This window comes from Mesorhizobium sp. M0676, from assembly GCF_040320535.1.
Lineage (GTDB): Bacteria > Pseudomonadota > Alphaproteobacteria > Rhizobiales > Rhizobiaceae > Mesorhizobium.
The window spans coordinates 1-109,427 of the sequence record NZ_JAMYPU010000012.1; the positions used below are offsets into that span (position 1 = coordinate 1).

The following is a 109,427-nucleotide window of genomic DNA, read 5'->3' on the forward strand; positions in this document are numbered from 1 at the left end:
GCTTGGCGCTGCGGCGGACGCATAGGGGGAGAGAAGTGTCACCTATGTATCCGGTTCAAAGTGTTACCCATCTATCGGCTGGACACCGGCAGGGCGATGAGGGGCGGCGCTGAGGTCGATGACAGTTCGCTTGCGCGGGCCGAGGAGATTGCCAACAATCTCAGGCTCGCTCTGCCCCTCATCCGCCTGCCGGCACCTTCTCCCCGTATAGTGACGGGGAGAAGGCATCACCTTCCTTCTCTATACCACATCGCGCCCATGGCCAGCAGCAGCAGGCAAAGGCCGAGGAAGCCGCCGAACAAGGGTACGCGCGAGACGGCTTTGAGCACGCTGTCGTCGGTGCTGCGCAGGCCGATCCAGTCTGCGCCCGAGGCCGCACCGGAGGCGCGGACCGGGACGATGGAGGGCAGGGCGACACTGCCGGTGAGCTGGCCAAGGGTGGAGGAGGCCGCCAGCCGGCGCACGCTGCCGCCGGTGGCCTCAGTCGGAGCCTTCAACCGGTCCTCGGTAGAGACGACGTCGGAGAATTCCGGCGCGTTGACCGGGCCGACATGGGCGAGTGCGGTCAGGTCACCATTGCCGATCTGGTAGAGGCCGATCTCCTTTGTCTCGATGCTGCCCAGGAAAACGCCGGGTTCGGACTTCTCCAGCTTCACGATCAGCGCCTTGCCCGAAGGGGTGATCACCTGCGCCGGGCCGGGATCGTCGCTCATCGTCTGGCGGCGGATTTCCAGCATCATGCCGCGGCCGTCGGCGGTCAGCCGCTCTTCCTCGAGTTCAGGTTCCTTCATCAGCCAGTGGGCGATGCGGCGGTAAAGCTGGACATGCGGCCCGCCACCCTCGAAGCCGCGCGCCCATAGCCAGCCCTGATCGGACAGAAGCATGCCGACGCGGCCTTCGCCCTTATGATCGAGCAGAAGCAGCGGGCGGTTGTCGGCGCCCTTCATCACCACTTCGCCTTCGGGGTTCTGCACGCCGATGGTGCGGAACCAGCGGCTCCAGTGCGGCGGCTCGGTCGCCGAGCCGTCGAGGCCGCGCGTCACCGGATGGCGCTGGCCGAGATCGGTGAGGCGCGGATAGAAGGCCTTGTCGATGACTTCGCCGGTCGGCATTGCCGGCAGCGACGACATTAGCGGGGTGCGGGCAATCGAGGAGTCGCCGGCATATTCCGGCCCGGCGGCGATCAGCAGCGCGCCGCCCTTTTCGACGTATTCGGAGATGTAGTCGTAATAGAGGATCGGCAGCACGTCGCGGTGCTGGTAGCGGTCGAATATGATGAGATCGAAATCCTTGATCTTCTCGACGAACAACTCGCGGGTCGGGAAGGCGATCAGCGACAGTTCGTTGATCGGCGTGCCGTCCTGCTTTTCCGGCGGCCGCAGAATGGTGAAATGGACGAGATCGACCGAGGCGTCGGATTTCAGCAGATTGCGCCAGGTGCGCTCGCCGGCATGCGGTTCGCCGGAAACCAAAAGCACGCGCAAGTTCTCGCGGATGCCGTCGATCAGCGCGATGGCGCGGTTGTTGGCGTCGGTCAGTTCGCCCGGCTCGCGGTCAATGGAGAGTTCGACGATGTTGCGGCCGGCGCCGGGGATGGTCACCTGCAGCGGCATCGCCTGGCCGATGGTCGCCTCTTCGACCGCGACCTGCTCGCCATTGACCGAGACGCGGACATCGACCGGGCCGGTTTCGCCGTCGGTGGCGATGACGCGGTAGGTCATGTCGAGCGGCTTGCCGACGAGGCCGAAGCGCGGCGCGTTCTCGAAGCGGATGCGGCGGTCCTTCTCGTGCTCGTTGCCGGTGATCAGCGCGTGCAGCGGCGCATTGAAGTCGGGGGCGGCCGGTGCGTCATGCACCTCGCCATCGGTGATCATGATGGCGCCACCGATGCGCGAGGGCGGCACGTCGCGGAAGGCGCCTTCAAGCGCTGCAAAAAGCTTGGTCTCGGTGAGCTCGTCGGCAGCTTCCGACTTGCCGGCCTCGACGACGCGGACGTCGAACTGCTTGAAGCGGCCAAGGCGCTGCTGCAAGCCGGCAAGCGCTTCGTCGGTCTGTTTGGTCCGGTCGCCGATATCCTGGCTCTGGCTGCGGTCGACGATGACGGCAACGACGCTCTTCAGCGCCTCGCGCTCCTCATCGAGGAAGACCGGATTGAGGAGTGCTGCGCCCAGCGCAATCAGCGCCGCGAAGCGGAAGATCGCGCCGCGCTGGCGAAACCACAAGCCGACAGCCGCCAGCACCAGCAGCGGTGCGAGCACCAAAGCCAGCAAGGGCCAGGACAGCAGCGGTTCGAAGGAAATCGACCAGTTCATAGGCTTACTGCCCCAGCCGTTCGAGCAGGATCGGCACGTGCACCTGGTCGGATTTGTAGTTGCCGGTCAGCATGTACATCATGATGTTGACGCCGGCGCGCAGCGCATAGATGCGCTGCATCGGATCCGATGGCACGGTCGGCAAAAGCGGGTCACCATTCTCGTCGACGGCCCAGGCGCCGGCAAAATCATTGGCGGTGATCAGGATCGGCGAGACGCCGTCGCCGACGCGTACCGGCCGATTCTCGGCATTGCTGGCCTCGAGCGAGGCTTCCACCCAGAGCGGGCTGCCGGAGAAGCGGCCGGGAAATTCGGGCAGGATGAAGAAGGATTTGGTCAGCACATGGTCGGCGGGCACCGGCTCCAGCGGCGGCACGTTGAGATTGCCGAGAATGTCGCGCAACCGTTCCGTCGCCGGGCTCGCCGAATCCGCACCGATGCCGTTGGCGAACTGGTCGCGCGTGTCGAACAGCACCGTGCCGCCCTGCTGCATATAGGCGTCGATGCGGGCGATCGCGGCTTGGCTCGGCATCGGCGCGGAGGGATCGATCGGCCAGTAGATCAGCGGATAGAAGGAAAGCTCGTCCTTCGAGATATCGACGCCCGCCGGCGCGCCCGGCTCGAGCGCGGTCTTCTCGATCAGGAAGCGGGTCAAGCCTTCGAGCCCTGCGCGGCTGATCGAATCGTCACCGGGCACACCGGTCAGCACATAGGCGATGCGGGTCTTGGCAATGTCCTCGATAGCGGCGGCATCGCCGGGCTTGGCGTCGTCGGCGCGGGCGAGGTCGGCATGGCCAAACAGCATGCCAAGGCCAAGCAGCAGCGCAGTTGTCGTTGCCGCGGCCGATCGGGCGCGGCGCGGCCGGCGCGAGATCAGCCCGCCCATCCAGAACACCGCCAGCGTGTCGAGCAGCAGAAGCACAAGTGCCGCTGTGACCAGCGATCCCTTGAGGTCGCGCGATTCATCGAAAGCGTACTGGATATTGGTCACCGGCACTGTGAATTGCGGGCGCACCAGCGGCGCGAAGGCGGTGGCCGGGTCGAGCAGATTGTGGGCGAAAACGCCGGTTTCCGAGCCATAGAGGCCGGGCGGGTTCTCGAACGTCACCGGCAGCGAGCCGGCGCCGGGGACCAGCGGTCGCGCGTCCGGCGTCGGCGGCACCAAAGTGCCGTCGGCGGCTATCATGCGATAAGGCGCCAGCGACGTAGCAGCGGCTTCGGCGTTGGCAACCGCCGCACCCTGGTTGCGCGACAGCTGCACGATGCGCCGCAGCATCTCGACGAAGCTGCCGGAGATCGGCAGCGTCGACCATGTCGCTTCCGGGGTGATATGGAACAGCACCAGCGTGCCCTTGCCCTTCTTCAACCCGGTCACCAGCGGGGTGCCATCGGCAAGCGTTGCCCAGGTGCGCTCGACGATGTCCGGCGTCGGTTCGGCCAACACCTGCCGGCTCACCGTGACCTCGGCCGGCGGTGCGAGGTCGGCGAACGGGCCGTTCTTCGGGAATTCGGTCACCGCTTGTGGCGTCGTCCATGACAGCGCGCCGCCAAGCGAGCGCTCGCCGGTGCGCAGCCTGACCGGCAACAGATCATCGTCATTGCCGGCGGCGGCCAGCCGCGAACCGGCAAAGCGCACCAGCGTGCCGCCATTGTCGACCCAGTCGACCAGCCGCTGATGGACCTGTGGCGGAATGGTACCGATATCGGCCATGACGATCATCGCCGGCTTCTGGTCGAGAAGCTGCGGGATGGCGTCGGCGAGATCGACGCTCGACGGTTCGACCAGATCGGCGAAAGGCTGCAGCGCGCGCCTGATGTAATAGAGCGGCGACAGAAGCGGCTGCGCTTGGTCGGCCTCGGCCTGCGATAAAAGTCCGACGCGGCGGCGCTTGGAGCTTTCGTCGAGCACGCGCACCGCACCTGCCTGGCGTTCGCCGTCGAGCGCGATCGAGGCGAAGTCGTTGCGCAGTTCGAACGGCACCGCCATCGTGCCGGTGGCAGTAGTCTCACCCGGCGCGAAGGTCAGCGTCGCGTCGGCGATGCGGCGGCCCTTATCGTCGAAGGCGCCGGCGGTGACTTGTGCCGGCGCCGGATCGCCGGGCGCGCGGATGGCGGTCAGGGCGAAGCCGTCGACCTGATTTTCGGCGCCAGTGAGCCCAGTCAGCGCCAGCCGGTCGGAATTGGCCCAGACGACACGGGCGGCGTTTTTCGACAGCAGTGTGTTGAAGGCGGCCTCGTCGCCCTTTGCCGCAAGGCCGTCGACGAGAACGGCAACGCTGGCGCCGGGCAAGGTTTCCAGCACGCCGGCGACGCGGGCATAGACAGCGGGTCGGTCGGTCGGGATCGGCCTCGGCTTGGCGGCGCGCAGCCGGTCGAGGGCAGCCGCCGCATCGAAGGGGCCGATCTCGGCGTTCGGCTTTTCGGCGGTGAAGGCGATGACGACCGGTACGCCGTTCGAACCGGCATCGGCGATCAGCCGCTGGGCGGTGGCGACGCGCTTGCCCCAGTCGGCGGCACTCGCCCAGTCATTGTCGATGACGAGCGCCAGGGCGGCGCCCTCGGCCGGCAATTTTTCGCGCGGATTGAAAACGGGTTCGGCTAATGCCGCGACGACAAGGGCTGCCATCAACAGCCGCAGCAGCGTCAGCCACCACGGGCTCTGCTGCGGCGTTTCCTCGCGCTTCAGCACGCGAGCGAGGATCTTCAGCGGCGGAAACATTTCGGACTGCGGCTTGGGCGGTGTGAGCCTGAGCAGCCACCAGATCACCGGCAGCGCCAGCAGGCCCCACAACACCATGGGAGCGCCAAAGGAGAGCGGCAGCCAGCTCATGCGCCGGCCCTTCCCACGAATGCGCCATCGGCGGTCATCGCCATGTGGATGCGCACCAGCGCCTCGGAAGCGAGGCGGTCGGTGTGGTTGACGGTATAGCTCCAGCCGAGGCGCTTGCACCAGCTGGCCATCTCCTGGCGGCGGGCGGTGTAGAGCAGGCGGTATTCGTCGCCGAGCATTTCGGCGCGGCCGGCGGTCAACTTGTCGCCGGTCTCGGGATCGGTGAATTCGGTGCGGCCGGCATAAGGAAAGGTCTCCTCCGCCGGATCGGCAACCTCGATCAGATGCGCACGCACGCCATGCCGCGCCAGCACATCGAGCCATTCCATGGTCTCCTGGACCGGGTCGAGGAAATCGCTCACGACGACGATGTCGCAGAAGCGGCGGATGGCGGACAGGTCAGGCTTTGCTGGCAGGTCCGCGGCGTGCATCAATTGCGCTGCGATGCGCTCGGCGCCGTTGCGGGCGGTGAACGGATCTGTCAGGCCGGGCCATGCGATGCGCTCGCCGCTGCGCGACAAAAGTTCGGCCATGGCCAGCGCCAGCACCAGCGCGCGCGATTCCTTGGAAACGCTGGCGCCAGTCGATTTGTAGAGCATGGAGGGCGAGGGGTCGGCCCAAAGCCACACCGTGTGGGCTGCTTCCCATTCGCGGTCGCGCACATAGGTGTGGTCGTCGCGGGCCGAACGGCGCCAGTCGATGCGCGAGGAATCGCCCTCGACATAGGGGCGGAACTGCCAGAAATTCTCGCCGATGCCGCGCTTGCGGCGGCCATGCCAGCCGGCAATTACCGTATTGACGATACGGCGCGCCTCGACCAGCAGGTCCGGCACCAGCGAAGCCCGCAAGCGGCCCCTGGCGAGCGCGTCGCGCGTCGCTGCCGGTGCCTGGACTTCGCCGATACTCGCCATCAGATTCCTTTGGCCAGTTTCGCTACCACGTCGCGCACGGTCGTGCCCTCGGCGCGGGCGGCAAAGGTCAGCGCCATGCGGTGCTGCAGCACCGGTTCGGCCAGCGCGCGGATGTCGTCCACCGACGGCGCCAGCCGCCCGTCATAAAGCGCGCGCGCACGGGCGCACAGCGTCAGCGCCTGGCTGGCGCGCGGGCCGGGACCCCAGGCGACATGCTTGTCGGTCTCGGCATTGCCCTGGCCGGGACGCGCCGAACGCACCAGTTTGAGGATGGCGTCGACGACGCTTTCGGGCACCGGCATACGGCGGATCAGCGTCTGGATTTCCCTCAGCCGCGCCGGCTGCAGGACGTTTTGCGCCTTGGCGTCCTCGATGCCGGTGGTTTCGAGCAGAATGCGCCGCTCGGCCTCGATTTCGGGATAAAGGATGTCGACCTGCATCAGGAAGCGGTCGAGCTGCGCTTCGGGCAGGGGATAGGTGCCTTCCTGCTCCAGCGGGTTTTGCGTCGCCAGTACATGGAAGGGTGCGGGCAGGTCGTGGCGAATGCCGGCGATGGTGACGTGATATTCCTGCATCGCCTGCAGCAGCGCCGACTGGGTGCGCGGCGAGGCGCGGTTGATCTCGTCGGCCATCAGCAATTGCGCGAAGATCGGGCCGGAGATGAAGCGGAAGGAGCGCTTGCCGGCCTCGTCCTGTTCCATCACCTCTGAGCCGAGAATGTCCGACGGCATCAGGTCGGGTGTGAACTGGATGCGGCGCGAATCGAGGCCGAGCACGACACCGAGCGTTTCGACCAGCTTGGTCTTGGCAAGGCCGGGCACGCCGACCAGCAGCGCATGGCCGCCGGCAAGCAGCGCCACCAGCGTGCGCTCGACCACCACTTCCTGGCCGAAAATGACGCGGCCGACGCCGTCGCGCACCCTGGAAATATCGGCCAGCGCCGTCTCGGCCTGGGCGATCATGTCCTTTTCGCTGATTGGGCTTTCCTTGACCATTACGCTCATGCCGCATCGATCCTTGTGCTGGAAGTACCGGCTTGCACTGTAGTGCCTTAGAATGCCGCGATTCGGCTTCGCCTGGCGCCTACGAATGAATTTAAATCACAGACTTAGGCTGACAAGCGGAACAACAGTGACTATTTCGTGACCATGACGGAACGCTCCGAACATCGCGAACACAGCCTTGCTGCCGCAACCGAGGCGCGCGGTCTCGAAGCGTTGATCTCGCGTGCGGCTCGCGCCGGCAAGGGCGCGGCGCCGGTGGAGCGCTGGAATCCCGACTTTTGCGGCGATCTCGACATGGAGATCAAACAAGACGGAACGTGGTTCTATCTCGGCACGCCGATCGGCCGCATGCCGCTGGTGCAGCTGTTTTCCAGCGTGCTGCGCAAGGACGAGGATGGCAGGACCTATCTGGTGACGCCGGTCGAACGGGTCGGCATCCGCGTCGTGGACGCGCCTTTCATCGCGGTTGAAATGGATGTTTCCGGCGCCGGCGCCGAGCAGACCATCACTTTCCGCACCAATGTCGGCGATGTCGTCGAGGCCGGACCTGGCCATCCGCTGCGCTTCGTCGACGAGAACGAGACCGGCGGCCTGAAGCCCTATGTGCTGGTGCGCGGGAGGCTGGAAGCGCTGGTGGCGCGGCCGGTGATGTACGAACTGGTCGAGCATGGCGAGGAGATCGATATCGGCGGCAAGACGATGTTTGCCGTGCGCTCGAAAGGCGAAATCTATCCGATCATGCCGGCGGAAAAACTGAAGCGGCTGAGCGCATGATGGATCAGGTGAGGCCGCCGCCGTTTTCCACAGCGGATTTTCGCGCGCGGGTCGCGGCGCAAGCTGAAGCCCATGCCGGTGACGATTATGGCGATCATCGCTTCAACCCCGGCCATCCACGGTTGACGCAGCTCAAAGCGCTGCGCGACGCCGCAGTGCTGATCCCGGTCGTCGATCATGGACGCGATGCGACCGTGCTTTTGACCAAGCGGGCGGAAAAACTGCGCAGCCATTCGGGGCAGGTGGCTTTTCCCGGCGGCACCATTGATCCCACCGATGCGACCCCGGAAGCAGCGGCCTTGCGCGAAACCTTCGAGGAGATCGGGCTCGGCCAGGACCGCATCGAGATCATCGGCCGCATGCCCGATTATGTCGCCGGCAGCGGCTATCGCATCGCGCCGGTGCTGGCGATCGTCGAGCCCGGTTTTACGCTGTCGCTCAATTCCGACGAGGTCGACGCCGCCTTCGAAGTGCCGCTTTCGTTCCTGATGGATCCGGCCAACCACACCAGGGACAGCCGCATGTGGAACGACCTGGAATGGTTCTTCTACGATATGCCCTATGGCGGCCAGCGCATCTGGGGCGTCACTGCCGGCATCATCCGCACGCTCTATGAAAGGCTCTATGCTTGAGTGATCCGATATCGCTGGCGGGCAAGGCCGACTGGCTGGGTGAAAAGCATCTCCAGCGGCTGCTTGCCGTGCTGGCGCAGGGCGGCGAGGAAGCCCGCATCGCGGGCGGCGCGGTGCGCAATGCGCTGATTGGGCAGCCGGTCGCCGATATCGACGTTGCTACCACTTGCCTGCCCGAGGAAACCGTTCGCCGCGCCGAGGCGGCGGGCTTCAAGGCAGTGCCGACCGGCATCGAGCACGGCACGATCACGGTGATTGCCGGCGGCGCGCCCTATGAGGTCACCACGCTGCGCGCCGACATCGAGACCGATGGCCGCCGCGCCAAAGTGTCGTTCGGCCGCGACTGGAAGGCCGACGCCGAACGGCGCGATTTCACCATCAACGCGCTCTATGCGGAGGCTGACGGGACGGTGGTCGACCTGGTCGGCGGCGTCGGCGATATCGAGGCACGAAGGCTGCGCTTCATTGGCGATGCCGAGCAGCGGATCCGCGAAGACTATCTGCGCATCCTGCGTTTCTTCCGCTTTTTCGCCTGGTATGGCGAGGGTCGGCCCGATGCCGAGGGATTGAAGGCCTGCGCCCGGCTCAAGGACGGTCTCGCCCATCTCTCGGCCGAACGCATCTGGTCCGAGCTGAAGAAGTTGTTATCGGCCCCAGATCCGTCGCGCGCCTTGCTGTGGATGCGCCAGGCCGGCGTGCTCACCAGCGCCCTGCCGGAAAGCGAGAAATGGGGCATCGATGCCATTCATGGGCTGACCAAGACAGAAAAGGATCTGGGCTGGGCGCCGGACCCGCTGCTCAGGCTGGAGGCGATCGTGCCGCCCGATGCGGCGAGGATGAAGACACTGGCCGAGCGGCTGAAACTTTCGACCACTGAGGCGGAGCGCCTGCGCCACTGGGCGCTGACGGCTGCCGTCGAGCCCAAGACAAGCGAAGCGGAACTGGCCAAGAAACTCTATTCCGGCGAGCGCCAGGGTTTTCTCGATCGCCTGCGGCTGTCGCTGGCGTCGGCGCGAGCGCGGGCTCTCGAGGACAATGACGCGCTGGTTCAGGCCGGCGGGTTTTCGCGCCTGCTCGCTTTTGCGCTGAAATGGGAAAAACCGGTGTTCCCAGTCAAGGGCGGCGATCTGACGGCGCTTGGCGCGTCGCCGGGGCCAATACTCGGTGCGATCCTGAAAAACCTGGAAAAGGAATGGATCGGGTCCGGCTTTGCGCTCGATCGCGACGCGCTGCTGGAGCGCGCCGCGGAAGCCTTGAAGGCCAGATAGGACTGCTCAGGCCGCGTCGCGAACTTTCTCGATGCGCGAGCGGATCGCCTCGATCATCGTCTCGCGAATGACCGTTTCGCCATGTGTCTCGCGCATATGGTCGACGGCGCGGCGCATGACCTCGGCTTCCTCACCGGCACGCGTGTGCCACTCACAGCCGGGAACCAGCGAGCCGCAATGGAATTCCTTCATGGGATTTTCTCCTTTCCTCCTTGGAGCCTGTGCCTCTCATGGGCACACGAAGCTCCGCCATCTCTGTTCCGCGCCCTGTCACAGCAGTCGGTTTCGGGGGCACGCACGGGGGAGCTAGCATAACACGGTTCGACCATTTTGGTTGCCGTGGTGCGAAAAAGGCGGAGCAGCGCTGCTCCGCCCCTCTTGTCAGGCTAAGCCAAAGGCGAGACCGTTCGGTCTTGTCCCGGTCACTTCACGATCTTGACGGACTCGGCAACCTTGTTCTTGCCGCTCATGTCCCAGGAAACGCGGACCTTTTCGCCGGCCTTCAGGCCAGGATCCTTGAAGGTCTTGGGCAGCGTAAAGGTCGATCCATCGTCCAGAACGAGGCTCATGGCCGTGCTATCATAGGTCTTGACCGTGCCCGTGGTGTGCTTGACCGCGGCAGAGGCAATCGAGCCGGAAGCGAGAAGGGCAGCGGCGGCTGCCGAAACAATGAGCTTTCGCATGTAATACTCCTGGAAATGCGGGCATCCGTTTGGAAAATGCTCCGCCTTGTTCAGGGCCGTCCGGTAGCGTCGTGTCGCGGTTCGGGACTGAACCGCCGGCGCTTCCCGGCCCGAAACGACAAATAGTCGTTTTATTTCAATCGCCTATTAGACGAAAAAGATAATGGCGATGCCACATTGGCTGCCCAGATTCGGCGAATGGGACGTCAATGCGGCTCACGTTTCGCTCACCGATTTTTTACGGCCACCTGACCTCCGGCGGCAGGCTGGACAGGATCGAAGCGACATTGCCGCCGGTCTTCAGGCCGAAGATGGTGCCGCGATCGTGAAGAAGGTTGAATTCGACGTAACGGCCGCGGCGAATGAGCTGCTCGTCGCGGTCGTCGTCGGTCCAGTTCTCGTTGAAATGGGCGCGAACCAGGTGTCCGTAGACGACAAGGAAAGAACGCCCGACATCCTGGACGAAGTTCAAATCGGCATTCCAGCCGCCTTTCTCCTCCCCCGAATGCAGCCAGTCGAAAAAGATGCCGCCGACGCCGCGCGGCTCGTGGCGGTGCGGCAGATAGAAATACTCGTCGCACCAGGCCTTGAATTTGGGGTGGTCGGCGATCGCAGCGTTCTTCTCGCAGGCGAACTGCATGGCTCGATGGAAGGCGACCGTGTCGGGGTGATCTTCCGTGCGGTTGCGGTCGAGCACCGGCGTCAGATCGGCGCCGCCGCCAAACCAGTGGCGCGACGTCACGACCATGCGGGTGTTCATGTGCACGGCCGGCACGTTGGGGTTCCAGGGATGCGCAATCAGCGAAATGCCTGATGCCCAGAAGCTCGGGTCTTCCTCGGCGCCGGGCATCTGCTTCCTGAATTCGGGCGAGAATTCGCCATAGACGGTCGAAGTATGGACGCCGACCTTCTCGAAGACGCGGCCCCGCATCATCGACATGGCGCCGCCGCCGCCCTTTCCATTGTCGCGTTCCCACGGCGTCTTCTCGAAGCTGCCGGGCGACCATTCGGCCAGTGGTCCCTGCAGTTCCTGTTCGATCTGCTCGAAGGTTGTGCAAATGCGCTCGCGCAGCGTCTCGAACCAGAGCCTAGCCTTCATTTTCTTCTGTTCGATGTCGGGTGGCAGGCCTGCCGGTATTTCTGGTCGTTCCAAAATGCTGTCTCCGGTCGCGGCCGACAAAGGACCTAGTGGAGTGAATTTGACATTTGCACACAGCGTGGCGCAGGGCACGATGCAAATGTCAAATTCGAAAACTCCACCAGAAACATAAACTTGCTAGCGGTCCTTGTGATTCCAACATTCGCAACGGCGCCTGGGGATTAGGGAGGCGAATGTTGGAATCGGACCACTAGCCTTTTCCGGGCGCGATCCCTAATCTCTTAGGGGCAAGGGTCAAGTGTCATCTGGTTCGGCCCAGGAGTTCTTTCATGCGCACGCCGGCAAGACCGCCGCTGCATGGCCTGAAGAAAAGGCTCGATCGTTCACGCGCCGAGCGCGAGCGCATGCCGCGTGACGGGTTTTTGCGCGAGACCTTCGTCCTGCCGCGCCCGGATGCGCGGCTCAAGGCCAAGGAATGGTTCGAGCGTTTTCCCAAGCAGGCCTACTGGACCGAGATCGAAAGCTGGTTCGAGCGGCCGGGCGACGTAATCGAATTCACCATACGGCGGCTGCCCGCGGCGGATTAGGATTCCACAAGCAGTCGCCTTGCGCCCGGCCCTTGCGCACTCAAGCGATCTTCCCTGTTTCGCAGCGGGCATTTGTCGATCGACATGCAGCCGCAGCCGATGCAGTCGGTAAGGCCGTCGCGCAGCTTCTTTAGCTGAGTGATCTTGCGATCGAGGTCGTCGCGCCAGCCGGTCGACAACAGGTTCCAGTCCTCGCGCGTCGGGGTACGGCCTTCTGGCAGCGATTCAAGTGCGGCGCCGATCTCGGCCAGCGAGATGCCGACCTCCTGGGCGATCCGGATGATTGCCACCCGCCGCAGCACGTCGCGGCCATAGCGCCGCTGGTTGCCCGACGTGCGGTGGCTGCGGATCAGCCCGCGCGCCTCGTAGAAATGCAGCGCCGACACCGCCACGCCGCTGCGCATGGCCAACTGGCCGACCGTCAATTCCTTTACCGGAGCCATCTCGATTTTCCGCTTGACCTCAACTTAAGTTGAGCTTGTAGCCAGGAAATGTCGATAGGGTAATTGAGGAGAAGGCGATGTGCGCCTGGGTGAGAATGATGCAAGACGCAACGGCCGTTGGCCATGACGACAACGCGTTGAAGGGTCTAGCCGAGCTGCCGGATGGCTTCACCGGCGACCATGGCGACCGACAGCGCGACGTTGATGCTGCGCGTGCCCGGCTGCATCGGGATCGTCAGCCGCGCATCCGCCGCCTGATGGACAGGATCCGGCACCCCAGCGGATTCGCGGCCGAACAGCAGGATGTCGCCTTGGGCGAAGCTGAAGCCCGTATAGGGGGTCGCGGCTTTGGTGGTGAGCAGCACCAGCCGGCAGGCTTGGCCCTTGCGCCAATCTTCGAAGGCGTTCCAGTCGACATGCCGGGTCAGGGCAGCCATTTCGAGGTAGTCCATCCCGGCGCGCTTGAGCGCTTTGTCGGAGAGCGGAAAGCCGGCTGGTTCGATGATGTCGGCGCCAAGGCCGAGGCAGGCGGCGAAGCGCAGGATTGTTCCGGTGTTGCCGGCGATGTCAGGCTGGTAGAGGGCGATGCGGAGACGGTGGTTCATTTCCGCGTCTTTCTAATAAGTGGCAGATCGGCCACAGCGGGTGGCTGGTTTTGGAAATTGCTGGACCTGCGGGTGGCCATTTTCTGCGAAGTCGATTATACCGCACGCATTGTCAACCCGAACCGATGGAGGGGTATTTCATGATGACCATGCACATCCAGCGCCCCTCCCGTGGGCTTACCTGCCTTCCGGCGGTTTCGGTACGACGATTTACCTGATTTTTTAGATCTGATCGCACCGATTCCCGCCGAACCCAATTTTCGGCTCTCGAAGGAATCCTGCGATGTTTTTCAACCGGTTAAAGGGGCCAAGCGCCCCAGCTGAGCATGTCGCGACCGAGGCCTATCCTCGTGTCTCGACGGATGCAATCCGTGCCTCCGGCCGAATGCCGGCGGATGACATTGCTTCGCCTTTTTATGTCTATTTTCACACGGAGGACGGACCGATGTTCGATCCCTATAAGATACCTGGTTCAAGAAGCCTGCACGAACGCAAGACGGCGACCTGGGCGTTGCTGGTCGGCGAGACCTATTCGTCGGCGGTTCATGCCGAGACGCGCCGGCGTCCGCATCGCGGCATGTTGCCTGATGTCGATTTCTCGCGTGCGGTTCCCGACCACAGCCGGCCGTCGCTGGTGCGCCGGATCATCCGGCTGATCCGGCCGGGCGCGAAAAACCGGACTGCTGGCGGCGTGCCGTCAGCTCAGTCGAAGGCTTCTGTCGGTGAAAAGCCCGCAAGTCCCTATATTGCGCGAAGCAGGACCGATGGCCCGGGTGATTCCGGGCCGTCGGTCCCCGCCGACGTACGGTCTGGGGACGCGGAGCGCCCCGGGGATTTTTCCCGCGCCGCATGAGCGGACAAAAGTTTTGTGAGCATCACTATGTTTAGCTGGTTTGAAAGAAGGCTCGATCCGTTCCCCGCAGCGGAACCGGTCGAGCCGCCGAAGACGCTGGTTGCCTTCTGCGTGCACTATACGCGCGGCGCCTGGCCATACATCATCGTCGACGCGGTGCTGGTGACGGCGATTGCCATCGCGGAAGTGTGGATGTTCGGCTTCATGGGCCACATCGTCGACTGGCTGTCCGGGCAGAACCGCGAAACCTTCCTGCAGACCGAGAGCTGGAAGCTCGCCGGCATGGCCTTCGTCGTGCTGTTCGCGCTGCCAGGTACAGTATGGCTGCATTCTTTGCTCAACCAGCAGACGCTGATGGGCAACTACCCCATGCGCATCCGATGGCAGGTGCATCGTTATCTCTTGAAGCAGTCGATGAGCTTCTACCAGGACGAATTCGCCGGCCGCATCGCCACCAAGCTGATGCAGACGGCACTCGCCGTGCGCGAATGCGTCATCAAGGTGATCGAGGTGGTCAATTACGTCATCGTCTACTTCCTCGGCATGCTGTTCATCGTCGGGTCGGCCGACTTGCGGCTGGCGGCACCTCTCGGCGTCTGGCTGCTCGGCTATATCGGGTTGTTGCGCTATATCATCCCGAAGCTGGGCAAGGTCGGCGAGGCGCAGGCCAATGCGCGCTCGACGATGACCGGCCGCGTCGTCGACAGCTACACCAACATCCAGACGGTCAAGTTGTTTTCCCATGCACGGCGCGAAGCAACGTTCGCGAGAGAAGGCATGGCAGGCTTCCTTGACACGGTCTACCGGTCGATGCGGCTGGTGACGGTGCTTTACGGCCTGCTCTATATCCTCAACGCGCTGCTCCTGTTTTCGGTGACGGCGCTGGCGCTGTGGCTGTGGCTCGGCCAGGCGGTGACGATCGGTGCCGTCGCCGTGGTCATCGGCCTCGTGCTCCGTATGTGGGGCATGTCGCAGTGGATCATGTGGGAAATGTCGAGCCTGTTCGAGAACATCGGCACGGTGCAAGACGGCATCGCCTCGATCTCGCTGCCGCGCCTGGTCGAAGACCGGCCGGGGGCGAAGGACATTGCCGTCACCAAGGGCGAGATCCGCTTCGACGACATTCGTTTCCACTATGGCAAGCAGAAGGGCGTCATCGAGAACCTGTCGCTGACGGTGAAGCCCGGCGAGAAAGTCGGCATTGTCGGGCGCTCGGGTGCGGGCAAGTCGACGCTGGTCAATCTCCTGTTGCGGTTCTACGACCTCGAGAACGGCCGGATCCTGATCGACGGCCAGGAGATCGCTTCGGTGACGCAGGATTCGCTGCGCGCGCAGATCGGCATGGTGACGCAGGACACTTCGCTGCTGCATCGTTCGGTGCGCGACAACATTCTTTACGGGCGGCCCGATGCGACGGAGGAAATGCTTGTCGAGGCAGCCGGGCGGGCCGAGGCGCTGGAGTTTATCGGCAGGCTTTCGGATCACACCGGACGTAAAGGGCTCGACGCTCATGTCGGCGACCGCGGCGTCAAATTGTCCGGCGGCCAGCGGCAACGCATCGCCATTGCTCGCGTTATGTTGAAGGACGCACCGATACTTATCCTTGACGAAGCGACGTCGGCGCTGGATTCCGAAGCCGAGGCCGCCATCCAGGAGAATCTCTACAAGCTCATGCAAGGCAAGACCGTCATCGCCATTGCGCACCGGCTGTCGACCATCGCGGCGATGGACAGACTCGTCGTCCTCGACAAGGGCCGTGTCATCGAGGAGGGGTCGCACGAGGAACTCGTCGCCAGCGGCGGGCTCTACGCGCAGCTCTGGCAGCGCCAGTCGGGCGGGTTCCTGCTCGATGACGGTCCGGTCGATGCCGCCAATGACGCTGTTGCCAACGACATCGGCGTGAAGGGTGAAGCCGCAGAGTGATGACGTCAGCATGATGACAGCCGTCTATCGCTGGTTCGAGGACTGGGTCTATCCGTTCAGGGAGCCGGCGGACCTTCGGCCACCGCCAAGCGTCGGCGGCTTCCTCTGGCACTATGTCGGCCAGGCGAAGTTCGCCTTCTTCGCCATGCTGGTCATCGGCGGCATCGCGCCGCTGATCGAGGCCGGGCTTTTCTACTTCGTCGGGCGGCTGGTCGATATTCTCGATCAGCTTCCCGGTGAACGCAGCTGGGACGCGCTGTGGACCGCCGCCGGGCCTGAGCTTGTCTTCATGATCGCAGTGGTGCTGGTCATCCGCACCATCGTCGTCGGCCTGTCGGCGCTGGTCAACGAACAGACGATCACGCCGGGGTTCTACAATCTGGTGCGCTGGCAGGCGCACCGGCACGTATCGCGCCAGTCCTACACCTTCTTCCAGAACGATTTCGCCGGCCGTATCGCGACAAAAGTCTGGCAGGCGGGGCAGGCGACCGGCGACCTGATGGAGAGCTTCATCGAGGTCATCTGGTTCATGCTCATCTATACGGTGACGACCTTGGCGCTGGTCGCCGGGCTGGATCTGCGCCTGGCCGTGCTGGTGGTGATCTGGATCCTCGCTTTCGCCTGGCTGGCCAAGCTCTATCTGCCCTCGATCCGCAGGCATGCCGAGGCCACGGCTGAAGCTGGCTCGATGATCAATGGGCGCATCATCGATTCCTATTCCAACGTGCAGACGCTGAAGCTATTCTCGGCCGACGGCGACGACCGCTACATCAAGAACGGCTTCGACATCTATCTCGATGCACTACGGCCCTTCACCCGACGGCTGACCGGCGTGCGCATGGCGCTGACGACGCTGTCGGGCATTATGATCACCGCGATTGGCTGCTTTGCCGTCGATCTCTGGGTCGAAGGGTCGATCACCGTCGGCGCCGTCGCGTTCACGCTGTCGCTGGTCTTGCGGCTCAACATGCTGCTCGGGCGCGTGATGATGCAGCTCAACGGCATATTGCGAAATCTCGGCGTGCTGGAAAACTCCAAGGCGTTGATCTCGCAGCCGCTTGGCCTTGTCGATGCGCCGGATGCGAAAGAGCTTGTCGTCGCCGGCGGCCGCATCGAGGTGAAGAATGTCGAGTTCCACTACGGCAAGGGTTTTGGCGTGCTGAATGGCATCGACCTTGTGGTCAAGCCTGGCGAGAAGGTCGGGCTGGTCGGGCCGTCCGGTGCGGGCAAGACGACGCTCGCCAACCTCATCTTGCGCCTCTACGACCTCGAGAGCGGGAAAATCCTGGTCGACGGGCAAGACGTCGCCGAGGTGACGCAGAACTCGCTGCGCGCCAATATCGGTGTGGTCAGCCAGGACACGGCGCTGTTCCACCGCTCGCTGCGCGACAACATCAAGCTCGGCATGCCGGACGCGACCGAGGCCGAGGTGATCGCGGCGGCGAAGAAGGCCGAGGCGCACGAGTTCATATTGGGCCTGCGCGACAACCGGGACCGTACCGGCTACGACGCTTTTGTCGGCGAGCGCGGCGTGAAACTGTCGGGCGGCCAGCGCCAGCGCGTCGCGATCGCCCGCGTCTTCCTCAAGGATGCGCCGATCCTGATCCTCGACGAGGCGACCTCTGCGCTCGATTCCGACATCGAGGCGGCGATCCAGGAGAATCTGGCTAGGCTGATGGAGAACAAGACGGTCATCGCCATAGCGCACCGGCTGTCGACCATCGCCGCGCTCGACCGTCTTGTGGTGCTGGACGGAGGCCGCATCGTCGAACAGGGCACGCATGACGAGCTGGTGGCGCTCGACGGGCTCTATGCGCGGCTGTGGAAGCGGCAGTCCGGCGGCTTCCTCTACCACGAGGAAAGCGTGCTGGAAGAGACACGGCCGGCGGAGTAGGGCATGGCAGCGTCGCCTGATATCGGCTACGTCCTCAAGCGGCTGCGGCCAACCGCGCCGGCCTTCGATGCGCTGAAGGAGGAGAGCCGGCTGGAAGGCTACTGGATGCTGGTGCGGCTGGCGGATGGCTGGGCGGGCGGCCGCAACAAGTTCCTGAAACGAGGCGAGGCGCTGTTTGGTGCATGGCATGGCCGAGAACTCGCTGGTGTGTGCGGGTTGAACATCGATCCTTATTTCGAAGGCAGGGACCACGGCCGGGTCAGGCACCTGTTCGTCAGCGCGCGTCACCGCCGCAGCGGCATTGGCCGCATGCTGGTCGAGACCGTCATTGACAGGGCACGTCAGCATTTTGCCGTGCTGAACACCCGCGCGCCACAAGAAGCCTTTGGGTTCTATGAACGGCTTGGTTTCCAGCCGGTGGTGAGCGAAGAATTCGTCACGCACCGCATGATGCTCTCTCAAGACAGAAAAGGAGGCTGAGATGTCACTGCGTCCGCCATCCCTAGGCGCCTCGGCTGCCGAAGCCGCGTTCGACGCCCTCGGCCATGAGATACTGGCTGAAAAGGCCGCAGCGCTCGGCCGTGCCGGCCAACGGGTCGAGGAAACGCTGGCCAAGCTCCGTCAGAACAACGACGACAAGGAGCAGCGATCGCGGCTGCTCAAGGAGGCTGCCGCAGCGGTGCACGCCTATTTCATCCAGCGTGAACTCTGCGGCCTGCGCCGGCATGAGTCGGTCATCCGCGAATACGATATCCCAAGGGCCGTGCTGGTCAGGCTCGGTGCAAGCTGAAAGCCGCCGGCCGGCAAACGATCATTCCAGCCATTCGGTGATGAAGCTGCCGGATCTGGCCGGCCGTGGCCTCGATCTGCTGGTCGCCGATCGTGAACAGGCCGGTGCCTTGCCGGATGATGAAGATTTCACAATAGGGATGCGTGTGCAGGCGCGGGCCGCCGCCAATCTCTTCCTGATAGTTGAAAATCAGGCAGGAGTTGGAGCCGTAGGCGCCGCATTGCAGGACGCCCTGCCAGCGGCCGGGCGTCCTGGTCCAGGTCTCGCGGTCGATAATATGTGCCATGCCGGCGAGACTAGATCACGGCAACCTGTCCTGTCGAGACAGGCGGGGAGCCTCGGATTTGCTGATATTTCCCTGTTGTTTAGCCGCCTTTGCCGACCTTTGGGCATATGGCCAACTGACGCGCTGTTCTGTCCCCGCGACAATCTGCCCTTGTGGCTTCAGCCCGCTGGACAAAAACGGGCTTCACGCATAAACCGAAATCCACTGCCGGAGGAATTCGCTAGCTTGTTCGCCATGCGCTGTCGGGCCGGCGCGATGGAGCGGGGACAAAGCTCGGCCGCCGGCTCGGAAGAGGCGAAAGGATCAGGCACCCGTGAGCGCAACCGACACCCAGGATCCCAACCGTCGTGATTTTCTCTACGTCGCCACCGGCATGGCCGCAGTCGTTGGCGCAGGCGCCGTTGCCTGGCCGTTCATCGACCAGATGCGCCCCGATGCCTCGACGCTGGCGCTCGCCTCGGTCGAGGTTGATGTCGCCTCGCTGACGCCTGGCATGTCGCTGATTGTCAAATGGCGCGGCAAGCCGGTCGTGGTGCGCAATCGCACCGAGCAGGAGATGAAGGACGGCGAAGCCGTGAACCTTGCCGACCTCAAGGATCCTATCGCCCGCAACGCCAATCTGCCCGCCGATGCGCCGGCGACCGACGCCAACCGCACCACGCCCGGCAAGGAAGCCTGGATGGTGATGGTGCAGGTTTGCACGCATCTGGGCTGCATTCCGCTTGGCCAGGAAGGCGATTTCGGCGGCTGGTTCTGCCCGTGCCACGGTTCGGTGTACGATACCGCCGGCCGCATCCGCAAAGGCCCGGCGCCGGAAAATATGGCCGTGCCGGTATTCAAGTTCATTTCCGATACCAAAATCCTCATCGGTTGAGGCAGGGGATAATTCGATGAGCGAGGGACACTCGACCTATACGCCCAAGACCGGTATCGAACGCTGGTTCGACGCCCGCATGCCGCTGCCGCGCATGGTATATGACAGCTTCATCGCCTATCCGGTGCCGCGCAACCTTAACTATGCGTGGACCTTCGGCGGCATCCTCACGATCATGCTGGTGGCGCAGATCCTGACCGGTATCGTGCTGGCCATGCACTATACCGCCGACACCAACCTCGCCTTCAATTCGGTCGAGAAGATCATGCGCGACGTCAATTCGGGCTGGCTGTTGCGCTACATGCATTCCAACGGCGCCTCGTTCTTCTTCGTCGCTGTCTACATCCACATCTTCCGCGGGCTTTATTACGGCTCCTACAAGGCGCCGCGTGAGCTGCTGTGGATCCTCGGCTGCATCATCTATCTGCTGATGATGGCGACCGGCTTCATGGGCTATGTGCTGCCCTGGGGTCAGATGAGCTTCTGGGGCGCCACCGTCATCACCGGCTTCTTCAGCGCCATTCCGCTGGTCGGAAACTGGATCCAGGAACTGCTGCTCGGCGGTTTCGCCGTCGACAACCCGACGCTCAACCGCTTCTTTGCGCTGCACTATTTGCTGCCGTTCATGATTGCCGGCGTCGTCGTGCTGCACGTCTGGGCGCTGCATGTGGTCGGCCAGTCGAACCCGACCGGCATCGAGGTGAAATCGAAGACCGACACCGTTGCCTTTACGCCCTATGCGACCATCAAGGATGCATTCGGCATGATCGTGTTCCTGTTCTTCTTTGCCTATTTCGTCTTCTACCTGCCGAACTTTCTCGGCCATCCGGACAATTACACGATCGCCAACCCGCTGAAGACGCCGGCCCACATCGTGCCGGAATGGTACTTCCTGCCGTTCTACGCGATCCTGCGCGCGATCACCTTCAACATCGGGCCGATCAACTCCAAGCTCGGTGGCGTGCTGTGCATGTTCGGCGCCATCGTCATGCTGTTCCTGGTGCCGTGGCTCGACACCTCCAAGGTGCGCTCGGCGGTCTACCGGCCCTGGTACAAGCTGTTCTTCTGGCTGTTCGTCGCCGACGCTGTCCTGCTTGGCTGGCTTGGCTCGCAGCCGGCGGAAGGCGGCGGTCTGTTGACCCTCCTGATAGGTGAGGTCTCGGGCAACTACGTTGGCTACGCTCAAGCGGCGACACTGTTCTACTTCGCCTTCTTCCTCGTCATCCTGCCGGTGCTTGGCCTGATCGAGACGCCACGCAGACTGCCGAATTCGATCACCGAGGCGGTGCTGGAGAAGAACAAGGGTGCCGGAGGGGGACATCCGGCCGGTGCGACCGCGGCGCCGGAAACCAAAGGCTGAGTGAGAATCTAAGGGGATTTGGCATGAAAAAGATTCTCACCTCGCTCGCCCTGCTAGGCGTGTTTGCCGCTGGCATCGGAGCCGTCGGCAGTGTGGCGATCGCCGCTGAAGAGGCGCACAACGCGGCGGCACCGACGCATTTCCCGATCCACGAGCCGAAGGAGATGGACTGGACTTTTGCCGGTCCGTTCGGCACCTACGACAAGGCGCAGCTGCAGCGTGGCTTGAAGGTCTACAAGGAAGTCTGCTCGGCCTGCCACTCGATGAATTTGGTGGCGTTCCGCACGCTGGAGGACCTCGGCTATTCGGAAGCGCAGATCAAGTCCCTGTCGGCTGAGTACACCATCCATGATGGACCCAACGATGCCGGCGACATGTTCGACCGGCCGGGCAAGCCGTCCGACCATTTCCCGGCGCCGTTCGCCAATGAGGAGGCGGCTGCCGCTTCCAACGGCGGCGCTGCCCCACCGGATATGTCGCTGCTGGCCAAGGCCCGCGGCGTCGAGCGCGGCTTCCCGCGCTTCGTCTTCGACATATTCACGCAATATGCGCAGGGCGGCCCGGACTACATCCATTCGCTGCTGACCGGCTACGACGAGACGCCACCTGCCGGCATGGTGATCCCCGAAGGCACCCACTATAATCCATACTTCATGTCCGGCGTGTCGCTGAAGATGCCCAAGCCGCTCTCCGACGGCCAGGTCACCTACGATGACGGTTCGCCGCAGACGATCGACCAGTATTCGCGCGACGTCTCGGCGTTCCTGATGTGGGCGGCCGAGCCGCATATGGAAGACCGCAAGAAGACCGGCTTCCGCGTGCTGGTGTTTCTGCTTCTGTTTGGGGCGCTGATGTATCTGACCAAGCGCAAGGTATGGGAAGGCGTGGCCCACTAACCGCCGCTACCCCTGTGAAATCGGAAAGGGCGTCTTCGGGCGCCCTTTTTGCTTGCCGAAGCGGGCAGGGGGCTGTCGCCTTGGGTGCAACCACCCGCCTGGTCGAACAAGTCCGTTGGCAGGGCGCCATGTGATTGGTATGCACGCGCGACCGGTGATGAAGGATTGCCGGCGATAAGACACCTGGGAATCGATGATGCGGCTACGCGACTGTCACAACTTTTCCGATTTCCGGCGCATGGCCCAGCAGCGGTTGCCTGGGCCAATCTTCAACTACATCGATGGCGCGGCCGACGACGAGGTCACCTATCGCCGCAACACCGAGAGCTTCGAGCGCTGCGACCTCGTTCCCAACGTGCTGCGCGGGGTAAGCGAGATCGACATGTCGGTGACGGTGATGGGCCAGAAGCTGGCCATGCCCGTCTATTGCTCGCCGACCGCCTTGCAGCGGCTGTTCCATCATCAAGGCGAGCGCGCGGTGGCCAAGGCTTCGGCCAAATTCCGCACGATGTTCGGCGTGTCCTCGCTCGGCACTGTCAGTCTTGAGGAAGCGCGCAAGATCAGCAGCAGCCCGCAGGTCTACCAGTTCTATTTCCACCGGGATCGCGGCCTCAACCGGGCGATGATGCAGCGGGCGAAAGCGGTTGGAGTCGAAGTGATGATGCTGACCGTCGACAGCATCACCGGAGGCAACCGCGAGCGCGACAAGCGCACCGGCTTTGCCATCCCCTTCAAGCTCAACCTTGCCGGCATGCTGCAGTTCGCGCTGAAGCCGGGCTGGGCGATCAACTATTTCACCCATGAGGGGTTCAAGCTGCCGCAGCTCGACGAGCATGTCGACATGGGCGGCGGCACGATGTCGATCAGCCGCTACTTCACCGAGATGCTCGATCCGTCGATGACCTGGGACGATGTTGCCGAGATGGTCAGACTGTGGGGAGGTCCGTTCTGTCTCAAGGGCGTCATGTCGGTGGAGGATGCCAAGCGCGCCGTCGAGATCGGCTGCAGCGGCATTGTGCTGTCCAACCATGGCGGCCGGCAGCTGGACGGCTCGCGGGCGGCGTTCGACCAACTGGTCGAGATCGTCGATGCCGTCGGCGACAGAATAGACGTCATCATGGATGGCGGCGTGCAGCGCGGCACCCATGTGCTGAAGGCGCTGTCGCTCGGCGCCAAGGCTGTTGGCGTGGGCCGCTACTATCTGTTCCCCTTGGCGGCGGCCGGACAGCCGGGCGTCGAGCGGGCGCTGGAGCAGATGCGGGTCGAGATCGAGCGCGGCATGAAGCTGATGGGCTGCAGTTCGATCGAACAATTGTCGCGCAACAACCTCCGTTTCAGGTAATCTCGACCCATGAAATCCTCGCTCGAAGACACGCTGCTCGCCGCGATCCGCACCATTCCGGACTACCCCAAGCCCGGCATCCTGTTTCGCGACATCACCACTTTGCTCGGCAATGCGCGCGCCTTCCGCCGGGCCATCGACGAGCTGGTGCATCCCTATGCCGGGCAGAAGATCGACAAGATCGCCGGCATCGAGGCACGCGGCTTCATCCTCGGCGGTGCGGTCGCGCACCAGCTTTCGGCCGGTTTCGTGCCGATCCGCAAGAAGGGCAAGCTGCCTTACGAGACGGTACGCGTCGCCTACAGCCTGGAATACGGGCTGGACGAGATGGAGATGCACAAGGACGGCGTTGCGCCGGGCGAGAAGGTGATCCTGGTTGACGACCTGATCGCGACCGGCGGCACGGCGGAGGCGGCGGTCAAGCTGCTGAGGCAGATCGGCGCCGATATTCTTGCCGCGTGCTTCGTCATCGACCTGCCGGATCTCGGCGGACGGGCGAAGCTCGAAGCGCTGGGCGTGCCGGTGCGGACGTTGATCGGGTTTGAGGGGGAGTAGGGAGTAGGGAGTAGGGAGTAGGGAGTAGGGAGTAGGGAGTAGGGAGTAGGGAGTAGGGAGTAGGGAGGGAAGCTCCGCATTCCGTGCAAGGAGCAGCACCCACTGCTGCCTAATCCCTACTGCCTAAAACCTACCCCCTACCCAGCCTTCACCAGCACCGCGCTGTCGAACTCCAGCACCTTGTCGCCCGTAGAATCGAATCCTTCCGAGCGCAGCGCGAGCAGCCGCCAGCCGGGGCGGGTGGCGAGCGGGCGGTGGGACAGGGCCGTGCGCATGAAGGTGACGGTTTCTCCGGCATAGACCGGCTTTGGCCATTTCAGGTTCCTGAAGCCGGGGGAGGGGCCGAATTCTGGTACCGGGCCGGGTCCGGTCCATTGAGAAGCGTCCATAGGATTTTTGAGATTGAGCTTCATCCAGGTGGCCGCGGTGTGCCAGCCTGAGGCGCAGAGGCGGCCGAACACGCTTTTCTTTGCGGCCTCCTCGTCGACATGAAAGACCTGTGGATCGTATTTGCAGGCGAACGCCTTGATCGCCTCGGCTTCGAATGTGTGCGAACCGAGGTTGATGGTATCGCCGATGCGGAAGAACGCGTCGAGGCTCATGCGCCGGCCTCGCAGGTCAAGAACATGACAGTGTTCTCAAGTTCGAAGACGCTTTCACCGCGCTGGTTGAACAGTTCGCTGCGCAAGGTGACGAGGCCGAGCTGAGGCCTGGATTTCGACAGGCGCCTGGCAAGCACGCTGGTGCTGCCGGCCAGTGTGTCGCCGGCCAGCACCGGCTTCTTCCATTTGACCTGGTCGATGCCGGGCGCGCCTTGCGCGGTCGAGTCGAGCAGGAAGGCGTCGCACAGCATGCGCATGAAGATCGCGCAGGTGTGCCAGCCGGAGGCGGCCAAGCCGCCAAGGATGCTGGCCTTGCCGGCGGCTTCGTCGAGATGCATCGGCTGCGGGTCGAATTCGGTGGCGAATTCGATGATTTCGGCCGCACTCACCTGCTTGGCGCCGAGGTCGATCGATGCGCCCTCGGTGAAATCCTCGTAGGCCCAGCTTTTTGCGGTCATGATCCCAATCCGGTTGTACGATCACCGGGCATCCGGATGCCGTCCGGGCGGCGTTTGGTCAAGCGAATTCTATTGGGCCTACAACCAGCCGCGGCGGCGGAAATACCAGAAGGGGAGGATCGCCGACAGGATCATCAGGCCGATGGCGAAGGGATAGCCGAGCTCCCATTTCAGCTCCGGGATGACGTCGAAATTCATGCCGTAGATCGAAGCTACCAGCGTCGGCGGCAGGAAGATGACGGCGGCGACCGAGAAGATCTTGATTATGGCGTTCTGCTCGATCGAGATCATGCCGAGCGTCGCGTCGAGCAGGAACGAGATCTTCTGCGACAGGAAGGTGGCGTGGTCGGCGAGCGACAGCACGTCGCGCGATACTGTCTTGATGCGGGCGCGGACGTCCTTGCTCATCTTGATCTGGGTCGCGACGTGGGCAAGGAAGCCGGTGAGGCGCTGCAGCGAGATCAGGCTGTCGCGGATCGAGGAGGCAATGTCTTCCTTGCGGCCTATGGCCTTGAGCAGTTCCTGGAAATCGCGATTGCGCTTGTTCACCTTGGTCGACCGCGCCTCGAAGATGTCGCGCGAGATCGTCTCGATGTCACGGCCGGCGCGTTCGAGAATATCGGCTAGGCGATCGACGATCGCCTCCAGCAGGCCGATCAGGATGGTGTTGCCGGTGGTGCAGCCTGTCGCCACCTTCTCGGCGCGCAGCGGAAAGGTCTTGAACGCCTTCGGCTCATGATAGCGGATGGTGACCAGTCTCGGGCCGGCAAGCACAAAGGTAACCGGTGACATCAAGGGATCATCGATTTCGGTCTGCGCCGGCAAGGTGGCGGTCATGAAGTAGGCGCCGTCCTCGATGTAGAGGCGGCTCGAAATCTCGATCTCCTCCATCTCCTCGCGCGTCGGGATGGCAACACCGAGCCAGGTCTCGATCGTTGTTTCTTCTTCCTTGGTCGGGTTGAGAAGGTCGGCCCAGACGACCTGATCGCCATTGGCCACGAGATCGTCGGCGAGGCGCAGGCGATCATTGTCGACGACGAAGGCCTTGATCATCGCCGGTCTCCGTTGGTTGAGCCCAAGGTTTCGTTTAATAGCGATGGGTCTTGCACGCGCCGCCGTTCCCACGGGGACGGCCAAGTCGCATGCAAACGGCCATAGACCCGGTGCCAAGGGCAGTCAAGCGAAGCGGCATGCCGGCTCCTCCACTTGACGAAGCCATGATCGGCCGCCGTCAGCGCGCGAGCCGCGAGATGCCTCGGCGTCTCAGGTGTTGAACTTGAACAGCAGGACGTCGCCGTCCTGGACGACATATTCCTTGCCTTCGTCGCGCGCCTTGCCGGCTTCCTTGGCCGCCACTTCGCCGCCCAGTGTGATGTAGTCGTTGTAGGCGATGGTCTGCGCGCGGATGAAGCCGCGCTCGAAATCGGTGTGGATGACGCCGGCCGCCTGCGGGGCCTTGTCGCCCTTGTGGATCGTCCAGGCGCGCGTCTCCTTCGGCCCGGCGGTGAAATAGGTGATGAGATGCAACAGATCATAGCCGGCGCGGATGACCTTGTTGAGGCCAGGCTCGTCGAGCCCGAGCGAGGACAGGAACTCCATCTCTTCCTCGTCCGAGAGCTGGGCGACTTCGGCCTCGATCGCGGCCGAGATCACCACGGTGCCGGCGCCTTGGGCGGTCGCCATCTTTTCCACGGCCCTGGTGTGCTCGTTGCCGGTGGCGGCGTCGGCTTCGGCGACGTTGCATACATAGAGCACGGGGTGCGAGGTCAAGAGGTTCAGTCCCTGCAGGATGCGCAGGTCTTCCGCTGAAATGCCGTTGAGCAGGATGCGGGTCGGCTTGCCGGCCTGGAGGAGCTCGAGTGCGGCCTCCATCATCGGCAGCACGGTGGTTGCTTCCTTGTCCTTGCTGCCGGCGCGCTTGCGGATCTGCACGATGCGGCGCTCGAGGCTGTCGAGGTCGGCGAGCATCAGCTCGGTCTCGACCGTATCGGCGTCGGCGACAGGGTCGATCTTGCCCTCGACATGGGTGATGTCGTCATCCTCGAAACAGCGCAGCACATGCACGATGGCGTCGACCTCACGGATGTTGGCGAGGAACTGGTTGCCCAGCCCTTCGCCCTTGGAGGCGCCGCGCACCAGGCCGGCGATGTCGACGAAGGAGATGCGGGTCGGGATGATCTCCTTAGACTTGGCGATCGCGGCGATCTTCTGCAGCCGCGGATCAGGCACCGCCACCTCGCCGGTGTTCGGTTCGATGGTGCAGAACGGATAGTTGGCGGCCTGCGCCGCCGCCGTCCTGGTCAATGCGTTGAAAAGCGTCGACTTGCCGACGTTGGGCAAGCCAACGATGCCGCATTTGAAACCCATGTGTCCGGTCCTATCGGGAAACTAGAAATTTGATGAGGGCTATGGGCGATAGGGGTGAGCAACGTCAAGCCCCGCGGTCCCGATCCTATCGACGCTCAGTCCTTCTTGCCGAACAGTTTCTTCAGCATGGCGGCCATAGGGCCGCTTTCCGGCAGCTTGGCCGGCGCCTGCTGTGGCCGTGCCTGGCGGATGTGGCTTTGAGCCTTTGGACCTTCAGCCTTCGGCGCCTTGGGCGGCGGCCGGTCGTCGTCGCCGGTTGGCGTTAGCTTGTCGCGCAAGGCCAGCGTCACCCGGTTCATGAAGGAACTGTCGTCGCCCTTGGCCAGCAGCCCGGCATCGTCGGCGATGGTGTCGAGCAGCACGTCCAGCCATTCGCGGTCAGCCTTGGCGAAATCGCCGAGCACATGGGACTGCACCATTTCCCGGACGCCGGGATGGCCGACGCCGATGCGCACGCGGCGAAAGTTCTTGCCGACATGCTGGTCGAGCGAACGGATGCCGTTGTGTCCGCCGGCGCCACCGCCGACCTTGACCCGCAATTTGCCGGCCGGCAGGTCGATCTCGTCGTAGAAGACGGTCAGCGCCTCGGGGCCGAGCTTGTAGAAGCGCAGGGCTTCGCCGACCGGCTGTCCCGACAGGTTCATGAAGGTCTGCGGCTTGATCAGGAGAATCTTTTCGCCGGCAATCGTGCCTTCGGCGATCAGGCCCTGGAACTTCTTCGACCAGGGCGAAAACGAATGGCGGCGGGCAATTGCGTCCGCCGCCATGAAGCCGACATTGTGCCGGTTATCAGCGTATTTCGCGCCCGGATTGCCGAGGCCTGCAAAGACAAGCATCGTGAACTCCGGGCCCGAAAATTACTTCTCTTCGGCAGCAGGAGCCGCCGCTTCGGGGGCTGCCGCTTCCGCCGTCTCTTCCGTCTCCGGCTTCATCGCCGAGGAGCCGGCAATGGTCGCGATGGTGAAATCGCGATCGGAGATCACCGGCTTGACGCCGGCCGGCAAGGTAACCGCCGAGATGTGGATCGAATCGCCAATGTCGGCGCCGGTGAGATCGACGGTGATGAATTCCGGGATCGCATTGGCCGGGCAGTGGAACTCGACTTCATGACGCACGATGTTGAGCACGCCGCCGCGCTTGATGCCGGGCGACTTGTCTTCATTGATGAAGTGCACGGGCACGTCGACGTTGACCTCGGTGTCCTTGCCGATGCGCAGGAAGTCGACATGGACCGGGAAATCCTTGACCGGGTCGAGCTGGAAATCCTTGGGCAGAACCTGGATTTTCTTGCCGTCGACATCGATCGTGGCGATCGTGGTCAAAAACCCGCCGCCATGGATTTTGTAGAAGACGTCCTTGTAGTTCAGCGCAATCGCCAGGGGAGGCTGTCTGTCGCCGTAGATAACTGCAGGCACTTTACCGTTGCGGCGAACTGCACGGGCGGACCCCTTACCGACCTGTTCGCGCGCTTCGGCCTTGAGCTCGTAAGTATCGTGGCTCATGGCATTTCCTTTCGCGTTTTATGGAGCGTTTGCGGTGGCAGTGTGCCTGGACCGTAAACGTCGAAAGCCGCCAGGCCTGGATGTCCGAATGCCAGAAACCGCATACGCGGAGCTTTGTTCGGAATCACAAGGGAAGGCAGCCTTCCGCCGCGTTGCCTCCAAGGGTGTCTACGCGGGTGGCGGCTCTATAGCGGAAGGCGGGCAGGCGTGCAAGCCATGGCGGGCAAGGGCGGCCGATGCCTGCGTTGGGCGCGCCGCATTGCGCTCAGGCCGGCAGGTCGGTGAACGGATTTGATCCGTTTCCCTTGGCGCCACCGAGCGTGGACAGAGCGCTCAGCAGTTTCGTCCGGTCCTTGCCGATCATGAGCACGCCGCTGTCGGGCGCCAGCAGCGCCGAGAACGGCAGCATGGCAGCGCCGATCGAGGAGGCCTCAGGGCCGAATTGCCCCGACACGATCTCCGGCGCCACGATGCCGATTGCGCTGGCCTGGTTGAACTGGGTCTGCACCCTTGCCAGCAGTTCGAGATGGATCGGCCTGGGCAGGATCGAGTCGAGAACGATGGCCTCGATGTCGATGATGGAGGTGATGGCGATGATCGCCTCGACCAGCGCGCTCGCACAATCGTCGATCCATTCGAACAGCGGCACGCGCGCTTCGGCTGGCAACGGATCGAGTTCCCGCACACGATTGATCACCACGCCGCGCGACCTCAGGTGATTGACCAGCACATAGATCGAGGCGCGATGCAGCAAGCTCTGGTAGCGCGCAGGCTTCGCCGCCACCGAATCGAGGCTTGAGGGCGAGACCGGCAAGGGTCCGAGGGCAGCGCTGTTGCCATGCGGCCCGGTATGGACCCTGCCGCCTTGCACCAGGCCGCCGCCGACAAAAGTGTCGATCGAGATGTGCATGAAATCGCGAAAGCGGGCGCCGGCGCCCTGGACAAGTTCGGCCAGCGCCGCCGACGTGGCGTCGTTTTCCACGAACACCGGCGTCTTCGCCGGCGTGGCAAAGCATGTCGTCAGGTCGATCGCCTCCCAGCGGCTGCCGAGATCGTCGGGAAAGCCGAGTTCCTCGCTCCAGCCGCCGAGGAAATAGGGTGAGGCAATGCCGACGCCGACGATGCTGGCATCGCCAAGCCCATCCACCAGCTTTTCGAAGGTGGCCAGCGCCATGTTGCCGGCCTTCAGCACCAAATCAGGATCGGGGAAGCGGTATTCGTGCGACTCTCTTGCGCGGATTTCACCGGCGAAGTCGACCAGAACGGCTTCAAGCGCACGCCGGCCGATCTTGATGCCGACGCTGTAGATGCGCTCCGGCGTCAGCCGGTACAGCGTGGAGGGCGAACCGCGCTGCCCGAACCTTTTTCCCACTTGCTTTACGAATCCGGAAGATTCCAGGCCGTCGACGATGGCAGCGACGGCCGCCGGCGTCAGGCTTGCCGCGCGCGCCAGATCGGACTTGGAGGCTTCCTTGAGGCGACGGATGGCGTCGAGCACGAAACGCTCATTATAGTGCCGAACTTTGACAGAATTGCTGCCTCTCCCTGACAAAACCCGCACACTCCCCAAATGTCCCGTTCCCGGCGCGAAGCCCGCAAACCACCTGCGGCCGAGCGCACCCTGCGGTGCCTATGTTGGCGGCGACAGTGCGCGTCGGAACCATGGAAGTCAATTTTGCCGTTGCGCCTTTGCGCTATTTAATATAGCAAATTGAAAAAATAACTAGTCAGGGAGGAGACGTGCTGCACTCGGGCACACAAAGCGAAGCCGACTCTGCGGTGGTGCGGGCTGTTCCTGTTGCCCTGGTTCAGGCGACGAAGGCTTTCGGCGGCACGATTGCGCTCAAGGACGCCTCCTTCGAATTGCGCTCCGGCGAGGTGCTGGCGCTGCTTGGCGAAAACGGCGCCGGCAAGAGCACCTGCGTGAAGCTTCTGGCCGGCGTGCATTCTCCCACCAGCGGTCATGTCGAGGTTGACGGCAAATCAGCCGTCTTCCATTCGCCGCACGACGCGCAGGCGGCCGGCATTGCGGTCATGCACCAGCATCCTGGCCTGTTTCCCGATCTGTCGGTGGCGGAGAACATCTATCTCGGCCACATGCCGCGCGACCGCTTCGGCGGCATCGACAATGCCGCCATGCTGGCCGGCGCCCGCAAGGTGCTGGCCACCGTCGGGCTCGACGTGCCGGCGGCAACGCGGCTGGGAACACTGCGCACCTCTGAACAACAACTGGTCGAGATCGCCCGCGCGCTGTCGCTGGATGCCCGCGTGCTGATCATGGACGAGCCCACGGCCGCATTGTCGCAACGCGAGGTCGAGCGGCTGTTTTCCGTCGTTGCCGATCTCAGGCTGCACGGCGTGGCGATGATGTTCGTCGGCCACCGCATGGATGAAATCTTCCGCATCGCCGACCGCATCGCGGTGCTGCGTGACGGGCGCCTGATCGGCGTCAAGCCGAAAGCCGAGCTTGGCCGCGCTGCCGCCATCAGCATGATGGTCGGCCGCGAAGTCACCGACCTCTATCCCGAACGGCGCCATGCCTCAGACGCGCTGGTGCTGGAGGGGAAGGGACTTTCGCGCGCCGGCGGGTTTGCCGATATCGACCTCAAGCTTCACGCCGGCGAGGTGCTCGGCCTTGGCGGTCTGGTCGGCAGCGGACGCACCGAGATTGCGCGCGTGCTGTTCGGTATCGACCGGCCCGACGCCGGCGAAATCCTGATCGACGGCAAGCCCGTGCAGTTCGCCTCGGCGCGCGACGCCATGGATGCGCGCATCGCCTATGTGTCGGAAGATCGCATGGGCCAGAGCCTGGTGATGGATTTCTCCATCCTCGACAATGCGGTGCTACCTGTTCTTGACAAGGCCGCACAACGCGGTCTCTACGGCACCGACCGCGCCATCGGTCTGGTGGCGGACTGGCTGAAGCGCATGAAGCTGCGCTTTTCCGGCTACGGGCAGCCGGTGAAAGAGTTATCCGGCGGCAACCAGCAGAAGGTGGTGCTGGCCAAGTGGCTGCGCACCGAGCCGCGCGTGCTCATCCTCGACGAGCCGACGCAAGGCATCGATGTCGGTACCAAGGCGGAAGTGCATGCAATGATCGCTGACCTTGCCGCGCAAGGCATGGCGATCCTTTTGATCTCGTCAGAGATGCCCGAGCTGATCGGCATGTGCGACCGCATTATCGTGCTGCGCGAAGGCCGCCAGACTGCCGAGTTTTCGCGCGGACAAGCCACGCAGGAAAAGGTACTGGAAGCGGCGACCAGGACCGATGAACGTGCCGGCCAGGCAGCGCAGATAGAACGCGCCGCCGAGGAGGAAAAGGCAAAAGGACCGTTCGATTTTCTGAAGCGGCGGGAATTCGGCCTGCTTGCGGCGATGCTCGCCGTCGCCATTCCGGTCACCATCATCAACCCGCGCATGGTGAGCGCGGCGAACCTCACCGCCGTGTCGATGGACGCGGCCTTGCTGATTGTCGCCGCACTGGCGCAGATGCTGGTGCTGATCACCCGCAACATCGACCTGTCGATCGCAGCTGTGATCGGCCTCTCCGCCTATATGGCGGCCAGCATGGTTCAGGCCTATCCCGGATTGGACATCGGCATCGGCCTGATCACCGCCTGCGCGGTCGGCGGCTTTGCCGGACTGCTCAACGGCCTTGTCGTTACCAGGGGAAAGATCCCGGCCATCGTCGTTACGCTGGCTTCGATGTCGATCTTCCGCGGTTTCAACTCGATCTGGGCGGCGGGCGACCAGGTCAGCGCCGACGAAGTCACGCAAGCCTGGCTCGACATGACCGGGCTGAAGATCGCAGGCGTGCCGCTGATCGTCATCATCGCTATTGTCATCCTGTGCGCCGGCTATGTGCTGCTCTATCGCACCGCAACCGGGCGCGAGCTGTTTGCCACCGGTTCCAACCCGGACGGCGCAAGGCTGATCGGCATTCCGGTCGACCGGCGCATCCTGCTGGCCTTCGGCATGGCCGGCCTGCTAGGCGGCCTGTGCGGCGCCCTGTGGGCTTCGCGCTACGCCACCATCGATGCCCGCGTCGCGCTCGGCTTCGAACTCACGGTGATCGCCTCTGCGGTGGTCGGCGGCGTCGCCATCCGCGGCGGCTCGGGCACGCTGCTCGGCATCATCCTTGGCGCGCTCACTCTCTTGGTCATCAAGAACGGGCTGACGCTGGTGCGTGTCGACCCGCTCTGGCTGCAGGGCGTCTATGGCCTGGTGATCCTGGTTGCCATCGGCATCGACACCTTCATCGTGCGGCGTGCCGAACAGGCAAGACAGGCGAGGGCGAGATGAGAAAGTTTATCCGCTCGATCGACTTCTGGGATCTGCTGCTGGCGACCGCCTGCCTCGCCGTCTTCATCTATGCGGCGGTCTTCGTGCCGAATTTCGTCTCCGGCTTCAACCTCTCGCAATTGGCCGCAAGCGCCTCGGAAAAGGCGTTGCTGATCCTGCCGATGACGCTGCTCATCATCACCCGTGAGATCGACCTGTCGATCGCCTCGGTGCTGGCGTTGACATCCGTGATTTTTGGCCTGCTTGTCCAGGCTGGCGTGCCGACGCTGGCCGCCATTCCGCTGACGCTCGTCTTCGGCGGCCTGCTCGGCGCCTTCAACGGCTATCTGGTGTCGGGCCTCGGGTTGCAGTCGCTGGTGGTGACGCTCGGCACCATGGCGCTCTATCGGGGCATTGGCTACATCCTGCTCGGCACCGGTTCGGTCAACATATTGCCGCCGGCGGTTGTCGATTTCGGCATCAGCAATCTGCCGGGCACACAAATCCCGTGGACCATCGTGCCGTTCCTGCTGCTGGCGCCGATCTTCGCGGTGGTGCTGCAGAAGACGCCGACCGGCAAGCGCATCTACGCGCTCGGCGGCAGTCCGAAAGTGGCGCGCTATTCCGGCATCGACACGCGCAAGATGGTGCTGAGGCTATTCGTCGTCTCCGGTGTCGTCGCGGCCATCGCCGGCATCGTCTACACCGCGCGCCTTTCCAATGCCCGTGCCAACAATGCGCTCGGCATGGAGCTCGACGTCATCACCATCGTGCTGCTCGGCGGCGTCAGTGTCTTTGGCGGCAAGGGGCGGCTCACCGGCGTCATGCTGGCGCTGCTCTTGATTGCCATCATCCGCAACGTGCTGGCGCTCAACCAGATCGGCGGCGACGCCCAAGGCATGATCATCGGCCTGCTCCTGATCGGCTCGCTGCTGGTCTCCAACTACTGGCGCTCCCTGGAGGAGCGGCTGTCAAGATCGCGCGTCCTGCGCGAAACCAAGGGGTGATCTCGGGCCCCTTTCTTCAAGCCCGAATTCTGACGGAGGAGACACAATGAAAGCGTTTAGAATAGCCCTGCTCGCATCCGCGGTTCTGCTTGCGCCGGCCTCGCTGGCATACAGCCAGGAATGCGCCAAGGAACCTGTAACGGTCGGCTTCCTGCCCAAGCTCGACACCGATCCCTACTTCAAGGTGGCTTTCGGCGGCGCCGAGGAGGCTGCGAAGGAAATTGGCGGCACCGCCACCCAGGTTGCCCCATCGCAGGCGACGGCCGAGGCACAGATCGAATTCATCAACAGCCTGGTGTCGCAGAAGGTCGGGGTCATCGCTATCGCCGGCAACGACGCCAATGCGGTTGCGCCTGCGCTGAAGCGCGCCGTTCAGCAAGGCGTCCGGGTGATATCGTACGATTCCGACGTCGCGGCCGATGCGCGCGCGGTGTTCGTGAACCAGGTGAAGGGCGACAGTCTGGCCGAAATGATGCTGGAAAGCGCATTCAACCTCAGCGGCGGCGAAGGCGAGTTCGCCATCCTGTCGTCGACGCCGACGGCGACCAACCAGAACGCCTGGATCGACTTCATGAAGGCGAAGATGGCGGCAGAGCCGAAATACGCCAAGATGAAACTGGTGCAGGTCGCCTATGGCGAGGAGAGCGAGCAGGTCAACCAGCAGCAGGCCTTGGCGCTGGTGCAGGCGTTTCCGGATCTCAAGGTGATCATCGTGCCGGCAGGCATTGGCCTTCCGGCGGCCGCGCGCGCACTCGAGGAAGCCGGCATGATCGGCAAGGTCAAGCTGACCGGCCTTGCGCCGGCCACTTTGATTTCGAAATACATCAAGGATGGCGCTGCCCAGGATATCTGGTGGAATGTCACCGATCTCGGCTACCTGACCTATCAGGCGGCCCAGGCGCTGGCGCAGTGCAAGATCACCGGCAAGGAAGGTGAGAAGTTCACGGCGGGCAGGCTCGGCGAATACACGATCGGGGCCAGCGGCGAACTGATCCTTGGCCCGGCCAAGATCGTGACGCCGGAAAACCTGGCCGAGTTTAAGTTCTAAGCCTCCCAAGGCCCGGCGGGCGCCGGTTCAAGCCGGCGCCCGCTCGTTCAATTGTCAGTCGAAAAGCGTGAGGGCGACGATGAAACTCTTGCTGGCAGGCGAGACCTTCGCGGCGACGACGTCGGTCGCTGCCGGCGGCGACGTTCTGACAAGTGCGACATGGGTGAATGGCGCGACGGCCTTCAATGCCGCCCTTGCCGCAGAGGGCATAGCGGTGACGCAGATCGGTGGCGATCGCTGTGCGGCCGAATTTCCGTATGACCTCGACGCGCTGGCCGAATACCAGGCGGTGGTGATCTCCGATGTCGGCGCGCTGACCTTGCTGGTCACGCCGGAGGCCCGCGCCGGGCGCATCGGCGTCAACCGCCTCGACGTCCTCAAGGCCTATGTCGAAGGCGGCGGCGGGCTGATGCTGGCCGGAGGCTATATGGGGTTCCAGGGCATGTTCGGCACGGCGCGTTTCCACGACACCCCGGTCGAGGACGTGCTGCCCGTGCGCTGCCTGCCATTCTCGGACGGGCTGGAAGTGCCGCAAGGCCTGCAGCCGTCGATCCTTCAGGCGTCGCATCCGATCCTTGCCGGTGTCGCGGGTCCGTTGCCGCCGATCCTCGGCATGAACAAACTCGATTTCAGGCGCGACGGCTCGTCCCAGCTTCTGGCGACCTGCCATTATCGCGGCACGGACTGGCCGCTGCTTGCGGTTCGTGAGCATGGCCGTGGCCGCACCGTCGCGTGGGCGACCGACATCGGCCCACACTGGCTGTCGCAGGACTTTTTGGGATGGCCGCTCTACGGCAAGCTGATGGGCAACGTCGTGCGCTGGCTGGCCGGCAAGGATTAAGCCTGGCGTGTTTGTAGGGCAGCTAGTCCGGCTTGCTGCTCAACGCTTCGCGCAGCGCCTGGATCCGCCGATTCAAGGCATCGAGATCAGCCATCGTCATGCCCGAGCGTTCGATCAGGGTTTCGTTGAGGCAGTTGCACTGGACGAGCAGCGCGCGGCCGGCAGGCGTCAGGTCGACCTGCACTTGGCGCTCGTCCGTCTGGCTGCGCTGGCGGGTGACGAGACCGGCCTGTTCCATGCGCTTCACCAGCGGCGTGATGGTGCTCGATTCCAAAGCGAGCCTGTGCGCAATCGAGCCGACCGACATCCCGCCGGCTTCGGCAAGTGCGTTCAGCACGAGATATTGCGGATAGGTGATGCCCATCTCGTCCAGCATGGGCTTGTAGGTGCGATTGATTGCCATGCTGGTGGCGTAAAGCGTGAAGCAGAGCTGGTTGTCCAACGGGAGAGGCACGAGGCATTCCTTTGCCGACTGAGCACATCAATATGTACCACGAAAAATGATATCGCGATACATATTTTCTGTAGACAAGGATTTGGACCTGCGCTAGTCGTATGGTTATCGCGATATTGATTATCGCGGAAGCAATCAATGGAGAGCGAGATGACCAAGCCCGGCAGCAGCACGATCACCACCAAGGACGGCACCGAAATTTTCTACAAGGATTGGGGAACGGGACAACCCATCGTCTTCCATCACGGCTGGCCGCTGAGCAGCGACGACTGGGACGCCCAGATGCTGTTCTTCCTGTCCAAGGGCTATCGCGTCATTGCCCATGACCGGCGCGGCCATGGCCGCTCCACCCAGACCGATACCGGCAACGAGATGGACACCTACGCCGCTGATGTCGCGGAGCTTGCGGCGCATCTCGACCTCAAGGACGCGATCCATGTCGGCCATTCCACCGGTGGCGGCGAAGTGGCCCGCTATGTCGCGAAGTACGGTTCCGGTGGCCGTGTCGCCAAGGCCGCACTGCTCGGCGCGGTGCCGCCGATCATGCTGAAGACGGCGGCCAATCCGGGTGGCCTGCCGATCGAGGTGTTCGATGGTTTCCGCTCCGCCCAGGCAGCCAACCGCGCCCAGTTTTTCCACGATATTGCGGCCGGCCCGTTCTACGGCTTCAACCGCCCCGGCGCCCAGGTATCGCAGGCTGTCGTCGAGAATTGGTGGCGCCAGGGCATGATGGGCGGCACCAAGGCGCATTATGATTGCATCAAGGCGTTCTCGGAAACCGACTTCACCGACGATCTGAAGGCCGTCGACGTGCCGGTGCTGGTCATGCATGGCGACGACGACCAGATCGTTCCGATCACCGACTCCGCGCTGCTGGCTGTCAAGCTCCTCAAAAAGGGCGAGCTCAAGGTCTACAAGGGTTTTCCGCACGGCATGGCGACCACGCACGCCGATGTGATCAACGCCGACCTGCTGGCGTTCTTCAAGGCGTAGAATCGTTCAGTTGAATAGACATCGTCCAGTTGGATAGGCAAGGCACCCGCCGCCGGGCGGGTGCATTTGCTTTCGTCGAAATGTCAGCGGGACAGTGCCTATTTATCGAGAAAACCAGTGATCAGTTTGACGGTGTCGTCGGGGTTTTCCTCCATGATCCAGTGTCCGGAAGCGGGCACGATGCCGCCCGTGACATCGGTCGCAACAAGCCGCAGGAGATCGGCCTGCGTAGTGCCAGCGGATTTTTCACCGCCGACAGCCAGTACCGGCATGGTCAGTTTGCCGCCGGCGGCAAGCATCGCCTGGTTGTCGATCGCGTCCTGGTCAAACGCCTTGAACTGCTCGAAGGCGTCATGCATCGCATGCGGGCGGGCATAGAGTTTGGCGTAGTGCCTGCGCGTCGCCTCGTCGATCTTCTTGGGGTCAGCCGACAACTCGTTGTAGAAGCGGTCGAGATAGATGCGCTCGCGCCCCGCGACCAGCCGCTCCATATCAGGGCCGCGGAAGTTGAAGTGCCAAAGCAGCGGGCTTTGCTTGATCTTTTCCCAGTCGCCTATGCCGGGCAGCGGCGCGTCGATGATAACCCATTTGGTGATGCGCTTGGGATACTGAGCGGCGAGCGCATAGCCGACCATGTTGCCGATGTCGTGGGTGACGAGATCTGCCTTGTCGATCTTCAGGGCATCCAACACGCCGGCGATGTCGACGGCCTGGTTCTTCTTGGCGTAGCCCGCTTCCGGGTGGGCCGACAGACCCATGCCGCGCAGGTCCGGCACGATGACGGTGTGGTCCTTTGCGAGGGCGATGGCCGCGGCGCCCCACATGTCTCCGGTATCGGCAAAGCCGTGCAGCAGCACGACGGCGGGACCCTTGCCGCCAACGCGCACATAGAGTTTGGTGCCGTTGGTTTCGACGGACTGCGTCTTGAAACCCGGCGGAAAGGGAACGATGCGTGCCGTCGCCGGCAAGGTAACAAGAAGCACACCCAATACGGCCAATACGATCTTGCGCATGTCATCCCCCAGAGACGTCGAAGGCCCCAAGCCTTCGTTGATGACTATCTCTAGCAGGCTTTTCAACCAGCGCATGGTGAAAGAATCACAGAGGGCGCAGCAATGCCGCGCCCTGCGTCAAATCCGCAAAATCGACCGGTTTTATCTGGCCGCCGCTTGCGCCTTCCTGGCTTCCTTCATGTTGGGCAGGAACACCGTCAGCAGGCCGAGCAGCGGCAGATACGAGCAGATCTGGAAGACGAAATCGATGCCCTTCATGTCGGCGACGACGCCGAGCACGGCGGCTGCAATGCCGCCCATGCCGAAGGCGAAGCCGAAGAAGATCCCGGCGATGGTGCCTACACGTCCCGGCACCAACTCCTGCGCAAACACGACGATGTTGGAGAAGGCCGAGGACAGGATCAGGCCGATCAGCACCGTCAGCACCATCGTCCATTCGAAATTGGCGTAGGGCAGCGCCAGCGTGAACGGCAGCACGCCGACGATCGAGAACCAGATCATCGCCTTCTGGCCGTAGCGGTCGCCGAACGGTCCGCCGAGCAGGATGCCCAGCGCCGAGGCGCCGAGGAACAGGAACAGCATGACCTGGCTCATCTGCACCGACACGCCGAACTTATGGATGGAATAAAAGGTGTAGTAGCTGGAGAGCGAGGCGATGTAGGCGTTCTTGGTCAGCACCAGCAGCGTCAGCACCGCCAGCGCTCCCATCACCTTCTTGCGCGGGAAGGGGGAGACGAAGCTTGCCGCCTTGCGATTGCCCTGCGCGGCGCGCATCCGGCTGTACCAGCCGCCGACCCGCGACAAAACGATGATGCCGATCAGAGACCCGACGGCGAACCATGAAATGCTGGTCTGGCCGAAGGGCACAACGATGAAGGCAGCGAGCAGCGGCCCCATCGACTGGCCGAAATTGCCGCCGACCTGGAACAAAGATTGCGCCAGGCCAAAGCGGCCGCCGGAGGCAAAGCGGGCAATGCGCGAGGATTCCGGATGGAAGATCGCCGAGCCGATTCCGATCAGCGAGGCGCCGACCAGAAGCAGCGCATAGTGGCCGGCATAGGCCAGAACGATCAGGCCAATCAGCGAGGACGCCATGCCGTAGGGCAGCGAATAGGGCATTGGCCGCTTGTCGGTGATCATGCCGATGACCGGCTGCAGCAGCGACGCCGTGACCTGGAAGGTGAAGGTCAGAAGACCGATCTGCCAGAAATCGAGACCGTAATTCTCTTTCAGCAGCGGATAGATCGCCGGCAGCAGCGATTGCATGATGTCGTTGATGCCGTGGCAAAAGCTCACCGCCAGAATGACGGTGAAGGCGGTCACCTGGGCTGAAGGGAGGCTGGCGCTTGGCTGCGGTGCAATGCTGGTGGCTGTCGTATCGGTCAAGGCAGGCTCCGAGGTCTTTTTGGCGGGTGTTTGCCCGCGGGCAGGCTTGGCGGCCGCTCCCGCGGACCGCCTTAAGGACGCTCGTCTGAAGCGCTTGGGCGACGCCCCTGCGGAGCGCCTTGGGGATGGCTGCCTTATAAGCCGCTTGCGAGGCGACTTCTTTCGTGGTTTGGTCCAATAGTTTCGCAAGTGGGCCATAGCCGATGCCACATGGCAGGGACATCTTCCGCGCCGGCAATGCCGATCTCGGCCGATTGCACGAAAGCCGCTGGCAGTGGCTGGAGGAGGTTTCCGGGCCGGCGGTGGCTTTGCCGACCGAATATCCCGACGGTTACCTCGTGCCGCAACACCGCCACAGCCGCAGCCAGCTGCTGCATGCGCTGGTCGGTGTCGTGCTGGTGACGACCAGGTACGGGCGCTGGATGGTGCCGCCCGACCACGCAATGTGGATACCGGCCGGCACCGAGCATTCTGTCGAAATGCTGGGCGATGTCTCGATGCGCTCGGTCTATGTCATGCCGGGCGCTATCCCCGGCCTGCCGGAAGGTTTGCGCGTCGTCGGCATCACCGAGCTGATGCACAGCCTGATCGTCGAATCGGAAAAGCTGCCGCAAGGCGGCGAACTGGAAGGCCGCGGCGGGCTGATCATGAACCTGTTGCTGCACGAGATCCCGACCTTGCCGGAACGGCCGCTCGGGCTGCCGTTCCCGTCCGACCCGAAGCTGGCGGCGCTCTGCCGACGCTTTGTCGCGGCACCTTCGCCGCACGCCACGATCGACGAGTGGGCGGATGCCGCAGGCATGAGCCGCCGTTCGTTCACCCGCGCCTTCCAGCGCCAGACCGGACTGTCCTTGTCGACTTGGCGCCAGCAGGCCTGCCTGTTTGCGGCCCTGCCCAGGCTCGCCGATGGCGAGCCGATCACCAGGGTGGCGCTCGACCTCGGTTATGACAGCGTGCCGGCATTCATAACCATGTTCAAGCGCATGCTCGGCGCCTCGCCGCGCGGCTATATGCGCGGCGCCCGCGACGAAGGCATGCGGCGGGCTCAGCCTCGACTTGAGGCCCCGGCGCCGTAGCGCCAGGAAAAGCCCGCAGTACTTTGCCGTAGGCCCTAGTCCAGCTGAACGCCGCTGGCCTTGACGATCGGTTCCCATTTGGCGAGTTCGGCCTTCACATGCACTCCAAGCTCTTCCGGGGTGGAGGCCACGATCGAGGCGCTGAACTGGGCCATGCGGGCGATCACATCAGGGTCTTTCAGGGCTTCAACTGCCGCCTTCTGAAGAACGGCGACGACCTCCGGCGGCGTGCCTGCGGGCGCGAACAGAGCGTTCCAGCTGTAGGTTTCATAGCCGGGAATGGTTTCGGCAATGGCCGGTATGTCGGGGAAGGAGGGAACGCGCTCCTTGGTGGTGACGCCAAGCGCTCTCAGCGTCCCGCTCTTGATATGGCCCGATGAAGAGGGGAGGTTGTCGAACATCATCGGCACCTGATTGCCGATAACGTCGTTCAAGGCCGGTCCGGCGCCCTTGTAGGGAATGTGCTGCATACTGACGCCGGCCATCGTCTTGAAAAGCTCGCCGGAGAGATGGAGCGGGGTGCCATTGCCTGATGAGGCGTAGGCATATTTGTCCGGGTCCTTCTTCAGCATCTCGATCAGTTCCTTGACGTCCTTGGCAGGGAATTCAGGGTTCACGACCAGGACGTTTGGCACCAGCACGAGCAACGATATCGGCGCAAAATCCTTCTCCGCATCGTAGGGCTTTGTCTTCAGGATCAGCGGGTTGAGCGCGTGGGTTGCGACCGTGCCCATCAGGATCGTGTAGCCGTCCGGTTCGGCCCGGGCGACCTGGGCCGCGCCGATGCTGCCCCCGGCGCCGCCGACATTTTCGACGACAATCTGCTGGCCGAGCTTTTCGGACATCTTGTTGGCGACCAGGCGCGCGACCAGATCCGTCGAGCCACCGGCGGAAAAGGGGACAACCATGGTGATGGTCCGGTCCGGAAAATCGGCGGCCCAGGCCGCCGGTGCTGAAAGGGTGGCTGCGATGGAAACCGCGAGCCCGAGCAAAGTCCTACGCCGCATCTGCTACTCCTCCGTTGATTGGAGGGGCAGTATGGCCATGGTGAACTCCTCGCACAATGCAACCATGGACTGACTGCCCGCCTCAGGAGATCGGGCTTGACACCGATGCTTCGGTTGGCGTGCGCGAGAACGCCTCACCCCTCAGTTCAATCAGCCTTGGTCCAGCTGAAAACAAGCCATTTGTATCGTGACGTCTCTTCAGGCTCGGCCGTGTAGGTCATCTGCATGTCGCCGCCCTCGGCGTAGATGTCGAGCCTAGGCGCCGTGTCCAGTTCGAGCCACAGGGAATCGTTCTTGAACGACCATGTCCCGCACCAGACGCAAGGCCCCGATGCCGGGTCACCCGGTTGGTGAAAATTGTAGCGGCCGTCCGCCGTGATCTCCAGATAGTCGAAGGCGCCATAAAAGGCGGTCACAGTCTGCTGAAATTCGGTCGCAGCCGCTTCCTGGTCGGGCTTCGCCGGCTCTTTCAGATCACGCGGTGGCCGGATTGCGGACCCTGCGATGCTCCATTTGCCGATGAAATCCTTTTCGGTGGGAAGATATTCCGTTTGCGCCTGCGCGGTCGAAACCGGAGCGATTGTCGGCGCATAGGCCGCGCTGGCGATGCCGATTGCGAGAAGCATTCCTGCGATGCCTGCAGCCTTGATTCGATTGCGCATCAGCTGCGCTCCTTCCACGACGGTTTGGGGCAGATTCCAAAAACGAGATTACCCCCGAGCTAGGCCCGTGGGCACGCTTTTGGGCAACATGGATTAATCGAACAGGCTCGACACGGACTCTTCGGTCGCTGTGCGCGAAATCGCCTCGCCCATCAGGTCGGCGATGGAGATGACGCGGATATTCGGGGCGTCGAGCACGCCTTGCGTCGGCTGGATGGAATCGGTGATCACCAGTTCCTGCAGCTTCGAGCCGCTGATCCGGGCGACCGCACCGCCCGACAGCACGCCGTGGGTGATATAGGCGGTGACGCTGGTAGCGCCGTTGGCGAGCAGCGCATCGGCGGCATTGCACAGCGTGCCGCCGGAATCGACGATGTCGTCGATCAGCAGGCAATCCTTGCCGGCGACCGCGCCGATGATGTTCATCACTTCGGATTCACCGGGACGTTCGCGGCGCTTGTCGACGATGGCCAGTTGTGCGTCGAAGCGTTTGGCGAGCGCGCGGGCGCGCACCACGCCGCCGATGTCGGGCGAGACGACGACGACATTGGCAAGCTGTTTGTATTTTGCCTTCACGTCGCGGGCCATCACCGGCACCGAGAACAGATTGTCGGTCGGAATGTCGAAAAAACCCTGGATCTGGCCGGCATGGAGGTCGAGCGTCAAGACGCGGTCGACGCCGGCGCGGGTGATCATGTTGGCGACCAGCTTGGCCGAGATCGGTGTGCGGCCCGAGGCCCGGCGATCCTGCCTGGCGTAACCGAAATATGGGATGACCGCGGTGATGCGCTTGGCCGACGAGCGCATGAAGGCATCGATCATGATGAGCAGTTCCATCAGATGATCGTTGGTCGGGAACGAGGTCGACTGCAGGATGAAGACATCCTCGCCGCGCACGTTTTCCTGGATTTCGACGAAGATTTCCTGATCGGCGAAGCGTCTGACGCTGGCCTTGCCCAGCGGGACATTGAGATAGCGGGCGACCGCTTCGGCCAGCACCCGGTTGGAATTGCCCGCGAAAAGCTTCATGCACCGTTCCTGGCGAAGGATGGGGAGGTCCTCTTAATCGGGCTTGTAGCGAGCCGTGCCGGTATTGCAAGCCTCGTTGACGGGAATCCGCCGGCTAATCTCAAAAACGTCAACAGTGAACGGAAGCCGGTAACAGGCGGATCAGCCGGCGCTGCCGCCGAGCCAGGCCGCGAACTGGTCGATCGTCTGGTCGGCGATCGCCTGCATGGTAGCGGGTGCAACCGCGGGCCAGCCTTCGGCGGCATTGACCGAGGGCGCCTTCTGCTGGCCATTGATGCGGTGTAGCCGGTTGCCGGCGGGGTCATAGACGTCCCAGACATAGATAACGGTGGTGTCCTTGCCTTCCGTCATCGTCGAGAAGTAGCCCTTCAGCACATGGGTGGCGGCTTGGTCGGCGCTGCCGGCAAGGGTGATGCCGCGCTGCTTGGCGCGTGTCTGCAGTTCGGCCGTCAGCGGCGTTGCCGCTTCCACGGAGGCGCCGACGATCGGCGCGATCTGCAGCCGGGTCTTCGACAAAGCGGCGGCGCTCTGCGCGGGGTTGGCGGGTGTCGTGGCGCCGACGACCGGCGCTGGTGTGGCGGCGGGCGCGATGCCCGGGGCAGCCAAGGGCTGAGCCGGTTGGGCCGAGGCTGCCGGCGGCGTGATGGCGGACGGCTCAAGGACGTCCTTGGCATTGGTGCAAGCGGCCAGCACAAGCGCTGCGAGCAATGACACGGTCGTCACATGCGATCGTCTCATCTGCCCGAAAACTCCTTAGTCGCGAACGCCCCCGCGTGGACCAACCATTATGGATTCACTGTACGATCAAGTCGAGATCATGGCGTGAAAGCGGCTTCGGCTGGGATTCGGTGGTCAGGTAGGTGCGGCCAAGCGTCATCGCCGTCTCGGTTTCGGAGTCCATGATGATCATGTGCGCGAACAATGTCATGTTGGGCGCGATCGGCTCGGGATTGCCCTGGTAGAACATCGGCATATCCATCCAGGACGGGGTGAAGCGGGCGCCGACGGAATAGCCGCAGGCGTTCAACCGATGCTTGGTCAGGCTGTGCGCCTCCAGCGTGCGGGCATGCGCGTCGAAGACGTCGCCGAAGGTGTTGCCGGGCGTCATCGCCTTCTCGACCGCCAGAAGAGCCGCGCGGGCGGCGTCGAACAGCTCCTGATGGCGCTTCGACGCCTTGCCGGTCAGCACGGTGCGCATCATCGGCGCGTGATAGTGATGGAACACGCCGGCCCATTCGAGCGTCAGCTGATCGTTCTTGGTCAGCTTGCGGCGCCCGGCCTTGTAGCGGCAGAGCAGCGCGTCGATGCCCGAGCCGATGATGAATTCATTGGCCGGATAGTCGCCGCCGCCGGCAAACACCGCGCCCTGCATGGCGGCAAGGATCAGCGCTTCGTCGCCGCCCTGCTTGATCAGCGGCAGGGCCGCGTCGAGCGCGTCGTCGGAAAGGTTGGCGGCCTTTTCGGCCTTGGCGATTTCAGCCGGGCTCTTGAACAGGCGCAGACGGCCGACAATACCGGAGGCGTCGGCGATCTGGCCGAAGGTCTGCAGCTGCTCGTCGACGCGGCGGCCATTGAAGGCGGTCAGGCCATGGGTGTCGTATTCGACGCCGATGCGGGCGCCGAGGAGATTGAGGTCGTTGAGCAGGTTGCGCAGGTCGACCGCCGGGTTGGCGCCGTCGCGGTCGGTCCACAGCACGATGTTGTCGATGATCGATGTGTGGCGCGCCTGGCGCAAATCGGCCGAGCGGGTGAGCAGCACCATCGAGCCGTCAGCCTTCACAACCAGGCACTGGAAGAAACAGAAGCCGAACGTGTCGTAGCCGGTTAGCCAGTACATGCTCTCCTGGGCGAAAAGCAGTACAGCATCGAGCTTCTTTTCCGTCATCTCGATCATCAACCGGTCACGCCGGGCGTCAAATTCCGACCGTTCGAAATGCAGCGCCATTATCCGTTCTCCAAAACAATTGCCGAAACCTGCCGACCGTAGTCCGGTTCCTTGCGATGCGTCGCGCGCCGGTAGGAAAAGAAGAGATCCTCCTCGGCATAGGTGCAGCGGCCAAGCCCCTGCGCGGTCACGCCAGCCTTCTTCAGCCGGTCGACCGTATAGAGGTTGAGATCGAACATTGCATGCGCCGGATTGGCCGAAGGCGCGAAATAGCCGATGTTTTCGGCATCGGCTTCGACGAAACGGGCGACGAATTCCGGCCCGACCTCGTAATTGTCGGGGCCGATCGAAGGACCGAGAACCGCAATGATGCGCTCACGGCGGGCGCCGAGGCTTTCCATCGCGGCAATGGTGTTTTCAAGCACACCGGTGAAAGCGCCCTTCCAGCCGGCGTGTGCAGCGCCAATGATGCGCGCTTGCGCATCGGCGAACAGCACCGGGCCGCAATCGGCCGTCGAGGCGCCGATGGCGATGCCCGGCCGGTCGGTGACGATGGCGTCGGCCTTGGGCCGCGGGCCGGGAAAGGGTTCCCTGGCAATAACGACATCGGGCGAGTGGACCTGATGCGCGGTCAGGAGATGGCTGGCCGGCACACCCATCCAGGCAGCGACGCGGCGGCGGTTCTCGGCGACCAGCATCTGATCGTCATCCGACCCGGTGCCGATGTTAAGTCCCTGATAGATGCCGCCGGAGACGCCGCCGATACGGGTGAAATAGCCATGGCGGATACCTCGCGGCTTGGCCGCTTCCAGCAGCGGCGAGCGAACAGGATCCGGTTTGGTCTGATTCAGCATGGATGGGTTTGTTGTCCGCGCCGGCGTTTTCGTCAAGGCGAAGTTCGGCCGAGTGATTGCGACAGTGCTGCTGCGTCGACTTTGCATTGGCCAAAAGCAGGCATGCGACCACAAGCGACATGGCGGGACGGCTTGTAACGATCTCTGAGGGTCAGACTGGCTGATGCGGCAGGATTTTCAGGATTTTGAACAGCGTGCCCATGCCGTCGGGTCCGGCCAGGCGCTCGACGGCATCGGCAATGGTTTGTCGTGCCTCTTGGCTTGCCTGGCTGCCCAACTGGCCAGCTCGCTCAAGCAATCCCATGCCAAGCAGAAAGTCGCCCTGCGTCGCCAATTCCACATCGAGGCCATGCGCCCGCACGACGGCGGCCAGTGCCGCGAAGTCGACATGGGCGGTGAGATCGGCTTCGCCGGGATTGGCCAGCACATCTTCTGGGGCGTGCCTGCGCACGGCCTGCAATGTGTCGCCGAAACCGGGCTGGAGATGGCCGTAATCAGGGAACAGCCCGGCGCCGCCGTGGTCGGCTATGCGTTCGGCAATGGTCGCCATCAGTGCCGCGCGGGCCGGTGCTATTTCGAAAATAGAGCCTTGTGGCGCCTCGGCGGCGTCTTCCGGCAGCAGCATCGCCTCGACCGAGCCGGCGCCGGCGAAGAAGCTCAACTCGTCTGAGACATCGAGGCCGATCACCCGTTCGCGCCAGCCGGCGCCGGCGCGGATGAACTGGCGGATCGGCACAGCGTCGAACAATTCGTTGCCGACAATCAGCAACGGCGCCTGCGGTAGTGTGGCGATGGTTTCGTGCCAGCCGAGCTCAACCGAAGTTTCGGCAAGCGTCTGCTTCTGGATTTCGGTCAGCCGCGGACTGGTCTCGACCAGAGCGAAGGAGGCTCCGGCGGCGATAGCCGGATCGAGCCGCGTCAGGGTGCGAAGCATGTCCTTCATCAGCGTGCCGCGGCCAGGCCCGATCTCCGCGATGGTGACCGGCAGGGGTCGGCCGATCGCCAGCCAGGCCTGATAGAGCCAGACGGCGACGAGTTCGCCGAACATCTGGCTGATCTCGGGTGCGGTGACGAAGTCGCCGGCGGCGCCGAACGGCTCGCGCGTGGTGTAGTAGCCGTCGCTGGGATCGAACAGGCAGAGCGCCATGTACTCGTTGACGGGGAGGGGGCCGAGCGCGCCGATCAGGTCGACGATGCGGGTCTTCAGCCGTGTCATGCCGGCTGTGGTTGCGGCGCCGGTTTGGCTGTGGCCATCGCCCAGATGCCGGCCAGCACCATCGGCAGCGACAGCACCATGCCCATGGTGAGCCAGCCGCCGAGGAGGTAGCCGAGCTGCTGGTCGGGCTCGCGGAAGAACTCGACGAAGATGCGTGACAGGCCGTAGCCGCAAATGAAGGCGCCGCCGACAAAGCGCGGCGTCTTCAGCTTCAGCCGCGAATGGGTGAGGAAGCGCAGGACCAGGAACAGCACCGCGCCCTCGAGCAGCGCTTCGTAGAGCTGGCTCGGATGGCGAGGCTCCAGGCCCGCGACACAACCCGCCACGGTCTGCTGGAGACGCTCGTTGCAGAAGACGACGCCCCACGACACGTCGGTCACGCGACCCCAGAGTTCGGCATTGACGAAGTTCGCGATGCGGACGAGGCCGAGCCCGACCGGCACGCCGGCTGCCACCACGTCGAACAGCGTCCAGGTGCGGATGCCGCGCTTGAGGGAAAACAGCGTCATGGCGAGGATGACGCCAAGCAGGCCGCCATGGAACGACATGCCGCCCTGCCAGACGGCGAAGATGTCGAGCGGGTGGTCGATATAGCGCTTTAAATCGTAGAAAAGCACATAGCCGGTGCGTCCGCCGAGCACGACGCCGACGGCGGCCCAGACGATGAAATCGTCGAGGTCGATCGGCTTCATCGGCAAGACGCCATCAGGCCACAGCCTTGTGTTGGTGACGAGCCGCTTGGCGTACCACCAGGCGAACAGGATGCCGACGATATAGCCGATGCCGTACCAGTGCACAGCCAGCGGGCCGATCTGAACCAGGATCGGGTCGATGTTGGGGAAGGACAGCGACGCCATCGGCAGCGGGAAATAGTCGTTCAACAGGATCTCCTGGGAGGGCTCGCGTTAGGGCGCGGACCATGCGGCAGGGTTTTGGCGGGGTCAAGGCAAGGTGACGACAGCCTGATCGTCAGAGATAATGGGCTCAACCCTGCGGCTTGCCGGCGACCAATTGCCTGAGCGCATCGTTGATCCTGTCTTGCCAGCCGGGGCCATCTTCCTGGAAGTGGTCGAGCACGGCGCGATCGATCCTGATCGAGACAAGCTCGCGAACGTTTGGTGCGGCGGAGGGTTCGCGAATGGGAGGCGCGGGTTTCTTGACCGGCTTGAAGGCCGCTTCAGCGGCTTCCATCGGATTGGTCGGTCGGCGCGGGGGCGTTGCCATTGGTTGATCCTGAATGAGAGTGACTCTTGCCTGAGCAAGTCGTGAGGAAAACTAGGCCGCTGGTCTGCGAAGACCAGTAACTTCACTTGGTTCTCTCTGCCATTGCCCTGTATTTGGCTTCAAGCCTGTCCAGCACCTCGTCGCCAGGCTTGACCCGGCCCGCATCGGCATCCGAAATGCCCTTTGCGAGTGCTGCATCGAGTGCTGCAAAGCGCTTCTCCAAGTCCGCACTGTCCGTCACGGCAACCGTCGTTCCAAGAATCCACTTGAGATAATAGCAATCTGTCCGCCGGACCGTGAGCCAAATCGCGTCCGACATGAAGCCGCACCAGCTTCAACGTTCTTGCATTCCGCAGGCAGTGCCACTACGTCAATTCGAGCAAGCGAGGATTTGCCATGTCAACCGGACCAAACCGCATTCTCGATGAATTCGCCAAGCTGATGACCGATGCTGCGGGTGCCGCACAAGGCGTGCGCCGCGAGGTGGAGACTGCCTTCAAGGGGCAGGCCGAGCGCATCCTCAACACCATGGATGTGGTGCAGCGCGAGGAGTTCGAGGCTGCCCGCGACATGGCTGCCAAGGCCCGCGAAGAAAACACCAGGCTGGCCGCCCGCATCGACGCGCTCGAGGCCAGGCTTGCCGAATTGACCGGACAGGCCGCACCTGCGGCTGCGGCAAAGCCCAAAGCAAAAAAATAAAATTTGAACTTTTCCACAAAGCACAATCCGAAAAAGTGCTTTGCCGTGAATCGTTTACCGGCAATGCATGAATCTTTGTGACAGCGCCTTTCCACATGCTGATGACGCAGTGCGAAAAATTAGGCTGTTCACGCGACTCCCGATCAATAGACTGAATTTGTTGCATGATTCGGAGCAGGGTCATGCGGCCGGGCGGTGGGGTCCGGTCCGGGGTCTTTGTATCGTGAAGTCCTGGCCGTCCGAGTTCAAGACAAATTGTTCGTCGTGTGTGCCCCGCGGAGCGTGTGGCGCTCCCCTGAACACAGGAAGCATTCCATGGAACTTCTCGAACTCGAATTCTCCCGCGAAATCCATCCGGTGGATGTCATCGAGCAGGTCGCCCATAACAATGACTGGTCCTTCGAACGGGCCGGCGATGACGAAATCTCGATCTCGGTTGCCGGCAGCTGGACCGATTATCACGTCTCCTTCTCGTGGATGGAGGACTTCGAGGCGCTGCATCTGGCCTGTGCTTTCGACATCAAGGTGCCGGAAGCCCGCGCGCTGGAAGTGATGCGGCTTTTGTCGCTGATCAACGAGCAGATGCTGTTTGGCCATTTCGATCTCTGGGAGCAGGAGGGCGCGATCATGTTTCGCCAGTCACTGCTGCTCGCCGGCGGGGTCGAACCGTCGAGCCAGCAGGTCGAGGTGCTTTTGTCGTCGGCGCTTGAAGCCTGCGAATGCTATTTCCAGGCCTTCCAGTTCGTTGTCTGGTCGGGAACCTCGGCCAAGGATGCGCTGGCCGGCGTCCTGTTCGAGACCTATGGTAACGCTTGAGCTTCCATGAGTTCGAGCAGCGCGCGCAAGCCCGAGATCAGCTTTGCCGATTTTGATCGTGTCGACATCCGTGCCGGCACGATCGTCGAGGCCGAGCCTTTCCCCGAGGCGCGCAAACCCGCGTTCAAGCTGAAGATCGATTTCGGCCCTGAGATCGGCGTGAAGAAATCCTCGGCACAGATCACGAAATACTATGCGCCGGAAACGCTGGTGGGACGGCAGGTGTTTGCGGTGGTGAATTTCCCGCCGCGCCAGATCGGTCCGTTCATGTCGGAAGTGCTCACGCTCGGCTTCCCTGATGAGGAAGGCGCCGTGGTCCTTGGCGCCATCGAGCGCAAGGTGCCGGACGGCGGCAGGTTGTTTTAGGAAGATTGCGTCAGGCGGCCAGCTTGCGCCTTGTGCTCAGCGCCTCTTCGACCGTGTCCATGAACATTTCGGCGCAGGCTTTCCAACTGTAGCGCATGGCGCGTTCGCGCGCCTCGGCGCGGTCGACATTGAGCGCGGCGAGCGAGGCCTCGCGCAGATCGGTCGACACCGCGCCGCCGATGCCGTCGCCGACAATGTCGATCGGTCCGGTGACCGGATAGGCGGCCACCGGCGTGCCGCTGGCCAGCGCCTCGATGATGACGTTGCCGAACGTGTCGGTGCGGCTGGGGAAGACGAAAACATCAGCCGAGGCGTAGATCTCGGCCAGCTCATCGTTCGGGCGATGGCCGAGGAAATGCGCCTGCGGGTACTTCGCCCTGAGCCTGGCCAGTTCCGGTCCTTCGCCGACGATCACCTTGCTGCCGGGCAAGTCGAGGTCGAGGAAGGCGCTCAGGTTCTTCTCGATGGCGACGCGGCCGACGCACAGGAATACCGGGCCAGGGAAGCCGAGGTCCTTCTTCTTGTCGGGGCGGAAGTGATCGGTGTCGACGCCCCGCGTCCACGGCCTGAGCTTGGTGAAGCCTCGCGACGCAAGGTCCTCCGCCAGCGACTGGGTGGCGACCAGCGTGCCTTGTCCGGAATTGTGGAAATCACGCAGCCAGCGATAGGCCCAGCTCTCCGGCACCGGCAGGCGGGCGCTGAGATATTCGGGAAAGCGGGTGTGATAGCTGGTGGTGAAGGGACGGCCGGCATTGCGGCAATAGCGCCGCGCCATGATGCCGAGCGGGCCTTCGGTGACGATATGGATATGGTCGGCCTTGCGAGCCTCGATCAGCCGCGCGACATGACCGGGCGTGGTCAGCGCCAGCCTGATGTCGGGGTAGGTCGGCAACGGCAAGGTGCGAAAGATGTTCGGGGTCAGGAAGTCGACCGCAACGTCGAAGGTTTTCAGCGTTTCGGTGAGCCGCTCCAGCGTGTGGACGACGCCGTTGACTTGCGGCCGCCAGGCGTCGGTGACCATCAGGATGCGCATGGCGGTCCTTTGCTCGGGTCGACGGTTGCCTTGATGCGATAGCGGTACGGCCCGGCTGCCCTCGCTTCGCTCCACCGCACCCGGGCAGGCACGAGGTCGAAGTAAGGCGGCTGAGCCGAATCAACTGAGGTCGCGCGCTTCATGCGCGCTCTTGACCATGGTTTCATGACGGGCGGATGAAGGTGGTTTTTGGCCGAGCCCGCCTTCCAGATCATGCTTTGGTCAGGCGGGCACCTTGATCACCGCCCGCAGGCCGCCGAGCGGGCTGTCTTCCAGCATGATGTCGCCGCCATGGCTGCGGGCAATATCGCGGGCGATAGAGAGACCAAGGCCGGTGCCGCTGGCGTCGAGGTTGCGCGCCTCGTCGAGCCGCACGAACGGTTTGAACACGTCCTCGCGCTTTTCCGGCGGGATGCCCGGACCGTCATCGTCGATGGTGACGACGAGTGAGCCGCGGCCGTGATCGGCGCTGATCTCCACCGTCTTGGCATAGCGCAAGGCATTGCCGGCGACGTTGGACAACAGCCGGGCGAAAGCGTGCGGGCGCACATGCACGTCCGGATCACCGGCAAGCACGGTCGATAGCTTGCGCTTGTGCAGCGACGCCTCCTCGCCGAGCTTTTGGAAATAGGCCTCGAGATCGAAATGGCCGGCATCTTCCGACGCTTCGCCGCGGGCAAAGGCGATATAGCCTTCCAGCATCGACTGCATGTCGTCGATGTCCTGGTTGAGCGCGGCCTTGGTCTCGGGCTTGCCGCCGGCCAGCGCCAGCTGCAGCTTGAAGCGGGTGAGGATGGTTCTGAGATCGTGGCTGACGCCGGTCAGCATGGCGGTGCGCTGTTCCAGCTGGCGTTCGATGCGCTCGCGCATCTGGATGAAGGCAAAGCCGGCCCGGCGAACCTCCTCGGCGCCGCGTGGGCGGAAATCGCGCGGCATCGGCCGGCCCTTGCCGAAGCTTTCGGCGGCCTCGGCCAGAGACAGGATCGGCCGGATCTGGTTGCGAAGGAAGGGGATGGCAATCGTCAGCAGCACCAGTGACGTCCCGACCATCCAGATCAGGAAGATGTGGGTGTTGGAGGCATAGGCCTGGCTGCGGCGCACGAAGACGCGCAGCACCTTGCCCTCGAGCTGGATGCGGACCTCGACGATGTTGGAATTGCCGACCGTGTCGATCCAGAACGGGCGGTTGATCTGGCGGGTGATCTCGGTGGAAAGGACGTCGTCAAGGATCGAGAAGAAGGGCTTGGGTCCAGGCGCCGGCAACGGGTCGGGCGGCAAGAGGTCGACCTTCAACTGCATGCGGTCCTGGGCGATGCGGATGATGTTCGCGTAGTCGCCATCGTGCGGATAGGTCTCGATCATGTCGATGATAGCGGCGATGTCGCGCACGGTGGCCTGCGACAGGCGCTGCGTCACGGTTGCCCAGTGGCGTTCCATGAAGTCGAAGGCGACGACCGACTGCAGAAGGATCATCGGCGCGATGACGATGATCAGCGAGCGGGCATAAAGCCGCTTGGGCATATAGAACGCAACCAGCCGCCAGAACCGCTTCCAGGCACGCGGCATTGCTTTCAGCGCGCGTGATACGCGCGCGCCAAAGCCGCCCTGTTCCGGCCGTTCCAGTTGCGTGGTCGCCATTTGTCCTTTCGCTGGGTCAATGGCCGCTGGTCGATGGCCACACATCTATGGCCAAGGGCGGCGTCAGCGGCATTCTATTCCACGCTGAGCCGATACCCAATACCGCGCACCGTCTGCAGCCAGACCGGATTGGACGGATCGCGCTCGATCTTGCGGCGCAGCCGGTTGATCTGAACGTCGATGGTGCGCTCGCCGACTTCCGAATCGTCGCCGACAAGTTCATGGCGCGGGATGGTTTCGCCGGCCCGCGCGGCAAAGATCGCCAGGATCTCCTGCTCGCGGTCGGTCAGCTTCAGCGCCTCGCCGCCCCGCTTCAGCTCGCGCCTGGCGATCTGGAAAGTATAAGGGCCGAAGACCAGCTGCTCGACCTTGGGCGTCGTCGCCGGGCCGCCACGGCGCAGGATGTTGTTTATGCGCAGGATCAGCTCGCGCGGGTCGAAGGGCTTGGGCAGATAGTCGTCGGCGCCGGCCTCGAGCCCGGTGATGCGGCTGTCGGTTTCCGATAGCGCGGTGAGCATCAGGATCGGCACGTTCTTCTCCGCCCGCAGCGCCTTGGTGAGGTCGACGCCGGTCTCTCCGGGCATCATGACGTCGAGGACAAGGAGGTCGAAGTCGAGCCCGGCGAGCTTTCGCCTGGCCTCGCCGGCATTTCCGGCGACTGTGACGCGAAAACCGTTTTCGGTCAGATACTGCTTGAGCAAATTGCGAATGCGGGTGTCGTCGTCGACCACAAGCAGATGCGGCGCGTCATCGTCCGGCGCCGTCGGCTGGTCCACCCTCTCAATGGTCTCCATGGCTTTTCCCTGACATGTTTGCAGGCACAATGTCGATCTGCGCCCTTAGTTCCGGATTGACCATGGCTTCCAGGAATCGTTCGATCAAGGGACGCTCGCTGGCTCCGGAATCTTCCAATGCAGCACGGATGCGGCGTGACTGTGGCCGCGCCAGGGCCAGCGCCAGGGCGCGCCCCTTGGCTGTCGGATAGAGCTCCCGCTGGCGGCGGTCGCGCGGACCCTGCAATTGCACGATATGGTCGGTGTCGATCAACTGCTTGAGCACCCGCGCCAGGCTCTGCTTGGTGATCTTGAGCACGTCGAGCAGTTCAGCGACCGTCAGTCCCGGCCGGCGGTTGACGAAATGCAGCACCCGGTGATGGGCGCGGCCAAAGCCGTAATCGGCCAGGATCTGGTCCGGATCGGAAGTGAAATCGCGATACGCAAAGAAGAACAGTTCGATGATGGCGAAGTCGATGCCGTCCTCGTCGGTGATCGGCGTCTTGATCGGTTTTCCGGCAGCTGGGCTTCGATCCGTCATCATTTCTCCGTCCATAGAGGGAAATTATGTCAGTACTATTGACGTAATTTCCCCGCAATGGTAATTTTTGACAAGCTTTTCGGCTGAATGCGAACGAAAAGGCAAGGGAGTGCGGTTTTTCCGGAACTTCCTGAGTTTGCCAGAGTTCGATTCTCCGCTTACGCTTCAAGGGCCGCCCGACGCGGCTGTCGCGCAACAAGAACAACACTAATGATGTGCGGGTCGCCGCCCGCGGGAGGTTTCCATGGCATCCGTTCCCTTCGACCAACTGGACGGCTTCATCTGGATCAACGGCGAGTTCGTCAAATGGGCCGATGCCAAGATCCACGTGCTGACCCACGGCCTGCACTATGCCAGCGCCGTCTTCGAGGGCGAGCGCGCCTATGGCGGCGCCATCTTCAAGCTCAACGAGCACACCGAGCGTCTGCATGAATCGGCGCGCCTGCTCGGCTTCAATATTCCCTATTCCGTGGCCGAGCTCAATGACGCCTCGACCACGCTTCTGAAGAAGCAGGGTTTCCAGGACGCCTATGTCAGGCCGATCGCCTGGCGCGGCAGCGAACAGATGGGGGTGTCGGCGCAGAACAGCCGCATCAACTGCGCCATCGCCATCTGGCAATGGCCGAGCTATTTCGACCCGGCGCAGAAGCTCAAGGGCATCCGTCTCGATCTGGCGGAATGGCGCCGGCCCGATCCGCGCACCGCGCCGTCGAAGTCGAAAGCCGCCGGCCTCTACATGATCTGCACCATGTCCAAGCATGCCGCCGAGGCCAAGGGCTATGCCGATGCCATGATGCTCGACTGGCGCGGCCAGGTCGCCGAAGCAACGGGCGCCAACATCTTCTTCGTCAAGGATGGCAAGATCCACACGCCGAAGCCCGATTGCTTCCTCGACGGCATCACCCGCCGCACCGTCATCGGCCTCGCCAAGGACCGCGGCCTTGAAGTCGTCGAGCGCGCCATCATGCCTGAGGAACTCGAAGGCTTCGAACAGTGCTTCCTCACCGGAACGGCAGCGGAAGTGACGCCGGTCTCCGAGATCGGTCCGTACCGATTCGAGGTCGGCGAGATCGCCAAGACTTTGATGAACGACTATTCTGCTGCGGTGCAACCTAAGCATGCGATAGCCGCAGAATAACGAAAGTCACAGCTTTTTTCGCAAGCAGGGGCGGTTTTGAGGCCGGCCCCTTTATTTCAGCATCTGTGCATTTGACTTTCGTACAATTCAGCGTCTCATGATGGTGTCGGCCCGGGAGGCTGGCAGCTATGGAGGGACTAGGTACATGGATACGAATACGCTCATTGCGCTCGTTGTACAGGTAATTGCAGGTGTTGTCGGTGGTCAGGCGGTCGGCGTTGCGCTGAAGAATGCGGCGATGGGCCAGTTGACCAAAATCCTCGGCGGCGCGGTTGGCGGCGTTGGCGGGGCGGCGATCCTCGGCAGCCTGCTCGGCGGCACGGCCGACCCGGCAGCGGCTGCAACGGCAGCGGGCGGATTGGGCGATACGCTGAACCTCAAAAACCTGCTCGGCGGCGCCGGCGGCGGCGCCATCCTGACCGGCATCATCGGTGCGGTCATGGGCGCGATGAAGAAGTAAGCCTCTAGATCATTCACCGTTTCACGGCGAATGATCTAGTTTGTTGTTTTACCCAATTCCGGACGGAAAACCGCTTTACACTTTTCCTGGAATTGCTCGAGACTCAGGCTTCGTCAAATGGGCGGCCGTTGGGCCGCCCATTTCTGTTTTGGGACGGACTGTTTGCCTTTCAGCAGTGGACGGCCTTCGCCCGCGCCTCTACATCACGCTGGAACAGCGAAAGGACAATCATGGGTCAGCTCAATGCCGGCATCGTGCCGGTCACGCCTTTCCAGCAGAACTGCACCATCCTGTTCGACATGGATGACAAGCATGGCGTCGTCGTCGATCCGGGCGGCGACATCGACAAGGTGCTGGCGGTGCTGAAGGACAATGCGATCACCGCCGCTGCGATCTGGATCACCCATGGCCACATCGATCACGCCGGCGGCGCCATGGAGCTGAAGGAAGCACTCGGCATCGAGATCATCGGCCCGCACGAAGCCGACAAGCTATTGCTCGACAATCTCGAGAACCAGGGCCAGCGCTACGGCATTGCCGGGGCGCGCAACTGCGTGCCCGACCGGTTTCTCGCAGAGGGCGAGACGGTTTCGTTCGGCTCACATATGTTCGAGGTGCTGCACTGCCCCGGCCATGCGCCCGGCCATGTCGTATACTACAATCGCGCGGCGAAGTTCGCTCATGTCGGCGACGTGCTGTTTCGCGGCTCGGTCGGGCGCACCGACCTGCCGGGCGGCGACCATGCGGCGCTGATCGCCTCGATTAAGAACAAGCTTTTGCCGCTCGGTGACGAGATCGGCTTCATCTGCGGCCACGGCCCGGGTGGCCGCTTTGGCGAGGAGAGGCGGACCAATCCCTTCCTGACTTAGCGATGTCTTTCTGCCAAAAAAAAAGCGCTGGCCTTGCGGTCAGCGCTTTTTGTGGGACAGGGAAGCTCAATTCGCGACGCAGAAATGCTGCTCACCGTCATTGCCGGTGAACGTGCCGCTGCGGGCATTGAAGCTCCGGTAGCGGTCCGAGCAGTATTCGTACCAGTCGCGGGTCCACGGCTCGGCATAGCGGTCGGCATAGACGACCCGCGGTTCGGCATAGTAACGGCGCACCGGCGCCGGCCGCACTTCGCGGTAGTCGTAATCGTCATCATAGCTGCTGTAGCGCGGCTGCGGGTTGCTCAGCGCACCGGCGATCAGAGCGCCGGCCGCAAGGCCGACGACACCGGCCGCAAGCGCGTCGCCATTATGATGACGACCATGGCCATGATGCCAGTGGTTCCAGTCCTTGGCATTGGCGGCAGGCAAGGTGGCGAGGGTGGTCGCGGCGAGAGCGGCGCCCAGGATGGCGGTCTTGAAAATGCGATTCATTTTGGTCTCCTTCGTGCCGGCCCGGATAGTTTTCGGGGATGCGGTCCAGCCTAGGGGACGATTAATAGAAGACCGTGGCTGAACGGGGGCTGAACGGAATTGGCTGATACGATCCAGTTCTTGCGGCAAAACCAAGCGCGTACGCAAGGCGCTCCGCCTCGTCAATCTCCGTCCGGACTGTCTTGAGCCGGCTTAGCCGACCGACAGGTTGACGGCCTTTGGACCCTTGCCGCGCTTGTCCGGCTCGGTGTCGAATGTCACTTTTTGTCCATCCTCCAGACCGGAAAGACCCGAAGCCTGCACGGCCGAAATATGAACGAAGACATCCTTCTGCCCGTCGTCGGGCGTAATGAAGCCGAAGCCTTTGGCATGATTGAAGAATTTGACGGTGCCGGTCTGCGGCATGGGAAGCTCCCTTTGATCCCATAAAGTCCAGTTTCGGGCCGGCAAATGCCCGAAGGGAAATTTGTCCTTTATTTTAGCGCTATCGGCAAGAGAAAGTTTTGGCGACGGCGGCAACGCTGAAGGCTGCTCAAATAGATCGTGGCACCGAAGGCAATTCGCGCCAGACGATTGCTCCGGCGATCAGCCACGCCATGGACCGATAAAGCGTCCTTTGCCTCCGGCGACGGCGTCATGAAAAAGGCGCAACGGGAAACGTCGCGCCTTCGAAACTCTGGACGGCTGACAAAGCCGGTTCAAACACGCTTTAGGTGCTTTTTCGAGCGCCCTGACGGGCGCGCGGGCACCGCCGGTTCAGGCCGCGCGGAGGTTGACCGCCTTCGGACCCTTGCCCATGCGGTCGGGTTCAACGTCGAAGGTGACCTTCTGGCCGTCGACGAGGGTACGCAGGCCCGAGGCCTCGATCGCGGAAATGTGGACGAACACATCCTTGGCGCCGCCGTCGGGCGTGATGAAGCCGAAGCCTTTGGTCGCGTTGAAGAATTTAACGGTGCCGGTCTGGGCCATTGGGGAAACTCCTTCACCCGTGTCAGTCTTATGGTTTGCCCGCCGCCTGGCATCGTGGGCAAGTCCCGGTGGTTGCTTCGGCAGTCCTGCATTTGCGCATGGTAAAACCCCCCGCCGAAAATGGGGCCGTCAGAGATTCACAGTATCGGGGAAAGGTCGTCCAAAACGTTCCGCTCTCCGGGTCGCAAATGCCCGAACACAAAATTTATCGCACGGAAACGTGATCGTTGCAAGATAGCGCCGCGGGCCGCGTCCATCGACGCGTCCCAACGAAGGCGCTTCGATAAACCTGGGTTCTTAAGAGTTCATCAGCCAGAGCCCGGCCACGCATGGTCCAGCGGTTTGGTCCAGGGCCAAAGCAATGCGCGGGCCGGGCATCGCATGGCTCCCGCGCCGCAAACGGGGGTTGCATTTGGCAAGGGAATGGCGAGGATCGACAGGCGCGTTTTGCGCCGGGGACGGGGGTCTCGAGGGAGGCATATTCATGAGATTTCTTGCGACGATCTTCTCGCGCCAGGGTTTTACTATTCTCTTCCTGTCGGGTCTTCTTGCGGCCTGCACCGTCGTCGTTGATGACGGGCCGGGACCACGTCCGCGCCCGCCACGGCCGGAACCGGAATTCTGCACCAGGCAATACGAGCCGGTCTGCGCGCGGCGCGGCGGTGACCGCCAGACCTTCGCCAATGCCTGCCTTGCCGAACGGGAAGGCTACCGCATCGTTCGCGACGGCCCTTGCCGCGACGGCGGCGGTGGTGGCGGTGGTGGCGAAGAGCCGACATTCTGCACGCGCGAATACGCCCCGGTCTGCGCCCGCCGCCATGGCGAGCTGCGCACCTTTCCCAACGCCTGCGAGGCCCGTGCCGCCGACTACCGCGTCGTCGAGGACGGCCCCTGCTGATTTTTCCTTCTCCCCTGTCGGGTGAGTCCGCCGGAGGCGAATTCACCGTCCCACTGACACGATAAAAAGGCGGCGAATGCCGGGACCCTGCGAAGCAGCGGGGACCGGGCGGGTGGACCGGACCACCCTTGGTCCTTCGCAGGCTCAGGGCGTTCGAAACTCGAAAAGCCAACAATTGGCTTTTCGTCTGCTGCGCGGACCGCTTCTCACCCCCAAGGGAGAAGGCAAGGTCGCGGATCGGAGTGGTTGCCTACGCCGAATACGCCCCGTCGGCCGGGCCGGCATAAAGCTCTGCGCCGTCCTCGTCGCAAATGCGCAGACGGTCGGGGATCTGCGGCATGGCGAGGCTGTGGAACAGCGCGGTGGCGCCCTGCAGGGCGGCGCGCAGGTTCGGCGCGTCCAGCGATACCTTGTCGAGCGTGGCTTCGTCGACGTCGCGCGAGCGGCTCGATGAAGAACGTCAAGCAAGCCTCCGTTGCAGAGTTTTGGGCGAGATCGTCAGTCCGAGATCGTCAGTCCATTGCCGGCAGGTGCGCCAGGCGCGCCCTGCCTGGTCAGCCCTTCGACTTCGGCTTCAGGCTGCTCTCTGCCTGCTTGACCGAGGAACCGAACGGGGAGGCGGCCTTGGCCACCACCTTGTCTTTCTTGGGCTTGCGCGTTTCGCGATTGCTGCGCTGCTGACCCTTGGCCATCTGTCTGCTCCTTCGTACGTGCTGGGTGGGTGCGGTGTCAGACTGCCTGGCTGTCGGGGACAGCCGGGGCGTCCGCTACTTCGAGGTTGTCTTCCGTGGTGACCCGCTCATAGGTCTCCTCCTCGCTGCGGATGCGATATTGCGGCGAGCCATCCTTGACCGGCAATCTGCTCTTGATCTGAAACAGCTCGGCGGTCTTCTGGGCGAGCCCGCTGCGGCTCTTCATGCGCACGGTCTGGCCGATGGCGAAGAGGTGCGAGGGCGTGTCGGTGCGCGGACGCGCATTCTGCTGGAAGCGGATCATGCTGCGTTCTCCTGGTCGCGCCTCAGCGCTGTTTCGAGTTCGAGGTAGTCGATGGCGACAAGCTGGCTGGTGGCCGGGTTCTTCACCGCCCTTGCCGGCAAATGGATGAAGGTGGCGACGCGACGCCAGGCAAGCCGCGACATGCCCTCGATCAGCTCTTCGTCGTGATCGATGTCATAGTCGCCGGCCGGCAGTTGCCCTTCCAGCCCGCTAAGCACGAAGGGTGCCGCGAAATGGGCGATGGAACGGGTGGTGCGATCCGGCATTGGCTTGGCTCTGGTTCGTCGATGCTTTCCGGCATCAACCGGGAACTCAACCATCGGCGATTGGAATGAGTTTGGCGGGTCGAGTATCTCCGACGCCGCTATATGCCAAGCTTGACCCAAAAAACGATCTCAGATCAATAATCCGAAATTGTTGGTTATTCAAGCTGATTTCCGCCGCGGCTCGACCGGTATAAAAAATTTCTCGTATAAACCCCTAATAAATCTGCTATTGTGGAACAATATCAGCCAATTTCTTATTTAGAGAGCATCGGAATAATTATTCCTGTGCCCCTAAGATTATTTTTTACGAAAGGCAAAAATATATGAGATTCATGAAAACGCCGGATCGTCCGACCGCAACAATCGAGCCAATCGTCCTCTTCCCCAAGGCAATATCAGTGCGCCTGACGACAAGAAGCGACGAAGCGGCACGGCGCAAGATTGCCGACACCGACGGCACGCAACGGCGGGAGCGCCGGCTCGCCGAGAGCAACCGGCTGATTTGAACGCTACATTTTCCTGGAATTCCTCTAGAGTTTCGAAGAGGTCCGCGCCCTTGGCGAGCCCACTCTTCCCTTGAACCTGCAGCGCCGATGGCCTAGATCGCGGCAAGCGGACAAAACACGGCAGGTTTCCCATCAACAGAGATCAGAGAAGAGCGGCGGGTGCTGGAGCTGGCGGACAGCCGCCGCTGGGCCTCGACCAATATGTGCAGCAGGCGCTGCAGCTGCATCAGGCCGGGCGCCGGCAGGAGGCCGAGACGCTGTACCGGCAGGTGCTGGCGCGCAAGGCCAATCACCCGGCAGCGGCGCATTTCCTGGGCCTGTTGCTGCACCAGACCGGGCGCAACCCCGAAGGGCTGGAGCTGATCGAGCAGTCTGTGCGTCTGCAGCCGAAGAATCCCGATTTCCTCAACAATCTCGGCACGGTGATGCGCGATCTCGGCCGCATCGCAGCGGCCGCCGATTTCTTCCGCGGCGCGGTAGATCTCAAGCCCGACCAGCTCGCGGCACGCGACAATCTGGGTTCGGCGTTGAAACAGCTCGGCCAGTTCGAGGCTGCGGAGGACATCTATCGCGGCACAATCGGGCGCAATCCCTTCCATGTCCGCGCCCGCATCGGGCTTGCCGAAACGTTGCAGGAAGCCGGTCGTCTGGACGAGGCGCTGGCGACCTTTCGCGAGGCGCTGACGATCCGGCCCAGGGATGCCGACCTGTTGCACGGGCTCGGCGTCGGGCTGATGGAAAAAGGCAAGCTCGATGAGGCGGCCGACCTGTTCCGGCAGGCGCTGGCGATCACGCCAGGCATGGCAAAAGCCTGGCTGATGCTGACGCAGGTCAAGCGCCAGAAGGAGCGCGACGCCGAACTCGCCGGCATGGAGGCCCAGCATGCCAAGGCGCCGGCCGACAGCCTGGCGCGCATGCAGCTGTCCTTCGGTCTCGGCAAGGCCAATGACGATTTGAAGGACTACAACAGGGCCTTCGACTATTTCGCTGAAGGCAATGCGATCCGCCGCAAGGGCATCGATTATGATCCGGTCAGGACGCGGGCCGAATTCGAGGCGATGAAGACGGTGTTCAACGCCGGCTTTTTCGAAAAGCACAAGCCAAGTGCAATCTCCGACGACACGCCGATTTTCGTCGTCGGCATGCCGCGCTCCGGCACCACGCTGGTCGAACAGATCATCGCCAGCCATCCACAAGTCTATGGCGCGGGCGAGCTCAGCATGTTGAAAACCGCGGTCGGCAAGCAATTTCCGCTGACCATGCCGGGAGGTTTCCCCTGGGGACTGGTCGATGTATCCGACGCGGAGTTTGCGGAGGCGGGCCAAGCCTATCTCGACATGCTGCATGAGCGCTATCCCAACTTCAGGCATGTCACCGACAAGATGCCCGGCAACTTCCTGCTCATCGGCTTCATCCATATGATGCTGCCGAAAGCCAAGATCATCCATTGCGCGCGCGATGCGGCGGCGACCTGCCTTTCGATCTACAAGGTGCATTTCCGCGGCGACAACCACCGCTACGGCTATGATCTGGGCGAGCTCGCCGATTTCCACAACATCTACACCGACATCATGGCGCATTGGCACGATGTTTTGCCGGGCGTCGTCCATGACGTGCGTTACGAGGATTTCGTGGCCGACCAGGAGGGACAGACGCGGGCGCTGATCGGGCATCTCGGCCTGTCCTGGGACGACAAGGCGCTGTCGTTCCACGAGACCGACCGCCCGGTGCGCACGGCCTCGGCCGCGCAGGTGCGCCAGCCGATGTATCAGGGCTCGGTCGATCTCTGGAAGCGCTATGGCGACAGGTTGAAGCCGCTGCTGGACAAGCTGGCCTGAGCAGCGGCTAAAGCTCGATGAAGGGCTGGAAGCCGCCGAAGATCATGCGCTTCATATCGAAGGGCATGGGCCCCGAATCGGGCGTCAAACGCGGATCGGCCATAACCTTGGCCATTACCGCGTCGCGGCTTTGCCTGGACGAATAGACGGCCCAGGCGAAGACGACGATCTCGTCGTCTTTTGCCTGAACGGCACGCGGAAACGAGGTCAACTCGCCATAGGGCACGTCGTCGGCGGTACATTCGACGTAGGCGAGCGCTCCGTGTTCCTTCCATATCGGGCCTGCGAGGTTGGCCAGCTTCTTGTAGTCATCGATATTTGCCTTCGGCACGGCGAGCACGAAACCATCGACATAGGACATGAGGTTCTCCTTGGAGTATCTCACAAAGCTCCTTACCGGCGTCAGCCGGTGAGGAGCTTTGTCAGCGGTGGTCAGTCTTTCTTCGCCGGCGCGTTCATCGCCCATTCGACCCCGAAGGGGTCGCGCATGTTGCCCCACTGGTCGCCCCAGAACATCAGCTGCAGCGGCACTGCGACTTCGCAGCCGGCACCGACCGCGCGCTTCCACCAGCCATCGATCTCGTCGGCGCCGAGATGGAGCTGCATGGTATAGCCCTGCGGCTTGACGGCAGGCATGCCGTTTTCGGGGTAGAAATCGGAAATCATCAGCGTCGAGCCGTTGATGTGGAGATGGATGTGCATCGTGCGGCCCTGCTCATCGGGCGGATAGAAGAACACCTGTTCGGCGCCGAAAGCCTTCTTGTAGAATTCGGCGGCCTTGAAGGCGCCGTCCAGCTGCAGATAGGGGGTCAATCCACCGAGAACTTTCGCGGCCGGCTGAATGGGGGTCTGGTCGGTCATGTCTTGTTCCTCTTTGGGTTTGGTCTGGGCATTTGGTTTGGCCTTGCGAACCCTAGGACGAACGAGCCGGCCGCGATCCTACATGTCTGATGCGATTTTCTGGCGAAACGAACTTGCGTCGGCGGCGCCCAATCAGAGCGCAATGCTCGCTGTCAGCAGGCTAGAAAGGGGACTGCTCCTTTAACCCCGCTGAGACGACAATGATCCTCTATTACCAGACCCATTCGCCCTTTGCTCGCAAAGCGCTCGTCTTCGCCCATGAGGTCGGGCTTGCCGACCGGTTCGAGGTCATTCATCACGAGACCAGCCCGACCTTGCGCAATGCCCGTGTCTACGCCGAAAACCCGCTCGGCAAGGTGCCGGTGCTGCTGCGGCCGGATGCGCCGCCGCTCTTCGATTCCGATGTCATCTGCGCCTATCTGGATACGCTGCATGACGGCCGCAAATTGCTGCCGCAGGACGGCGAAGCGCGCTGGCAGGCGTTGCGGCTGCAGGCGGTCGCCCAAGGCCTGGCGCAGACGGGCATAGGCCTGCGCTGGGAGACGGAAAGGCGGCCCGAACAGTTGCGCTATGCAGCGCTTGCCGAAGGCTACCGGGAAAAAATCGAGGCCAGCTATGACTGGATCGAAAGCGCGCTGGACGCCGAGACATCGCTCCATGTCGGCCATATAGCGCTTGCCACCACGCTGTCCTGGATGGCGTTCCGCCAGCTGCCGTCCTTTCGCGCGCGGGCGCGGCTGACGCGCTGGTTCGAGGCGTTCGAAAAGCGTCGATCGATGCAGGCGACGCCGCTGTCTGGCGATACGCATGACTGAGCAACGGTCGCCCCGCGGCGGCCTGCATCGATCTTTCCCGACCGCATGGTCAGGGCGCCCTGCAGATCCGCGGGCCGTTTTGCGCGTCGATGAGGATTTCCGGCCAGCCGATATCCTTGCGCAGTTCGATCGGCAGGGCCAGAAGCTCGCGCTCGCTGCGATAGCGGGCGCGGTTCTGTGCGTATCGGGCGGCGACGCGGCCTATGGATGACAAAATGGACATGATGCGTTCTCCTCAGATGAAGCCGGCATCATCGTGTCGGCATCCCAAGGACGCAGCAGGTTCAGCCGATCCGACAGAACGCTGAAAATATTTGCGGGAGATGCGAAAGCATGGACCGCAACACGGTGCGGCCCATGGTGGTAGTTCCTCAGCCCGCCGTTTCAGCCACCGAGCGGAAGAAATCCTCGGGGTCTTCGACTTCGGTCAGCTTCCGCTTGTCGACCAGCCAGAAGCGGTTGCCGACGGCGCGGATGAAGGAGCGGTCATGCGAGGCGAGCACACAGCTCGCCTGGTGCTTGAGCAGTTCCTCCTCCAGCGCTTCCTGGCCGTCGATGTCGAGATGGTTGGTCGGCTCGTCCAGCAGGTAGAAGTTGGGGTGGGTGAGCCTGAGCGCCAGCATCATCAGCCGCGCCTTCTGGCCGCCGGACAGCACACCGATCTTTTTCTCCTGCATCTCAATGACCACGCCAGCGCCGGCAAGCAGCGAGCGGGCGCGTTGCTCGCCGACATCGTAGCGGTGCGAGACCAGGGCCAGCGGGGTCTCGTCGCCACTGATGCCGGCCAGCGCCTGGTCGCTGTAACCGAGCACCGTCGACGGCGTCACTTTGACGTTCGGCACCGTGTCCGGCTCGGCGATGGCGTTGCGGATCAGATCGACGAAACGCGACTTGCCGACGCCGTTGCGGCCGAGCAGCACGATGCGGTCGCCCTGGCAGATGTGGCGCTTGCCGGTCTTGAACAGCAGCGTGCCGTCCGGCGTTTCCACCGCGGCGTCGTCCAGCGTAATCAGCACCTTGGCATGGGTGCCGCGGTTGGCCAGCCGGATCGCGCCGGCTGATTTCTCGCGATGCGCCGATACCGCGGCGTCTTCCAGCTTCTCCGCCCGTTCCCTGAGTTGCTTGGTCTTCACCGTCAAAAGGTCGCTGCCGGAATTGATGCCGATGTTGTTGAGCTTGGCGGCCTGCTTGCGCAGTTGCTGCGCCACCTTCATGTCGCGCTCGAACCGGCGCGCCGTCGAAGCGTCCAGGTCGTCGAGCGCTTGCCTCGCCCTGGAATAGGGCAGTGCAAACACCGGCGAGTCCTCCGGGCGCAAGAACAGCGTGCGGTTGGTGACAGCGTCGAGAAAGGCGCGGTCGTGACTGGCGATGACCACCGGCACCTCGCGCGGCAGGGCGTTCAGCCAGCTTTCCAGCTGGCTGATCTTGGCGAGGTCGAGATGGTTGGTCGGCTCGTCGAGCAAAAGCACATCCGGATCGGTGACCCAGACGCGGGCGATCAGCGCCAGCCGCTGCCATCCGCCGCTCAGCGCCTGCATCGGCCGTTCGCGCATCGGCTCGGGCACGTCGAGCGAATCCAGCACCACATCGACGCGCCACATCTCGCTGTCGGCCTGCTCGGCCGGCAAGGCATCGGCCACCACCTGATGGAAGGTGCGGCTAAGAAGGGCAGGTGGAACCGACTGCTCGACATGGCCGACACGCAGGCCGCGCGTGCGAGAAATGTCGCCCGAGGTCGGCTCCAGCGCGCCGGTCAGGCATTTAAGCAAGGTCGACTTGCCACGGCCATTGGCGGCGACGATGCCGAGCCGGTCGCCGGCGCCGATGGTGAGGTCGAGGCTGGAAAACAGCGGCGCACTCATGGTGACGCCGAGGGATTTGAGGCTGATCAGGGCCATTTTGATTTCTCTGGTCTTGCCGGAGAGAACTCCGGATCCACTTTGACGGTGTGCTTGCCGGCCATCAGGCTCAGCTTTGCGCACCACGAAGGGCAGACCAAAAAAATCGAGCGGGAAAAAACCCGTGATGTCCCCGGTCAGCCCTGCAAGCGAACTCGCAGGGCAGAAATCGGGCCACGCTGACGATGGTGATCGATAGACACGCAGCCCTCCTTTCAAGACAAGACGTCGAGTGTGCGGAGCGATTACACCAAAGGCGGGGGTGGAGGCAAGTGGGCGACGGATGCGGCGGCGGTGGAGCGCTCTCCCTTCTCCCACAAGGGGAGAAGGAAAGAGGTGCTACTTCCCCGGCCGTCCCGTCTTTCCCGGCCGACGCTTTTCGCGGCGGGCGTCGGCGGGGTCTTCGTAGGAGCCGATGCCGGCGCGCTGGCGAATGATTGGCTTGGCGTCGCGTTCCTTCGCGCCCCCCTCTGCCCTGCCGGGCATCTCCCCCACTCGGGGGGAGATTGGCTGGGGCTTGGCCGGCACTTTTCCTTCGACCGGCTTTTCCGTGCGCCGCACGGTCATCTCGTCCAGCGAGTTTTTCTTGAACAGCGGCTTGGTGGCATCGCCCGGAATGCCGAAGTCGGAGCCGTGCGCCTCTTCGGCCGACTGTTTCTTGAACAGCGAGCGCGATACCGCTCCGGCCGGTGTCGGCATGTCGGTGCCTGGGCCCATGTCGTCGATCGAGGGCTTGGCGAACAGTGGCTTCTTTACCGGCACGGCGCCGTCGGCGCCCATTTCGTCGAGCGCCGGCTTGCGAAAGAGGTTGGACCGGGCAGCCCTGGCCGCCTCTTCGGCGGCACGTGCCTCATCGAACTTGCGGAACCGCTCCTGTTCCTCAGCCGTACGGTGCTTGGCCACGCCCTTGTTGTGCTTGCCCTTCTCGCGGCCCGAAACCGGGCTTTCCATGTCGGCATATTTGGCCAGCGGGTCTTCCGAGATGGACAGTTCCATCTCGCGCAGCCGCTTGATCTCGTCACGGATGCGGGCGGCCTTCTCGAAGTCGAGATTGGCGGCGGCGTCGCGCATCTGCTTTTCCATGGCGTCGAGATGAGCCTTGAGATTGTTGCCCATCATCGCACCGGCGCCGTCGGTGAACTGCGAGATATCGGCGCGGACATGGTCCTTCTCGTAGACCGAGTCCAGAATGTCGGAGATGCGCGACTTCACCGATTCCGGGGTGATGCCGTTGGCCGCGTTCCATTCCATCTGCTTTTCGCGGCGGCGGTTGGTCTCGGCCATCGCCCGCTCCATCGAGCCGGTGACCTGGTCGGCATAGAGGATGACCTTGCCGTCGACGTTGCGGGCGGCGCGACCGATGGTCTGGATCAGCGACGTCTCGGAGCGCAGGAAGCCCTCCTTGTCGGCGTCGAGGATGGCGACGAAACCGCATTCGGGAATGTCGAGGCCTTCGCGCAGCAGGTTGATGCCGACCAGCACGTCGAAAGCGCCGAGGCGGAGATCGCGCAGAATCTCGATGCGCTCCAGCGTGTCGATGTCGGAGTGCATGTAGCGAACGCGCACGCCTTGCTCATGCAAATATTCGGTCAGGTCTTCGGCCATGCGCTTGGTCAAAACGGTGACCAGCGTGCGGTAGCCGGCGGCCGTGGTGTCGCGGATTTCGCCGACGACATCGTCGACCTGGCTTTTCGCCGGGCGGACTTCGACCGGCGGATCGATCAGGCCGGTCGGGCGGATGACCTGCTCGGCGAACACGCCGCCGGCCTGTTCCATCTCCCAGGCGCCGGGTGTCGCAGAAACCGCGACGGAGAGCGGACGCATGGCGTCCCATTCCTCGAAGCGCAACGGGCGATTATCCATGCAGGAGGGCAGGCGAAAACCATACTCCGCCAGTGTCGCCTTGCGCCGAAAGTCGCCACGATACATGCCGCCGATCTGCGGCACGGTAACGTGGCTTTCGTCGATGAAGACCAGCGCATTGTCGGGGATATATTCGAACAAAGTCGGCGGCGGATCGCCCGGCTGGCGTCCCGTGAGATAGCGCGAATAGTTCTCGATGCCGGCGCAGGAGCCGGTGGCTTCCAGCATCTCAAGATCGAAGCGGCAGCGCTGTTCGAGCCGCTGTGCCTCCAGCAGGCGGCCGGCGCGCTCGAGCTCGACCAGCCGGTGCTTGAGCTCCTCCTTGATCGACTTGATCGCCTGGTTGAGCGTTGGACGCGGCGTCACATAGTGCGAGTTGGCGTAGATCTTGACGCTCTTCAGCTCGCCGGTCTTCTGGCCGGTGAGCGGATCGAATTCGGTGATCGCCTCGATCTCGTCGCCGAACATCGAGATGCGCCAGGCGCGGTCTTCAAGGTGAGCCGGGAAGATTTCGATCGTGTCGCCGCGCACGCGGAACGAGCCGCGCACGAAATTGATGTCCTGGCGCTTGTACTGCTGGGCGACGAGATCGGCGAGCAGAGCCCGCTGGTCGAGCCGGTCGCCGATCTGCATCTGGAAGGTCATCGCCGTGTAGGTCTCGACCGAGCCGATACCGTAGATGCAGGACACCGAGGCGACGATGATGACGTCGTCGCGCTCGAGCAGCGAACGCGTGGCCGAATGGCGCATGCGGTCGATCTGCTCGTTGATCGAGGATTCTTTCTCGATGAAGGTGTCGGTACGCGGGACGTAGGCTTCGGGCTGGTAGTAGTCGTAATAGGAGACGAAATACTCGACCGCATTGTCGGGGAAGAATTTCTTGAACTCGGAATAGAGCTGCGCGGCCAGCGTTTTGTTGGGCGCCAGGATCAAAGCAGGGCGCTGCGTCTGCTCGATCACCTTGGCCATGGTGAAGGTTTTGCCGGAGCCGGTGACGCCGAGCAGCACCTGCGTGCGGTCATTGCTATCGACGCCCTCGACAAGATCCTTGATGGCGGTCGGCTGGTCGCCGGCCGGCTCGAAATCCGACACCATCTTAATGGCGATGCCGCCTTCGGATTTTTCCGGGCGGGCAGGGCGGTGCGGCGTCCACAGGACGCCGGGCTTGTGCAGCGGGGTGCCGGATTCGATCAGCGCCGACAGCGCCGCGACCGTCGCGGTGACGCTGCCCGAGGCCATCGTCTCGGCGTCTTCCAGCGAGATGTCGAGACCGGCGACCGGGTTGAGGCCGGCGGCGGTGCGTTCGCGGGCCGTTGCCGCGCCACCCATCGAGGTCCCGCGCGAACTGCGGCCGGGGGAGGTTGAGCGTTCCGGAATCTTCTTCGCCACCTTCGGCGGCTTGGCGCCGCCGAAACTACGCCCTTCCTTCTGGGCCTCCTGCTCGATCTGCTCGGCCCAGTCGGCAATCGAGCCGGTCAGCGGCGTGCCGGTGAAGTCGGCCTGCGGCGCCTCGGCGAAGCCGCCTCTGTGCAGAGGCTCCGAGGCATCGAGGAAATCGGTCAGCGGGCTGCGCCGCTTCGGCGGCGAAGCGCCGTTGTCACCCGCCGGAGACGGTGTCTTTTTGTCAGGGAGTTTGGCCATGCCCCAAATATGGGCAGAGTCCGCCAAAATGGAAAGAGTGCAGTGGCGAAGGGCGCTAAGCGGGTCGAAGCTCCTGACACAAGGGTGTCAGGAGCTGTGTTACGCGAAGCCAGGCCGCCTGCTCAATTGAACCACAGCGCGAAGGTCAAAAACCCACCGCCACCGAACTGGCGCTGGATCTGGTCGAACTCGCCGCTGGTTACGATCTCACCGCTCTCGAGGTAGGGCGCGATGGCCGGGCCGGTAATCGACAGCACTAGGTCGAAAGGCTTCGGTTCTTCGAAGAAACGCTTCATGTTGATGCCCTGGCCGGTGCTGACCGTGATGCGGAAATGCGGCAGCAGCTTGCGGCCTTCCAAAAGGTCTTCGGCCATGGTCAGAGTGGCGAGCCAGGCCTCGACCTGCTCCTCGCCGACTTCGAGCCCGGTGAGCGGGTTCTCGCCCTTCTGCTGCGGTCCCGGCAGCCATTCGCGGTCATTGTCGGTCTCGGCGCGGATCGCCTTCCAGTCCTCGCGCGACAGCCGGATCATTTCGAGTAGATGGCGGCGCGCCGCTTGACGGCGCTCCGGCTCGACCACCGGCCAGTTCACGAGGTGAACCATGGAGATGAAATCCGCGATGCGCCATTCCGATGAGAAGATGCTGCTGCCCATGTCGCCGGCGGGAGGCACGAGAATGTCCTGCAGCGGCAGTTTGGCGCGCGGAAACAGCATGTGGAACGAGCCGTCGAACATGGTCCTGAAATCATGCGCCAGCCAGAAATCGGCCTGCGCCATCAGGAATTCGGCATAGCCCTGCAGCCAGAAACCGTCGGCCCGGTCGAAGCGGAATGTGAGCGAGGGAGCGGCGCCGTCCGACGAGATACCGCCGCGCGACAGCGCGGCCATGACCGCCGCGATGCTTTCATCCGGCGTGATACTGCCGTCCTCGTTGAGATCGATGCCGGCATGGGTGAGGTCGACGACCATGCCGATATCGGCTCCCGCGGGCACCGAACCCAGTGTCGCCGCCGACCGTTCCAACCGGTCGCGAAAGGCGACCAGGATGGCGCGGAACTGCTCATAGGTCAGCGGTTCGGGATTGGGATTGTCCGGAATCGGCAGCCGCATCAGCGGCAGCATGAAGGATTGCGGGCTTTCGAACCCGTGGCGGTGCAGGCCGCCAGCCAGGATTTCCAGGGCGGTGAAGAATTCGCCGGCGCCGGCGGCATAGGCTGACGCCGGATCGCCTTTCGCTGCAGACTCAAGCGTTGTGAGCGCACGGTTGCGCTCGGTCACCGTTTTGGCCTCGAACAAAGCGGTTGCCGCTTCGGGCGCGGCGGCGCGGGCCGAAGATAGCGGCAGCAACAGGAGGAAGGCGGACGCCAGCAGGCCTGCAAAACGTGTCATCTCATCCCTCCACTATGTGATGCGCAGACATTACACGCATTTGGCGCCGTGTCTGCCGGCGGCAGTGTTTCAAGGACTGACGGTCGACACTCCCCGGGCAGACCGTCTACACAAGCTAACCGATTGGGCAAACGATTGGGCGTCGCGTGTCGAACTATCCGCTTTCCTACAAACTGTCATGGTTGCCGCGCTTCCTGAAGCCGTCGCTTGGCGGCGATGTCAGGGATTTTGCGCCGATCGCGGCGACGACCATCATCGATCCGCCGCCAGGGCGGACGGTGCGGCTGGCTTTCGTCGGCGACATTTCGGCGGTGGCCAACCATAGTGCGCCGGAGTGCGATCCGGCGATCGCAAAGCTCTTGGGCTCAGCCGATCTGGTGATCGGCAATTGCGAAAGTCCGGTCGTCGGACGGCCGAGCGTGGCGTTTGGCACGCGGCTTGGCACTCACCATGCGATGAGCGAGCGGTTTCTTGCCGCGGCGCTTGCCGCCGTCGGCATCGCGCGCGAAAGGCTCGTGCTGTCGCTGGCCAACAACCATGTGCTCGACCAGGGCATCGCCGGTTTCGACGAGACCGTTGCGGCGCTGAAGCGGCTTGCCATCCGCACCATCGGCACCGCGAAAAAAGGACCGGTCGAGCAGGTCAAGGCCGGGCCGCTGACGATCGGCTTTGCCGCCTTCACACTGTGGCGCAATGGTGACGCCGGGCCATTCACCCAGCTTGTGTCGATGCAAAGCGATCCGGCGGCATGGCCGAGAGGCGCGGCCGACAAGAACATCGATCTCACCTGTGCGGTGCCGCACTGGGACTGGGAGTTCCGCCATTTTCCGCAGCCGCAAACGCAAACGCTGGCGAGGTTGCTGGCCGGTCACGGCGTCGGGCTGATTGCCGGGCACCACGCCCATGTCGTGCAGCCGGTGCAATGGGTCGGCAAGACGCTCGTGGCGTACGGGCTTGGCGACTTCCTCGGCACGGCGCTGGCGCGACAGCCCTGGCCCGGTCGCATCGGCGGCATTTTCGTCGTCGATGTCAGCGCCGATCTCGGCAAGCGCGGCGCGATCGCCGGCTACCGGATGCATCCCTTCATGCGGCTGCGCTCAGGCGGGCATGAGCGGTTGGTTCCGGTCGAGGCGCTGACTGGCCGGATGAAGGGCAAGGTCGAGGCCAGGCTGAAGACGATCTTTGGCGACTGACGACTTTCCCGCTATCATAGGCATAATAGGACTTTGCGAGGGGGCGATGGAAGCAGCTGAGTTCATGCCTGATGAAGCGGTGGTCGCCGGCATCAGGAAGAATATCGAGATCTATGAGGCTGGACGGGCTTCGGCCTGCCGCCAGGTGCGCTGGCGGGTGCCGGTGTTTCTGGGGCTGCTGCTGGTTTTTGTCGTGCTGGTGGCCTGGCTGTTCAACAAGGTCGCCGACTTGAACGAGCAATGGTTCTCGACGCCGCATGTGTTCCTCTATGTCGGCGGTTTCTTCGCGGCGCTGCTGCTGTACTTCCTGGCGATCAGGCCGGCGACGCGGCTGCAGCAATCGTTCCGTGACACGCTGCTGCCGATCGTCTTCGGCTTCATCAGGGATGTGCGCTATCAGCACAGCGTGACGCCGAATTCCTTCGACCGGCTGCCGCGCGCCGTGGTCGGCGCCTTCAACCGGCAGAGCTTCGACGACATCGTGTCAGGGCGCTACGAGGATTTTCCCTTCGAGCTTTACGAGGCGGAGTTGCGCCAAGGGTCGGGCAAAGGCTCGTCGACGGTCTTCAAGGGCGTCGTCGTCGCCTTCGAGACCATTGCGCCGTTCCCCGGCATGTTGGTCGCGACACGCCGCAGCAACGCGGTGGTCGGTTTCTTCCGCGGCATCTTCGCCGGCAAGATGGAGGAACTGTCCAGCGGCGATCCGCTGCTCGACGGCGACTACGAATTTCGCACCGACAATGTCGCCGCCGCGCAGCCGCTGGTGAGCGGCCGGCTGGCGCAGGCGCTGAAATGGCTGCACGAGACATGGCGCGATGATCCGGCGCGGGTGGCACTTAATGGCAGCGATGGTTTCCTGCTCTTGCCGCAGCCGAAGAATTTCTTCGAACTGCCCGCCATTTCCGTGCCGCTCGATTACACCAAGCACATCGCGCCGATGATCGCCGATATGGGCGCGATCTTGGCGACCGCGGCGCTGGTGCGCAAGATCGGCGCGACGGATGGCGAGGCCTAAAGCGCCGCGCGTCGAAACGAATTCATGCGACGCGCTTCAGGTCTTGTTTTCATGCATATCGTTGCCCCAAAACGGCGGTCCTGTTTAGGCGCATGCATTAGCCAGGCTGCCGCGCCTCAGCAGTCGAAGCCGTAGTTCTGGCGGTAATATTCGACGTCTTCTTGCGCCATCGTCTTGAACATCACGCAGACGGTGAAGCTGCCTACCTGGCGACCGTTTCTGGTGTAGCCCCAGTCGGAAATATCGTCCCGGTTGAATTCGAGTTCCTGGCCGGCCACGACATTGTGCACCGCTTGCGGCTCATTGGCCAATGTTCCTGCAAAGCCGGTCGCGGTCTTGTGGAAGGGGATGATCCAGAAATGCTCCGAGGCGTCTCCGTCCCTGACCTCGACTTTCAATTTGTAGCTGGTTGTCCCGGCTGGCGGCGCATCCGACAAGGACAGGAATTCATCGAGGCTGGCGCGCGCCTGCGCAATGGCCGCCGCCATGTCCGGATCGTCCCTGGCGACGCCTACAACCTTGTCGCCGCCCTGGCCGGAATCCTGCGCACCGGCCGGAATCGGCGCCAAGGCCAGCACCAGGGACAGCACGGTTCGAACTGCATGCTTCATGAAATGGCGCTCCTGCGTGTCGATGCTGACACCATCATGCATCTATCTGGAGTTTTCAACGGCAGTGCGACAGCGTGGTATGGTCCGGCGGCAGGCCGCTCACAACCCGCTCGGCACCAGCCCTGCCAGCCAGTTCGCGGACCGCTTGGCCATGCCGACCGTTGCCGACGCGACGCGGCCGAGATCTGTCTTGACCACGGCGTAGCCGTTCCTGGTGCGGTAGAGCACGCCTGTTCCGCCATCGACCACTTGCTCGTAGGCGACGGGCCGTACCGCTGCTGCCTCCATGGCCGTCGTCGGGGAGCCGACGGGAACGCTCGGCCGATGGCTCAGTTCCGGCGGCAACGGGGTTTGGACATTCCGGCTGGCCGGCTTCAGTTCCGGGCGGGATGCGGCCGCCGCCAGTTGCGAAGAAGACGCCGACCCCTTGCTGCGGCAGATGCCAGAGACCAGCGGATAGTCGAAGTTCTTCTGGTGCAGCATCTGGCTTTTCATCGCCGCTTCGCAGTCGGCGATAGTCGCCCACTTCGCCGGCGTCTCGCCGATATATTCGCAAAGCTTGGCGTCGCAGTCGCAGCCGACAATGGTCATGGCGACAAGGGCGGTCTTGATCACGGTCTTGTCCTTCGGATTGCCCCCCGGCAGCCAGTCCTTCCATCGCGCGCGAACAAGGCGGGATTTTGGCCGCGATCACGCGATGAGCCGGGGGATGCGTTTTTCGGGTACGGCTCACTATAGGTGGATTTCGAGACACCCGGTAGCAGATAGGGCGGGAGCGTGATGCATTTGCAGGAAGAAGCCTGAATAAATCCTGTCGGCTATGGCCGCGACAACTGTTTCTTGGCCCGGTTTTCTACTACGATACTCACGGGGCGATACAACAATATAGGAGGGGTTTGTCATGGGAAGAATTGTCCGGTCCGCTGAGCCTGTGCCGAAAAGGGATTCAACGCTCGAGGGCATTCCAGGCGATGCTCCGCTCGGCGTCGACGATGACAAGCAAGAAGATCAAGGATCGAAAGGCGGCGACGGCTATCTCGACCGGGTTGCGAAGTACGTGCCTGCCGAAGTCGTGGCATTTTTCATCTTCGTCAATTCCATCCTGGTCAATGCCACTGAGCAGCCGGTTGCCAAGGCGTTGACCGATGCGGTGGCGGAAGAGACCAAAGGCAATCCGGGGGACATTCCGGGTAAGGTGCAGGCAGCCATCTATAAGATTGAAATGGCCGGTATCAGCGTTTGGACAATTTCATGGATCATGTTGATCGTCGCGCTGGCGATGACGCCGGTGTATCTGAAATCGGTCAGCGATTCAGCGGACGATGCGGAGGCTCCGGGAGCCAACATCGTCATGTCGATGCTGGCCTTCCCATTCTGGGCCTATGCCGTCAACGCGCTGGCCCTCAGGCCATGGCATGACGGTGCGCTGGCCAGCATCATGCTCGCCACCTTCACGCTCATCAGCGGCGCCATACGGCCGGAATATATAAGCGCCGGCCTCAATTTGATCCCGGGCATCGGCCCGAAGAAGTAGCTTGGCCCGCCGGGCAGGTCGCGGTGCAGGGCGCGTCTTCAGTCGTAGAGGTGTTCCAGCCTGGCGCCTGCTTCGAACAGCGCCGGCAGCACGATGTGCAGCTTGCGCACGGCGACGATCAGCCCGGTGCGACGGGTGGCCGGATCGAGGAAACGGTTGGCTGAACAGCGCCCGGGCGCCTTCGGGCGGAGCGAAGTCTGCCGCCGAAAGCACGGTGAGCATGGTCGCGTCATTGCCACCGATCTCGACGAAGGACACGCCTCTGTCGATCAGGCGCGGGATCATGTCGGTGAATTGCTGACCCCGCCTGGTGATGAAGATGGTGCCGTCAGCGCCGAAATCGCGTTCCAACAAAGTATCGGCTTCTTCACGCGTCGCTTCGCCGACCGGACCCTTGGCCCAAAAGACAGTCGGCGCCGGGATTTCTCCCAGCGCCTCCCTGTCAGATCAGGACACGGTCGCGGCAGCAACTTCCGCAAAGTCGTCGCGCCATGCCGGCCTTGATTTTGACGGTCCTGCCAGTCACCGCCCGAGGACAGTGCCCGTTCCAGACCACGCCGTTCTCCACCCTTGCGAGCTTCGTTCGGCGCGCCATCGAAGGTTTTCGCCGTCCTTCATGGCAGCATCGGTCCGCCGTTGGCGTTCGCACGCTTTCCGCGGCCCCGTAGGTCTCGGCATCCGTCCCTCGAACAAGCAAGCCTGCTCTCGCTTCGGGCCGTACGGGCCTCAGGAAATCCGCCTTTTCGCTTTGCCTTTCGGCGTGGCGATCGGTAGCCGCCTGAGATGGGTTAAACTTACGCCGGGTAAGGGTTTTGGGGAATGGGCGTGAGCCTGTGGATAACGGGATTATCGGGGACGGTTTGCCACAAAGCTCGGAATTTCGACTCCAGCTGCATTAGACAGCCCGCCCGCTTTTTGGCGCCTGATCGGCTGTGCCCCTTGCTCCGCCGGCTGGCGCGGGCTTCAATGCAGGCAAAGCATCGAGCCTATCGGCTCGGTGCGGGGAGGGTGCGCATTGAAAGTCGGGGTGGTGCTCAATCCGATTGCCGGCGGCGGCCGGCTGAAACGGCATTGGCCGGAGGTCGCCGCATCGCTGAAAAAGCATTTCGTCGAATTCGAGCTGCGCGAGACGCAGGCCGAGGGCGACGCCGAAAGGCTGGCGCTCGACCTCGCGGCAAGCGGCTTCGGGCTGGTGATCGCGGCCGGCGGCGACGGCACCGCCAGCGAGGTGGCCGACGGATTGCTGCAGGCATTCGATGAGAGCGGCCGGACAACCGAACTTGCCTTGCTGCCTTGCGGCACCGGCATCGATTTCGCGCGCGGACTTGGCCTGCCGAAAGAGGTGGATGCGGCGTTGAAGCGGATCGCCGAAGCCAAGGCGCGCAAGGTCGATGCCGGGCGCATCTGCTACATCGACGACCATGGCGCGCTGGCCAGCCGGCACTTCATCAATATCGCCAGCCTCGGCCTGTCCGGCGCCACGGACCGTGCGGTCAATGCCGACAAGCGCAAGGGCAGGATGTCGGCCAAGGCGCTGTTTTTCTGGCGCACCGTGGTCGAGTTCATCCGCTACCGCTTCCAGGACGTCAGGATCACCGTCGACGATGGCACCCCGGTCGAGGCGCGCATGGCGCTGGTGGCGGTCGCCAACGGAAAGTTCTTCGGCGGCGGCATGATGATCGCCCCGGACGCCGAACTCGCCGACGGCCAGTTCGACATCGTCATCCTGCGCGCGGCCGGCAAGCTGAAGCTGATCTGGGATATTCGGCTGCTCTATGGCGGCCGGCACCGCAACCATCCGGCCATCACCATATTGCGTGGCCGGAAAGTGGTGGTCGAACCTATCGGCGATGTCGAGAAGAACGGCGCGCTGGTCGACATAGATGGCGAGTCGCCGGGGCGTATACCCGCGACGTTTGAGATCCTGCCCGGAGCGCTGACGCTGAGATATTGAATCAAGGCGTTGAGGGATTGATTCAGGTGGTTTGAGCGGCGATTCCGGCCAACCGGCCAAGGGCCTGAAATCGCAGGACATATTTACCCGGCTTAGCTTTCCAGCTTGGCTGGGAAACCGGGCGCGCGCAGATCCATGTCGACGGCATCCTCGAGCAGTTTGACGATCTGGGTCGACCAGGCGCCGCCGCCATATTCCTGTTTGCCCATCAGGAAAATCTCACTCACAAGCGGCGCCAGTTGGAGTGGCAGTCTGAACTCCCTGCCCATCGCAAGCGCAAAGCCGAGGTCCTTCAGTGCCAGGTCCATGGTGAAGCCAATGTCGTAGGAGCCGTTGAGGATGAGCTGGCTTTCGGTCTCATGGACGAAGCTGTTGCCGGAGGAGGCGACGATGGCGTGGTAGGATTGCGCGAGGTCGAGGCCGCCTTGCTTGGCCAACATCAGCGCCTCGCCGGCGGCGACGAGATGGATGAAGGCCAGCATGTTGGTGATCACCTTGATCACCGCCGCCGAGCCGACCGGACCCATCAGGAACGACTTTGCGCACATCGCTTCGATGGCCGGACGATGGCGCTCGTAAAGCGCAGCATCGCCGCCGACAAGCGCGGTGATCTTTCCGACCGCGGCCAGATGCACGCCGCCGGTGACCGGGCACTCCAGCGTCTCGATGCCTTTGGCCGCGGCGAGGGCGGCTAGGCGCAGGATCTCGTCGCGGCCGTTGGTCGACATCTCGATCCAGGAGCCGCCCCTGGGCAGACCCTCGAGCAGGCCGCCGGCATTCGCCAGCACCGCTTCGCTGACCTTGGGCGAGGGCAGGCAAGTAATGGCATTGCCGGCCTGTGCCGCCGCTTCGGCCGGGCTGGTCGCGGCCGTGGCGCCGAGCGCCACGAGGCGCTCGACGGCGGCGGGGTCGCGGTCGAAGACGATGACGACAAAACCGTTGCGCAACAGGCTGGCGGCAAGGTTGCAGCCGAGATGGCCAAGGCCGATGAAGGCGTAGCGTTCGCTCACGGCATCAGCGGCGTTTGCATCATCTGCAAATGCAGGTCCTTGCCGGTGTAGGGATGCGCGTCGCAGACCGCTTCGTCCAGCTCGACGCCGAGGCCCGGCTCCTTCGATGGAATGACATTGCCGTCCTGCCATTCGATCTTCTTCTTGAGCAGTGTCGCGTGGAAGCCGTCCCACTGCTTCAGCGATTCCAGGATGAGGAAATTGGGCAGCGTCACCGCCAATTGGATGTTGGCGGCGCCAACGATCGGCCCACAATAGCAGTGCGGCGCGATCTGGATGTGGTATGCCTCGGCCATGGCGGCGATCTTCTTGGTTTCGAGAATGCCGCCGGAACGGCCAAGGTCCGGTTGCAGGATGGTGGCGGCGCGGTTCTCGATGATTCGGGCGAATTCGAACTTGGTCGTCAACCGCTCGCCGGTGGCGATCGGGATCGACGTGCCTCGCGCCACCTGAGCCATCACTTCGGGCATGTCGGGCGGCACCGGCTCTTCGAACCACAAGGGATCGTAGGGCTCGATGGCGCGTGCCATGCGCAGCGCACCCGACGCGGTGAACTGGCCATGCGTGCCGAACAGAATATCGGCGCGGGTGCCGACCGCTTCGCGGATCGCCTTGACCATGCGGGTGGAGACATCGATGTCGATCAGGCGCGGCTGGTGGCCGTCGAAGGCGGTGTAGGGGCCTGCCGGGTCGAGCTTGACGGCGTTGAACCCCTGCTCGACATATTCGAGCGCGCAGGCGGCCGCCAATTCGGGGTCATTGTAGACGTTCCGGCCGTCCGGCGCGTCCTCCGAATGGACGCTGCCGGTGTGCGGATAGAGATAGGTGTAGGAGCGCAGCGTCTCGTGCACCTGGCCGCCGAGCAGTTTGTAGACCGGCTTGTCGGCTTCCTTGCCGACAATGTCCCAGCAGGCCATTTCCAGCGCCGAGAAACAGCCCATGCCGGTAACGTCGGGGCGCTGGGTAAATCCTGAGGAATAGGCGCGGCGGAAGAAGGTCTCGATGTCATGCGGATCGTGGCCGATCAGGTAACGCTCGGCCATGTCCTCGACCAGCTTGGCCGTTATGTGAGCCGAGAAGGTGGCGTTGTAGGCCTCCCCATAACCGACCACGCCGCCATCGGTGGTCAGCTTGACGAATATGAAATACTTGCCGCCGATGCCCGGCGGCGGGTTGCCGACTACCCAGGTCTTGGCGTCGGTGATCTTCATTCTTGGTCCTCCAGAACCAGTTCGGCGCCCTTCCATCCGGTCATGACCGAGGCGGCGTTGGTGTTGCCGGTGATGTTGGCGGGAAAGATCGAGGCGTCTATGACGCGCAGACCTTCGAGCCCGTGCACTTTCAGGCGCGGGTCGACGACGGCGGCCCCGGCGTCCGGCCCCATGCGGCAGGTCGAGACCGGGTGATAGACGGTGCCCGAGCGCTTCCTGAAATCCTGGATCAGGTCGGCATCCGATTGGATCGATGGGCCCGGCAAAACCTCCTCAGTGATGATCTCGGCCATGGCGGGCATCGAGGCTATCTTGCGCACGAATTTCACCGCCGCCAGCATCTCGTCGACATCGGCGTTGGTGGAATAGGCGTTGGCGACGATCCTGGGATAGTCCAGCGGATTGCTGGAGCGGATCATGATCTCGCCGCGGCTGGACGGGCGGCAGTTGGAGAGGCCGATGGAAAAGCCCGGCCACGGATCTGGCGTCAGGATCGGCCGCTCGCCGCTCTTCGGAATGACGGTCGAGAAAGCCTGGAAATAAAGCTGCATGTTGGGGCGCGAAAACGCCGGGTCGGTTCGGAAGAAGCCGCCGCCATGGTTCATCGACAGCGACAGCGGGCCGGAGCGGGTGAGGATGTACTGCATGCCGACCAGCAGCTTGCCCCACCAGGGCCGCAGGATTTGGTTGAGCGTCGGCACGTTTCCCTTGAAGGTATAGTTGATGCCGACATGGTCCTGCAGATGCGCGCCGACATTTTCGTTGGCGTGGACGACCGGGATGCCAAGCCCCTTGAGCAGTGACGAGGGGCCGACGCCGGACAGTTGCAAGAGCTGCGGCGAGTTGATCGAGCCGGCGGACAGGATGACTTCGCGGCCGGCCCGCGCCGTCTTGGTCTCGCCGTTCTGCAGATATTCGATGCCGACGGCTCGCTTGCCCTCGAACAGGATCCTGCTCGCCAGCGCATTCGTCTCGACGCGGACGTTTTTGCGCTTCATCGCGGGGCGCAGGAAGGCGCGCACGGCCGACATGCGGCGGCCGTTTTTGGTGGAGATCTGGTAGGTGCCGACGCCTTCCTGGGCGGCACCGTTGAAGTCGGGGTTGAGCGGCAGCCCGGCTTGCTGGCCGGCGGCGAGGTAGCGCCTGGTCAGCGGATGGACGGCGTTCGTGGTGTCGGTGATATGCAGCGGCCCGCCGGTGCCGCGCCATCTATCGGCGCCGGCCTCATTGTCCTCAAGCGCCTTGAAGCCCGGCAACAGATCGTCATAACCCCAACCGGGATTGCCGGCATCGCGCCAGTCATCAAAATCCTCGCGCGCGCCTCGGATCCAGACCATGGCGTTGATCGAGCTTGAGCCGCCAAGCAGCTTGCCGCGCGGCCAATGGTCGACATTGCCGGCAAGGCCGGGGTCCGGCTCGGGCTTGTAGTTCCAGTTGACCGCGGGGTCGAAGAAAGTCTTGCCGTAGCCAAGCGGCATCTGGACATAGAAGCGGCGGTCGCTGCCGCCGGCTTCCAGCACCAGCACGGAGTAACGGCCGGAAGCCGACAGCCTGTCGGCGAGAACCGAGCCGGCTGAGCCGGAGCCGACGATGATGAAGTCATAGGTCTGCATGATTGGTGTTGGCGGCTCCGCAAAACTGGCTGCAGCCTATCCGCGGCAGGCTTCCGAAGTCGCGGTGCCTTCCGGCATGCGTTGTGAAAAATGCGACCGTGAGACGCCTGGCCGGAAAAGCTGCCATGGAACCGACATTGCGCCGGGAGCCTCGCCCGTCGCGTTGACCTCTTGGGTCCATGACGCTAGGGGATCGAGGGCAATCGTTTCAGGGGATCCGGCAGATGGTGCATTACGCGGACGGACGGCCGATCGGCGATCTTACCTTGCGTACGCTCGCCATGCCGGCCGATGCAAATGCGGCCGGCGACATCTTTGGCGGTTGGGTGATGGCGCAGATGGATCTTGCCTGCGGCATCCGTGCGGCCGAGCGGGCCAAGGGTCGCGTGGTGACGGCGGCTGTCAAGGAAATGTCCTTCGCCAAGGCGATGAAGATCGGCGACACGCTGTGCATCTACACCCATGTCGAGCGCGTCGGCCGCACCTCCATGACGCTCAAGGTCGAGGCCTGGGCGCAACGCTACCTCTCCGACCTGATGGAGAAGGTCACCCACGCCGATTTCGTCATGGTGGCGCTGGATAGCGACGGCAAGCCGAAGCCGATTCCAACCGAAGTTGACATCGTCGATTCTGCCAAGCTTGCGCTTATGTAACATCCCCCGCGCGGGCGATGCGCTGCGCGACATCCAATGGTTGCCTTCACATCCGATTCTGCGGGCGGCGGAGGGAAGACAATGCGTCAACACATGCTGAACGGCTGGCTCGTGGCGGCCCTCGTCGCGGTGATCTGCCTGCTTGGCACGACCGCTTATACCGAGATCAGGAAAGAGCTTCCAAGTGTTGCCTGCACGCACGACCGGACCGTTGGCAACGAGCGGACTGCCCAGCGGTCTGCAAGGGTAGAGACGTGCGGCGCAGTGTGTTGCAGCAACCCTGCGTCAAAGGCCTGAGGGCCCGTCAGCGGAAGACCTCGTCAGCCTCAAAATGATGATGCGCCGGCGAACGAAACGCTGCAGCTATGTCGCGATGGCGTGACCAACGATGCAAGGGCGGATCCAGTTAAACCCGGGTACGCGTCGTCGATGGCAAAATCCGTAAACTATTGCTGGGCAACGGTTTTCAGGCGTGCACGCCATCGAATCTTTCACGCGCCGCCTGGACCCGCGAGGTGTTTTTCCGCGCCCATTCGCCGAGCGCGCCGACCGGCACCAGCAGCTCATGGCCGAGCTCCGTCAGCTCATAGTCGACGCGTGGCGGGATGGTCGGGAACACGGTTCGGGTGACGAAGCCGTCGCGCTCAAGACCGCGCAAGGTGGTGGTCAGCATCTTCTGCGAAATGCCGCCGACAGCGGCGCGCAACTCATTGAAACGCAGCGGTCCGCCGCCCAGCTTGCCGACGACCAGAACGGTCCATTTGTCGCCGACGCGCTGCAGGATTTCCGAGACGGCGCGGCAGTCTTCGGTGTTGTGCGGGTGCCTCAGTAACATAACGGTGCCTCCTTGCGCTGCCATTTGTCAGTATCTCATATAGCGCCGGTATCCAAACGATACCAGCTTTTGCATATATGGAGAGCCCCATGTCCAAGCCCAAAATTGCCATCGTCGTCGGTTCGACACGCGCCGCGCGTTTCGCCGATGTGCCCGCCCAGTGGATCGCCAAGATCGCGAAATCTCATGCCGACATCGACGTCGAGACCGTCGACCTGCGCGACTGGCCGCTGCCCTTTTTCGACGAGGTCGCCTCGTCCGCCTGGGCGCCGTCGCAGAACGAAGTTGCCCAGCGCTGGCAAAAGAAGGTCGCCGAATTCGACGGCTTCATCTTCACCGCCGCCGAATACAATCATGGCCCGACGGCCGTGCTGAAGAACGCCATCGATTACGCCGCCAATGAATGGAACAAGAAGCCGGCCGGTTTCGTCGGCTATGGCAGCGTCGGCGGCTCGCGCGCTGTCGAACATTTGCGTCTTGCCGCGGTCGAATTGCAGATGGCGCCGGTCAAATCCGCCGTTCACATTGCCTGGAGCGATTTCCTGGCGGTGCGCCAGGGCGAGAAGAAGCTCGAGGAGATCGAGCATCTGAACCAGGCTGCCACGGCGCTGGTCAACGACGTTGCCTGGTGGGCCCGCGTGCTCAAGGCAGCGCGTCAGGCCGACGCGATTGCCGGCGAAGCCCAGGCGGCCTGAGCCTTATCCTCCCAAGGATCGATGATTTTTCCAAAGGGCGGCGTTTGCGCCGCCCTTTTTCATTCACGTGAAGAGGCGCTCTCGGCTCCCTTGGCCGGATGGTGGAGTCGGACCGGCAAGGTCGCGCTGATGCCTTGACGATCCCGCGCGAAGGGTCGCCGCCTGTCACAGCCAACCGCCGGAAAACCCGGCCCGGCGCAGTCCTGTGGTGATGGCCGGCACGCGGCGCATCAATCGCCACAGGAAGTCGGACCGGTAGTTCTCGATCATCAGGGCGATCGGCCCCTGGTTGATGCCGACATGGTCCGGCGATACCCAACCGCAGGCGCGGCCGTCGTCGGCAGCGATCGTCGGGTTGAAGCTCGCGGTGAAGCCGTAAGGGTTGCCGTCGCGCAGGTCCATCTCGTGGAAATGGCGCAGCGCCGGCAGCACGATTTCCGGCGCAAAAGGCAAGGAGGCGATTGCCGCCCATGGCGACAGCGTGCCGTCATCGGGGCCAAACGGTGCGCCGCGGGCGAGATAACCGAAGAAGCGCCGTCCATCGGCTCGCCGCGCGATCGGACCTGGGCCGTCGCTGGCGGTGACGCCCCAGCAATTCTCGCCATAGCCCGCGAACCCCCTCGGATTGCGGATTGCGTAATCGCGCTGCAGATACGTCGCCTGGCGGCTGTTTTCGAAATAGTCCCGGTCGTGATCGCGCATGAAGGCATCGCGGATGTCGCGAAAATCGATCCAGATATGCGAGAACTGGTGGATAAAAAGCGGGCCGGCATAGACCATCTCGCGGCCGTAGATGGTCTTCCATTTGTAAGTGGACAGCCAGGCCGCGTAGCTCTCGGGAGTTAGCGAGTGGGTCGGCGAACCGAGACCCAGGATGTACAGGATCAGCGCCTCGTCAAATCCTTCCCAGCGGTAGCGGAGAAAGCTTTTTCCAGGCCGCCAGCCATGGGTGACGGTGGCGCCGCCGTTCTGCGCCCAGCGCCAGTCGGCACGGCGGTAGAGCGCATCGGCAAGCTGGCGGATTTCCAGTTCGAGCTCATCGTCCTCGTCGAAATAAGCGCCGGCGGCCAGAACACCGGCAAGCAAAAGGGCGGTATCGATCGTGGACAGTTCGCAATTCCAGACGCGGCGGCCGGTCTTCATGTCGAGGAAATGATAGTAGAAACCCCTGTAGCCGGTGGCATCGGGCTCCGGCCCGTGCGGGGCGTTCCAGAAGAAGCGAAGCGTGGCGAGCGTCCGCTCGATTGCGGCATCGCGCGTCATGAAACCGCGCTCGACACCGACGAGATAGGACGACAAAGCGAGCCCGACGGCGGCTATGCTGGCAGGCGACGCCTGCGTGTTGCGGTCGGCGACCAGGCCGTTGGCAGGGTTGGCCTCGTTGAGAAAATACTCGAAGGACAGGCGCTGGATATCTTGGAGAAGCTCGTCGTTTAGCGCGTGTTCGTTCGATGCATCCATGACAATCGATATAGAGGCTTTGGCTGCTTTTGCCATTCTTCCAGCGGATCAATCATGGGTGAGGGCAGGCTGGGGCCGATAGCGAAAGGCGCTGCCGACGCACCGAATTCAAATCGAGGGGCTGCGAAGATCGGTTGGACCGCCATATGCACGGCCCTGCCATCTGGCCTGGCCGTCCTCCCCTGATATATCCGGCTGCGATCCATCACATGAGCATGCCCCGTGAAGTCACCCAGCCTGTCAGGCGTCGTTTCCCCCATGACCCCGGTGCTGGTCTGTGCACTTGCGATCTTCCTTCTGTCCGCCATGGATGCGGCGATGAAAATCCTGGTCATCGCCGTCGGTGTCTACAACACGGTGCTGTGGCGAAGCATGCTTGCGAGCGTGGTCGCGGGCACGGCCTGGGCGGCGGGGCCGCGTTCCCTTCCCACGCCTTCCGTGCTGCGGCTACACGCGCTGCGCGCCGCGATCGTGGGCATCGTTCTGCTGTCGTTCTTCTGGGGCCTTGCCAGATTGCCGCTAGCGGATGGGATCGGGCTTAGTTTCGTCGCGCCGCTGTTCGCTCTCCTCCTGGCGGCGCTGCTTTTGGGCGAACGCATACAGCGCCAGGCGATCTGGGCGTCGCTGGCGGGCATCGCCGGCGTCGTCATCATCATGGCCGGACAGTTCGGGCAAGGGAACTATACCGGGGATGCCCTGCTTGGCACGGTGGCGGTGCTCGCATCGACGGTGTTCTACGCCTACAATCTGATCCTCTCGCGGCGGCAGGCGCTGGTGGCCAAACCAGTCGAGATCATGCTGTTCCAGAACCTGTGCGTTGCCGCCGTCCTTCTCCCCGCCGCTCCCTGGCTCGCGGTTGCCCTGCCGGGCAATCTCTGGCTTCCACTGGCCGGGGTGACGGCGCTGTCGCTCTCCGGCCAGTTCCTGATGAGCTGGTCCTACGCGCGGGCCGAAGCGCAATATCTAATCCCGACGGAGTATTCCGCCTTCATCTGGGCGATCGTGTTTGGCTGGCTGTTCTTCGACGAGGCGGCGACCTGGACCACGCTGGCTGGAGCGGCCCTGATCGTGGCCAGTTGCCTGATCGCCTCGCGCTCCAATCCGAAGCTTGCCGAACCGATCGAAGCCGCGGTCTGAGGGCACTATTCGCTTTGACGGCAGAGCGTCAACGCACCACTTCGCGATGGCCGCTGGGCAGCCGGGTGGCGATCAGCTTGTCGATGCGGCGGCCATCGAGGTCGACGACCTCGAAACGCCAGCCTTGCGCGTCGACGCATTCGCCGGTCGCCGGCAGATGGTGCATGTGCGACAGCACATAACCGGCGACGGTCTCGTAGTCGCGGTTTTCCGGCAGGTCGATACCGAGAACGTCAGCCATCTCGTCGGCTTGCATGTATCCCGCGAGCAGCCATGAGCCGTCCTCGCGCTTGACGGCGTTTTCCTCGTCGCCGGCGTCGGTATCGGCCCGGAAGACGCCGGTGATGGCCTCGAGGATGTCGGCAGGTGTGACGATCCCTTCGAAATGGCCGTATTCGTCATGCACCAGCGCCATCGGCACGTCGGATTCCTTCAGCTTCTGCAGCACATCCAGCGCGTCGGCCTGGTCGTAGACGATGGGGGCGGCGCGCACATGCTTGCGCGGATCGAGTGCGCGGCCGGCGAGCAGGGCGGCCAGCACGTCGCGCGTCTGAACAACGCCAACCATGACGTCGACGCCGCCGTCGCCGGCCGGCAGGCGCGAATGCTGGGTCTCCATCAAGAGCTTGCGGATGGCACCCTCATCGGACTGCAAATTGATCCAGTCGACCTCGGTGCGCGGCGTCATCACGGCGCGCACGGCGCGATCGCCGAGCCGCATGACGCCGGCGATCATGCGCCGCTCGTCGGATTCGATGGTGCCGTGGTGCTCGGCCTCGGCGACCAGCATCTTGATCTCTTCGTCGGTGACTTTTTCCTCGCTCTCGCCGCGCTGGCCGAGCAACCACAATATGGCGCGGCCGGAAATGTCGAGCAGGAACACCAGCGGCGCCGAGACGGTGGCGAGGATGGTCATCGCAGGCGCCGCGCGGGCCGCAACACGCTCGGGATCGCGCAGCGCGATCTGCTTGGGCACCAGTTCGCCGACGATCAGTGAGAAATAGGTGATGATCGCAACGACAATGCCGACGCCGAGCGGATCGGCGATGTTTTCGCGCATGCCGGTCGAGGCCAGGTACACCGACAGCCTGTCGCCCAGCGTGGCGCCGGAGAAGGCGCCCGACAGCACGCCGACCAGAGTGATGCCGATCTGCACTGACGACAGGAATTTGCCGGGATTGGAGCCGAGCGTCAGCGCACGCCCGGCGCCATTAACGCCGCGGTCGATCATCGCCTTGAGCCGCGCCGGGCGCGACGACACGATGGCGAGCTCGGACATCGACAGAAGGCCGTTCACACAGATGAGGACGACCACGGTGGCGATTTCGACGTATAGCATCAGGGCTCAATAGCATTGCGGCGGGCCGCAGGAAAATAGTCCGCGATGATTTTTGGAAAATGACAGTGGTTCAGGGGAATTGCCTGAGCACCCCGACAACAGCCTTGCCGTCGGTGAAATAGGGATCGCCGCCGCCGTTGCGTCCGGTCCTGGTGGCGCCGATGCCCGGGATGTCGCTCACCGAGATCACCATGCCGGCCGCCGACACGTCATGGATCACGAGATCGCGCTCGGCGTCGATGTCAGGGGCGATATGGTGGGTGATGGCGCCGGTATCGTGGCTGAGACCAACGCCGCGGTCGAAGCTGGCCGAGCCCATCCAGAGCGTTCGGCCGTCGTCGCCGGTCGCATCGCTGCGCCAGAAGCGGACATGATGGCGCCGGTCGGCGCTGCCGCCGACCGGCTTTTCGAAGGCGAGATCCTGGGCGCGGCCTTCGAACAGCAGCCGGCTGACCGGGGCGTCAGGATAGGGATGGTCGAACAGCACGCTCTCACCGATTTCGATCGCGGTCTTTAGCGTCACGCCATCGGCCGTATCCCATCCGGCCATGGCGAAGGCATGGACCATCTCTTTTTCGGTACCGACAAGGCCGATATTGATCGGGTCGCCCGGAATGCCTTGCGACGTGTGTGTCACCATCTCGAAAGTCTGCGTGCGAAAGCCGCGGTCGCGAACCGTCCAGAATTCCGGCGCAGCGGCATAGGCGAGGGCCAGCCAGACCGCCAGAAGAGCGGCGAGCCAGGTCAATGCGCGTCGTTGCAGGCTTCGTCGGCTCATGAAAGCGGCTCGATCCGTGCGGTATCTGTGCCTGACGGACCCTGGAAATCAATGGCCAGCGGCGAGCAGCCGTTCTATCGTCGGCCATCGTTTTTGCGTGGGGTGAGCAGGAATGGATAAGAAGCCGGTGGGTCGCAGCTCGATGGCATTGACCGCGGACCTTGTCGCAAGGGTCGAGCGTGTCGAACCGGATACGGGTCCCGAGCCCGGAACAACCGAGCATACGGACGCGGAGTTCGATAGTCTTGTCGAGCAACTTCTGTCGGAGCATCGGCCTGAAGCGCTATGGGTCTTTGCCTACGGGTCGCTGATCTGGAACCCCGAATTTGCCCATGTCGAGCAGCGCCCGGCCACGGCGCCAGGATGGCACCGCTCGTTCTGCCTGACGCTGACCCGTTGGCGCGGAACCCGTGATTTGCCGGCGCTGATGCTGGCGCTCGATCGAGGCGGCAGCTGCAACGGCATCGTCTATCGGCTGCCCGCGGAAGACCATTTCGGGCAACTTGGCCAGTTGATGCGCCGCGAGATCGATGCCAACCCGCCGACTAACGTGCCATGCTGGATCAAGGTCAAGACCAAGGATGGGCCGTTGCGGGCCTTGGCTTTCGTGCCGCGCCAGACGGCAGGGCCTATGCGGGCCGGCTGCCATTGGAGCAGGTTGCCGACACGCTGGCGCGGGCTGCCGGGCATTGGGGCTCGTCGGCTCAATACCTGTTCCGAACCGTCAGCAAGTTGGAAGAGAGCGGTATCCGCGACAGGAACCTTTGGCGCATTCAGGATCTGGTGGCCGAGCAAATCATCGCTTCCACCGGGAACGCCAATCCCGACTGATTTCTGAACGGTGAACGCTTTAGCGGCAGGCGCGGTAGCCGCTTTTGCGGTTCTTGATGTCGAAATGGAAATGGTTGCGGTGATCGTAATTGTAGCCGGGACCGAGCACGGTGGTGAAATACTGGCAGCCGTCGGCGCGCACATTGTTGAGGAAGCCGCGGGTGCGGAAGGCAAACAGGCCGGGCTTGCGCACATCGATGTCGTCGCCGTTGTTGAGCTCGATGCTCATGACGTCGAGGGCGTTGCCCTTGCCGTGCTCGGACAGGACACCTTCGCCGGCGATGTTGCGGCAGGAATAGCTCGAGCCCTGGTGGATGGTCTTGACGCCCGAGAAATAGCGCCAGCGGGCGGAAGGAACCAGTTCGTTGCTGGTCCAGGCGGCGAAACTTGCGGCCATGTCGCAGGTCAATGTCGCGGCGGGCTTCATCTGGATGCCGCCGATGGCGGAGACCTTGACCGGCCAGTCTATGCCGCACTGTCCCTCATGGATCGGCTGGACATCGGTGTAGACGACGCGAAGCCGCTTCAGCTCGCCACGGCAATCGGTTTCGCTGGCCGGCATCTGCTGCGGCTCCGACTCCGACATCGGCTCGTCCATGTGCGGATAGGCGGCAGTCATATAGGGATTGGACGGGACGAGCTTCTGCATGCCTTCATATTGCGGCACGGCCGCGGTCTGCGAGCCGACATCGACGGCCGGCTGCAGCGACAGCACGCTGCCAGTGTTGCAAGCCGAAACGGCGGCCAGCGCAAGACCGGCGGCCAGTATCGCTGCGCTTTTTGCCTTCGCGGCGCGAAATATTGCGGCCATGGGCGGAATCCTGTCCTTGATCGGTGGGATTTTAACGATCAAGGGTAAAGGAAAACTCAGCGTTCCCGTTCATGCCTGCGGCCGAAATGCGGCAGCCAGACCATCACCGGTGACGATCACTGAAGGGCCATCACTGGCAGAAAGTGCCACCATTCCGGCGCGGTTCGAGATCGAGATGGAAATGCAGGGAATGGTCCGGGTCCGCGCCCGGTCCAAGCACGGTCTTGAACGGTCCGCAGGCGGCCTTGCGCACCGCATTGAGGAATTTGCCGTCCTTCTCGGGCGGCGTTGGACCGACTTCGACCTTTCTGCCATCCGACAACGTGAAGCTGGCAATATCGAGCGCGTTGCCGAAGGCATGTTCCGACAGATGGCGCGTGCCGTTGCGCGGCCGGCAGACAAAGGCCGATGCCTGGTTGATCGATTTCAGGTCGGCTCCGAACTCGGCTTTCGCCGCCGGCTGTATGATTTCGGCGGCAAAGCGGGCTGCCGCCTCGGCCATCGGGCAGTTGAGTTCGGTCGCGGGGCCGATGGCGATGGATTTTCCGAGCGACTTCAGCAGCAGGGGATAGGGGATCGAGCAGCCGATGTCGGGATTGCTTTCCGCCTTATGCTCCTCGAATTCGACACCAAGGGCCGTCAGCCGCTCGCGACAGGCGACTTCCGCCGCCGGCATTTTTTCATCGGGCACATCGGCCGAGCGCGCATCAGGCAGCATCTTCTTGTCGCCGGCATCGGGTTTTTCAGGTGGCTGCGGAGCAACGGCCGGCGGCTGAGCTTCAGGTTCCGGAGTGTCTGGCTTTTGTGTCGGAATCGGCACCGCGGCCGGCGGCTCGGGCTCGCTTTGCTTATCGGTCGACGGCTTCGGGGCTGACGGTCCGGGCCGCGCCTGCTTTTTAAAACGGGACTTTTCTTCGTTGAATCGATCGTCATTGGACCGGTTGGGCGCGCCAAGGGGGTTCGGACCTTCGGCCTTTTGCTTTTCGATCGGTGCCGCGCCGGTCTTCGGCGCCTCTGAAGGACGCGCCTCGGGCAGCGGGACAACGCGCGAGGGCTGCACCGGAACATCGGCGGGCGAGGGCTCTTTATCCGGGGTCTTTTGTTCCACCTGCTTTGGCCTGATGTGCCGCTGTGGCCTGGGCTTCTGGCGGTGTTTGCTGCGCGGCTTAGGATGCGAGTCGACCCGCGGTGAAAACAACTGCTCCAACCGCTGTGACAGCGGCGTGTAATGCTTCTTGCGCTGTTTGGCGTCGGCTTGCGTCAGCAGGGGCGTCAGCAGCAGAGCCGTGACGACCATGACCAGTGCAACCCTGCATATTCGGGAAAGTACAACAGACCCCATCGTCCTCAACGGCGCGAACGCCCGGAGGTTGCCTGCGGCCCATCACGAACGGTAACGACGTCGTTACGCGCCAATCGCTTCCAGCCCTTCTTCCAGCCAGTCGGCCAAAAGCGGCATGCCGAGCAGGTATTTCGCCGTGCGCTTGTTGGCGCGGTCGCGCGCGGCGGCAACCGCATCGGACCATTCCGCAGCGTCATAGTCGCCGCGGCCGACCCAGGCCAGCGCGATCAACTCGGCCGCTTCGTCGACGTTGAGGTCGTTGATCAGCTCGCGCAGCTCTTCCTCGGTGAGGTCTTCCGCGCTTTCCTCCGCCAGACCGTCATGGTGGTGATTGGCATGTGATTCACCATCGAGCTCGACCTCATGCTCGGCACCGTCGGCATAGTCTTCGTTGACGGCAGCACTCAGTCCCTTTGCCTTGAGAATGAACAGGCGCACGGTGTCCGGGCCGATCGATAGCTCCCATTCCCGCTCACGGCGCTGTTGCACTCGGCACCCCCGCTGATCATTTCCCGAATGATAGCGGATTTGCAGCGCGCGTCACGTCATGTTCTGATCCTTGGCTCCCGCCTTTGACCGAATTCAAGTTAGGCATGGCGCACAAATAGTTTCGGCGGCTGCGGGTTTCCGGGATGAAAAGTCTGCATCCCGGCGTTAGCTTTTCATTATCGTCATTTTCCCTCAAGCTTGTCATTATCCCCTCAAGGAGGCTTCGATGCATAAAAGAGTGTTGATCCAGGCGGCTGCGGCGCTTGTCGCGCTGCAGTTCTTTGCGGTTCCGGTGTTTGCGGCCGGCGGCGGTGGCGGTGGTACCGAGACCACCACCCAGTGCAAGAAGGGGCAGGTCTGGGACAAGAAAAAGCAGAAATGCGTCGCGCCGAAGTACGGCATGCTGGACGACGACAACATCTACGATGCTGGTCACGACCTGGCCATGGCCGGGCGTTATGATGAGGCGATCGCCGTGCTCAGCCTTGCCGCCAACAAGCAGGATCCACGCATCCTCAACTATCTCGGCTATTCGCATCGCCATTCCGGCCGTGTCACCGTCGGCCTCGGCTATTACGAGGAAGCGCTCCGCATCAACCCGGATTACACGCTGGTGCGCGAATATCTCGGCGAGGCCCATCTGCAGATCGGCGATCTGGCCGGCGCCCAGGCGCAGCTGGCCGAGATCGAGAAGCGGACGGGCAAAGATTCGCGCGAATACGGCATGCTGGCCGAACAGATCTACCATTTCATGAGAAGCTGACCCCACCCGAACGGCTTCTCTGGGCCGGCTGCGAGCAATCGCAGCCGGTTTTTGTTGTCGCAACTGCAACACGCTGCACATGCCGTGACGGCAATTGCGCAAGTCGGCTCATGATTTTTCAAAAAGCCTGCTTTTTCAGCGTGAAAAACGCGCGAGGATCGCTATATTGGGGAAAATTGCGGTGAAACGGTTCCGTTAGCCCGAGGCTGCCGGACCCGTTTTCTTTTTATACCCATCGACAAGGCTTTCCCCGAAATGCGGGGGTGGCGGCAGGAAAGGTCAGGCATCATGAACAAGGTCCCGATGACAGGCGAGGGGTTCGCGTCATTGAAGGAAGAACTGCGCTGGCGCCAGCAGCAAGAGCGGCCGCGTATCATCGAGGCGATCTCCGAAGCGCGCTCGCATGGCGACCTGTCCGAAAATGCCGAATATCATGCCGCCAAAGAGGCGCAGAGCCTCAATGAGGGCCGTGTCAACGAACTGGAAGACTATATTGCTCGGGCCGAGGTGATCGACGTCACCAAGCTTAGCGGCGACAAGGTCAAGTTCGGCGCCACGGTGGTGCTGGTCGACGAGGACACCGAGGAAAAGAAGACCTACCAGATTGTCGGCGACCAGGAAGCGGATGTGAAATCGGGCCGTATTTCGATCTCCTCGCCGATCGCGCGCGCGCTGATCGGCAAGGAAGTCGGCGACGCCATCGAGGTCAACGCCCCCGGCGGCGCCAGGGGTTACGAGATCGTCCAGGTGCAATTTATCTAGCACCTCAGATCCTTCTGAAAGGCTCTAGGCTGGTGCTCGTGATTTGAGCGCCAGCTGCTTCTCAGCTTCCGCCACCACCTTCGCCGGCGTTAGGCGCTCCCCCGATGCGGCCAGCAGCGTTGAGGCATATTGCCCGCGCGGGCCGGTCAAACCCGGCTCGGTCGCCAGGAACACCGCGACCGTCGGCAGGCCGAAGGCGCTGGCGAGGTGGGTCAGACCGGTGTCGGCGCCGATAACCAGCGTCGAGCGGCCAAGGATCGCGGCAATGTCTGCCAGCGGCGATCTCGGCACCACGATCGTTGACGGCACGGCTTTCGAGATCGCCTTGGCCACCGCCTTCTCACGCTCGTTCGACCAGGTGGTGACCGGCGTCATTCCGCTACCAACCAGCAGGCGAGCCGTTTCGATCCAGTCTTCGGCGGGCCATTTCTTGTCCTCGCGGCTGGTGCCGTGCAGCAGGAAGGCCGTCTTGCCGTCAATGCCGGCCAGGCCGCCGGGAGGCGGCACAATCCCGGATGCGAGCGCCGAAAGATCGGGCTCGTAGCCGAGCGCCAGCCCGAACAGCCGGCGCGTGCGTTCGATGGCGTGCAGGTTGCGCGGCACGGCGTATTTGCGCTGGTAAAACAACGTTGCCGAGGGCTCCCGCGCGCTTGCGCGGTCGAAACCTGCGATTGGTGCCGCTGCCTGTTTCGCCACCAGGGCCGATTTCAGCAGCCCCTGCGCATCGATGACGAGGTCGTACTCGCCTGCTTGCAGAGCGCGGCGCAAGCTTGTCGCCTCCCGCCATGTGCCGGCGTTGAACAGATGCTTGCGCCAGCGCCGGATGGCGACGGTATGGATCTTTGCTATCGCCGGATGCAGCGCGACGATGCCGGCAAAGGCCTCTTCGACGCACCAGTCGAAGGCGATATCGGGGCGCTTGCGGCGTGCATCTTCGACGGCGGGGAAGGTGTGGATGACGTCGCCCATCGAGGAGGTCTTGACGATCAACACCTTCATGCGGCGGCCGGGAGTTCCAGCAACCTGTCCGCCGCCGCTGCCACTCGGGCAACGTCCAGCGTCTTCAGGCAGTTGAGGTGGCCGAGCGGACAGATCTTCCGATGGCAGGGCGAACAGGACAGATGCAACCAGATCAGTTCGCGCTGTTCAGCCAACGGCGGCGTGTTTTCCGGCGAGGTCGAACCGTAGACGGCAACGACCGGCGTGCCGACGGCGGCCGCGACATGCATCAGCCCGCTGTCGTTGGACACCGCCAGCCTGGCCGCGGCTATCAGGTCGATGGCGTCCTCCAGCCGTGTCTTTCCTGCCAGATCGACGACACCGGGCGCGAGTGCTGCGATCTCGGCGGTGACGTCGCGATCGTTCTTCGAGCCGAACAACGCGACCTTGAATCCTTTCGCCATCATCTCTCCGGCGAGGCCGGCATAGCTTTCGCTAGGCCAGCGTTTGGCCGGACCGAATTCGGCGCCGGGCATCATGGCGACGAATTTTCCCGGCTGCACTGCGAAGCGAGCGAGCAGCTCTTTCTGATTGCCGGCGTCGACGGTGAGCCGCGGCGGCCGGAAATGTCCGCCTTGGGCGAGGCCAAAATAGGCCTGCGCAGTGCGCCGTTTGAGGGCATCGGGCAGCGGCACGATGTCGGTCAGCAGGCCGTAGCGCATTTCCCGGAGATTGCCGAAGCGGCGGGGGATGCGGGCAAAGAACGGGATCAGCGCCGATTTCCAGCTGCCCGGCAGGACGTAGGCCATGTCGTAGCGGCCGCGCAGCAGGCGGCCGAAGCGGCGGCGAATGATGAATTCAAGCGCGCCGGGTTGCAGCGGGAAATCGATCTGCTGGCGAATCTCGGGCATGCGCTTGACCAGCGGGGCCGCCCAGGCCGGGGCAAGCACGTCGATGGCGGCGTTGGGATGGAGCTCCTTCAATGCCGAGAACAGGCACTGAGCCATGACCATATCGCCCACCCAGCGTGGGCCGATCACGAGGATCGTTGGGCTTTCAGCCATTCGACATAGTCTCTGACGCCAGTTTCCACGCTGCGGAATTGCCCATTATAGCCGGCTGCGCGCAAGCGGGACATATCAGCCTGGGTAAAACTCTGGTAGCTGCCCTTGAGGTGATCGGGGAATTCGATGAACTCGATCTCGCCCTGGCCCAGCGTATCGATCACGGTCTCGGCAATGGCGCGGAACGGCTGGGCGCGGCCGGTGCCGCAGTTGAAGATGCCGCTCGAGCCGCGCTTCCACAGCCACAGATTGACGTCGGCGACATCGCCGACGTGAATGAAGTCGCGGCTTTGTTCGCCGGGGCCGAAGCCGTCATGGGCGCCGAACAGCTTTGGGTTTTCGCCGCGCCCGACCTGATTGAACAGATGGAAGGCGACCGAGGCCATGGCGCCCTTGTGCGCCTCGCGCGGGCCATAGACGTTGAAGTAGCGCAGGCCCGCGACCTGCGAATGATCGGTGTCGAACACGGTGCGCCTGACATAGTCGTCGAATAGTTTCTTCGAATAGGCGTAGACGTTGAGCGGCCGCTCAAGTGCGGGATCCTCGCGAAACTCCGAACCGCCGCCGTAGACGGAAGCCGAGGAGGCATAGAGGAACGGTATGCGCAGCGAAAGACAGCCATGCAGCAAGCGCTTTGAGAAGGCGTAGTTCACGTCCATCATGAACTTGCCGTTCCATTCCGTGGTGGTCGAGCAGGCGCCCTGGTGGAAGACGGCCTCGACGCGGCCTAGGTCGCCGGCTTCCAAGGTGGCCAAGAATTCGTCCTTGTCGAGATAGTCGGCTATCTGCAAATCGGCCAGGTTGGCGATCTTGTGGCCGTCGGTGAGGTCGTCGACGACGAGGATGTCATCATGGCCTTCGGCATTGAGTGCGGCGACGATGTTGGAGCCGATCATGCCGGCCCCGCCCGTGACGATGATCATGAAGGCCTCTGGTTGCTTGCGTTTCCGGTCCTTATAAGGGAGGGCAGCCGGGCTGTCGATGAAGCACCACGACGCCATAGTGAGACCGCGGAGCGGCCCGCTTTATTCGAGGCCCGCAAGCTAGGGGACAAAAAATGCCGTCGACCGAACTGCTCATTGCGTTTTTCGCCACCACGGCGATCTTTGCCTATATTCCAGGACCGGCGATGCTCTATGCCGCCGCGCAGACCATGGCGCGCGGGCGCTGGTCGGGGCTGACGGCGGCACTTGGCATCCATCTTGGCGGTTATTTCCATGTCTTTGCGGCTGCCGCCGGGCTGTCGGTGCTCTTCCATGCGGTGCCGCCGCTCTACATGGCGGTCAAGCTCATCGGCGCGCTCTATCTGATCTGGCTTGGCGTGTCCTTGTTCCGCAAGCGCGGGGACGGTGATACGGCGCTGCCGGCGATCGAGCGCAAATCGGCGCGCCGGGCATTTTTCGAGAGCATCACCGTCGAAGTGCTCAATCCGAAGACGGCGATCTTCTTCATGGCGTTCCTGCCACAGTTCATCGATGCCTCGGCGGGTTTCCCGGTGTGGCTGCAATTCGTCGTGCTGGGCACCATCGTCAATCTAATGTTCTCTTCGGCAGATATTGTCTGCGTGTTGCTGGCAGGCATGGTGATCGCCCGGCTGAAGCGCTCCAGCCGTGCGCAGCGCATCATGCAGAGGGCGGGCGGGGCGGTGCTGGTCGGACTGGGCGTCCACGTCGCGTTGCAGAAGAGCTGACGGCCGCCCTGACGTTGCGCTGCGCGGATTTGCGGTATATCGGCTTCGCCATGAACGATCCGGCCCGTAAATTGACAATTTTCAGCGTGATTGAGGTCGGCCTTTCCCTCGCATTGCCAGTGACATGATCAAGCACAATCCGCCTTCGCCCGAACCTTTGCACCGCGCCATTGCCCGCTTTGGCGACGTTGCCGTGCTGGTGGTCGGCGACTTCATCCTCGACCGTTTCGTCAACGGCGTCATCGAGCGCATCTCGCCGGAAGCGCCGATCCCGGTGCTGCACGGGCGCGGCGAGACCTCGACGATGGGCGGCGCAGGCAACGTTGTCGCCAACATCGTCTCGCTGGGTGCCAGCGCTATTCCCATATCGGTGATCGGCACCGATATGGCCGGCGACAATCTGGTGCGCATGCTGCGCGAACTCGGCGCCGATACGGCTGATATGGCGCAGGAGCGCGGTCGCATGACGTCGTCGAAGAGCCGCTTCAGCGCGCTCAATCAGCAGGTGCTGCGCTTCGATGAGGAAGAGATCAAGCCGCTCGACGACAAGGAACGGGCGGACCTGGTCCGGCATTTTCGCGCCGCACTCACGCGCGCCGACATCGTCATTCTGTCCGACTATGGCAAGGGCATCTTGCTCGACGGCGTCGCCGCCGACCTGATCGCCATCTGCCGCGAGGCGGGAAAACCGGTGCTGGTCGATCCCAAGGGCCGCGACTATGCGCGCTATGCCGGCGCGACCGCCATCACGCCCAACCGCAAGGAGCTTGGCGAAGCTGTCGGTCGCCCGGTTTTCGCCGACGACGAGATCGTCGCGGCGGCACGCCAGCTGATTTCGGCACATGGCTTCGACTTCGTCGTCGCCACCCGCAGCGAAAAGGGCATGAGCGTCGTCGGCGCGGATGAGGCGCGCCACATCGCCACCCAGGCGCGCGAAGTGTTCGACGTTTCGGGCGCCGGCGATACGGTCATCGCGAGCTTCGCGCTGGCTCTGGCCGCGGGCGCCGATCGCATCATGGCCGCCTCCATCGCCAATGCCGCCGGCGGTGTGGTGGTCGGCAAACGCGGCACCGCGCGGCTGACCGTGGAGGAACTCACCGGCGCGCTGTTCCGCTCGCACGGCCCGACCGCCCACAAGGACGCCATCCTCGATGCCGCATCGGCCGCGCGCATGGTAGCGGCGTGGAAGGACGAGGGCCTGAGCGTCGGCTTCACCAATGGCTGTTTCGACATATTGCATGCCGGCCATGTCAGTCTTCTGCACGCGGCGCGCAGCCAGTGCGACCGGCTGGTGCTCGGCCTCAACAGCGATGCCTCGGTGCGTCGGCTGAAAGGCGCCGGGCGCCCGGTCAACGATCAGCATGATCGTGCCTGCGTGCTCGCCGCCCTGGCCTCGGTCGATGCGGTCGTGGTGTTCGAAGAGGATACGCCGCTGGCGCTGATCGAGGCGCTGCTGCCCGACATTCTGGTCAAGGGCGCCGACTATACCGTCGAAACCGTTGTCGGCGCCGATGTGGTGCAGAAGGCGGGAGGCCGCGTCGTCCTGGTCGACCTTGTCGCCGGCAAGAGCACCACCGGCACGATCGGCAAATTGCGCGCCGGCGGCGGTACCAACTGAGGGATTTCATGCCCGGACTGAATGACTATCTGGTCCGCTCGGCGGCCGCGATCACCGCGACAGTCGAGCGTGACCTGACCGCCGAGATGGAACGTGCTGTGAGTGCGGTCGTCGCCGCGCTTTCCTCGGGCAAGGCGCTGCTGGTCTGCGGCAATGGCGGCTCGGCCAGCGACGCCATCCACATTGCCACCGAACTGGTCGGCCGCTTCCTTAAGGAGCGCAAGGCCTACAATGTCATTGCGCTGCCGGCCAACGCCGGGATGCTGACCGCCTGGGGCAACGACTACGGCTTCGACACGGTGTTTTCGCGCCAGGTCGAGGCGCATGGCGCGGCCGGTGGCGTGCTGCTCGCCATTTCGACCAGCGGCAATTCGCCGAGCATTCTGGCTGCCGCCGAACAGGCACGGATGATGGACATGACGGTGATCAGCCTGACCGGCGACACCGGCGGCAAGCTGAAGCCGCTCACCGACATCCTGCTCAACGTGCCCTCGACCTCGACGCCGATCATCCAGCAGGGACATCTCTGCCTCTACCACTATCTCTGCGAGGTGGTGGAAGACCGTCTGTCAAATGGCTGACACCGGGGCCTACGGTCCATACCCGCTGGCTGAACCCGGCCTGTGGGTTGAGCGGGTGGGTATGCAGTCCTTTCTCGCTGGGACGCCGGCGCTGTTCTTCGACCGCGACGGCACCATCAATGTCGATACGGGTTATCCCGACGATCCCGGCAAAATGGTGCTGCGCGACGGCATCGTGTCGGTCATCGCCGCCGCCAACCGGGGCAACATCCCGGTCGTCATCGTCACCAACCAGTCCGGCATCGCGCGCGGCTATTTCGGCTGGAAGGAATTTGCCGCGGTCAACGGCCGGGTTCTCGAGCTGCTTGCCGCCGGCGATGCCTTCGTCGACATGGTTCTGGCCTGCGCCTACCACGAGGCGGGCAGCGGGTCACTGGCGGTCGCCGACCACCCGATGCGCAAGCCCAATCCGGGCATGCTGCTCGAGGCCCAGCAGCGCCTCGGCCTCGATCTCACACGCTCGCTGATCGTCGGCGACAAGCCCGCGGATATGCAGGCCGGACAACGTGCCGGCCTGCCGCGCGGCTGGCTGGTGGATGGCGAGGGAAATAATGAGCCGGGCTTCGAGGTTCTGCCGCTGCGCAACCCCGATGATCTGGTAGCGCTTTTGGGGGCTATCGAGTCGCTCGCCCGAATCTAGGACGATCATGGGGCGCTGAACGCCACCAGCCCTTCGTCCTTGACGCGGCGGATGGTCAGCGCGGTGCGCACCGTGTCGACATTCGGCGCCGAAGCCAGTTCTTCGATGACGAAGGTCTGGAAGGTGCCGAGATCACTCGCCACGCAATGCAGCAGGAAGTCGGATTCGCCCGAGACCATCCAGGCGTCGCGCACGATCGGCCAGCCGCGAGTGCGCTCGGCGAAAGCTTTGAGCTCCGCGTCGGCTTGGTGATGCAGGCCGATCAGGCAGAAGGCGACGACATCCATGCCGAGCGCCGGCGCGTTGAGCAAGGCGCGATAGCCTCTGATGATGCCGGTTTCCTCCAGCCGCCGGACACGGCGCAGGCAGGGCGGGGCGGAAATGCCGACACGGCTCGACAGTTCGACATTGGTCATGCGCCCGTCGGCCTGAAGCTCGCGCAGAATCTTCCAGTCGATGGCATCGAGGTCGGCTTTCAGGGGCATGGCGGTCTCGGCTTAGCGCAAGAATCTTTCGCGCTCTCGTCCTTAAACGACTTTTGTGTCGATGCCAGCCCTTTGGTCGGGCGATTTCGCAACCGTAACGAAAGCGGCCATTGCGCGAATAAGCCTGTAGGCCGAAGCTTTCCGGGGACGACGGCCTGATCGTCTTGCTGGTGTGGTTGGCAACCCTTACATTACCAGCAACATTTCACGTCGTTTTCCAAGGCACACTCGATTGTCTGCCCCGCAGAGGCTTTAGATGACCACCAAGCACGCGCCTGTCCTTATCATCGGTTCCGGCCCGGCCGGCTATACGGCGGCGGTCTACGCCGCGCGCGCCATGCTGAAGCCGATGCTCGTCGCCGGCCTGCAGCAGGGCGGCCAGCTGATGATCACCACCGATGTCGAAAACTATCCGGGCTTCGCCGATCCGATCCAGGGCCCGTGGCTGATGGAGCAGATGCTGAAGCAGGCCGAGCATGTCGGCACTGACATCGTCAACGACATCATCACCGAGGTCGACCTCAATGTGCGGCCGTTCCGCGCCACGGGCGATTCCGGCACCACCTACACGGCCGATGCGCTGATCATCGCCACCGGTGCGCAGGCGAAGTGGCTGGGCATCCCCACCGAACAAACCTTCATGGGCTTCGGCGTGTCGGCCTGCGCCACCTGCGATGGTTTTTTCTATCGCGGCAAGGATGTCGCTGTCATCGGCGGCGGCAATTCGGCGGTGGAGGAGGCGCTCTATCTCTCCAATCTGGCGAAGAGCGTGACCGTCATCCACCGGCGCAACGATTTCCGCGCCGAGCGCATCCTGCGTGAGCGGCTGTTGAAAAAGGACAATGTCCGAGTCATCTGGGACACGATCGTCGACGAGATCACCGGCCGGCCCGGCAAGACGCCGCTGCCGCCTTCGGTCGAAGGGCTGAAGCTCAGAAATGCGATGACCGGCGAGGTCAGCCATCTCCAGGTGGACGGCGTGTTCGTGGCGATCGGCCATGCGCCGGCGGTGGAATTGTTTGTCGGCAAGCTGAAGCAGAAGCCGAACGGCTATCTGTGGACGGCGCCGAATTCGACCCGCACCGATGTGCCCGGCGTGTTCGCCGCCGGTGACGTGACCGACGATATCTACCGTCAGGCGGTGACCGCCGCCGGGCTCGGCTGCATGGCCGCGCTCGAGGCGGAAAAATACCTGGCCGGCATCGAGGTGCACCGCGAAGCGGCGGAATAAAATCTATCAAGACGGCGTCGCAAGCCGTTCAAAAGCCTGATTTTTCATTCAGACGCCAAAAACAGAACGAGGGGAACTCAATGGCGTTGGACTGGGACAAGCTTCGCGTGTTTCACGCAGCGGCGGAGGCTGGGTCGTTTACCCATGCCGCCGAGACTTTGCACCTGTCGCAATCGGCGATTTCACGCCAGGTCAGCGCGCTCGAACATGATGTCGGGGTGCCGCTGTTCAATCGCCATGCCCGCGGCCTGGTGCTGACCGAGCAGGGCGAAATGCTGTTCCGCACGGCGCATGACGTGCTGATGAAGCTGGAGACCATCAAGTCGAAGCTGACCGAGGCCAAGGACCGTCCCTCAGGCGTGCTGAGGGTAACGACCACGGTCGGGCTCGGCGCCGGCTGGCTGACCGAGCGGGTGCAGGAATTCATCGAGCTCTATCCGGAAATCAGCCTGCAGCTGATCCTGGCCAATGAGGAACTCGACCTCACCATGCGCCAGGCCGACTGCGCGATACGGCTGCGCCAGCCGCAGCAGCCCGACCTTATCCAGCGCCGCCTGTTCACCGTGCATTTCCACCTCTATGCCTCGCCGTCCTATGTCGGCAAGCACGGCAAGCCGACCTCGGTCGCCGATCTGAAGAACCATCGCATCGTCACTTTCGGTGTGCCGGTGCCGTCGCATCTGTCGGAGCTGAACTGGCTGGAAACGATCGGCGATTTCGACGGTGGGCAAAGGGTGCCGACGCTGCAGATCAACGACATCTTGTCGATCAAGCGCGCCGTGCAGGGCGGCGCCGGCATCGCCATGCTGCCCGACTACGTGATCTCCAAGGAATCGGATTTGGTGCAGCTTTTGCCGGAGACCGAGGTGCCGTCCTTCGACACCTATTTCGCCTATCCCGATGCAATGAAGAACCAGGCCAAGCTGCACGTCTTCCGCGACTTCATCATCGCCAAAGCGCGCAGCTGGTCATTTTAAACATGCCCTTGGGAGGTGCTGGTCACCCCCGCCAAGGCGTCAGCCGTGGCAGCCAGCCGGGAACATTGCGGCGGTAGGTCTCGTATTCGCCACCGTAGCGGCGGGCGAGAGTCGGCTCCTCATAGAACCTGACGAAAGAGCCCATGACGATCGCGCCGATGGCGGCATAGGCAGCGACGCTCCAGCTTGAAAACAGCAACGCCTGGCCGAGGATGATCGACAGCACGGCGACGTACATCGGGTTGCGGACATGGCGGTAGACGCCGCCGATCACCAGTCTCTCGGTGGGTGCTACAGGCGCCGGCGTGCCCATGCCTTCGAGCGCGAAGCGGGCAAAGGAATGGACGAGCAGGGCGATGGCCGCGACGATTAGGATGGAGCCAGCCGGCACGAAGCCGGGCACCGTCGACAGCGGCAGACGGTAGCGGTCCGTCAGCAGCCAGGGCACCAGCCCGGCCACGACACAAGGTGCGGCGATGAAGAAGACCGCGCTGCCGGCGATCGCCTGGGGTGTCCGCATGTCAGGTCTCCCTTCTTCCGGCCGACCCTTCCCATCCCGCTGCCGCAAAAATAAACGCCTGCTGCCCGATTCAACGTCATTCGGCTTTTTGCCCGCGAGCGCGAGAATCAGCCCGACTTGCGGTTCTGCGAAGGCAACCGCACGGTCGCGCCATTCATTTGGCAAGTTTTCGTGGTCCTATGGCCCCTAGACATGGGTTAGACCACAGCCTGTACCTTTTTGCATGCGTGTGTTGCAAAATAGATGCTTGTTTCTTGGGCATGAACAGCACATATATAGATCATCTCCTGGGCGCGTTCTCCTCCCATTAGCGCCCTCGAGTGTTCCCCTCTGGAGGTTAGCCTTAACAGGCACTTCCAATCAAACTCAGCCGGATCTTCATTGATCCGGCTTTTTTGTTTCCGGGCCTGCCGTAGCCAGCGAAAAATCGAGCAAAATCGCCGCGTAACAGTGACATGTAACCTCAGGTAACATGCCGCAGGCGCGATTCATCGTTTAAGCAGATCATAGGACGCGGTGTGGTTCGACCGGGAGATGGGGGCATCACTCGGAAGATCCGGGCTCAGGCGGCTACCGCGTCCGAACCTATTCGTCTGTCAGTGCCGCATGGCGCGGCGGATACGTGCGGCGGACCTGCCGTTTTCCTCCCAAGAAGACGGTCCGCAATAAGAGCGGCGTCCGGGTCATCCGGGCGCCGTTTTTTGTGCGGATCATCCTTCGGCCTGTCAGGCAGCCTTGCCGTTGGCGTTCATCGCCTCGTCGGCCAACCGACCGGTCAGCTCGGCCATGTGATCGAAGGCGCAACGATAGCTGGCGACGCCGGAGGTCGCCGAGCGCAGTTCGATGATCAGGTCGCCGATCTCGGCCTGCGGCATGGTCGCCTCCACGACATCCCATCCCGGCCAGTCAGGCCGCGCGTCGTAGCCAAGGATCTGGCCGCGCCGTTGCGGGATCAGCGCGATGATCTTCGAAGTGGCTTCGGACGGCGTGACGATCTCGACCTTCATGACCGGCTCGAGCAGCACCGGCGAGCAGGCCGCCATGCCTTCCTTCATGGCCAGCTTGGCCGCCATCTGGAAAGCCATGTCGGAGGAATCGACGGCGTGGTAGGAGCCGTCGGAGAGGTTGACGGCGACATCGACGACAGGGAAGCCGAGCGGGCCGGATTTCAGATAATCGCGCACGCCGGTTTCGACCGACTGGATGTAGGTCTTGGGCACGACGCCGCCGGTGATGGTGTCCGAGAACTGAAAGCCGGAGCCGCGCGGCAGCGGCTTGATCTCGATCACCACATCGCCGAACTGGCCATGGCCGCCGGACTGCTTCTTGTGGCGGCCGCGCTGCTGCACCGTCTTTCGGATCGTCTCGCGATAGGGGACGGCAGGCGCATGGCCTTCGACCGGAATCTGATTCTTGCCTTCCAGCCGCTCGCGCACGACCCGCAGATGCATCTCGCCATGGCCGGACAGCACGGTCTCGGCCGAGTCCTGGTTGTGGCGCAAGGTGAGCGAGGGATCTTCCTCGGCCAGGCGCTGGATGGCCGCCGACATTTTGACCTCGTCCTTGCGCTCCTTCGGCCGTAGCGCAAAGGCAAAGACCGGCTGCGGCGGCGTAAGCGTGACCAGCGGCTTGATACCGCCCTTCGTGGAACTCAACGTCTGGCCGGTCTTGACCTCGTCCAGCTTGCCCAACGCCACCGTGTCGCCGGCCTTGGCAGCGGTGAGCTTGGACTGGTCCTTGCCGAGCATCTTGTAGATGCCGGAGACCTTCGCCGTCTCGCCATTCGACAAATAGAGTTCGGCTGCATCGGCGATCTGGCCGGAGAGTACGCGCGACACGGACAGCTTGCCGCCATGCGCGGTGTGGATGGTCTTCATCACCTGGACCACGGTGTGATTGCCGTCGGGGACGCCGAGCCGTTTGCGCGTCGCCTCGACATCCGGTGCGTCATGGCGGATCGCCTTCAAAAGGCGCAGCACGCCGTTGCCTTTTTCGGCGGTGCCGATCAGCACCGGCGTTATGGCGCCGGCGCGCAGGTCGGCGGACAGATCGTCGAAGACCGCGTCTTTCGGCGGCTCGATCTCCTCCAGCAACTGCTCCATCAACTGGTCGTCATGGTCGGCAAGCGTCTCCAGCATGGAGAAGCGAGCCTCCAGTTCGCGCGCCTTGTCATCAGTTGGAATTTCGGCAACCTGGCTTTCGGCATATTCGCGGTAGATGTAGGCGCGCTCTAGCGCCAGGTCGATGGAACCGATCACCACATTGTCCTTGCGCAGCGGAATCTGGCGCAGCAACAGCGGCGCCGCGCTCGTCGGCTGCAGCATCTTCAGCGTATCGCGTACGCCGGCGATTGCCTTGTCGACCTTGTTGAGGAACAGGATGCGCGGCACGCCGAGATCGTCGAGCTTGCGCATGATGAGCTGCAAGGCTGGGATCTTCTTCTCGTCGGCCTCGGCGACGACCACCGCGAGATCGCAGGCTGCCAGCACCGGCTCGGCCTCGAAGGAGAATTCGATCGATCCGGGACAGTCGACGAAGGTGATCTGCTCGCCCATGAATTCGGTGGTGGCAAAGGTCGCCTCGACGCTCATGGCGTGCGCCCGCGCCTCGGCCGAATGATCGGAAACGGTGCTTCCCGATGAAACGGGATTTTGGCGGGGGATGGCGCCCGTACGGGCGAGGATGGCTTCGAGAAGTGTCGTCTTACCGCCTGCAAAGGGACCGACTATGGCAATGCATTTCGGTCCCGTGCGTCGTCCTCCGGCGCGAGTACCCATGGCTGACCTCCACTCAGGCTTGGCCCTTGGAGTGCGATCAGCAAAAGTGGAAACGGTTTTGCGCCGATCGCACCCTGTCGTGAGCGGCGGCCGGCCTGTTCGACCGTCGCGGGGCGGGGTTGTTTCTCTTAGCCACCTGCCCACGCCCATCGTCCCACGGGTTAGCCGGCAGGGCAAGGAAAATAGGAATCCGGTGCGCCGTCAGGCGGCCGAGGAAAGACCCCGGGATCAGAACCGTCCGGCGATTTCAGCTTGCCTGGGTGCGGCGCGTGGGCGTGGCGGCTGCACTCTGCTTCACTACCATCTCGGCGTAGCGCGACAGCAACGGGTTGAACAGGTCTGGGCGTTCCCAGAACGGTGCATGGCCGGCGCCTGATATGACATGGCATTGTTCCCACAGCAAGCCATAGGCCACCGTCTCGAAGTAACTCAGCCGCACCAGCGGATCATGCTCTCCATTGATCACCGCAACCGGGAACGGGGCGTGCTCGACCACCTGTTTCTGGTCGGCGCCCTTGCCGGCAAACATGGAGCGCGCCACGCCGGCGCGAAGCCGGCCGTCGGTGCGCCTGATGGCTTCGCGGAAAGACGGACTGGCGGTGTCGCCGTAGCACAGAGCCTCAAAACGCTCGATGTCGCGTTCGGAGTAGACCTTCTTGGAGGCGAGCAGCATGTCCCAGTTGGCGTGAAAGCCGCGCAGCATGCCAAGCGGCCCCCGCGACACCGGCGGCGCTCCGGTCAGCACCAGGCCGCTGACCGCATGGTGAAAGCTGGCCAGTTCGACCGCCACATGGCCGCCGAGCGACCAGCCGAAGATGATGGCGTGGCCGATGCCCAAAGCGTCGAGAAGCCGGGCTGTGGTCTGGGCAAGGCCGGTAATCGTATAGGCGGTCGCCGGGTCGCGGGCATCGGAGGACTCGCCGTGGCCGGGAAGGTCGAAGGCGATCAGCCGATGGGCGTCGGCAAGCGGGCTATCGAACTGACGGGCAAACACGGCGCGCGAACTGCCCGAGCCATGGATCATGACGATGGGCATGCCGGACCCAGACGACTGGCTGAGGCGCAAGTCGGCCTGCGGCGTGCGGATGGTGCGGTGAGTGATGCTCATGCTGGATTAGACCTTGAGATTTGCCTGACCGCCAACATCGCATCGCTGGCTCTATATGTTCTTTAAACATGTGGTTAAGAAAGGATTTCTAAAGAGATAGCCGGCACGATCGCTGGCTCCATGGCAATCACGCGCGGAATCCCGACAATGGAACCAGTCCTCGATCTTCTTGTCTCGATCTGCAGCATCGCGATGCTTGGCCAATATGTCTGGTCGATGCGGGCGCATTTCCAATCGCAGGCGATGTCTCCAGGCGCCATGGTGATTTCGGCGGCGGTCATCGCCACGGCGCTGTTCTTTCTCGCCATCCTTTGGATCCAATCGCAGCCGGGTTCGGCAAAGATCACCGGACTTGCCGTCGAACTGGCGAGCTCTGCCCTGTTCTGGTGGGCGATCGTGACGTCGCGCAAGGTGCGGCTGCGCTTCGTCTTCGCACCCGACGATCCGCACAGCCTGCTGACCCACGGCCCCTACGGCCATGTCCGCCACCCCTTCTATACGTCCTACATCGTCTTCTGGATCGGCTGGGGGATCGCGACCTGGTCGATCTGGGCGGTGGCGCCGGTCGCCGGGATCGCTATCCTCTATGTGTTTGCGGCACTGGACGAAGAGAAGAAATTTTCGCGCACGCCGCTGGCCGGAGCCTACGCGGACTATCGCGTACGTGCCGGCCTGTTCTGGCCCCGGCTGGGGTGGTAGCCGGCACCGGAGCAGGGTAGCTTCTGCCAAACTTAGGGATCACCAGAGATGAAGATCATTGCCTGCGGCAGCGTGCCGACCATCATCGCACCGGAGAAGTATTTCACCGGCCGCGTGTTGCAGACGCCCATCATCGAGAAGGAAGCGCCGGCCCGGCTCAGAGCCACGCTGGTCAGCTTCGAGCCCGGTGCGCGCACCCACTGGCACACGCATCCGCTGGGGCAGACGCTTTATGTCACTGCGGGGGCCGGCCTTGCGCAGACATGGGGCGGGCCGATCCAGCAGATCAAGGCGGGCGACGTGATCTCGTTCGAGCCCGGCGAGAAGCACTGGCACGGCGCGGGTCCAAAGACGACAATGACCCACGTCGCCATGCAGGAAGCGCTGGACGGCGTCCATGCCGATTGGATGGAAGCGGTCACCAGCGAGCAGTATGGCGGCTGAGGTCTGCTCCTGACAAAAACCCGGCTCGAAGCCGGGTTTCATGTCTCGGTGCCGCCAGTTCAGGTCAGCGATGCCGTGAACCGCTGGATGCGGGTGCAGGCTTCCTCCAGCAGCGTCTCCGACGTGGCGTAGGAGATCCGGAAGTTGGGGCCGAGGCCGAAGGCCGAGCCGAACACCACTGCGACACCCTCGCCTTCGAGCAATTCGGAGCAGAAAGTCTCGTCGGTGTCGATTATCTTGCCGGCTTTGGTCTTCTTGCCAATCAGCTGGGCACAGGACGGGTAGACATAGAAGGCGCCTTCCGGCGACGGGCAGGTTATGCCGCGCGCCTGGTTGAGCATCGACACGACGAGGTCGCGACGGCCCTGAAAGATCGCCTTGTTCCTGGCGACGAAATCCTGCGGGCCGTTGAGCGCCTCGACCGAGGCCCATTGCGCGATGGTGCAGGCGCCCGAGGTCTGCTGGCCCTGGATCATGTCCATCGCCTTGATCAGCTGGACGGGACCCGCGGCATAGCCGATGCGCCAGCCGGTCATGGCGTAGGCTTTCGAGACGCCGTTCATGGTCAGCGTGCGCTCGTAGAGTTTCGGCTCGACCTCGGCGATCGTCCTGAAGACGAAGTCGCCATAGGTCAGGTGCTCGTACATGTCGTCGGTCAGTGTCCAGACATGCGGATGCTTCAAGAGCACGTCGGCCAGCGCGCGCAGCTCGGCTTCCGTGTATGCGGCGCCGGACGGGTTCGACGGCGAGTTCATCAACAGCCATTTGGTCTTCGGCGTGATCGCCTTTTCCAGCACGGCGGGAGTGAGCTTGAAACCATTGTCGATCGAAGTATCGGCGAACACCGAGGTGCCGCCGCAGATCGCCACCATTTCGGGATAGCTGACCCAATAGGGGCGGGGGATGATGACCTCGTCGCCTGGGTTCAGCGTCGCCATGAAGGCGTTGAACAGGATCTGCTTGCCGCCGGTGCCGACAATGGTCTGCTCGGGCTTGTAGTCGAGATTGTTCTCGCGCTTGAATTTTT

At 63.2% G+C, this 109,427-nt stretch carries 114 protein-coding genes and 1 pseudogene (1 of these 115 running past the window's edge); 48 read left to right on the forward strand and 67 right to left on the reverse strand.

Going from position 1 to position 109,427, the window contains the following annotated elements; translation table 11 throughout:
- Positions 1–227: 227 nt before the first annotated feature.
- Genes NKI35_RS15015 through NKI35_RS15030 form a run of 4 tightly spaced genes read right to left on the reverse strand, consistent with a single transcriptional unit; the run spans position 228 to position 7,057 of the window.
- Positions 228–2,312 (reverse strand): hypothetical protein, encoded by a 2,085-nt coding sequence (locus tag NKI35_RS15015; protein WP_352740667.1) that lies wholly within the window; start codon positions 2,310–2,312, stop codon positions 228–230.
- A gap of 4 nt (positions 2,313–2,316) precedes the next feature.
- Entirely contained in the window at positions 2,317–5,142 is a 2,826-nt protein-coding gene (locus tag NKI35_RS15020) for a DUF4159 domain-containing protein (RefSeq protein ID WP_352740669.1), read from the reverse strand.
- Positions 5,139–6,053 carry a DUF58 domain-containing protein gene (locus tag NKI35_RS15025; protein ID WP_352740671.1) on the reverse strand — a complete coding sequence of 305 codons (915 nt, stop codon included), beginning with the start codon at positions 6,051–6,053 and terminating at the stop codon, positions 5,139–5,141. The genes NKI35_RS15020 and NKI35_RS15025 overlap by 4 nt, the downstream gene beginning before the upstream one ends.
- A complete protein-coding gene (locus tag NKI35_RS15030) occupies positions 6,053–7,057 on the reverse strand; it encodes an AAA family ATPase (RefSeq protein WP_023670009.1) in 1,005 nt (334 codons plus the stop codon). The genes NKI35_RS15025 and NKI35_RS15030 overlap by 1 nt, the downstream gene beginning before the upstream one ends.
- A gap of 144 nt (positions 7,058–7,201) precedes the next feature.
- On the opposite strand from NKI35_RS15030, the gene NKI35_RS15035 reads away from it, so the two are divergent.
- The 3 genes from NKI35_RS15035 to NKI35_RS15045 are packed head-to-tail and all read left to right on the forward strand — an operon-like array spanning position 7,202 to position 9,731.
- The gene (locus NKI35_RS15035) at positions 7,202–7,831 is read left to right on the forward strand and encodes a DUF1285 domain-containing protein (RefSeq protein WP_023670010.1); all 630 of its coding nucleotides are present in this window, start codon (positions 7,202–7,204) and stop codon (positions 7,829–7,831) included.
- Positions 7,831–8,463, forward strand: coding sequence for a CoA pyrophosphatase (locus tag NKI35_RS15040; protein WP_023724971.1), 633 nt, complete (start codon positions 7,831–7,833; stop codon positions 8,461–8,463). The genes NKI35_RS15035 and NKI35_RS15040 overlap by 1 nt, the downstream gene beginning before the upstream one ends.
- Positions 8,460–9,731, forward strand: a complete 1,272-nt coding sequence (locus NKI35_RS15045; RefSeq protein ID WP_352740673.1) for a CCA tRNA nucleotidyltransferase — start codon at positions 8,460–8,462, stop codon at positions 9,729–9,731. The genes NKI35_RS15040 and NKI35_RS15045 overlap by 4 nt, the downstream gene beginning before the upstream one ends.
- A 6-nt stretch (positions 9,732–9,737) precedes the next feature.
- On the opposite strand, the gene NKI35_RS15050 is transcribed toward NKI35_RS15045, so the two are convergent.
- The 3 genes from NKI35_RS15050 to hemF form a co-directional block, all read right to left on the reverse strand.
- Complete coding sequence (locus tag NKI35_RS15050; RefSeq protein WP_023670013.1) at positions 9,738–9,923, reverse strand: DUF1059 domain-containing protein; 186 nt, start codon at positions 9,921–9,923, stop codon at positions 9,738–9,740.
- 230 nt (positions 9,924–10,153) lie between these two features.
- Positions 10,154–10,414: a DUF1344 domain-containing protein gene (locus NKI35_RS15055; protein WP_352740675.1), complete on the reverse strand. Its 261-nt coding sequence runs from the start codon at positions 10,412–10,414 to the stop codon at positions 10,154–10,156.
- Between the two features lie 238 nt (positions 10,415–10,652).
- Complete coding sequence (hemF, locus tag NKI35_RS15060) at positions 10,653–11,567, reverse strand: oxygen-dependent coproporphyrinogen oxidase (RefSeq protein WP_023821609.1); 915 nt, start codon at positions 11,565–11,567, stop codon at positions 10,653–10,655.
- 275 nt (positions 11,568–11,842) lie between these two features.
- Between hemF and NKI35_RS15065 the strand changes: the two genes are divergently transcribed.
- Positions 11,843–12,100, forward strand: a complete 258-nt coding sequence (locus NKI35_RS15065) for a hypothetical protein (RefSeq protein WP_023683688.1) — start codon at positions 11,843–11,845, stop codon at positions 12,098–12,100.
- Here the strand turns inward: NKI35_RS15065 and soxR are convergent.
- Positions 12,097–12,543 carry a redox-sensitive transcriptional activator SoxR gene (gene soxR, locus NKI35_RS15070; RefSeq protein WP_023691595.1) on the reverse strand — a complete coding sequence of 149 codons (447 nt, stop codon included), beginning with the start codon at positions 12,541–12,543 and terminating at the stop codon, positions 12,097–12,099. The genes NKI35_RS15065 and soxR overlap by 4 nt on opposite strands.
- 146 nt (positions 12,544–12,689) lie before the next feature.
- Entirely contained in the window at positions 12,690–13,148 is a 459-nt protein-coding gene (locus tag NKI35_RS15075; RefSeq protein ID WP_023744284.1) for a tRNA (cytidine(34)-2'-O)-methyltransferase, read from the reverse strand.
- A gap of 445 nt (positions 13,149–13,593) precedes the next feature.
- On the opposite strand from NKI35_RS15075, the gene NKI35_RS15080 reads away from it, so the two are divergent.
- From NKI35_RS15080 to NKI35_RS15100, 5 genes are read left to right on the forward strand one after another with little or no spacing between them, the layout of a single operon-like run.
- Positions 13,594–14,001 carry a hypothetical protein gene (locus NKI35_RS15080; RefSeq protein WP_023744285.1) on the forward strand — a complete coding sequence of 136 codons (408 nt, stop codon included), beginning with the start codon at positions 13,594–13,596 and terminating at the stop codon, positions 13,999–14,001.
- Between the two features lie 27 nt (positions 14,002–14,028).
- On the forward strand, positions 14,029–15,924 hold the full coding sequence (locus NKI35_RS15085; protein ID WP_352740677.1) for an ABC transporter ATP-binding protein: 1,896 nt from the start codon (positions 14,029–14,031) through the stop codon (positions 15,922–15,924).
- A 10-nt stretch (positions 15,925–15,934) separates the two neighbouring features.
- Positions 15,935–17,818 carry an ABC transporter ATP-binding protein gene (locus tag NKI35_RS15090; protein ID WP_352740679.1) on the forward strand — a complete coding sequence of 628 codons (1,884 nt, stop codon included), beginning with the start codon at positions 15,935–15,937 and terminating at the stop codon, positions 17,816–17,818.
- A 3-nt stretch (positions 17,819–17,821) separates the two neighbouring features.
- Positions 17,822–18,298, forward strand: a complete 477-nt coding sequence (locus NKI35_RS15095; RefSeq protein WP_023686138.1) for a GNAT family N-acetyltransferase — start codon at positions 17,822–17,824, stop codon at positions 18,296–18,298.
- Position 18,299: 1 nt separating this feature from the next.
- Positions 18,300–18,608: a DUF6665 family protein gene (locus tag NKI35_RS15100; protein WP_352740681.1), complete on the forward strand. Its 309-nt coding sequence runs from the start codon at positions 18,300–18,302 to the stop codon at positions 18,606–18,608.
- Here NKI35_RS15100 and NKI35_RS15105 read toward each other — a convergent pair.
- On the reverse strand, positions 18,589–18,894 hold the full coding sequence (locus NKI35_RS15105; RefSeq protein ID WP_352740683.1) for a cupin domain-containing protein: 306 nt from the start codon (positions 18,892–18,894) through the stop codon (positions 18,589–18,591). The two genes, NKI35_RS15100 and NKI35_RS15105, sit on opposite strands and share 20 nt — an antisense overlap.
- Before the next feature lie 313 nt (positions 18,895–19,207).
- Here NKI35_RS15105 and petA point away from each other — a divergent pair, with 313 nt between their 5' ends.
- From petA to NKI35_RS15130, 5 genes are all read left to right on the forward strand, one after another.
- Positions 19,208–19,768 (forward strand): ubiquinol-cytochrome c reductase iron-sulfur subunit, encoded by a 561-nt coding sequence (gene petA / locus NKI35_RS15110; RefSeq protein ID WP_023670027.1) that lies wholly within the window; start codon positions 19,208–19,210, stop codon positions 19,766–19,768.
- Between the two features lie 16 nt (positions 19,769–19,784).
- The gene (locus tag NKI35_RS15115) at positions 19,785–21,128 is read left to right on the forward strand and encodes a cytochrome b (RefSeq protein WP_023670028.1); all 1,344 of its coding nucleotides are present in this window, start codon (positions 19,785–19,787) and stop codon (positions 21,126–21,128) included.
- Positions 21,129–21,151: 23 nt separating this feature from the next.
- Positions 21,152–22,024 (forward strand): cytochrome c1, encoded by an 873-nt coding sequence (locus tag NKI35_RS15120; RefSeq protein ID WP_023670029.1) that lies wholly within the window; start codon positions 21,152–21,154, stop codon positions 22,022–22,024.
- 196 nt (positions 22,025–22,220) lie between these two features.
- Positions 22,221–23,366 carry an alpha-hydroxy acid oxidase gene (locus tag NKI35_RS15125; protein ID WP_352740685.1) on the forward strand — a complete coding sequence of 382 codons (1,146 nt, stop codon included), beginning with the start codon at positions 22,221–22,223 and terminating at the stop codon, positions 23,364–23,366.
- A gap of 9 nt (positions 23,367–23,375) precedes the next feature.
- The gene (locus NKI35_RS15130) at positions 23,376–23,921 is read left to right on the forward strand and encodes an adenine phosphoribosyltransferase (RefSeq protein WP_352740687.1); all 546 of its coding nucleotides are present in this window, start codon (positions 23,376–23,378) and stop codon (positions 23,919–23,921) included.
- A gap of 137 nt (positions 23,922–24,058) precedes the next feature.
- Here the strand turns inward: NKI35_RS15130 and NKI35_RS15135 are convergent, their stop codons facing one another.
- The 7 genes from NKI35_RS15135 to NKI35_RS15165 form a co-directional block, all read right to left on the reverse strand.
- Positions 24,059–24,523, reverse strand: coding sequence for a MaoC family dehydratase (locus NKI35_RS15135; protein ID WP_023833521.1), 465 nt, complete (start codon positions 24,521–24,523; stop codon positions 24,059–24,061).
- Positions 24,520–24,981 (reverse strand): MaoC family dehydratase, encoded by a 462-nt coding sequence (locus tag NKI35_RS15140; protein WP_352740690.1) that lies wholly within the window; start codon positions 24,979–24,981, stop codon positions 24,520–24,522. The genes NKI35_RS15135 and NKI35_RS15140 overlap by 4 nt, the downstream gene beginning before the upstream one ends.
- A 78-nt stretch (positions 24,982–25,059) precedes the next feature.
- The gene (gene corA / locus NKI35_RS15145; RefSeq protein ID WP_023701569.1) at positions 25,060–26,034 is read right to left on the reverse strand and encodes a magnesium/cobalt transporter CorA; all 975 of its coding nucleotides are present in this window, start codon (positions 26,032–26,034) and stop codon (positions 25,060–25,062) included.
- 210 nt (positions 26,035–26,244) lie between these two features.
- The gene (gene ychF / locus NKI35_RS15150) at positions 26,245–27,348 is read right to left on the reverse strand and encodes a redox-regulated ATPase YchF (protein WP_023754576.1); all 1,104 of its coding nucleotides are present in this window, start codon (positions 27,346–27,348) and stop codon (positions 26,245–26,247) included.
- 95 nt (positions 27,349–27,443) lie between these two features.
- Positions 27,444–28,184: an aminoacyl-tRNA hydrolase gene (pth, locus tag NKI35_RS15155; protein WP_023701571.1), complete on the reverse strand. Its 741-nt coding sequence runs from the start codon at positions 28,182–28,184 to the stop codon at positions 27,444–27,446.
- A gap of 21 nt (positions 28,185–28,205) precedes the next feature.
- On the reverse strand, positions 28,206–28,850 hold the full coding sequence (locus tag NKI35_RS15160; protein WP_023686131.1) for a 50S ribosomal protein L25/general stress protein Ctc: 645 nt from the start codon (positions 28,848–28,850) through the stop codon (positions 28,206–28,208).
- 265 nt (positions 28,851–29,115) lie between these two features.
- Positions 29,116–30,348 carry an ROK family transcriptional regulator gene (locus NKI35_RS15165; protein ID WP_352740692.1) on the reverse strand — a complete coding sequence of 411 codons (1,233 nt, stop codon included), beginning with the start codon at positions 30,346–30,348 and terminating at the stop codon, positions 29,116–29,118.
- Positions 30,349–30,590: 242 nt separating this feature from the next.
- Here NKI35_RS15165 and NKI35_RS15170 point away from each other — a divergent pair, with 242 nt between their 5' ends.
- The 4 genes from NKI35_RS15170 (at position 30,591) to NKI35_RS15185 (ending at position 36,027) form a co-directional block, all read left to right on the forward strand.
- Entirely contained in the window at positions 30,591–33,152 is a 2,562-nt protein-coding gene (locus NKI35_RS15170; RefSeq protein ID WP_352740694.1) for an ATP-binding cassette domain-containing protein, read from the forward strand.
- A complete protein-coding gene (locus tag NKI35_RS15175) occupies positions 33,149–34,138 on the forward strand; it encodes an ABC transporter permease (RefSeq protein WP_352740696.1) in 990 nt (329 codons plus the stop codon). The genes NKI35_RS15170 and NKI35_RS15175 overlap by 4 nt, the downstream gene beginning before the upstream one ends.
- A gap of 46 nt (positions 34,139–34,184) precedes the next feature.
- Positions 34,185–35,186: a rhamnose ABC transporter substrate-binding protein gene (locus NKI35_RS15180; protein ID WP_023701576.1), complete on the forward strand. Its 1,002-nt coding sequence runs from the start codon at positions 34,185–34,187 to the stop codon at positions 35,184–35,186.
- 79 nt (positions 35,187–35,265) lie between these two features.
- The gene (locus tag NKI35_RS15185; protein WP_023695801.1) at positions 35,266–36,027 is read left to right on the forward strand and encodes a glutamine amidotransferase; all 762 of its coding nucleotides are present in this window, start codon (positions 35,266–35,268) and stop codon (positions 36,025–36,027) included.
- Between the two features lie 22 nt (positions 36,028–36,049).
- On the opposite strand, the gene NKI35_RS15190 is transcribed toward NKI35_RS15185, so the two are convergent.
- Entirely contained in the window at positions 36,050–36,481 is a 432-nt protein-coding gene (locus NKI35_RS15190) for a MarR family winged helix-turn-helix transcriptional regulator (protein WP_023670043.1), read from the reverse strand.
- Between the two features lie 150 nt (positions 36,482–36,631).
- On the opposite strand from NKI35_RS15190, the gene NKI35_RS15195 reads away from it, so the two are divergent.
- Positions 36,632–37,474 carry an alpha/beta fold hydrolase gene (locus tag NKI35_RS15195; protein WP_352740698.1) on the forward strand — a complete coding sequence of 281 codons (843 nt, stop codon included), beginning with the start codon at positions 36,632–36,634 and terminating at the stop codon, positions 37,472–37,474.
- A gap of 98 nt (positions 37,475–37,572) precedes the next feature.
- Here NKI35_RS15195 and NKI35_RS15200 read toward each other — a convergent pair whose 3' ends face one another.
- Both NKI35_RS15200 and NKI35_RS15205 read right to left on the reverse strand, forming a co-directional pair.
- On the reverse strand, positions 37,573–38,487 hold the full coding sequence (locus NKI35_RS15200) for an alpha/beta fold hydrolase (RefSeq protein ID WP_023817450.1): 915 nt from the start codon (positions 38,485–38,487) through the stop codon (positions 37,573–37,575).
- A gap of 141 nt (positions 38,488–38,628) precedes the next feature.
- Positions 38,629–39,873, reverse strand: a complete 1,245-nt coding sequence (locus NKI35_RS15205) for an MFS transporter (RefSeq protein ID WP_352740700.1) — start codon at positions 39,871–39,873, stop codon at positions 38,629–38,631.
- Between the two features lie 203 nt (positions 39,874–40,076).
- Between NKI35_RS15205 and NKI35_RS15210 the strand changes: the two genes are divergently transcribed.
- Positions 40,077–40,949 carry an AraC family transcriptional regulator gene (locus NKI35_RS15210; protein ID WP_023733350.1) on the forward strand — a complete coding sequence of 291 codons (873 nt, stop codon included), beginning with the start codon at positions 40,077–40,079 and terminating at the stop codon, positions 40,947–40,949.
- A 35-nt stretch (positions 40,950–40,984) separates the two neighbouring features.
- Here NKI35_RS15210 and NKI35_RS15215 read toward each other — a convergent pair whose 3' ends face one another.
- The 10 genes from NKI35_RS15215 to NKI35_RS15260 all read right to left on the reverse strand — a co-directional run bounded on the left by NKI35_RS15215 (position 40,985) and on the right by NKI35_RS15260 (position 49,067).
- Complete coding sequence (locus NKI35_RS15215) at positions 40,985–41,956, reverse strand: Bug family tripartite tricarboxylate transporter substrate binding protein (RefSeq protein WP_023683714.1); 972 nt, start codon at positions 41,954–41,956, stop codon at positions 40,985–40,987.
- Positions 41,957–42,102: 146 nt separating this feature from the next.
- On the reverse strand, positions 42,103–42,618 hold the full coding sequence (locus NKI35_RS15220; protein ID WP_352459853.1) for a hypothetical protein: 516 nt from the start codon (positions 42,616–42,618) through the stop codon (positions 42,103–42,105).
- A gap of 93 nt (positions 42,619–42,711) precedes the next feature.
- The gene (locus tag NKI35_RS15225; RefSeq protein WP_023686119.1) at positions 42,712–43,647 is read right to left on the reverse strand and encodes a ribose-phosphate pyrophosphokinase; all 936 of its coding nucleotides are present in this window, start codon (positions 43,645–43,647) and stop codon (positions 42,712–42,714) included.
- Between the two features lie 141 nt (positions 43,648–43,788).
- Positions 43,789–44,385: a hypothetical protein gene (locus NKI35_RS15230; RefSeq protein ID WP_023713943.1), complete on the reverse strand. Its 597-nt coding sequence runs from the start codon at positions 44,383–44,385 to the stop codon at positions 43,789–43,791.
- A 55-nt stretch (positions 44,386–44,440) separates the two neighbouring features.
- Positions 44,441–45,592: a M24 family metallopeptidase gene (locus NKI35_RS15235; protein ID WP_023683716.1), complete on the reverse strand. Its 1,152-nt coding sequence runs from the start codon at positions 45,590–45,592 to the stop codon at positions 44,441–44,443.
- Positions 45,592–46,386 carry a peptidoglycan editing factor PgeF gene (gene pgeF / locus NKI35_RS15240; protein WP_023695793.1) on the reverse strand — a complete coding sequence of 265 codons (795 nt, stop codon included), beginning with the start codon at positions 46,384–46,386 and terminating at the stop codon, positions 45,592–45,594. The genes NKI35_RS15235 and pgeF overlap by 1 nt, the downstream gene beginning before the upstream one ends.
- Before the next feature lie 151 nt (positions 46,387–46,537).
- Positions 46,538–47,602 (reverse strand): class I SAM-dependent methyltransferase, encoded by a 1,065-nt coding sequence (locus tag NKI35_RS15245; RefSeq protein ID WP_352521345.1) that lies wholly within the window; start codon positions 47,600–47,602, stop codon positions 46,538–46,540.
- Positions 47,599–48,483, reverse strand: a complete 885-nt coding sequence (gene lgt, locus NKI35_RS15250; protein WP_023672032.1) for a prolipoprotein diacylglyceryl transferase — start codon at positions 48,481–48,483, stop codon at positions 47,599–47,601. The genes NKI35_RS15245 and lgt overlap by 4 nt, the downstream gene beginning before the upstream one ends.
- 103 nt (positions 48,484–48,586) lie before the next feature.
- Positions 48,587–48,826 (reverse strand): BrnA antitoxin family protein, encoded by a 240-nt coding sequence (locus NKI35_RS15255; RefSeq protein ID WP_023683720.1) that lies wholly within the window; start codon positions 48,824–48,826, stop codon positions 48,587–48,589.
- A gap of 82 nt (positions 48,827–48,908) precedes the next feature.
- Entirely contained in the window at positions 48,909–49,067 is a 159-nt protein-coding gene (locus NKI35_RS15260; RefSeq protein WP_245259839.1) for a hypothetical protein, read from the reverse strand.
- A 155-nt stretch (positions 49,068–49,222) separates the two neighbouring features.
- On the opposite strand from NKI35_RS15260, the gene NKI35_RS15265 reads away from it, so the two are divergent.
- The 3 genes from NKI35_RS15265 (at position 49,223) to NKI35_RS15275 (ending at position 50,707) form a co-directional block, all read left to right on the forward strand.
- Positions 49,223–49,525 (forward strand): accessory factor UbiK family protein, encoded by a 303-nt coding sequence (locus tag NKI35_RS15265; RefSeq protein WP_023711152.1) that lies wholly within the window; start codon positions 49,223–49,225, stop codon positions 49,523–49,525.
- A gap of 315 nt (positions 49,526–49,840) precedes the next feature.
- Positions 49,841–50,341, forward strand: a complete 501-nt coding sequence (locus NKI35_RS15270; protein ID WP_006202532.1) for a type III secretion system chaperone family protein — start codon at positions 49,841–49,843, stop codon at positions 50,339–50,341.
- Positions 50,342–50,347: 6 nt separating this feature from the next.
- Positions 50,348–50,707 carry a tRNA-binding protein gene (locus NKI35_RS15275; protein ID WP_023672028.1) on the forward strand — a complete coding sequence of 120 codons (360 nt, stop codon included), beginning with the start codon at positions 50,348–50,350 and terminating at the stop codon, positions 50,705–50,707.
- Positions 50,708–50,717: 10 nt separating this feature from the next.
- Here NKI35_RS15275 and NKI35_RS15280 read toward each other — a convergent pair whose 3' ends face one another.
- The 4 genes from NKI35_RS15280 to NKI35_RS15295 form a co-directional block, all read right to left on the reverse strand.
- Complete coding sequence (locus NKI35_RS15280; RefSeq protein ID WP_023683722.1) at positions 50,718–51,740, reverse strand: glycosyltransferase family 4 protein; 1,023 nt, start codon at positions 51,738–51,740, stop codon at positions 50,718–50,720.
- A gap of 222 nt (positions 51,741–51,962) precedes the next feature.
- Complete coding sequence (locus NKI35_RS15285) at positions 51,963–53,378, reverse strand: ATP-binding protein (protein ID WP_023672026.1); 1,416 nt, start codon at positions 53,376–53,378, stop codon at positions 51,963–51,965.
- 74 nt (positions 53,379–53,452) lie between these two features.
- A complete protein-coding gene (locus NKI35_RS15290; RefSeq protein ID WP_023672025.1) occupies positions 53,453–54,172 on the reverse strand; it encodes a response regulator in 720 nt (239 codons plus the stop codon).
- On the reverse strand, positions 54,159–54,692 hold the full coding sequence (locus NKI35_RS15295; RefSeq protein ID WP_023683723.1) for a MarR family winged helix-turn-helix transcriptional regulator: 534 nt from the start codon (positions 54,690–54,692) through the stop codon (positions 54,159–54,161). The genes NKI35_RS15290 and NKI35_RS15295 overlap by 14 nt, the downstream gene beginning before the upstream one ends.
- A gap of 244 nt (positions 54,693–54,936) precedes the next feature.
- On the opposite strand from NKI35_RS15295, the gene NKI35_RS15300 reads away from it, so the two are divergent.
- The 3 genes from NKI35_RS15300 (at position 54,937) to NKI35_RS15310 (ending at position 57,159) form a co-directional block, all read left to right on the forward strand.
- Positions 54,937–55,830 carry a branched-chain amino acid aminotransferase gene (locus tag NKI35_RS15300; protein WP_023672023.1) on the forward strand — a complete coding sequence of 298 codons (894 nt, stop codon included), beginning with the start codon at positions 54,937–54,939 and terminating at the stop codon, positions 55,828–55,830.
- A 145-nt stretch (positions 55,831–55,975) separates the two neighbouring features.
- Positions 55,976–56,290 carry a hypothetical protein gene (locus tag NKI35_RS15305; RefSeq protein ID WP_023672022.1) on the forward strand — a complete coding sequence of 105 codons (315 nt, stop codon included), beginning with the start codon at positions 55,976–55,978 and terminating at the stop codon, positions 56,288–56,290.
- 230 nt (positions 56,291–56,520) lie between these two features.
- The gene (locus NKI35_RS15310) at positions 56,521–57,159 is read left to right on the forward strand and encodes an MBL fold metallo-hydrolase (protein ID WP_023695789.1); all 639 of its coding nucleotides are present in this window, start codon (positions 56,521–56,523) and stop codon (positions 57,157–57,159) included.
- Between the two features lie 66 nt (positions 57,160–57,225).
- Here NKI35_RS15310 and NKI35_RS15315 read toward each other — a convergent pair whose 3' ends face one another.
- The 3 genes from NKI35_RS15315 to NKI35_RS15325 form a co-directional block, all read right to left on the reverse strand.
- Positions 57,226–57,651, reverse strand: a complete 426-nt coding sequence (locus tag NKI35_RS15315) for a BA14K family protein (protein ID WP_023737823.1) — start codon at positions 57,649–57,651, stop codon at positions 57,226–57,228.
- A 192-nt stretch (positions 57,652–57,843) separates the two neighbouring features.
- Positions 57,844–58,056: a cold-shock protein gene (locus NKI35_RS15320; protein ID WP_023672019.1), complete on the reverse strand. Its 213-nt coding sequence runs from the start codon at positions 58,054–58,056 to the stop codon at positions 57,844–57,846.
- A gap of 351 nt (positions 58,057–58,407) precedes the next feature.
- Positions 58,408–58,620 carry a cold-shock protein gene (locus NKI35_RS15325; RefSeq protein ID WP_006202520.1) on the reverse strand — a complete coding sequence of 71 codons (213 nt, stop codon included), beginning with the start codon at positions 58,618–58,620 and terminating at the stop codon, positions 58,408–58,410.
- Between the two features lie 484 nt (positions 58,621–59,104).
- Between NKI35_RS15325 and NKI35_RS15330 the strand changes: the two genes are divergently transcribed.
- The gene (locus NKI35_RS15330; protein ID WP_023672018.1) at positions 59,105–59,518 is read left to right on the forward strand and encodes a Kazal-type serine protease inhibitor domain-containing protein; all 414 of its coding nucleotides are present in this window, start codon (positions 59,105–59,107) and stop codon (positions 59,516–59,518) included.
- Between the two features lie 554 nt (positions 59,519–60,072).
- Here the strand turns inward: NKI35_RS15330 and NKI35_RS15335 are convergent.
- From NKI35_RS15335 to NKI35_RS15345, 3 genes are read right to left on the reverse strand one after another with little or no spacing between them, the layout of a single operon-like run.
- Positions 60,073–60,210 (reverse strand): hypothetical protein, encoded by a 138-nt coding sequence (locus NKI35_RS15335; protein ID WP_023683725.1) that lies wholly within the window; start codon positions 60,208–60,210, stop codon positions 60,073–60,075.
- Positions 60,211–60,247: 37 nt separating this feature from the next.
- Positions 60,248–60,514 (reverse strand): hypothetical protein, encoded by a 267-nt coding sequence (locus NKI35_RS15340; protein ID WP_023672015.1) that lies wholly within the window; start codon positions 60,512–60,514, stop codon positions 60,248–60,250.
- Positions 60,511–60,780 carry a hypothetical protein gene (locus tag NKI35_RS15345; protein WP_023701590.1) on the reverse strand — a complete coding sequence of 90 codons (270 nt, stop codon included), beginning with the start codon at positions 60,778–60,780 and terminating at the stop codon, positions 60,511–60,513. The genes NKI35_RS15340 and NKI35_RS15345 overlap by 4 nt, the downstream gene beginning before the upstream one ends.
- Before the next feature lie 323 nt (positions 60,781–61,103).
- Here NKI35_RS15345 and NKI35_RS15350 point away from each other — a divergent pair, with 323 nt between their 5' ends.
- Together NKI35_RS15350 and NKI35_RS15355 are read left to right on the forward strand one after the other, a co-directional pair.
- A complete protein-coding gene (locus NKI35_RS15350; protein ID WP_023741078.1) occupies positions 61,104–61,286 on the forward strand; it encodes a hypothetical protein in 183 nt (60 codons plus the stop codon).
- A 203-nt stretch (positions 61,287–61,489) separates the two neighbouring features.
- Positions 61,490–63,124, forward strand: coding sequence for a tetratricopeptide repeat-containing sulfotransferase family protein (locus NKI35_RS15355; protein ID WP_023691564.1), 1,635 nt, complete (start codon positions 61,490–61,492; stop codon positions 63,122–63,124).
- Positions 63,125–63,131: 7 nt separating this feature from the next.
- Here NKI35_RS15355 and NKI35_RS15360 read toward each other — a convergent pair whose 3' ends face one another.
- Positions 63,132–63,485 (reverse strand): DUF1428 domain-containing protein, encoded by a 354-nt coding sequence (locus NKI35_RS15360; RefSeq protein ID WP_023733342.1) that lies wholly within the window; start codon positions 63,483–63,485, stop codon positions 63,132–63,134.
- A gap of 71 nt (positions 63,486–63,556) precedes the next feature.
- Positions 63,557–63,985 carry a VOC family protein gene (locus tag NKI35_RS15365; protein ID WP_023691563.1) on the reverse strand — a complete coding sequence of 143 codons (429 nt, stop codon included), beginning with the start codon at positions 63,983–63,985 and terminating at the stop codon, positions 63,557–63,559.
- Positions 63,986–64,185: 200 nt separating this feature from the next.
- Between NKI35_RS15365 and NKI35_RS15370 the strand changes: the two genes are divergently transcribed.
- Positions 64,186–64,800, forward strand: a complete 615-nt coding sequence (locus tag NKI35_RS15370) for a glutathione S-transferase family protein (RefSeq protein WP_023741079.1) — start codon at positions 64,186–64,188, stop codon at positions 64,798–64,800.
- Between the two features lie 49 nt (positions 64,801–64,849).
- Here NKI35_RS15370 and NKI35_RS15375 read toward each other — a convergent pair whose 3' ends face one another.
- The 4 genes from NKI35_RS15375 to NKI35_RS15390 form a co-directional block, all read right to left on the reverse strand.
- Positions 64,850–65,023 (reverse strand): hypothetical protein, encoded by a 174-nt coding sequence (locus NKI35_RS15375; RefSeq protein ID WP_023672009.1) that lies wholly within the window; start codon positions 65,021–65,023, stop codon positions 64,850–64,852.
- Positions 65,024–65,171: 148 nt separating this feature from the next.
- Positions 65,172–66,698 carry an ABC-F family ATP-binding cassette domain-containing protein gene (locus tag NKI35_RS15380; RefSeq protein WP_352513938.1) on the reverse strand — a complete coding sequence of 509 codons (1,527 nt, stop codon included), beginning with the start codon at positions 66,696–66,698 and terminating at the stop codon, positions 65,172–65,174.
- Between the two features lie 339 nt (positions 66,699–67,037).
- Positions 67,038–70,202, reverse strand: a complete 3,165-nt coding sequence (gene uvrB, locus NKI35_RS15385; RefSeq protein WP_352740704.1) for an excinuclease ABC subunit UvrB — start codon at positions 70,200–70,202, stop codon at positions 67,038–67,040.
- Positions 70,203–70,324: 122 nt separating this feature from the next.
- The gene (locus NKI35_RS15390) at positions 70,325–71,590 is read right to left on the reverse strand and encodes a hypothetical protein (RefSeq protein WP_352740706.1); all 1,266 of its coding nucleotides are present in this window, start codon (positions 71,588–71,590) and stop codon (positions 70,325–70,327) included.
- A gap of 146 nt (positions 71,591–71,736) precedes the next feature.
- On the opposite strand from NKI35_RS15390, the gene NKI35_RS15395 reads away from it, so the two are divergent.
- On the forward strand, positions 71,737–72,783 hold the full coding sequence (locus NKI35_RS15395; protein WP_352740708.1) for a CapA family protein: 1,047 nt from the start codon (positions 71,737–71,739) through the stop codon (positions 72,781–72,783).
- A gap of 46 nt (positions 72,784–72,829) precedes the next feature.
- Entirely contained in the window at positions 72,830–73,798 is a 969-nt protein-coding gene (locus tag NKI35_RS15400) for a hypothetical protein (RefSeq protein WP_352740710.1), read from the forward strand.
- 116 nt (positions 73,799–73,914) lie between these two features.
- On the opposite strand, the gene NKI35_RS15405 is transcribed toward NKI35_RS15400, so the two are convergent.
- A complete protein-coding gene (locus NKI35_RS15405; RefSeq protein WP_023691555.1) occupies positions 73,915–74,409 on the reverse strand; it encodes a YegJ family protein in 495 nt (164 codons plus the stop codon).
- A gap of 99 nt (positions 74,410–74,508) precedes the next feature.
- Positions 74,509–75,024: a hypothetical protein gene (locus tag NKI35_RS15410; RefSeq protein WP_023705887.1), complete on the reverse strand. Its 516-nt coding sequence runs from the start codon at positions 75,022–75,024 to the stop codon at positions 74,509–74,511.
- A 286-nt stretch (positions 75,025–75,310) separates the two neighbouring features.
- Here NKI35_RS15410 and NKI35_RS15415 point away from each other — a divergent pair, with 286 nt between their 5' ends.
- Positions 75,311–75,943, forward strand: coding sequence for a hypothetical protein (locus NKI35_RS15415; RefSeq protein ID WP_023709078.1), 633 nt, complete (start codon positions 75,311–75,313; stop codon positions 75,941–75,943).
- A gap of 38 nt (positions 75,944–75,981) precedes the next feature.
- Here the strand turns inward: NKI35_RS15415 and NKI35_RS15420 are convergent, their stop codons facing one another.
- Positions 75,982–76,176 carry a hypothetical protein gene (locus tag NKI35_RS15420; protein ID WP_352510492.1) on the reverse strand — a complete coding sequence of 65 codons (195 nt, stop codon included), beginning with the start codon at positions 76,174–76,176 and terminating at the stop codon, positions 75,982–75,984.
- Positions 76,177–76,958: 782 nt separating this feature from the next.
- Here NKI35_RS15420 and NKI35_RS15425 point away from each other — a divergent pair.
- Positions 76,959–77,897, forward strand: coding sequence for a diacylglycerol/lipid kinase family protein (locus NKI35_RS15425; RefSeq protein WP_352740713.1), 939 nt, complete (start codon positions 76,959–76,961; stop codon positions 77,895–77,897).
- A 92-nt stretch (positions 77,898–77,989) separates the two neighbouring features.
- Here the strand turns inward: NKI35_RS15425 and NKI35_RS15430 are convergent, their stop codons facing one another.
- The 3 genes from NKI35_RS15430 to NKI35_RS15440 are packed head-to-tail and all read right to left on the reverse strand — an operon-like array spanning position 77,990 to position 81,731.
- Positions 77,990–78,907 (reverse strand): NAD(P)-dependent oxidoreductase, encoded by a 918-nt coding sequence (locus NKI35_RS15430; protein WP_352740715.1) that lies wholly within the window; start codon positions 78,905–78,907, stop codon positions 77,990–77,992.
- A complete protein-coding gene (locus NKI35_RS15435; protein ID WP_352740717.1) occupies positions 78,904–80,118 on the reverse strand; it encodes a mandelate racemase/muconate lactonizing enzyme family protein in 1,215 nt (404 codons plus the stop codon). Before NKI35_RS15435 ends, NKI35_RS15430 begins: the two co-directional genes overlap by 4 nt.
- A complete protein-coding gene (locus NKI35_RS15440) occupies positions 80,115–81,731 on the reverse strand; it encodes a GMC family oxidoreductase (RefSeq protein WP_023705881.1) in 1,617 nt (538 codons plus the stop codon). The genes NKI35_RS15435 and NKI35_RS15440 overlap by 4 nt, the downstream gene beginning before the upstream one ends.
- Before the next feature lie 224 nt (positions 81,732–81,955).
- Here NKI35_RS15440 and NKI35_RS15445 point away from each other — a divergent pair, with 224 nt between their 5' ends.
- Positions 81,956–82,384 carry an acyl-CoA thioesterase gene (locus tag NKI35_RS15445; RefSeq protein ID WP_352536658.1) on the forward strand — a complete coding sequence of 143 codons (429 nt, stop codon included), beginning with the start codon at positions 81,956–81,958 and terminating at the stop codon, positions 82,382–82,384.
- A 466-nt stretch (positions 82,385–82,850) separates the two neighbouring features.
- Here NKI35_RS15445 and NKI35_RS15450 read toward each other — a convergent pair whose 3' ends face one another.
- Positions 82,851–83,219: a winged helix-turn-helix transcriptional regulator gene (locus NKI35_RS15450; RefSeq protein WP_023683744.1), complete on the reverse strand. Its 369-nt coding sequence runs from the start codon at positions 83,217–83,219 to the stop codon at positions 82,851–82,853.
- Between the two features lie 89 nt (positions 83,220–83,308).
- On the opposite strand from NKI35_RS15450, the gene NKI35_RS15455 reads away from it, so the two are divergent.
- Positions 83,309–83,914 (forward strand): NADPH-dependent FMN reductase, encoded by a 606-nt coding sequence (locus NKI35_RS15455; protein ID WP_023671992.1) that lies wholly within the window; start codon positions 83,309–83,311, stop codon positions 83,912–83,914.
- Between the two features lie 165 nt (positions 83,915–84,079).
- On the opposite strand, the gene NKI35_RS15460 is transcribed toward NKI35_RS15455, so the two are convergent.
- Entirely contained in the window at positions 84,080–85,375 is a 1,296-nt protein-coding gene (locus NKI35_RS15460; protein WP_352740803.1) for a glucoamylase family protein, read from the reverse strand.
- Between the two features lie 258 nt (positions 85,376–85,633).
- Here NKI35_RS15460 and NKI35_RS15465 point away from each other — a divergent pair, with 258 nt between their 5' ends.
- Entirely contained in the window at positions 85,634–86,512 is an 879-nt protein-coding gene (locus NKI35_RS15465) for a DMT family transporter (protein WP_352740805.1), read from the forward strand.
- A gap of 28 nt (positions 86,513–86,540) precedes the next feature.
- Here NKI35_RS15465 and NKI35_RS15470 read toward each other — a convergent pair whose 3' ends face one another.
- A complete protein-coding gene (locus NKI35_RS15470; protein ID WP_023683747.1) occupies positions 86,541–87,851 on the reverse strand; it encodes a hemolysin family protein in 1,311 nt (436 codons plus the stop codon).
- Between the two features lie 70 nt (positions 87,852–87,921).
- Positions 87,922–88,629, reverse strand: a complete 708-nt coding sequence (locus NKI35_RS15475; RefSeq protein ID WP_352740720.1) for an LssY C-terminal domain-containing protein — start codon at positions 88,627–88,629, stop codon at positions 87,922–87,924.
- Positions 88,630–88,741: 112 nt separating this feature from the next.
- On the opposite strand from NKI35_RS15475, the pseudogene NKI35_RS15480 reads away from it, so the two are divergent.
- Positions 88,742–89,460: pseudogene (locus tag NKI35_RS15480) on the forward strand (gamma-glutamylcyclotransferase).
- A gap of 19 nt (positions 89,461–89,479) precedes the next feature.
- Here the strand turns inward: NKI35_RS15480 and NKI35_RS15485 are convergent.
- From NKI35_RS15485 to NKI35_RS15495, 3 genes are all read right to left on the reverse strand, one after another.
- Entirely contained in the window at positions 89,480–90,271 is a 792-nt protein-coding gene (locus tag NKI35_RS15485) for an extensin-like domain-containing protein (protein WP_023695766.1), read from the reverse strand.
- Between the two features lie 130 nt (positions 90,272–90,401).
- Positions 90,402–91,478, reverse strand: coding sequence for an extensin-like domain-containing protein (locus NKI35_RS15490; RefSeq protein WP_352740807.1), 1,077 nt, complete (start codon positions 91,476–91,478; stop codon positions 90,402–90,404).
- Between the two features lie 198 nt (positions 91,479–91,676).
- Positions 91,677–92,102 (reverse strand): DUF3775 domain-containing protein, encoded by a 426-nt coding sequence (locus tag NKI35_RS15495; protein WP_023683751.1) that lies wholly within the window; start codon positions 92,100–92,102, stop codon positions 91,677–91,679.
- 226 nt (positions 92,103–92,328) lie between these two features.
- On the opposite strand from NKI35_RS15495, the gene NKI35_RS15500 reads away from it, so the two are divergent.
- Both NKI35_RS15500 and greA read left to right on the forward strand, forming a co-directional pair.
- The gene (locus tag NKI35_RS15500; protein WP_023683752.1) at positions 92,329–92,865 is read left to right on the forward strand and encodes a tetratricopeptide repeat protein; all 537 of its coding nucleotides are present in this window, start codon (positions 92,329–92,331) and stop codon (positions 92,863–92,865) included.
- Between the two features lie 288 nt (positions 92,866–93,153).
- Entirely contained in the window at positions 93,154–93,627 is a 474-nt protein-coding gene (gene greA / locus NKI35_RS15505; RefSeq protein ID WP_023683753.1) for a transcription elongation factor GreA, read from the forward strand.
- A 24-nt stretch (positions 93,628–93,651) separates the two neighbouring features.
- Here the strand turns inward: greA and waaC are convergent, their stop codons facing one another.
- Genes waaC through rfaD form a run of 3 tightly spaced genes read right to left on the reverse strand, consistent with a single transcriptional unit; the run spans position 93,652 to position 96,553 of the window.
- Positions 93,652–94,626, reverse strand: a complete 975-nt coding sequence (waaC, locus tag NKI35_RS15510; protein ID WP_023711171.1) for a lipopolysaccharide heptosyltransferase I — start codon at positions 94,624–94,626, stop codon at positions 93,652–93,654.
- The gene (gene waaF, locus NKI35_RS15515; RefSeq protein WP_023711172.1) at positions 94,623–95,630 is read right to left on the reverse strand and encodes a lipopolysaccharide heptosyltransferase II; all 1,008 of its coding nucleotides are present in this window, start codon (positions 95,628–95,630) and stop codon (positions 94,623–94,625) included. Before waaF ends, waaC begins: the two co-directional genes overlap by 4 nt.
- Positions 95,603–96,553 (reverse strand): ADP-glyceromanno-heptose 6-epimerase, encoded by a 951-nt coding sequence (gene rfaD, locus NKI35_RS15520; protein ID WP_023683756.1) that lies wholly within the window; start codon positions 96,551–96,553, stop codon positions 95,603–95,605. Before rfaD ends, waaF begins: the two co-directional genes overlap by 28 nt.
- 134 nt (positions 96,554–96,687) lie before the next feature.
- Between rfaD and NKI35_RS15525 the strand changes: the two genes are divergently transcribed.
- From NKI35_RS15525 to NKI35_RS15540, 4 genes are all read left to right on the forward strand, one after another.
- On the forward strand, positions 96,688–97,320 hold the full coding sequence (locus NKI35_RS15525) for a LysE family translocator (protein ID WP_023671977.1): 633 nt from the start codon (positions 96,688–96,690) through the stop codon (positions 97,318–97,320).
- Between the two features lie 124 nt (positions 97,321–97,444).
- The gene (rfaE1, locus tag NKI35_RS15530; protein WP_023683757.1) at positions 97,445–98,938 is read left to right on the forward strand and encodes a D-glycero-beta-D-manno-heptose-7-phosphate kinase; all 1,494 of its coding nucleotides are present in this window, start codon (positions 97,445–97,447) and stop codon (positions 98,936–98,938) included.
- Positions 98,939–98,946: 8 nt separating this feature from the next.
- A complete protein-coding gene (locus tag NKI35_RS15535; protein WP_023683758.1) occupies positions 98,947–99,519 on the forward strand; it encodes a D-sedoheptulose-7-phosphate isomerase in 573 nt (190 codons plus the stop codon).
- On the forward strand, positions 99,512–100,159 hold the full coding sequence (locus NKI35_RS15540; RefSeq protein ID WP_023683759.1) for a D-glycero-alpha-D-manno-heptose-1,7-bisphosphate 7-phosphatase: 648 nt from the start codon (positions 99,512–99,514) through the stop codon (positions 100,157–100,159). The genes NKI35_RS15535 and NKI35_RS15540 overlap by 8 nt, the downstream gene beginning before the upstream one ends.
- A 5-nt stretch (positions 100,160–100,164) precedes the next feature.
- On the opposite strand, the gene NKI35_RS15545 is transcribed toward NKI35_RS15540, so the two are convergent.
- Positions 100,165–100,644 (reverse strand): Lrp/AsnC family transcriptional regulator, encoded by a 480-nt coding sequence (locus tag NKI35_RS15545; protein WP_023713930.1) that lies wholly within the window; start codon positions 100,642–100,644, stop codon positions 100,165–100,167.
- A 256-nt stretch (positions 100,645–100,900) separates the two neighbouring features.
- Between NKI35_RS15545 and trxB the strand changes: the two genes are divergently transcribed.
- Together trxB and NKI35_RS15555 are read left to right on the forward strand one after the other, a co-directional pair.
- Positions 100,901–101,875: a thioredoxin-disulfide reductase gene (trxB, locus tag NKI35_RS15550; RefSeq protein WP_023671971.1), complete on the forward strand. Its 975-nt coding sequence runs from the start codon at positions 100,901–100,903 to the stop codon at positions 101,873–101,875.
- An 80-nt stretch (positions 101,876–101,955) separates the two neighbouring features.
- A complete protein-coding gene (locus NKI35_RS15555; protein ID WP_023671970.1) occupies positions 101,956–102,852 on the forward strand; it encodes a LysR family transcriptional regulator in 897 nt (298 codons plus the stop codon).
- 22 nt (positions 102,853–102,874) lie between these two features.
- Here the strand turns inward: NKI35_RS15555 and NKI35_RS15560 are convergent, their stop codons facing one another.
- From NKI35_RS15560 to NKI35_RS15570, 3 genes are all read right to left on the reverse strand, one after another.
- On the reverse strand, positions 102,875–103,372 hold the full coding sequence (locus NKI35_RS15560; protein WP_023671969.1) for a methyltransferase family protein: 498 nt from the start codon (positions 103,370–103,372) through the stop codon (positions 102,875–102,877).
- A 725-nt stretch (positions 103,373–104,097) separates the two neighbouring features.
- Positions 104,098–106,149, reverse strand: a complete 2,052-nt coding sequence (locus NKI35_RS15565) for an elongation factor G (RefSeq protein WP_352740724.1) — start codon at positions 106,147–106,149, stop codon at positions 104,098–104,100.
- Between the two features lie 247 nt (positions 106,150–106,396).
- On the reverse strand, positions 106,397–107,257 hold the full coding sequence (locus tag NKI35_RS15570; protein WP_352740726.1) for an alpha/beta fold hydrolase: 861 nt from the start codon (positions 107,255–107,257) through the stop codon (positions 106,397–106,399).
- A 147-nt stretch (positions 107,258–107,404) separates the two neighbouring features.
- Here NKI35_RS15570 and NKI35_RS15575 point away from each other — a divergent pair, with 147 nt between their 5' ends.
- Together NKI35_RS15575 and NKI35_RS15580 are read left to right on the forward strand one after the other, a co-directional pair.
- Positions 107,405–107,956, forward strand: coding sequence for a methyltransferase family protein (locus NKI35_RS15575; protein WP_352740728.1), 552 nt, complete (start codon positions 107,405–107,407; stop codon positions 107,954–107,956).
- 48 nt (positions 107,957–108,004) lie between these two features.
- Positions 108,005–108,400: a (R)-mandelonitrile lyase gene (locus NKI35_RS15580; RefSeq protein WP_023748188.1), complete on the forward strand. Its 396-nt coding sequence runs from the start codon at positions 108,005–108,007 to the stop codon at positions 108,398–108,400.
- Positions 108,401–108,459: 59 nt separating this feature from the next.
- Here NKI35_RS15580 and NKI35_RS15585 read toward each other — a convergent pair whose 3' ends face one another.
- A protein-coding gene (locus NKI35_RS15585; RefSeq protein ID WP_023683765.1) for a pyridoxal phosphate-dependent aminotransferase crosses the window boundary here: on the reverse strand, positions 108,460–109,427 show its 3' portion. It continues 235 nt past the right edge of the window; 968 of the gene's 1,203 nt are visible here — the last part of the coding sequence; its start codon lies beyond the right edge, outside the window; the stop codon is at positions 108,460–108,462.

What these genes read in the sequence shown, in the direction of transcription:
- NKI35_RS15050 (WP_023670013.1), bottom strand. Translation starts at nt 9,923, where the DNA reads ATGAAGGAATTCCATTGCGGCTCGCTGGTTCCCGGCTGTGAGTGGCAC.
- NKI35_RS15340 (WP_023672015.1), bottom strand. Translation starts at nt 60,514, where the DNA reads ATGATCCGCTTCCAGCAGAATGCGCGTCCGCGCACCGACACGCCCTCG.
- NKI35_RS15470 (WP_023683747.1), bottom strand. Translation starts at nt 87,851, where the DNA reads ATGCTATACGTCGAAATCGCCACCGTGGTCGTCCTCATCTGTGTGAAC.
- uvrB (WP_352740704.1), bottom strand. Translation starts at nt 70,202, where the DNA reads ATGGCCAAACTCCCTGACAAAAAGACACCGTCTCCGGCGGGTGACAAC.
- NKI35_RS15040 (WP_023724971.1), top strand. Translation starts at nt 7,831, where the DNA reads ATGGATCAGGTGAGGCCGCCGCCGTTTTCCACAGCGGATTTTCGCGCG.
- NKI35_RS15115 (WP_023670028.1), top strand. Translation starts at nt 19,785, where the DNA reads ATGAGCGAGGGACACTCGACCTATACGCCCAAGACCGGTATCGAACGC.
- NKI35_RS15270 (WP_006202532.1), top strand. Translation starts at nt 49,841, where the DNA reads ATGGAACTTCTCGAACTCGAATTCTCCCGCGAAATCCATCCGGTGGAT.
- NKI35_RS15350 (WP_023741078.1), top strand. Translation starts at nt 61,104, where the DNA reads ATGAGATTCATGAAAACGCCGGATCGTCCGACCGCAACAATCGAGCCA.
- NKI35_RS15405 (WP_023691555.1), bottom strand. Translation starts at nt 74,409, where the DNA reads ATGAAGCATGCAGTTCGAACCGTGCTGTCCCTGGTGCTGGCCTTGGCG.
- NKI35_RS15440 (WP_023705881.1), bottom strand. Translation starts at nt 81,731, where the DNA reads ATGCAGACCTATGACTTCATCATCGTCGGCTCCGGCTCAGCCGGCTCG.
- NKI35_RS15225 (WP_023686119.1), bottom strand. Translation starts at nt 43,647, where the DNA reads ATGAAGCTTTTCGCGGGCAATTCCAACCGGGTGCTGGCCGAAGCGGTC.
- NKI35_RS15455 (WP_023671992.1), top strand. Translation starts at nt 83,309, where the DNA reads ATGTCCAAGCCCAAAATTGCCATCGTCGTCGGTTCGACACGCGCCGCG.
- NKI35_RS15160 (WP_023686131.1), bottom strand. Translation starts at nt 28,850, where the DNA reads ATGAGCCACGATACTTACGAGCTCAAGGCCGAAGCGCGCGAACAGGTC.
- NKI35_RS15345 (WP_023701590.1), bottom strand. Translation starts at nt 60,780, where the DNA reads ATGCCGGATCGCACCACCCGTTCCATCGCCCATTTCGCGGCACCCTTC.
- NKI35_RS15025 (WP_352740671.1), bottom strand. Translation starts at nt 6,053, where the DNA reads ATGGCGAGTATCGGCGAAGTCCAGGCACCGGCAGCGACGCGCGACGCG.
- NKI35_RS15075 (WP_023744284.1), bottom strand. Translation starts at nt 13,148, where the DNA reads ATGAACCACCGTCTCCGCATCGCCCTCTACCAGCCTGACATCGCCGGC.
- NKI35_RS15295 (WP_023683723.1), bottom strand. Translation starts at nt 54,692, where the DNA reads ATGACGGATCGAAGCCCAGCTGCCGGAAAACCGATCAAGACGCCGATC.
- NKI35_RS15570 (WP_352740726.1), bottom strand. Translation starts at nt 107,257, where the DNA reads ATGAGCATCACTCACCGCACCATCCGCACGCCGCAGGCCGACTTGCGC.
- NKI35_RS15485 (WP_023695766.1), bottom strand. Translation starts at nt 90,271, where the DNA reads ATGGCCGCAATATTTCGCGCCGCGAAGGCAAAAAGCGCAGCGATACTG.
- NKI35_RS15390 (WP_352740706.1), bottom strand. Translation starts at nt 71,590, where the DNA reads ATGACACGTTTTGCAGGCCTGCTGGCGTCCGCCTTCCTCCTGTTGCTG.
- NKI35_RS15235 (WP_023683716.1), bottom strand. Translation starts at nt 45,592, where the DNA reads ATGGCGCTGCATTTCGAACGGTCGGAATTTGACGCCCGGCGTGACCGG.
- NKI35_RS15370 (WP_023741079.1), top strand. Translation starts at nt 64,186, where the DNA reads ATGATCCTCTATTACCAGACCCATTCGCCCTTTGCTCGCAAAGCGCTC.
- NKI35_RS15080 (WP_023744285.1), top strand. Translation starts at nt 13,594, where the DNA reads ATGTTCGATCCCTATAAGATACCTGGTTCAAGAAGCCTGCACGAACGC.
- NKI35_RS15030 (WP_023670009.1), bottom strand. Translation starts at nt 7,057, where the DNA reads ATGAGCGTAATGGTCAAGGAAAGCCCAATCAGCGAAAAGGACATGATC.
- NKI35_RS15230 (WP_023713943.1), bottom strand. Translation starts at nt 44,385, where the DNA reads ATGAGACGATCGCATGTGACGACCGTGTCATTGCTCGCAGCGCTTGTG.
- NKI35_RS15100 (WP_352740681.1), top strand. Translation starts at nt 18,300, where the DNA reads ATGTCACTGCGTCCGCCATCCCTAGGCGCCTCGGCTGCCGAAGCCGCG.
- NKI35_RS15210 (WP_023733350.1), top strand. Translation starts at nt 40,077, where the DNA reads ATGCCACATGGCAGGGACATCTTCCGCGCCGGCAATGCCGATCTCGGC.
- NKI35_RS15055 (WP_352740675.1), bottom strand. Translation starts at nt 10,414, where the DNA reads ATGCGAAAGCTCATTGTTTCGGCAGCCGCCGCTGCCCTTCTCGCTTCC.
- NKI35_RS15020 (WP_352740669.1), bottom strand. Translation starts at nt 5,142, where the DNA reads ATGAGCTGGCTGCCGCTCTCCTTTGGCGCTCCCATGGTGTTGTGGGGC.
- NKI35_RS15555 (WP_023671970.1), top strand. Translation starts at nt 101,956, where the DNA reads ATGGCGTTGGACTGGGACAAGCTTCGCGTGTTTCACGCAGCGGCGGAG.
- pth (WP_023701571.1), bottom strand. Translation starts at nt 28,184, where the DNA reads ATGCTTGTCTTTGCAGGCCTCGGCAATCCGGGCGCGAAATACGCTGAT.
- NKI35_RS15035 (WP_023670010.1), top strand. Translation starts at nt 7,202, where the DNA reads ATGACGGAACGCTCCGAACATCGCGAACACAGCCTTGCTGCCGCAACC.
- NKI35_RS15130 (WP_352740687.1), top strand. Translation starts at nt 23,376, where the DNA reads ATGAAATCCTCGCTCGAAGACACGCTGCTCGCCGCGATCCGCACCATT.
- NKI35_RS15325 (WP_006202520.1), bottom strand. Translation starts at nt 58,620, where the DNA reads ATGGCCCAGACCGGCACCGTTAAATTCTTCAACGCGACCAAAGGCTTC.
- NKI35_RS15460 (WP_352740803.1), bottom strand. Translation starts at nt 85,375, where the DNA reads ATGGATGCATCGAACGAACACGCGCTAAACGACGAGCTTCTCCAAGAT.
- NKI35_RS15275 (WP_023672028.1), top strand. Translation starts at nt 50,348, where the DNA reads ATGAGTTCGAGCAGCGCGCGCAAGCCCGAGATCAGCTTTGCCGATTTT.
- NKI35_RS15200 (WP_023817450.1), bottom strand. Translation starts at nt 38,487, where the DNA reads ATGCGCAAGATCGTATTGGCCGTATTGGGTGTGCTTCTTGTTACCTTG.
- NKI35_RS15220 (WP_352459853.1), bottom strand. Translation starts at nt 42,618, where the DNA reads ATGCGCAATCGAATCAAGGCTGCAGGCATCGCAGGAATGCTTCTCGCA.
- rfaD (WP_023683756.1), bottom strand. Translation starts at nt 96,553, where the DNA reads ATGATCATCGTCACGGGCGGGGCCGGCATGATCGGCTCCAACATCGTC.
- ychF (WP_023754576.1), bottom strand. Translation starts at nt 27,348, where the DNA reads ATGGGTTTCAAATGCGGCATCGTTGGCTTGCCCAACGTCGGCAAGTCG.
- NKI35_RS15185 (WP_023695801.1), top strand. Translation starts at nt 35,266, where the DNA reads ATGAAACTCTTGCTGGCAGGCGAGACCTTCGCGGCGACGACGTCGGTC.
- NKI35_RS15420 (WP_352510492.1), bottom strand. Translation starts at nt 76,176, where the DNA reads ATGACGCGACCATGCTCACCGTGCTTTCGGCGGCAGACTTCGCTCCGC.
- NKI35_RS15120 (WP_023670029.1), top strand. Translation starts at nt 21,152, where the DNA reads ATGAAAAAGATTCTCACCTCGCTCGCCCTGCTAGGCGTGTTTGCCGCT.
- NKI35_RS15215 (WP_023683714.1), bottom strand. Translation starts at nt 41,956, where the DNA reads ATGCGGCGTAGGACTTTGCTCGGGCTCGCGGTTTCCATCGCAGCCACC.
- NKI35_RS15290 (WP_023672025.1), bottom strand. Translation starts at nt 54,172, where the DNA reads ATGGAGACCATTGAGAGGGTGGACCAGCCGACGGCGCCGGACGATGAC.
- NKI35_RS15560 (WP_023671969.1), bottom strand. Translation starts at nt 103,372, where the DNA reads ATGCGGACACCCCAGGCGATCGCCGGCAGCGCGGTCTTCTTCATCGCC.
- NKI35_RS15180 (WP_023701576.1), top strand. Translation starts at nt 34,185, where the DNA reads ATGAAAGCGTTTAGAATAGCCCTGCTCGCATCCGCGGTTCTGCTTGCG.
- NKI35_RS15310 (WP_023695789.1), top strand. Translation starts at nt 56,521, where the DNA reads ATGGGTCAGCTCAATGCCGGCATCGTGCCGGTCACGCCTTTCCAGCAG.
- NKI35_RS15015 (WP_352740667.1), bottom strand. Translation starts at nt 2,312, where the DNA reads ATGAACTGGTCGATTTCCTTCGAACCGCTGCTGTCCTGGCCCTTGCTG.
- NKI35_RS15525 (WP_023671977.1), top strand. Translation starts at nt 96,688, where the DNA reads ATGCCGTCGACCGAACTGCTCATTGCGTTTTTCGCCACCACGGCGATC.
- soxR (WP_023691595.1), bottom strand. Translation starts at nt 12,543, where the DNA reads ATGGCTCCGGTAAAGGAATTGACGGTCGGCCAGTTGGCCATGCGCAGC.
- NKI35_RS15095 (WP_023686138.1), top strand. Translation starts at nt 17,822, where the DNA reads ATGGCAGCGTCGCCTGATATCGGCTACGTCCTCAAGCGGCTGCGGCCA.
- trxB (WP_023671971.1), top strand. Translation starts at nt 100,901, where the DNA reads ATGACCACCAAGCACGCGCCTGTCCTTATCATCGGTTCCGGCCCGGCC.
- NKI35_RS15400 (WP_352740710.1), top strand. Translation starts at nt 72,830, where the DNA reads ATGGAAGCAGCTGAGTTCATGCCTGATGAAGCGGTGGTCGCCGGCATC.
- pgeF (WP_023695793.1), bottom strand. Translation starts at nt 46,386, where the DNA reads ATGCTGAATCAGACCAAACCGGATCCTGTTCGCTCGCCGCTGCTGGAA.
- NKI35_RS15285 (WP_023672026.1), bottom strand. Translation starts at nt 53,378, where the DNA reads ATGGCGACCACGCAACTGGAACGGCCGGAACAGGGCGGCTTTGGCGCG.
- NKI35_RS15575 (WP_352740728.1), top strand. Translation starts at nt 107,405, where the DNA reads ATGGAACCAGTCCTCGATCTTCTTGTCTCGATCTGCAGCATCGCGATG.
- waaC (WP_023711171.1), bottom strand. Translation starts at nt 94,626, where the DNA reads ATGAAGGTGTTGATCGTCAAGACCTCCTCGATGGGCGACGTCATCCAC.
- NKI35_RS15265 (WP_023711152.1), top strand. Translation starts at nt 49,223, where the DNA reads ATGTCAACCGGACCAAACCGCATTCTCGATGAATTCGCCAAGCTGATG.
- NKI35_RS15545 (WP_023713930.1), bottom strand. Translation starts at nt 100,644, where the DNA reads ATGCCCCTGAAAGCCGACCTCGATGCCATCGACTGGAAGATTCTGCGC.
- NKI35_RS15135 (WP_023833521.1), bottom strand. Translation starts at nt 24,523, where the DNA reads ATGAGCCTCGACGCGTTCTTCCGCATCGGCGATACCATCAACCTCGGT.
- NKI35_RS15320 (WP_023672019.1), bottom strand. Translation starts at nt 58,056, where the DNA reads ATGCCGCAGACCGGCACCGTCAAATTCTTCAATCATGCCAAAGGCTTC.
- NKI35_RS15065 (WP_023683688.1), top strand. Translation starts at nt 11,843, where the DNA reads ATGCGCACGCCGGCAAGACCGCCGCTGCATGGCCTGAAGAAAAGGCTC.
- NKI35_RS15580 (WP_023748188.1), top strand. Translation starts at nt 108,005, where the DNA reads ATGAAGATCATTGCCTGCGGCAGCGTGCCGACCATCATCGCACCGGAG.
- NKI35_RS15090 (WP_352740679.1), top strand. Translation starts at nt 15,935, where the DNA reads ATGATGACAGCCGTCTATCGCTGGTTCGAGGACTGGGTCTATCCGTTC.
- NKI35_RS15540 (WP_023683759.1), top strand. Translation starts at nt 99,512, where the DNA reads ATGGCTGACACCGGGGCCTACGGTCCATACCCGCTGGCTGAACCCGGC.
- NKI35_RS15315 (WP_023737823.1), bottom strand. Translation starts at nt 57,651, where the DNA reads ATGAATCGCATTTTCAAGACCGCCATCCTGGGCGCCGCTCTCGCCGCG.
- NKI35_RS15140 (WP_352740690.1), bottom strand. Translation starts at nt 24,981, where the DNA reads ATGACCGCAAAAAGCTGGGCCTACGAGGATTTCACCGAGGGCGCATCG.
- NKI35_RS15450 (WP_023683744.1), bottom strand. Translation starts at nt 83,219, where the DNA reads ATGTTACTGAGGCACCCGCACAACACCGAAGACTGCCGCGCCGTCTCG.
- NKI35_RS15465 (WP_352740805.1), top strand. Translation starts at nt 85,634, where the DNA reads ATGACCCCGGTGCTGGTCTGTGCACTTGCGATCTTCCTTCTGTCCGCC.
- NKI35_RS15445 (WP_352536658.1), top strand. Translation starts at nt 81,956, where the DNA reads ATGGTGCATTACGCGGACGGACGGCCGATCGGCGATCTTACCTTGCGT.
- NKI35_RS15085 (WP_352740677.1), top strand. Translation starts at nt 14,029, where the DNA reads ATGTTTAGCTGGTTTGAAAGAAGGCTCGATCCGTTCCCCGCAGCGGAA.
- NKI35_RS15375 (WP_023672009.1), bottom strand. Translation starts at nt 65,023, where the DNA reads ATGTCCATTTTGTCATCCATAGGCCGCGTCGCCGCCCGATACGCACAG.
- rfaE1 (WP_023683757.1), top strand. Translation starts at nt 97,445, where the DNA reads ATGATCAAGCACAATCCGCCTTCGCCCGAACCTTTGCACCGCGCCATT.
- corA (WP_023701569.1), bottom strand. Translation starts at nt 26,034, where the DNA reads ATGATCAAGGCCTTCGTCGTCGACAATGATCGCCTGCGCCTCGCCGAC.
- NKI35_RS15500 (WP_023683752.1), top strand. Translation starts at nt 92,329, where the DNA reads ATGCATAAAAGAGTGTTGATCCAGGCGGCTGCGGCGCTTGTCGCGCTG.
- NKI35_RS15380 (WP_352513938.1), bottom strand. Translation starts at nt 66,698, where the DNA reads ATGGCCCTGATCAGCCTCAAATCCCTCGGCGTCACCATGAGTGCGCCG.
- NKI35_RS15195 (WP_352740698.1), top strand. Translation starts at nt 36,632, where the DNA reads ATGACCAAGCCCGGCAGCAGCACGATCACCACCAAGGACGGCACCGAA.
- NKI35_RS15565 (WP_352740724.1), bottom strand. Translation starts at nt 106,149, where the DNA reads ATGGGTACTCGCGCCGGAGGACGACGCACGGGACCGAAATGCATTGCC.
- NKI35_RS15105 (WP_352740683.1), bottom strand. Translation starts at nt 18,894, where the DNA reads ATGGCACATATTATCGACCGCGAGACCTGGACCAGGACGCCCGGCCGC.
- NKI35_RS15435 (WP_352740717.1), bottom strand. Translation starts at nt 80,118, where the DNA reads ATGAAGATCACCGACGCCAAGACCTGGGTAGTCGGCAACCCGCCGCCG.
- NKI35_RS15360 (WP_023733342.1), bottom strand. Translation starts at nt 63,485, where the DNA reads ATGTCCTATGTCGATGGTTTCGTGCTCGCCGTGCCGAAGGCAAATATC.
- NKI35_RS15125 (WP_352740685.1), top strand. Translation starts at nt 22,221, where the DNA reads ATGCGGCTACGCGACTGTCACAACTTTTCCGATTTCCGGCGCATGGCC.
- NKI35_RS15475 (WP_352740720.1), bottom strand. Translation starts at nt 88,629, where the DNA reads ATGAGCCGACGAAGCCTGCAACGACGCGCATTGACCTGGCTCGCCGCT.
- NKI35_RS15330 (WP_023672018.1), top strand. Translation starts at nt 59,105, where the DNA reads ATGAGATTTCTTGCGACGATCTTCTCGCGCCAGGGTTTTACTATTCTC.
- NKI35_RS15305 (WP_023672022.1), top strand. Translation starts at nt 55,976, where the DNA reads ATGGATACGAATACGCTCATTGCGCTCGTTGTACAGGTAATTGCAGGT.
- NKI35_RS15335 (WP_023683725.1), bottom strand. Translation starts at nt 60,210, where the DNA reads ATGGCCAAGGGTCAGCAGCGCAGCAATCGCGAAACGCGCAAGCCCAAG.
- greA (WP_023683753.1), top strand. Translation starts at nt 93,154, where the DNA reads ATGAACAAGGTCCCGATGACAGGCGAGGGGTTCGCGTCATTGAAGGAA.
- NKI35_RS15280 (WP_023683722.1), bottom strand. Translation starts at nt 51,740, where the DNA reads ATGCGCATCCTGATGGTCACCGACGCCTGGCGGCCGCAAGTCAACGGC.
- waaF (WP_023711172.1), bottom strand. Translation starts at nt 95,630, where the DNA reads ATGGCTGAAAGCCCAACGATCCTCGTGATCGGCCCACGCTGGGTGGGC.
- NKI35_RS15175 (WP_352740696.1), top strand. Translation starts at nt 33,149, where the DNA reads ATGAGAAAGTTTATCCGCTCGATCGACTTCTGGGATCTGCTGCTGGCG.
- NKI35_RS15535 (WP_023683758.1), top strand. Translation starts at nt 98,947, where the DNA reads ATGCCCGGACTGAATGACTATCTGGTCCGCTCGGCGGCCGCGATCACC.
- NKI35_RS15415 (WP_023709078.1), top strand. Translation starts at nt 75,311, where the DNA reads ATGGGAAGAATTGTCCGGTCCGCTGAGCCTGTGCCGAAAAGGGATTCA.
- NKI35_RS15255 (WP_023683720.1), bottom strand. Translation starts at nt 48,826, where the DNA reads ATGGCAACGCCCCCGCGCCGACCGACCAATCCGATGGAAGCCGCTGAA.
- NKI35_RS15245 (WP_352521345.1), bottom strand. Translation starts at nt 47,602, where the DNA reads ATGACACGGCTGAAGACCCGCATCGTCGACCTGATCGGCGCGCTCGGC.
- NKI35_RS15365 (WP_023691563.1), bottom strand. Translation starts at nt 63,985, where the DNA reads ATGACCGACCAGACCCCCATTCAGCCGGCCGCGAAAGTTCTCGGTGGA.
- NKI35_RS15300 (WP_023672023.1), top strand. Translation starts at nt 54,937, where the DNA reads ATGGCATCCGTTCCCTTCGACCAACTGGACGGCTTCATCTGGATCAAC.